General features: G+C 70.4%; 108 protein-coding genes, 1 tRNA gene, 1 other RNA gene, 1 pseudogene and 1 riboswitch (1 of these 112 cut by a window edge). Of the genes and pseudogenes, 56 read left to right on the forward strand and 55 right to left on the reverse strand.

Annotation, left to right across the window (positions count from 1 at the left end):
- The coding region (locus LPC04_RS25505; RefSeq protein WP_275685266.1) for an integrase core domain-containing protein at positions 1–116 on the forward strand (116 nt) is incomplete at its 5' end.
- Here LPC04_RS25505 and LPC04_RS25510 read toward each other — a convergent pair.
- The 5 genes from LPC04_RS25510 to LPC04_RS25530 all read right to left on the reverse strand — a co-directional run bounded on the left by LPC04_RS25510 (position 113) and on the right by LPC04_RS25530 (position 4,924).
- A complete protein-coding gene (locus tag LPC04_RS25510; RefSeq protein ID WP_275685142.1) occupies positions 113–820 on the reverse strand; it encodes an ATP-binding protein in 708 nt (235 codons plus the stop codon). The genes LPC04_RS25505 and LPC04_RS25510 overlap by 4 nt on opposite strands.
- The gene (pnuC, locus tag LPC04_RS25515; RefSeq protein WP_275685143.1) at positions 807–1,463 is read right to left on the reverse strand and encodes a nicotinamide riboside transporter PnuC; all 657 of its coding nucleotides are present in this window, start codon (positions 1,461–1,463) and stop codon (positions 807–809) included. The genes LPC04_RS25510 and pnuC overlap by 14 nt, the downstream gene beginning before the upstream one ends.
- A gap of 34 nt (positions 1,464–1,497) precedes the next feature.
- On the reverse strand, positions 1,498–1,773 hold the full coding sequence (gene ftsB / locus LPC04_RS25520; protein ID WP_275685144.1) for a cell division protein FtsB: 276 nt from the start codon (positions 1,771–1,773) through the stop codon (positions 1,498–1,500).
- 52 nt (positions 1,774–1,825) lie between these two features.
- Positions 1,826–3,109, reverse strand: a complete 1,284-nt coding sequence (gene eno / locus LPC04_RS25525; protein WP_275685145.1) for a phosphopyruvate hydratase — start codon at positions 3,107–3,109, stop codon at positions 1,826–1,828.
- 150 nt (positions 3,110–3,259) lie between these two features.
- Complete coding sequence (locus LPC04_RS25530; RefSeq protein ID WP_275685146.1) at positions 3,260–4,924, reverse strand: CTP synthase; 1,665 nt, start codon at positions 4,922–4,924, stop codon at positions 3,260–3,262.
- A gap of 317 nt (positions 4,925–5,241) precedes the next feature.
- Here LPC04_RS25530 and LPC04_RS25535 point away from each other — a divergent pair, with 317 nt between their 5' ends.
- A complete protein-coding gene (locus LPC04_RS25535; RefSeq protein WP_275685147.1) occupies positions 5,242–6,069 on the forward strand; it encodes an alpha/beta fold hydrolase in 828 nt (275 codons plus the stop codon).
- 25 nt (positions 6,070–6,094) lie between these two features.
- On the opposite strand, the gene LPC04_RS25540 is transcribed toward LPC04_RS25535, so the two are convergent.
- The 6 genes from LPC04_RS25540 to LPC04_RS25565 form a co-directional block, all read right to left on the reverse strand.
- Positions 6,095–7,276: a cupin-like domain-containing protein gene (locus LPC04_RS25540; protein ID WP_275685148.1), complete on the reverse strand. Its 1,182-nt coding sequence runs from the start codon at positions 7,274–7,276 to the stop codon at positions 6,095–6,097.
- Positions 7,277–7,354: 78 nt separating this feature from the next.
- Positions 7,355–8,209: an alpha/beta fold hydrolase gene (locus LPC04_RS25545; RefSeq protein WP_275685149.1), complete on the reverse strand. Its 855-nt coding sequence runs from the start codon at positions 8,207–8,209 to the stop codon at positions 7,355–7,357.
- Positions 8,206–9,033, reverse strand: coding sequence for a proteasome-type protease (locus LPC04_RS25550; protein ID WP_275685150.1), 828 nt, complete (start codon positions 9,031–9,033; stop codon positions 8,206–8,208). The genes LPC04_RS25545 and LPC04_RS25550 overlap by 4 nt, the downstream gene beginning before the upstream one ends.
- Positions 9,034–9,121: 88 nt before the next feature.
- Positions 9,122–11,734 carry a DNA mismatch repair protein MutS gene (mutS, locus tag LPC04_RS25555; RefSeq protein WP_275685267.1) on the reverse strand — a complete coding sequence of 871 codons (2,613 nt, stop codon included), beginning with the start codon at positions 11,732–11,734 and terminating at the stop codon, positions 9,122–9,124.
- Between the two features lie 175 nt (positions 11,735–11,909).
- Positions 11,910–12,332 carry a secondary thiamine-phosphate synthase enzyme YjbQ gene (locus LPC04_RS25560; RefSeq protein WP_275685151.1) on the reverse strand — a complete coding sequence of 141 codons (423 nt, stop codon included), beginning with the start codon at positions 12,330–12,332 and terminating at the stop codon, positions 11,910–11,912.
- Positions 12,333–12,360: 28 nt separating this feature from the next.
- The gene (locus LPC04_RS25565; protein ID WP_275685152.1) at positions 12,361–13,332 is read right to left on the reverse strand and encodes an inositol monophosphatase family protein; all 972 of its coding nucleotides are present in this window, start codon (positions 13,330–13,332) and stop codon (positions 12,361–12,363) included.
- Between the two features lie 225 nt (positions 13,333–13,557).
- On the opposite strand from LPC04_RS25565, the gene LPC04_RS25570 reads away from it, so the two are divergent.
- Entirely contained in the window at positions 13,558–14,286 is a 729-nt protein-coding gene (locus tag LPC04_RS25570) for an RNA methyltransferase (protein ID WP_275685153.1), read from the forward strand.
- Here LPC04_RS25570 and LPC04_RS25575 read toward each other — a convergent pair whose 3' ends face one another.
- Positions 14,287–15,369 carry an acyltransferase family protein gene (locus tag LPC04_RS25575; protein ID WP_275685154.1) on the reverse strand — a complete coding sequence of 361 codons (1,083 nt, stop codon included), beginning with the start codon at positions 15,367–15,369 and terminating at the stop codon, positions 14,287–14,289.
- Here LPC04_RS25575 and LPC04_RS25580 point away from each other — a divergent pair.
- The 3 genes and pseudogenes from LPC04_RS25580 (at position 15,368) to LPC04_RS25590 (ending at position 17,234) form a co-directional block, all read left to right on the forward strand.
- Positions 15,368–15,634, forward strand: coding sequence for a hypothetical protein (locus tag LPC04_RS25580; protein ID WP_275685155.1), 267 nt, complete (start codon positions 15,368–15,370; stop codon positions 15,632–15,634). The genes LPC04_RS25575 and LPC04_RS25580 overlap by 2 nt on opposite strands.
- A 191-nt stretch (positions 15,635–15,825) precedes the next feature.
- Positions 15,826–16,605, forward strand: a pseudogene (gene cysE, locus LPC04_RS25585) (serine O-acetyltransferase); the annotation flags it as partial.
- Positions 16,605–17,234, forward strand: coding sequence for a VOC family protein (locus LPC04_RS25590; protein WP_275685156.1), 630 nt, complete (start codon positions 16,605–16,607; stop codon positions 17,232–17,234). The pseudogene cysE and the gene LPC04_RS25590, both read left to right, overlap by 1 nt.
- Positions 17,235–17,237: 3 nt before the next feature.
- Here the strand turns inward: LPC04_RS25590 and LPC04_RS25595 are convergent, their stop codons facing one another.
- Genes LPC04_RS25595 through yjgA form a run of 3 tightly spaced genes read right to left on the reverse strand, consistent with a single transcriptional unit; the run spans position 17,238 to position 20,218 of the window.
- Positions 17,238–18,941, reverse strand: coding sequence for a FecR family protein (locus LPC04_RS25595; RefSeq protein WP_275685268.1), 1,704 nt, complete (start codon positions 18,939–18,941; stop codon positions 17,238–17,240).
- Positions 18,942–18,972: 31 nt separating this feature from the next.
- On the reverse strand, positions 18,973–19,584 hold the full coding sequence (gene mog / locus LPC04_RS25600; protein ID WP_275685157.1) for a molybdopterin adenylyltransferase: 612 nt from the start codon (positions 19,582–19,584) through the stop codon (positions 18,973–18,975).
- A complete protein-coding gene (yjgA, locus tag LPC04_RS25605) occupies positions 19,577–20,218 on the reverse strand; it encodes a ribosome biogenesis factor YjgA (protein ID WP_275685158.1) in 642 nt (213 codons plus the stop codon). Before yjgA ends, mog begins: the two co-directional genes overlap by 8 nt.
- 110 nt (positions 20,219–20,328) lie before the next feature.
- Between yjgA and pmbA the strand changes: the two genes are divergently transcribed.
- From pmbA to LPC04_RS25620, 3 genes are all read left to right on the forward strand, one after another.
- The gene (gene pmbA, locus LPC04_RS25610) at positions 20,329–21,699 is read left to right on the forward strand and encodes a metalloprotease PmbA (RefSeq protein ID WP_275685159.1); all 1,371 of its coding nucleotides are present in this window, start codon (positions 20,329–20,331) and stop codon (positions 21,697–21,699) included.
- Positions 21,700–21,760: 61 nt separating this feature from the next.
- The gene (locus LPC04_RS25615) at positions 21,761–23,011 is read left to right on the forward strand and encodes a cation:proton antiporter (protein ID WP_275685160.1); all 1,251 of its coding nucleotides are present in this window, start codon (positions 21,761–21,763) and stop codon (positions 23,009–23,011) included.
- Positions 23,012–23,116: 105 nt separating this feature from the next.
- A complete protein-coding gene (locus LPC04_RS25620) occupies positions 23,117–23,509 on the forward strand; it encodes a hypothetical protein (protein ID WP_275685161.1) in 393 nt (130 codons plus the stop codon).
- An 89-nt stretch (positions 23,510–23,598) separates the two neighbouring features.
- Here the strand turns inward: LPC04_RS25620 and LPC04_RS25625 are convergent, their stop codons facing one another.
- On the reverse strand, positions 23,599–23,769 hold the full coding sequence (locus LPC04_RS25625) for a hypothetical protein (RefSeq protein ID WP_275685162.1): 171 nt from the start codon (positions 23,767–23,769) through the stop codon (positions 23,599–23,601).
- A 298-nt stretch (positions 23,770–24,067) separates the two neighbouring features.
- Here LPC04_RS25625 and LPC04_RS25630 point away from each other — a divergent pair, with 298 nt between their 5' ends.
- Positions 24,068–24,304 carry a hypothetical protein gene (locus LPC04_RS25630; RefSeq protein WP_420854773.1) on the forward strand — a complete coding sequence of 79 codons (237 nt, stop codon included), beginning with the start codon at positions 24,068–24,070 and terminating at the stop codon, positions 24,302–24,304.
- A gap of 139 nt (positions 24,305–24,443) precedes the next feature.
- On the opposite strand, the gene LPC04_RS25635 is transcribed toward LPC04_RS25630, so the two are convergent.
- The 9 genes from LPC04_RS25635 to LPC04_RS25670 form a co-directional block, all read right to left on the reverse strand.
- Positions 24,444–25,121: a DUF6515 family protein gene (locus tag LPC04_RS25635; protein WP_275685163.1), complete on the reverse strand. Its 678-nt coding sequence runs from the start codon at positions 25,119–25,121 to the stop codon at positions 24,444–24,446.
- A gap of 114 nt (positions 25,122–25,235) precedes the next feature.
- Positions 25,236–25,580, reverse strand: coding sequence for a protein tyrosine phosphatase family protein (locus LPC04_RS25640; RefSeq protein WP_275685164.1), 345 nt, complete (start codon positions 25,578–25,580; stop codon positions 25,236–25,238).
- An 18-nt stretch (positions 25,581–25,598) separates the two neighbouring features.
- On the reverse strand, positions 25,599–26,045 hold the full coding sequence (locus LPC04_RS25645; protein ID WP_275685165.1) for a GatB/YqeY domain-containing protein: 447 nt from the start codon (positions 26,043–26,045) through the stop codon (positions 25,599–25,601).
- Positions 26,046–26,196: 151 nt separating this feature from the next.
- Positions 26,197–26,409, reverse strand: coding sequence for a 30S ribosomal protein S21 (rpsU, locus tag LPC04_RS25650; protein WP_012346814.1), 213 nt, complete (start codon positions 26,407–26,409; stop codon positions 26,197–26,199).
- 215 nt (positions 26,410–26,624) lie between these two features.
- Positions 26,625–27,863, reverse strand: a complete 1,239-nt coding sequence (locus LPC04_RS25655; RefSeq protein WP_275685166.1) for a BaiN/RdsA family NAD(P)/FAD-dependent oxidoreductase — start codon at positions 27,861–27,863, stop codon at positions 26,625–26,627.
- Entirely contained in the window at positions 27,860–28,363 is a 504-nt protein-coding gene (locus LPC04_RS25660) for an EVE domain-containing protein (RefSeq protein ID WP_275685167.1), read from the reverse strand. Before LPC04_RS25660 ends, LPC04_RS25655 begins: the two co-directional genes overlap by 4 nt.
- 15 nt (positions 28,364–28,378) lie before the next feature.
- A non-coding RNA gene (gene ssrS, locus LPC04_RS29110) (6S RNA) lies at positions 28,379–28,563 on the reverse strand.
- A 92-nt stretch (positions 28,564–28,655) separates the two neighbouring features.
- Entirely contained in the window at positions 28,656–29,012 is a 357-nt protein-coding gene (locus LPC04_RS25665) for a cell division protein ZapA (protein ID WP_275685168.1), read from the reverse strand.
- Positions 29,009–29,269, reverse strand: coding sequence for a DUF904 domain-containing protein (locus LPC04_RS25670; RefSeq protein WP_275685169.1), 261 nt, complete (start codon positions 29,267–29,269; stop codon positions 29,009–29,011). The genes LPC04_RS25665 and LPC04_RS25670 overlap by 4 nt, the downstream gene beginning before the upstream one ends.
- A gap of 140 nt (positions 29,270–29,409) precedes the next feature.
- Positions 29,410–29,669, forward strand: a riboswitch (cobalamin riboswitch).
- A gap of 80 nt (positions 29,670–29,749) precedes the next feature.
- Here LPC04_RS25670 and LPC04_RS25675 point away from each other — a divergent pair.
- From LPC04_RS25675 to LPC04_RS25685, 3 genes are read left to right on the forward strand one after another with little or no spacing between them, the layout of a single operon-like run.
- Positions 29,750–31,648: a TonB-dependent receptor plug domain-containing protein gene (locus LPC04_RS25675; protein WP_275685170.1), complete on the forward strand. Its 1,899-nt coding sequence runs from the start codon at positions 29,750–29,752 to the stop codon at positions 31,646–31,648.
- 27 nt (positions 31,649–31,675) lie between these two features.
- A complete protein-coding gene (locus LPC04_RS25680; protein ID WP_275685171.1) occupies positions 31,676–32,608 on the forward strand; it encodes a FecCD family ABC transporter permease in 933 nt (310 codons plus the stop codon).
- Complete coding sequence (locus tag LPC04_RS25685; protein ID WP_275685172.1) at positions 32,605–33,345, forward strand: ABC transporter ATP-binding protein; 741 nt, start codon at positions 32,605–32,607, stop codon at positions 33,343–33,345. Before LPC04_RS25680 ends, LPC04_RS25685 begins: the two co-directional genes overlap by 4 nt.
- Before the next feature lie 3 nt (positions 33,346–33,348).
- On the opposite strand, the gene LPC04_RS25690 is transcribed toward LPC04_RS25685, so the two are convergent.
- The 5 genes from LPC04_RS25690 to LPC04_RS25710 all read right to left on the reverse strand — a co-directional run bounded on the left by LPC04_RS25690 (position 33,349) and on the right by LPC04_RS25710 (position 39,555).
- Positions 33,349–34,068: a hypothetical protein gene (locus LPC04_RS25690; protein WP_275685173.1), complete on the reverse strand. Its 720-nt coding sequence runs from the start codon at positions 34,066–34,068 to the stop codon at positions 33,349–33,351.
- Between the two features lie 129 nt (positions 34,069–34,197).
- Positions 34,198–35,412, reverse strand: a complete 1,215-nt coding sequence (gene mltB / locus LPC04_RS25695; protein WP_275685174.1) for a lytic murein transglycosylase B — start codon at positions 35,410–35,412, stop codon at positions 34,198–34,200.
- Positions 35,413–35,477: 65 nt separating this feature from the next.
- Entirely contained in the window at positions 35,478–37,628 is a 2,151-nt protein-coding gene (locus LPC04_RS25700) for a transglutaminase TgpA family protein (protein WP_275685175.1), read from the reverse strand.
- 5 nt (positions 37,629–37,633) lie between these two features.
- A complete protein-coding gene (locus LPC04_RS25705; RefSeq protein ID WP_275685176.1) occupies positions 37,634–38,626 on the reverse strand; it encodes a DUF58 domain-containing protein in 993 nt (330 codons plus the stop codon).
- Between the two features lie 2 nt (positions 38,627–38,628).
- Positions 38,629–39,555: an AAA family ATPase gene (locus LPC04_RS25710; protein WP_275685177.1), complete on the reverse strand. Its 927-nt coding sequence runs from the start codon at positions 39,553–39,555 to the stop codon at positions 38,629–38,631.
- A 91-nt stretch (positions 39,556–39,646) separates the two neighbouring features.
- On the opposite strand from LPC04_RS25710, the gene LPC04_RS25715 reads away from it, so the two are divergent.
- The 3 genes from LPC04_RS25715 (at position 39,647) to LPC04_RS25725 (ending at position 42,156) form a co-directional block, all read left to right on the forward strand.
- On the forward strand, positions 39,647–40,585 hold the full coding sequence (locus LPC04_RS25715; RefSeq protein WP_275685178.1) for a histone deacetylase family protein: 939 nt from the start codon (positions 39,647–39,649) through the stop codon (positions 40,583–40,585).
- 330 nt (positions 40,586–40,915) lie between these two features.
- A complete protein-coding gene (locus LPC04_RS25720) occupies positions 40,916–41,545 on the forward strand; it encodes a DVUA0089 family protein (RefSeq protein WP_275685179.1) in 630 nt (209 codons plus the stop codon).
- Positions 41,546–41,658: 113 nt separating this feature from the next.
- Positions 41,659–42,156, forward strand: coding sequence for a hypothetical protein (locus LPC04_RS25725; protein WP_275685180.1), 498 nt, complete (start codon positions 41,659–41,661; stop codon positions 42,154–42,156).
- Here the strand turns inward: LPC04_RS25725 and LPC04_RS25730 are convergent, their stop codons facing one another.
- On the reverse strand, positions 42,157–42,597 hold the full coding sequence (locus tag LPC04_RS25730) for a hypothetical protein (RefSeq protein WP_275685181.1): 441 nt from the start codon (positions 42,595–42,597) through the stop codon (positions 42,157–42,159).
- A gap of 4 nt (positions 42,598–42,601) precedes the next feature.
- The gene (locus LPC04_RS25735; RefSeq protein WP_275685182.1) at positions 42,602–42,976 is read right to left on the reverse strand and encodes a YciI family protein; all 375 of its coding nucleotides are present in this window, start codon (positions 42,974–42,976) and stop codon (positions 42,602–42,604) included.
- 161 nt (positions 42,977–43,137) lie between these two features.
- On the opposite strand from LPC04_RS25735, the gene LPC04_RS25740 reads away from it, so the two are divergent.
- Both LPC04_RS25740 and LPC04_RS25745 read left to right on the forward strand, forming a co-directional pair.
- On the forward strand, positions 43,138–43,563 hold the full coding sequence (locus LPC04_RS25740) for a YciI family protein (RefSeq protein ID WP_275685183.1): 426 nt from the start codon (positions 43,138–43,140) through the stop codon (positions 43,561–43,563).
- 30 nt (positions 43,564–43,593) lie between these two features.
- Positions 43,594–44,862: an RNA polymerase sigma factor gene (locus LPC04_RS25745; RefSeq protein ID WP_275685184.1), complete on the forward strand. Its 1,269-nt coding sequence runs from the start codon at positions 43,594–43,596 to the stop codon at positions 44,860–44,862.
- A gap of 3 nt (positions 44,863–44,865) precedes the next feature.
- On the opposite strand, the gene LPC04_RS25750 is transcribed toward LPC04_RS25745, so the two are convergent.
- The gene (locus LPC04_RS25750; protein ID WP_275685185.1) at positions 44,866–45,354 is read right to left on the reverse strand and encodes a VOC family protein; all 489 of its coding nucleotides are present in this window, start codon (positions 45,352–45,354) and stop codon (positions 44,866–44,868) included.
- A gap of 156 nt (positions 45,355–45,510) precedes the next feature.
- Here LPC04_RS25750 and LPC04_RS25755 point away from each other — a divergent pair, with 156 nt between their 5' ends.
- Entirely contained in the window at positions 45,511–46,935 is a 1,425-nt protein-coding gene (locus LPC04_RS25755) for a mechanosensitive ion channel family protein (protein WP_275685186.1), read from the forward strand.
- 69 nt (positions 46,936–47,004) lie between these two features.
- On the opposite strand, the gene LPC04_RS25760 is transcribed toward LPC04_RS25755, so the two are convergent.
- Complete coding sequence (locus LPC04_RS25760; RefSeq protein WP_275685187.1) at positions 47,005–48,531, reverse strand: fumarate hydratase; 1,527 nt, start codon at positions 48,529–48,531, stop codon at positions 47,005–47,007.
- Between the two features lie 254 nt (positions 48,532–48,785).
- Between LPC04_RS25760 and LPC04_RS25765 the strand changes: the two genes are divergently transcribed.
- Positions 48,786–49,859, forward strand: a complete 1,074-nt coding sequence (locus LPC04_RS25765) for a zinc ribbon domain-containing protein (RefSeq protein WP_338055484.1) — start codon at positions 48,786–48,788, stop codon at positions 49,857–49,859.
- 25 nt (positions 49,860–49,884) lie between these two features.
- Here the strand turns inward: LPC04_RS25765 and LPC04_RS25770 are convergent, their stop codons facing one another.
- Together LPC04_RS25770 and LPC04_RS25775 are read right to left on the reverse strand one after the other, a co-directional pair.
- A complete protein-coding gene (locus tag LPC04_RS25770; RefSeq protein WP_275685188.1) occupies positions 49,885–50,913 on the reverse strand; it encodes a hypothetical protein in 1,029 nt (342 codons plus the stop codon).
- Positions 50,914–51,147: 234 nt separating this feature from the next.
- A complete protein-coding gene (locus LPC04_RS25775; protein ID WP_275685189.1) occupies positions 51,148–51,765 on the reverse strand; it encodes a TIGR00645 family protein in 618 nt (205 codons plus the stop codon).
- A gap of 200 nt (positions 51,766–51,965) precedes the next feature.
- Between LPC04_RS25775 and acs the strand changes: the two genes are divergently transcribed.
- From acs to LPC04_RS25790, 3 genes are all read left to right on the forward strand, one after another.
- Positions 51,966–53,945, forward strand: coding sequence for an acetate--CoA ligase (gene acs, locus LPC04_RS25780; protein WP_275685190.1), 1,980 nt, complete (start codon positions 51,966–51,968; stop codon positions 53,943–53,945).
- 87 nt (positions 53,946–54,032) lie between these two features.
- Complete coding sequence (locus LPC04_RS25785; RefSeq protein ID WP_275685191.1) at positions 54,033–54,338, forward strand: TIGR04438 family Trp-rich protein; 306 nt, start codon at positions 54,033–54,035, stop codon at positions 54,336–54,338.
- A gap of 10 nt (positions 54,339–54,348) precedes the next feature.
- Positions 54,349–54,762: a DUF2251 domain-containing protein gene (locus tag LPC04_RS25790; protein ID WP_275685192.1), complete on the forward strand. Its 414-nt coding sequence runs from the start codon at positions 54,349–54,351 to the stop codon at positions 54,760–54,762.
- Between the two features lie 7 nt (positions 54,763–54,769).
- Here LPC04_RS25790 and LPC04_RS25795 read toward each other — a convergent pair whose 3' ends face one another.
- The 4 genes from LPC04_RS25795 to ilvD all read right to left on the reverse strand — a co-directional run bounded on the left by LPC04_RS25795 (position 54,770) and on the right by ilvD (position 57,886).
- Entirely contained in the window at positions 54,770–55,237 is a 468-nt protein-coding gene (locus tag LPC04_RS25795; protein ID WP_275685193.1) for a hypothetical protein, read from the reverse strand.
- Between the two features lie 77 nt (positions 55,238–55,314).
- Positions 55,315–55,923 carry a methyltransferase family protein gene (locus tag LPC04_RS25800; protein ID WP_275685194.1) on the reverse strand — a complete coding sequence of 203 codons (609 nt, stop codon included), beginning with the start codon at positions 55,921–55,923 and terminating at the stop codon, positions 55,315–55,317.
- An 18-nt stretch (positions 55,924–55,941) separates the two neighbouring features.
- Positions 55,942–56,139 carry an oxidoreductase-like domain-containing protein gene (locus tag LPC04_RS25805; protein ID WP_275685195.1) on the reverse strand — a complete coding sequence of 66 codons (198 nt, stop codon included), beginning with the start codon at positions 56,137–56,139 and terminating at the stop codon, positions 55,942–55,944.
- Between the two features lie 61 nt (positions 56,140–56,200).
- On the reverse strand, positions 56,201–57,886 hold the full coding sequence (gene ilvD, locus LPC04_RS25810; protein WP_275685196.1) for a dihydroxy-acid dehydratase: 1,686 nt from the start codon (positions 57,884–57,886) through the stop codon (positions 56,201–56,203).
- 108 nt (positions 57,887–57,994) lie between these two features.
- On the opposite strand from ilvD, the gene LPC04_RS25815 reads away from it, so the two are divergent.
- The 4 genes from LPC04_RS25815 to LPC04_RS25830 all read left to right on the forward strand — a co-directional run bounded on the left by LPC04_RS25815 (position 57,995) and on the right by LPC04_RS25830 (position 60,822).
- Positions 57,995–58,939: a LysR family transcriptional regulator gene (locus tag LPC04_RS25815; RefSeq protein ID WP_275685197.1), complete on the forward strand. Its 945-nt coding sequence runs from the start codon at positions 57,995–57,997 to the stop codon at positions 58,937–58,939.
- A gap of 65 nt (positions 58,940–59,004) precedes the next feature.
- Entirely contained in the window at positions 59,005–59,892 is an 888-nt protein-coding gene (gene lgt, locus LPC04_RS25820; protein WP_275685198.1) for a prolipoprotein diacylglyceryl transferase, read from the forward strand.
- 96 nt (positions 59,893–59,988) lie between these two features.
- Positions 59,989–60,711 (forward strand): DNA polymerase III subunit epsilon, encoded by a 723-nt coding sequence (dnaQ, locus tag LPC04_RS25825; RefSeq protein ID WP_275685199.1) that lies wholly within the window; start codon positions 59,989–59,991, stop codon positions 60,709–60,711.
- 36 nt (positions 60,712–60,747) lie between these two features.
- Positions 60,748–60,822, forward strand: a tRNA-Val gene (locus LPC04_RS25830).
- 110 nt (positions 60,823–60,932) lie between these two features.
- On the opposite strand, the gene LPC04_RS25835 is transcribed toward LPC04_RS25830, so the two are convergent.
- Entirely contained in the window at positions 60,933–61,061 is a 129-nt protein-coding gene (locus tag LPC04_RS25835) for a hypothetical protein (protein ID WP_275685200.1), read from the reverse strand.
- Positions 61,062–61,229: 168 nt separating this feature from the next.
- Positions 61,230–61,469 (reverse strand): helix-turn-helix domain-containing protein, encoded by a 240-nt coding sequence (locus LPC04_RS25840; protein ID WP_275685201.1) that lies wholly within the window; start codon positions 61,467–61,469, stop codon positions 61,230–61,232.
- Between the two features lie 262 nt (positions 61,470–61,731).
- On the opposite strand from LPC04_RS25840, the gene LPC04_RS25845 reads away from it, so the two are divergent.
- Positions 61,732–62,865, forward strand: a complete 1,134-nt coding sequence (locus LPC04_RS25845; protein WP_275685202.1) for a thiolase family protein — start codon at positions 61,732–61,734, stop codon at positions 62,863–62,865.
- A 51-nt stretch (positions 62,866–62,916) separates the two neighbouring features.
- Here LPC04_RS25845 and LPC04_RS25850 read toward each other — a convergent pair whose 3' ends face one another.
- Together LPC04_RS25850 and LPC04_RS25855 are read right to left on the reverse strand one after the other, a co-directional pair.
- Positions 62,917–63,114, reverse strand: coding sequence for a hypothetical protein (locus LPC04_RS25850; protein ID WP_275685203.1), 198 nt, complete (start codon positions 63,112–63,114; stop codon positions 62,917–62,919).
- A 268-nt stretch (positions 63,115–63,382) separates the two neighbouring features.
- Positions 63,383–63,751 (reverse strand): hypothetical protein, encoded by a 369-nt coding sequence (locus tag LPC04_RS25855; RefSeq protein WP_275685204.1) that lies wholly within the window; start codon positions 63,749–63,751, stop codon positions 63,383–63,385.
- Positions 63,752–63,971: 220 nt separating this feature from the next.
- On the opposite strand from LPC04_RS25855, the gene LPC04_RS25860 reads away from it, so the two are divergent.
- From LPC04_RS25860 to LPC04_RS25875, 4 genes are all read left to right on the forward strand, one after another.
- A complete protein-coding gene (locus LPC04_RS25860) occupies positions 63,972–64,202 on the forward strand; it encodes a hypothetical protein (protein WP_275685205.1) in 231 nt (76 codons plus the stop codon).
- Between the two features lie 144 nt (positions 64,203–64,346).
- Positions 64,347–64,985, forward strand: coding sequence for a ParB-like protein (locus tag LPC04_RS25865; RefSeq protein ID WP_275685206.1), 639 nt, complete (start codon positions 64,347–64,349; stop codon positions 64,983–64,985).
- Positions 64,982–66,598, forward strand: a complete 1,617-nt coding sequence (locus LPC04_RS25870; protein WP_275685207.1) for a SulP family inorganic anion transporter — start codon at positions 64,982–64,984, stop codon at positions 66,596–66,598. The genes LPC04_RS25865 and LPC04_RS25870 overlap by 4 nt, the downstream gene beginning before the upstream one ends.
- A gap of 98 nt (positions 66,599–66,696) precedes the next feature.
- The gene (locus LPC04_RS25875; RefSeq protein ID WP_275685208.1) at positions 66,697–67,101 is read left to right on the forward strand and encodes a hypothetical protein; all 405 of its coding nucleotides are present in this window, start codon (positions 66,697–66,699) and stop codon (positions 67,099–67,101) included.
- Positions 67,102–67,248: 147 nt separating this feature from the next.
- On the opposite strand, the gene LPC04_RS25880 is transcribed toward LPC04_RS25875, so the two are convergent.
- A complete protein-coding gene (locus LPC04_RS25880; RefSeq protein WP_275685209.1) occupies positions 67,249–67,797 on the reverse strand; it encodes a ferritin-like domain-containing protein in 549 nt (182 codons plus the stop codon).
- Positions 67,798–67,969: 172 nt separating this feature from the next.
- Between LPC04_RS25880 and LPC04_RS25885 the strand changes: the two genes are divergently transcribed.
- Both LPC04_RS25885 and LPC04_RS25890 read left to right on the forward strand, forming a co-directional pair.
- Positions 67,970–68,932, forward strand: coding sequence for a D-2-hydroxyacid dehydrogenase family protein (locus LPC04_RS25885; protein WP_275685210.1), 963 nt, complete (start codon positions 67,970–67,972; stop codon positions 68,930–68,932).
- Entirely contained in the window at positions 68,932–70,152 is a 1,221-nt protein-coding gene (locus LPC04_RS25890) for an MBL fold metallo-hydrolase (RefSeq protein ID WP_275685211.1), read from the forward strand. Before LPC04_RS25885 ends, LPC04_RS25890 begins: the two co-directional genes overlap by 1 nt.
- Here the strand turns inward: LPC04_RS25890 and LPC04_RS25895 are convergent.
- Both LPC04_RS25895 and LPC04_RS25900 read right to left on the reverse strand, forming a co-directional pair.
- On the reverse strand, positions 70,134–70,670 hold the full coding sequence (locus LPC04_RS25895; protein WP_275685212.1) for a GNAT family N-acetyltransferase: 537 nt from the start codon (positions 70,668–70,670) through the stop codon (positions 70,134–70,136). The genes LPC04_RS25890 and LPC04_RS25895 overlap by 19 nt on opposite strands.
- Positions 70,639–71,271 carry a helix-turn-helix domain-containing protein gene (locus tag LPC04_RS25900; protein ID WP_275685213.1) on the reverse strand — a complete coding sequence of 211 codons (633 nt, stop codon included), beginning with the start codon at positions 71,269–71,271 and terminating at the stop codon, positions 70,639–70,641. Before LPC04_RS25900 ends, LPC04_RS25895 begins: the two co-directional genes overlap by 32 nt.
- A gap of 309 nt (positions 71,272–71,580) precedes the next feature.
- Between LPC04_RS25900 and LPC04_RS25905 the strand changes: the two genes are divergently transcribed.
- The 10 genes from LPC04_RS25905 (at position 71,581) to LPC04_RS25950 (ending at position 82,258) form a co-directional block, all read left to right on the forward strand.
- A complete protein-coding gene (locus LPC04_RS25905; protein WP_275685214.1) occupies positions 71,581–72,762 on the forward strand; it encodes a methyl-accepting chemotaxis protein in 1,182 nt (393 codons plus the stop codon).
- Between the two features lie 34 nt (positions 72,763–72,796).
- On the forward strand, positions 72,797–73,165 hold the full coding sequence (locus LPC04_RS25910; RefSeq protein ID WP_275685215.1) for a response regulator: 369 nt from the start codon (positions 72,797–72,799) through the stop codon (positions 73,163–73,165).
- Positions 73,166–73,235: 70 nt separating this feature from the next.
- Positions 73,236–73,529, forward strand: a complete 294-nt coding sequence (locus LPC04_RS25915) for an STAS domain-containing protein (protein WP_275685216.1) — start codon at positions 73,236–73,238, stop codon at positions 73,527–73,529.
- Positions 73,530–73,537: 8 nt separating this feature from the next.
- Positions 73,538–75,703: a chemotaxis protein CheA gene (locus LPC04_RS25920; protein WP_275685217.1), complete on the forward strand. Its 2,166-nt coding sequence runs from the start codon at positions 73,538–73,540 to the stop codon at positions 75,701–75,703.
- A gap of 41 nt (positions 75,704–75,744) precedes the next feature.
- Positions 75,745–77,427, forward strand: coding sequence for a methyl-accepting chemotaxis protein (locus LPC04_RS25925; RefSeq protein ID WP_275685218.1), 1,683 nt, complete (start codon positions 75,745–75,747; stop codon positions 77,425–77,427).
- A 14-nt stretch (positions 77,428–77,441) separates the two neighbouring features.
- Positions 77,442–77,957, forward strand: coding sequence for a chemotaxis protein CheW (locus LPC04_RS25930; protein WP_275685219.1), 516 nt, complete (start codon positions 77,442–77,444; stop codon positions 77,955–77,957).
- 37 nt (positions 77,958–77,994) lie between these two features.
- Entirely contained in the window at positions 77,995–79,812 is a 1,818-nt protein-coding gene (locus tag LPC04_RS25935) for a methyl-accepting chemotaxis protein (RefSeq protein WP_275685220.1), read from the forward strand.
- Positions 79,813–79,851: 39 nt separating this feature from the next.
- Positions 79,852–80,658, forward strand: a complete 807-nt coding sequence (locus LPC04_RS25940; protein WP_275685221.1) for a CheR family methyltransferase — start codon at positions 79,852–79,854, stop codon at positions 80,656–80,658.
- A 5-nt stretch (positions 80,659–80,663) separates the two neighbouring features.
- The gene (locus LPC04_RS25945) at positions 80,664–81,191 is read left to right on the forward strand and encodes a chemotaxis protein CheD (RefSeq protein ID WP_275685271.1); all 528 of its coding nucleotides are present in this window, start codon (positions 80,664–80,666) and stop codon (positions 81,189–81,191) included.
- Complete coding sequence (locus LPC04_RS25950) at positions 81,188–82,258, forward strand: protein-glutamate methylesterase/protein-glutamine glutaminase (protein WP_275685222.1); 1,071 nt, start codon at positions 81,188–81,190, stop codon at positions 82,256–82,258. Before LPC04_RS25945 ends, LPC04_RS25950 begins: the two co-directional genes overlap by 4 nt.
- Before the next feature lie 26 nt (positions 82,259–82,284).
- Here the strand turns inward: LPC04_RS25950 and lnt are convergent, their stop codons facing one another.
- From lnt to LPC04_RS25970, 4 genes are all read right to left on the reverse strand, one after another.
- Positions 82,285–84,762 (reverse strand): apolipoprotein N-acyltransferase, encoded by a 2,478-nt coding sequence (gene lnt / locus LPC04_RS25955; protein ID WP_275685223.1) that lies wholly within the window; start codon positions 84,760–84,762, stop codon positions 82,285–82,287.
- A 7-nt stretch (positions 84,763–84,769) separates the two neighbouring features.
- Entirely contained in the window at positions 84,770–85,444 is a 675-nt protein-coding gene (locus LPC04_RS25960; RefSeq protein WP_275685224.1) for a hypothetical protein, read from the reverse strand.
- 21 nt (positions 85,445–85,465) lie between these two features.
- Positions 85,466–86,554, reverse strand: a complete 1,089-nt coding sequence (locus LPC04_RS25965; protein WP_275685225.1) for an SGNH/GDSL hydrolase family protein — start codon at positions 86,552–86,554, stop codon at positions 85,466–85,468.
- Between the two features lie 322 nt (positions 86,555–86,876).
- Positions 86,877–87,932: a YeiH family protein gene (locus LPC04_RS25970; protein WP_275685226.1), complete on the reverse strand. Its 1,056-nt coding sequence runs from the start codon at positions 87,930–87,932 to the stop codon at positions 86,877–86,879.
- A gap of 114 nt (positions 87,933–88,046) precedes the next feature.
- On the opposite strand from LPC04_RS25970, the gene LPC04_RS25975 reads away from it, so the two are divergent.
- Genes LPC04_RS25975 through LPC04_RS25985 form a run of 3 tightly spaced genes read left to right on the forward strand, consistent with a single transcriptional unit; the run spans position 88,047 to position 89,992 of the window.
- Complete coding sequence (locus LPC04_RS25975) at positions 88,047–88,955, forward strand: LysR family transcriptional regulator (RefSeq protein WP_275685227.1); 909 nt, start codon at positions 88,047–88,049, stop codon at positions 88,953–88,955.
- Positions 88,956–89,002: 47 nt separating this feature from the next.
- Positions 89,003–89,680, forward strand: coding sequence for a maleylacetoacetate isomerase (gene maiA, locus LPC04_RS25980; RefSeq protein WP_275685228.1), 678 nt, complete (start codon positions 89,003–89,005; stop codon positions 89,678–89,680).
- Between the two features lie 12 nt (positions 89,681–89,692).
- Positions 89,693–89,992: a cupin domain-containing protein gene (locus LPC04_RS25985; protein WP_275685229.1), complete on the forward strand. Its 300-nt coding sequence runs from the start codon at positions 89,693–89,695 to the stop codon at positions 89,990–89,992.
- Positions 89,993–90,016: 24 nt separating this feature from the next.
- Here LPC04_RS25985 and LPC04_RS25990 read toward each other — a convergent pair whose 3' ends face one another.
- Both LPC04_RS25990 and LPC04_RS25995 read right to left on the reverse strand, forming a co-directional pair.
- Positions 90,017–94,624 carry a DUF3857 domain-containing protein gene (locus LPC04_RS25990; protein WP_275685230.1) on the reverse strand — a complete coding sequence of 1,536 codons (4,608 nt, stop codon included), beginning with the start codon at positions 94,622–94,624 and terminating at the stop codon, positions 90,017–90,019.
- 68 nt (positions 94,625–94,692) lie between these two features.
- A complete protein-coding gene (locus LPC04_RS25995; RefSeq protein WP_275685231.1) occupies positions 94,693–95,940 on the reverse strand; it encodes a cation:proton antiporter in 1,248 nt (415 codons plus the stop codon).
- 206 nt (positions 95,941–96,146) lie between these two features.
- Here LPC04_RS25995 and LPC04_RS26000 point away from each other — a divergent pair, with 206 nt between their 5' ends.
- The 4 genes from LPC04_RS26000 to LPC04_RS26015 are packed head-to-tail and all read left to right on the forward strand — an operon-like array spanning position 96,147 to position 99,557.
- The gene (locus LPC04_RS26000; protein WP_275685232.1) at positions 96,147–96,611 is read left to right on the forward strand and encodes a hypothetical protein; all 465 of its coding nucleotides are present in this window, start codon (positions 96,147–96,149) and stop codon (positions 96,609–96,611) included.
- Between the two features lie 39 nt (positions 96,612–96,650).
- Positions 96,651–97,751 (forward strand): sensor histidine kinase, encoded by a 1,101-nt coding sequence (locus LPC04_RS26005; protein WP_275685233.1) that lies wholly within the window; start codon positions 96,651–96,653, stop codon positions 97,749–97,751.
- Positions 97,748–98,845 carry a hypothetical protein gene (locus tag LPC04_RS26010; RefSeq protein ID WP_275685234.1) on the forward strand — a complete coding sequence of 366 codons (1,098 nt, stop codon included), beginning with the start codon at positions 97,748–97,750 and terminating at the stop codon, positions 98,843–98,845. Before LPC04_RS26005 ends, LPC04_RS26010 begins: the two co-directional genes overlap by 4 nt.
- Positions 98,817–99,557, forward strand: a complete 741-nt coding sequence (locus LPC04_RS26015) for a LytR/AlgR family response regulator transcription factor (RefSeq protein WP_275685235.1) — start codon at positions 98,817–98,819, stop codon at positions 99,555–99,557. Before LPC04_RS26010 ends, LPC04_RS26015 begins: the two co-directional genes overlap by 29 nt.
- 195 nt (positions 99,558–99,752) lie before the next feature.
- Here LPC04_RS26015 and LPC04_RS26020 read toward each other — a convergent pair whose 3' ends face one another.
- A complete protein-coding gene (locus tag LPC04_RS26020) occupies positions 99,753–100,625 on the reverse strand; it encodes an AraC family transcriptional regulator (protein ID WP_275685236.1) in 873 nt (290 codons plus the stop codon).
- Positions 100,626–100,810: 185 nt separating this feature from the next.
- Between LPC04_RS26020 and LPC04_RS26025 the strand changes: the two genes are divergently transcribed.
- Complete coding sequence (locus LPC04_RS26025; protein WP_275685237.1) at positions 100,811–101,506, forward strand: alpha/beta fold hydrolase; 696 nt, start codon at positions 100,811–100,813, stop codon at positions 101,504–101,506.
- Positions 101,507–101,596: 90 nt separating this feature from the next.
- Here LPC04_RS26025 and LPC04_RS26030 read toward each other — a convergent pair whose 3' ends face one another.
- Complete coding sequence (locus tag LPC04_RS26030; RefSeq protein ID WP_275685238.1) at positions 101,597–103,849, reverse strand: helicase-related protein; 2,253 nt, start codon at positions 103,847–103,849, stop codon at positions 101,597–101,599.
- A gap of 94 nt (positions 103,850–103,943) precedes the next feature.
- Between LPC04_RS26030 and LPC04_RS26035 the strand changes: the two genes are divergently transcribed.
- The 4 genes from LPC04_RS26035 to LPC04_RS26050 all read left to right on the forward strand — a co-directional run.
- Positions 103,944–105,248, forward strand: a complete 1,305-nt coding sequence (locus tag LPC04_RS26035; RefSeq protein WP_275685239.1) for a DUF445 domain-containing protein — start codon at positions 103,944–103,946, stop codon at positions 105,246–105,248.
- A gap of 74 nt (positions 105,249–105,322) precedes the next feature.
- Positions 105,323–109,192, forward strand: a complete 3,870-nt coding sequence (locus tag LPC04_RS26040) for a PAS domain-containing protein (protein ID WP_275685240.1) — start codon at positions 105,323–105,325, stop codon at positions 109,190–109,192.
- A gap of 208 nt (positions 109,193–109,400) precedes the next feature.
- On the forward strand, positions 109,401–111,104 hold the full coding sequence (locus LPC04_RS26045) for a methyl-accepting chemotaxis protein (protein WP_275685241.1): 1,704 nt from the start codon (positions 109,401–109,403) through the stop codon (positions 111,102–111,104).
- Positions 111,105–111,146: 42 nt separating this feature from the next.
- Positions 111,147–111,391 carry the 5' end (the start) of a Xaa-Pro dipeptidase gene (locus LPC04_RS26050; RefSeq protein ID WP_275685242.1) on the forward strand. Its footprint extends 1,039 nt past the window's final position, so 245 of the gene's 1,284 nt are visible here — the first part of the coding sequence; the start codon lies at positions 111,147–111,149; its stop codon lies beyond the right edge, outside the window.

Consider the following 111,391-nt stretch of genomic DNA (forward strand, 5'->3'; position numbering starts at 1 on the left):
TCGCCAGCTGGCAGCACCACTACAACTGCCATCGTCCTCATAGCGGCATCGGCGGCGTGCCGCCCATCTCCAGGCTCAGCACTTTGAGGGACCACCTGTTGACGGTTCACAGCTAGTTCGCGCGGCCGGCGGGCCGGGGATGCCGTTCGCAGAACGGATCGTCGCAGCGTTCGCAGACCCACCGCGGCGACGGCGGCCCTTCGCGGCTCGCCTGGAGCCGGCTGAGCAGGCCCGTCGACCGTTCGCGCCGGCCGTGCTCGCGCAGCAGGGGCCGCAGCGCGTCGATCGCGCCGGACGTGCGCGCGTCGCCCGAGCCGCTGACCACGGACCACGTCACGCCCCAGTCGCGCAGGCGCGCCCGCACGCGCGCGTCGACGGGCGCGCGCACGTGCGGGCCGTCGCGTTGCAGGCCGTCGGCCACCCAGGGCAGGTCCAGCGACGTGAGCAGCGTGAGATCCATGGCCTGCTGGCAATCGCGAGCGGCCGGCTCCAGCGAGCGGTCGTCGAACAGCAGATCGCTGTAGACGGCCACCATCAGCGGCGTCGTGTCGCACAGCAGCACGTCCAGGCCCGGTTGCGCCCCCGCGGCCTCGATGCGGCGCGCGTGTTCGAGCGCGATGCCCATCTGCTCGTCGGCGCGCGGGGTGCGGTGCTGTTCCTCGCACCAGGTCCGGAGGTATTCGTCGACGACGGCGCAGCGCAGGCCGAACTCGCGCGCGAGCGCGTCGGCCAGCGCGTTGGCGAGCACGCTCTTGCCGGTGCTCTCGGCGCCGACGATGGCGACGCGCAGCGGCGCGCCGGTGCCGTCAATGGCGGGCATCGACATGCCCCCGCAGTGCACGCCAGGATCGCAAGCCGGCCACGGACAGCACGGTGAACAGCGCGTAGAGGATCACCGTCAGCCACAGCTGCTTGTAGCCGAACAGGGCGACGCTGAACGCGTTGACCGCGATCCACGTCCACCAGTTCTCGATGAACTTGCGCCCGAGCAGCCAGGTGCCCAGCACGCTGCCGGCGGTGGGCAACGCGTCGAGCCAGGGCACGGTGGAATCGGTGTAGCGCATCAGCAGCCAGGCCAGCAGCGGCCAGGCGAGCAGCATCAGCGCCAGCGCGACCAACGCGGTGCGTCGCGCGAGCGTGTGCACGACCAGCGCGCCGCCCTCCGCGCCGCGTCCGCGCAGCCACTGCCACCAGCCCCACAGCGACATCGCGACGAAGAACAGCTGCAGCGAGGCCTCGCCATAGAGCTTGCTGTCGGCGAACAGCAGCGCGTACATCAGCGACGACAGCATCGCCAGCGGCCACGCCAGTGGATGCACGCGCATCTCGCAGCCCACCATCCACAGCGAGACGACGAACGCGACGATCTCGATCCAGGTGACGGGCACGCCCCAGGCCGTGAAGGCCGGGACGAGCAGCGGGTGGGCGAGGGCGAGGAAGGGGGCGAGGAACGATTGCAGCATCGGAGGGCTCACGCGCACCGGCGCGCGCGTGGCGTCACTTGCCGGGCGTGAGCACGACCAGCAGCTCGTCCGGCTTCGTCATGCCCAGCTCGGAGCGCGCCTTCTCCTCGACCATCTCCAGGCCTTCCTTCAGGTCGGAGACCTCGGCCTGCAGCTGGTCGTTGCGCTGCTTGGCGCCGTCGTTGGCGGCGCGCAGCGTGGCGAGCTCGCGGCTCTGTTCGTGCACGTGCGCGACGCCCGCCTTGCCGAACCAGAGCTCCGCCTGCACCCATCCGATGAGCACGAGCAACGCGATCGTGACGAGACGCATGGCGGAAGTTCAGCGAGGCAGTGGCGGCTGGACCGAGTCTACCGTCGGCCGCTCAGCGCAGGTTGTAGAACGCGGCGCGGCCCGGGTACGTGGCGATGTCGCCGAGGTCTTCCTCGATGCGCAGCAGCTGGTTGTACTTGGCGATGCGGTCGGAGCGGCTCATCGAGCCGGTCTTGATCTGGCCGGCGTTGGAGCCGACGGCGATGTCGGCGATCGTCGAGTCTTCCGTCTCGCCCGAGCGGTGGCTGATGACGGCGGTGTAGCCGGCGCGCTTGGCCATCTCGATGGCCTCGAAGGTCTCGGTCAGCGTGCCGATCTGGTTGATCTTGATCAGGATCGAATTGGCGATGCCCTTGTCGATGCCTTCCTTGAGGATGCGGGTGTTGGTGACGAACAGGTCGTCGCCCACCAGCTGCACCTTCTTGCCCAGCACCTCGGTCAGGTGCTTCCAGCCGGCCCAGTCGCCTTCGTGCATGCCGTCCTCGATCGTGATGATCGGGTACTTGTCGACCCAGCTCGCGAGCATCGACGTCCATTCCTCGGCCGTCAGCTGCAGGCCTTCGCAGTCGAGGTGGTACTTGCCGTCCTTGTAGAACTCGCTGGCGGCGCAGTCGAGGCCGATGGCGATCTGCTCGCCGGCGGTGTAGCCAGCCTTCTCGATGGCTTCCAGCAGCAGCTGGATCGCGGCCTCGTGGCTCGCGACGCTGGGCGCGAAGCCGCCTTCGTCGCCGACGGCCGTGGAGATGCCGCGCTCGCCGAGGATCTTCTTCAGCGCGTGGAACACCTCGGCACCATAGCGCACCGCCTCGCGGAACGAGGGCGCGCCGATCGGCAGGATCATGAATTCCTGGATGTCGAGGTTGTTGTTGGCGTGCTCGCCACCGTTGATCACGTTGATCATCGGCACGGGCATCTGCATCTTGCCCATGCCGCCGAAGTAGCGGTACAGCGGCAGGCCGCTTTCTTCCGCGGCGGCGCGCGCGACGGCCATCGAGACGGCCAGCGTCGCGTTGGCGCCCAGGCGCCCCTTGTTGTCGGTGCCGTCGAGGTCGATCAGCGTCTGGTCGAGGAAGGCCTGCTCGGAGGCGTCCAGGCCGAGCACGGCCTCGGAGATCTCGGTGTTGATGTGCTCGACGGCCTTCAGCACGCCCTTGCCGCCGTAGCGGCTCTTGTCGCCGTCGCGCAGCTCGATGGCTTCGCGCGAGCCGGTGGACGCGCCCGACGGCACGGCCGCGCGGCCCATCACGCCGCTTTCCAGCAGCACGTCGCATTCGACGGTGGGGTTGCCGCGGCTGTCGAGGATCTCGCGGCCGACGATGTCAACGATGGCACTCATGGTGGTTGCTCCAGGTTTTTCGAAATATCGGGCCGGGCAGGAGGGCCGCCGGGCGCGTGGCCGGCATCGAGGCCGGCGCGTGTGAGGTACGGGCTGCACTCTGCCACAGCTTGCCGCCGTGGCGGTTACAGCGTGGCGTCAATCGGCAGCTCAGGCAGCGGCCGCCTTCTGCGTCGCGTCCGCGGCGGCGTGGTGGGCCAGCGCGGCCTTGATGAAGCTGATGAACAGCGGATGGCCGTCCCACGGCGTCGACTTGAACTCCGGGTGGAACTGCACGCCGACGAACCACGGGTGCACGTCCTGCGGCAGCTCGACGATCTCCGTCAGCTTCTCGCGCTGCGTCAGGGCGGAGATCACCAGGCCGGCTTCCTGCAGGCGCGCCAGGTAGTGCTCGTTGGCCTCGTAGCGGTGGCGATGGCGCTCGGTGACGACCTTGCCGTAGATCTGCGAAGCCAGCGTGCCGGGCTCGACGTCCGAGCTCTGCGCGCCCAGGCGCATCGTGCCGCCCATGTCGGAGTTCTCGTCGCGCTTCTGGATCGAGCCGTCGGCGTCCTCCCACTCGTCGATCAGCGCGATCACCGGATGCGGCGTGTGCGGGTCGAACTCGGTGGAGTTGGCATTGGCGAGGCCGGCCTTGTGGCGCGCGTACTCGATCGTCGCGACCTGCATGCCCAGGCAGATACCGAGATACGGGATCGAGTGCTCGCGGGCGTATTGCGCCGCGATGATCTTGCCCTCGACGCCGCGCTTGCCGAAGCCGCCGGGCACCAGGATGGCGTCGAACTTCTCGAGCTGCGCCGCGTTCTCGGGCGTCAGCGTCTCCGAGTCGACGTACTCGATGTTGACGCGCGCGTGGTTGTGGATGCCGGCGTGGCGCAGCGCCTCGTTGAGCGACTTGTACGAGTCGGACAGGTCGGTGTACTTGCCGGCCATCGCGATCGTGATCTCGCGCTGCGGATGGTTGACCTCGTGCACCAGCAGGTCCCAGCGCTTCAAGTCGGCCGGACGCGTCAGCAGCTGCAGCTTCATGCAGATCTGCTCGTCGAGGCCCTGCTCGTGCAGCATGCGCGGCACGCTGTAGATGGTCTTGGCGTCCCACACCGAGATCACGCCGTGCATCGGCACGTTGGTGAACAGCGAGATCTTCTCGCGCTCGTCGATCGGGATTTCGCGGTCGGCGCGGCACAGCAGCACGTCGGGCTGGATGCCGATCTCGCGCATCTTCTGAACCGTGTGCTGCGTCGGCTTGGTCTTGAGCTCGCCGGCGGCGGCGATGAACGGCACGTAGGTCAGGTGCACGAAGGCGGAGTTCTGCGGCCCGAGCTTGAGCGCCATCTGGCGCACGGCCTCGAGGAAGGGCAGGGACTCGATGTCGCCCACCGTGCCGCCGACCTCGCAGATCGCGACGTCGACCTGGTCCATCGTCGCGCCGCGGCGGACGAATTCCTGGATCTCGTTGGTGACGTGCGGGATCACCTGCACCGTCTTGCCGAGGTAGTCGCCGCGGCGTTCCTTCTCCAGCACCGACTTGTAGATCTGGCCGGAGGTGAAGTTGTTGCCGCGCTTCATGCGCGTCGTGATGAAGCGCTCGTAGTGGCCGAGGTCGAGGTCGGTCTCCGCGCCGTCGTCGGTGACGAACACCTCGCCGTGCTGCATCGGGGACATCGTGCCCGGATCGACGTTGAGGTACGGATCCAGCTTGATGAGGGTGACCTTGAGGCCGCGCGATTCGAGGATCGCCGCCAGGGAAGCTGCCGCGATGCCCTTGCCAAGCGAGGACACCACGCCGCCGGTGACGAAGACGAACTTGGTCATGTCATTGGGCATCTGCTACGAGGGCCACGGGCCCAGCAGGAATGCCATGGTGGTAAAGCGCGATTATACGGGGTCATGTGAGCCCCCAGTCTGCGGAGTACCGCAGCCAGCCCCCCGAGGGGGCGCGCGGCCTGAGCGAAGGAGCGGCCGAGCGCGGCGGCCGCGCGCTTGCGCCCTTCGCTTGGCCGACACGCGCGACTGCTCTTGCTGTCGAGCAATCGCCTGTCCGATCAACCCTGTTGTTCGTATCCGTGTCATGTCCGGGAAAGAAATGGGGAACACGCTGGGCGTCCGATTTCAAACCAGGGGAACGCAGCATGGGCACCATCACCACCAAGGACGGCACCGAGATCTTCTACAAGGACTGGGGCAGCGGACAGCCCATCGTGTTCTCGCACGGCTGGCCGCTGTCGGGCGACGACTGGGACGGGCAGATGCTCTACTTCTCGCAGCGCGGCTACCGCGTCATCGCGCACGATCGCCGCGGCCACGGCCGTTCGAGCTTCACGTCCGGCGGCAACGACATGGATCACTACGCCGCCGATCTCGCCGCACTGGCGGAAGCGCTCGACCTGCGCGGCGCGATCCACGTCGGCCACTCCACCGGCGGCGGCGAGGTCGCGGCTTACCTCGGCCGCCACGGGACCGCGCGCGCGGCCGGCGCCGTGCTGATCGGCGCGGTGCCGCCGGTCATGCTCAAGAGCGAGGCCAATCCCGGCGGCCTGCCGATGGAGGTGTTCGACGGCATCCGCGCCGGCGTCGCCGGCAACCGCGCGGACTTCTACCGCGACATCACGCTGCCGTTCTACGGCTACAACCGGCCCGGCGCCAAGGTCTCGGAAGGCATCCGCCACAACTGGTGGCGCCAGGGCATGGCGGGCTCGATCAAGGCGCACTACGAGTGCGTCAAGGCCTTCTCGGAGACCGACTTCACCGAGGACCTGAAGAAGATAGCCATCCCCGTTCTCGTGATGCACGGCGACGACGACCAGATCGTGCCGATCGCCGATTCGGCGCTGCTGTCGGCCAAGCTGCTGCCCAAGGCCACGCTGAAGGTCTATCCCGGCCTGCCGCATGGCATGTGCACGACGCATCCCGAGTTGATCAACCCGGACCTGCTGGCGTTCTTCAAGACCGTGGGCTGACACGCCTGGGCGGCCTCGCGCGCGGCTAGTTCGTGAACTTGGTGAAGTCGAAGGTGTTGGGCACGTCGATGTTGGTGAACGACAGCGAGATGCAGCGGTCCAGCGACGACACCTGGTGCCACCACGCCAGCGGCAGGAAGACGGTCTCGCCGGGCTCGACCACCACGTCGAGCACCTTCACGCGCGCGGCGTCGGGGAAGCGCTGCAGGTCCAGCGACTCGAAGTCGACCGGGCTGTAGACGTCGAAGTCGTTGTACAGGCTGGGGCCGGACAGCGGCGACACGAAGCGCCAGCGCTTGCGCCCGACGACCTGCGTGTGCAGCAGCATCACCGTGTCGTGGTGCAGCGGCGTGCGCGTGCCGGCCGGGCCGATCCACAGGTAGGCCGAGTTCTTCAGCGCGGCCGCGTTGCAGAAGTCGGGCAGCGGGCCGACCTCGTCGAGCAGCCCGTTGAACTCGGGGCGGCGCAGCAACTCGTTGTTTGCGGTGAGGTACTCGTCGTTGGTCGAGTCCGTCGTCAGGATGCGGTCGACGAAGGCGGCGAAGTTGGTCTCGCGGCGGTGCTTGTCCTTGTTGACCTCGAAGTCGGCGTCCGACTCGCGGCTGGCCTGCACCTGCACCGTGAGCGCGCCGTAGCGACGCTTGAATTCCTGGAAGCTCCAGTGCCGCATCGCGGGCCAGTCGCGCGCCAGGTCGGTCAGCACCACCGGCCGGCAGCCGCGCACGTAGCGCTCGAGGAACTCGTCGCGCGACACGCGGCTGCGCTTCTCGACGTGGCCGTAGTCGGGCGCGCTCTGGCGCAGCGACTGCACGTGGTGCATGGCGCGTGCGAAGCGCTCGTGGCGGTCGCGCAGGCGTTCGGCCGCGCGGTAGACCGGGTTGCGCGGGAGGTTGCCGATGTAGCCGTTCGCCTGCACCGGATCGATGCCGGCCTCCGTCACGGCGGCGAGCATGGACTCTGGCGTGGCGCGCGCCAGGGCCTGGTCGACGATCCACTGGCACCAGTGGTCGTCCAGCGGCTTGAACGCGGGCTCGGGCACATCGAGCGGCGGCGGACAGGTGGACAGCGTTTCGGCGCGCCAGGTGCGCTCGAACGCCGGCGCGGACGCGACGCCTTCGTCGATCGCCAGCGCGGTCGCAGCGCCGCTGTGCTGCACGCCCGCGCGTGCGGGCTTCTGGCCGTGGTTCTTCCTCTTGTTCGCGCCCATGCCTGCTCCGTCGGAAACGTGGCACCGGATCATTGCCGGCTCGTCGCTTGCGATCTTAAGCCGGACGCCGACGTGTGCTCAGGCCGCCGGCTTGCTCGCGCCGTCGTCGGGTCGCGCGTGACGCGGCCGCGGCGCCACCGGCTTCATCGAGCTCAGCAGCTCCAGCACGAGCAGCGCGGTGTCCTCGGGCCGCTCCATCGGATAGAGGTGCGTGCCGTCGATCCAGCGCCAGCGGTCGCCGGCCAGCTTGCGCGAGCTCGCGAAGCCGCCCTGGCGCATCTCGGCGGAGCGCGTGCCCGCGATGAAGCCGACGCTGCAGCGCGGCGGATGCTTGCGCAGCAGCGCGGGCACGTGGTGCGGCAGCGTGTTGTAGATGCGGGTCTCGATCTCGCGGCGCACGGCCAGCACGACCTTGTCGCCAGCCTCCTCGAAGCCCGCCTTCACGTAGGCCTGCAGCATGCGCGGATCCCAGCGCGCGAACGCCGACTTCGAGGCGAAATGCGCATGCACCGCCTCGCGCGACGGCCACTCGTGGCGCCGCTTGCGCGAGATCGCGCCCGGGCCGACGCGCTCCATCAGCCCGGCGCGCTTGGCCATGTGCACGCTGTGCGCGCGCCAGCCGGTGACGATGGGTGAGTCGAGCATCACGAGCCCGCCGACGAGGTCGGGCCGCTTGCAGGCCGCCATCAGGCTGACGAGCCCGCCCAGCGAATGGCCCACCAGCATCGCGCCGGCGAGGTCGTTGGCGACGATGAAGTCGGTCAGCTGGTCGCGCAGCCGCGGCCAGTTGCTGGTGACGGGATAGCGCGCGTCGTGGCTGAAGCGCGCCGGCGCCTCGACGCGCCAGCCCTGCGCGCGCCAGATCTCGAACAGGGGCTCGTAGGTGCCGGCGGGAAACCCGTTCGCGTGCGCGAAGACGATCGTCCTGGTCACACCACTTTCTCGTTCTCGTTGTGGATCTTCTTGAGTGCCTCGTAGCGCGGCGCGTCGACGATCAGCGGCGTGCTCGTCTGCGTGTTCGAGCCCCACTGCGGGTCGTCCATCGCCTCGAACACCTCGCGCAGGCGCTTGCCCCAGGAATCGCGCACCATGCGGAAGTACGGATTCTGCTCGTCGATGCAGGCGATCTGGTCGCATTCGAGGCGGCCGTTCTCGTACACCACGAGATCGAGCGGCAGGCCCACCGACAGGTTGGACTTCAGCGTCGAGTCCATCGACACCAGCGCGCACTTGGCGGCCTCCTCGAGCGGCGTCGTGGGCGTCAGCACGCGGTCGAGGATGGGCTTGCCGTACTTCGATTCGCCGATCTGGAAGAAGCAGGTCTCGCGCGTCGCCTCGATGAAGTTGCCGGCCGAGTAGACGAGGAACAGCCGCATCGCCTCGCCGCCGATCTGGCCGCCGAAGATGAAGCTGGCGACGAAGTCCATGCCGTTGTTCTTCAGCGCCTGGCCATCGGCCTCGTAGACGCGCCGCACCGCCGCGCCGAGCACGCGCGCGGCGTCGAACATGCTGGTCGCGTTCCAGATCGTGATCGGCTCGTCGTCGCCGTTGGGCAAGGCCTCGACCTGCAGGATCTCGCGCACCGATTGCGAGATCGACAGGTTGCCGGCCGACAGCAGCGTCATGAAGCGGTCGCCCGGCTTCTCGTAGACGATCATCTTGCGGAAGATGCTGATCTGGTCGAGCCCGGCATTGGTGCGCGAGTCGGACAGGAAGACGAGCCCGGCGTTGAGCCTGATTCCGACGCAATAAGTCATTGGATGTCTCTTGTGGTGCGGTGCGACGGTGATTGTCGCGCCTGCGGGCGATTCCCGCCTGAGCGGGTTGGCCTGATGATGGCCCGCATCAGTCCTTCGGCAACAACGCCTTGAGACGATACAACGCTTCGAGCGCTTCGCGCGGGGCCAGCTGGTCGGGATCGAGTGCCATCAGCGCGGCCTCGGCGCGCGAGGGCCCGGCCGCGGCCGCTGCCGCGTCGGCGGCCGCGGGCGCGGCGAACAGGTCGACCTGCGCCGCGCCGCTGGCCTGCTGCGTCTCGAGCGCCTCCAGCGTCGCGCGCGCCTGGCGCACGAGGCTGCCGGGCATGCCCGCGAGCTTGGCCACCTGCACGCCGTAGCTGCGGCTGGCCGGGCCGGCCTCGATCGCGTGCAGGAAGACGATCTGGTCGCCGCTCTCGGCCGCGGACACGTGCATGTTGAGCGCGCCCGCATGCCTGGTCGGAAAGTCGGTCAGCTCGAAGTAGTGCGTCGCGAACAGCGTGAACGAGCGGTTCTTCTCGTGCAGGTGGGAGGCGATGGCGCCGGCCAGCGCGAGGCCGTCGAAGGTCGACGTGCCGCGGCCGATCTCGTCCATCAGCACCAGCGAGCGGTCGGTCGCGCTGTGGATGATGGCGGCGGCCTCGGTCATCTCGACCATGAACGTCGACTGCGCATTGGCGAGGTCGTCGGCCGCGCCGATGCGGGTGTGGATCGCGTCGATCGGCCCGAGCCGGCAGCGCGCCGCCGGCACGTACGAGCCGATCGCGGCCATCAGCGCGATCAGCGCGACCTGGCGCATGAACGTGCTCTTGCCGCCCATGTTGGGGCCGGTGACGATCAGCATGCGCGTGCGCGCGTCGAGCCGGCAGTCGTTGGCGATGAAGTTGCCACCGCCGGTCTCGGCCAGGCGCGCCTCGACCACCGGATGGCGGCCGCGCTCGATGTCCAGGCAGGGGTGGTTGACGAACTCGGGGCGGCACCAGCCGAGCGTCTGCGCGCGTTCGGTCAGCGCGCACAGCGCGTCCAGCGAGGCGAGGGCGCGCGCCAGTTCGCCGAGCACGCCGAGGGTGGACTGCAGCTCGTCGAGCAGCGTCTCCCACAGCAGCTTCTCGCGCGACAGCGAACGCTCCTGCGCCGACAGCGCCTTGTCCTCGAACGCGCGCAGCTCGGGCGTGATGTAGCGCTCGGCGTTTTTCAGCGTCTGGCGGCGCTGGTAGTCGGCCGGCACCTTGTCCAGGCCCGAGCTCGTCACCTCGATGTAGAAGCCGTGCACCTTGTTGTACTGCACGCGCAGGTTCGTGATGCCGGTGCGCTCGCGTTCGCGCGTCTCGAGCGCGACGAGGAAGTCGTCGCAGTTGGTGGCGATGGCGCGCAGCTCGTCCAGCTCGGCATCGAAGCCCGACGCGATCACGCCGCCGTCGCGCAGCAGCACCGCGGGCTCGGCGGCGACGGCCGCGGCCAGGTGCTGCGCGATGCGCGGGTCGGGATGCAGCGCGTCGTGCAGGCGCAGCAGCAGCGCGCTGCGCGGGCCGTCGTCGGGCAGCAGTTCGTCCGGCTCGGGCGCGCCGCAATGGTTCGGCGGCAGGCATTGCACGAGCTGCGGCAGCAGCGCCAGCGTGTCGCGCAGGCCCGCGAGCTCGCGCGGGCGCACCTGGCGCAGCGCGATGCGCGCGACGATGCGCTGCACGTCGCTCACGCCGCGCAGCGCCTGGCGCAGCGGCTCGGGGCCGTGCGCGGCGAGCACGGCGATGGCGTCGTGGCGCTCGCTCGCCTGCTCGCGCTCGCGCAGCGGATGCGTCAGCCACAGCCGCAGCTGGCGGCTGCCCATGCCGGTGCGGCAGGTGTCCAGCAGCGACAGCAGCGTCGGGGCCGCCTCGCCGCGCAGCGTCTGCGTCAGCTCGAGATTGCGCAGCGTCGCCGGCGGCAGTTCCAGCAGCTCGCTGGCCTTCTCGACGCCCAGGGACTTCACGTGCCCGAGCGCGTGCTTGGCGCCGCCGGACGTGTGCTCCGCATAACTGACGAGTGCAGCGGCGGCGGCGTGCGCGCGCGGCAGCTCTTGCGCGTTGAATCCGGCCAGCGTGGACACGCCCAGCAGCTCGCACAGCTTGCGCAGCCCCAGCTCGGTGTCGAACTGCCAGGCCGGGCGGTTGACGACCGACGTCGTGCCTTGCCGCACGGCCATCGGCGCGGCGTCCGGCGACACCAGGATCTCGGCCGGCGACAGCCGCGCCAGCCATGACGGCAACTCGGCCTCGGTGCACTCGCCCAGCCCCAGCCGGCCCTCGGCCAGCGCCAGCCACGCGAGCCCCACGCGCGCGCGTGACGCGTGGACGGCCAGCAGCACGGTGTCCTGGCGCTCGGCCAGCAGCTCCGAATCGGTGACGGTTCCCGGCGTGACGACGCGCGTCACCCGCCGCTCGACCGGTCCCTTGCCCGCGCCGACCTCGCCGACCTGCTCGGCGATCGCCACGGCCTCGCCCAGCTTGACCAGCCGCGCGAGATACGACTCCAGTGCATGCACGGGCACGCCGGCCATGACCACCGGCTGGCCGTTGGACGCGCCGCGCGTGGTCAGCGTGATGTCCAGCAACTGGTTGGCCTTGCGGGCGTCGTCGAAGAACACCTCGTAGAAGTCGCCCATCCGGTAGAACAGCAGGATGTCCGGGTGATCCGCCTTCAGTCCGAGGTACTGCTGCATCATCGGCGTGTGGCCGCTGAGATCGATGGTGTCTTTCTTGGCGTCCACGGGCAGGTCGGTAGGCATCGGGCAGGAGATCACGCAGGGCGCGCCGCGCGACGGCCGCGTGGCAGGAGGCGGATTATCGCGTGGCCGCGGCAGACGACCGCCCACGGCCCGTGCAATGCCCGCGGGCGACTCACTCGCCCAGCAGATGCGCCGCCACCTCGCGGCGATGCGCGCGCAGCCGGTGCTCCCACAGGTAGATGCCCTGCCAGGTGCCCAGCGCCAGCCGGCCGCCGGCGAGCGGGATCGTCAGCGACACGGCCGTCAGCGCCGTGCGGATGTGCGCCGGCATGTCGTCCGGCCCTTCGTCCCGGTGGCGGAACAGCGTGTCGCCGTCGGGCACCAGGCGCGCGAAGAAGCGGTCGAGGTCGCCGCGCACGTCGGGGTCGGCGTTCTCCTGGATCAGCAGGCCTGCGGAGGTGTGGCGCAGGAACAGCGTCAGCAGGCCCGTCTCGAAGCCGCTCTGCGTGACCCAGGCCGCGACGGGCCGCGTGAAATCGACGAGCCCGCGGCCGCGGGTCTCGACGTCGAAGGTGGTGCTGGCCTGGCGAAGCATCCGCGGATGCGGGCGAATGCCGTGCCCGTCAGGCGCGGTCTCGCGGCGTGCGGGGGCCGCTGACCTTGATGGCCTTGCGCGGCTTCTTCTCGGCCGGCGCCGCGGGCGCGGCCTCGGTGGCGGAGGCGACGAACGCGTCCGTCGCATCGGGCGCGGCCTGGCCGTCCGCGGCGGGCTTCGTGTCGTCTTCCTTGATCACGCGCGTGTACGGCGTGAGGATGTTGACGAGCTGGCCGTAGACCTTCGGGTTGCCGGCGACGACCTCGCGCTGGTACAGGAAGTCGGCCTCGCCGCTGAAGTTGCCGATCAGGCCGCCGGCCTCGGTGATGATCAGCGAGGCGGCGGCGATGTCCCACGGGCTCAGGCCGGTCTCGAAGAAGCCGTCGTAGTAGCCCGCGGCCACGTAGCAGAGATCGAGCGACGCGGCGCCCGGACGGCGCAGGCCGGCGCACTGCTGCGAGATTTCCTCGAACATCTTCATGTAGCGCTTGAAGTTGTCGCCCTTGCGGAAAGGGAAGCCGGTGCCGATCAGCGAATCGGCCAGGCGCAGGCGCTTGGAGACGCGCAGCCGCCGGTCGTTGAGGTAGGCACCGCGGCCGCGCGAGGCGTAGAACAGGTCGTTGCGGTTCGGGTCGTAGACCACCGCCTGCTGCACGACGCCGCGCCAGGCGAGCGCGATCGACACCGCGTAGACCGGGAAGCCGTGGATGAAGTTGGTGGTGCCGTCCAGCGGATCGATGATCCACAGGAACTCGCTGTCCTTGGCGCCCAGTTCGCGGCCCGACTCCTCGGCGAGGATGCCGTGGCCCGGGTAGGCCGCGAGCAGGGTGTCGACGATGACCGCTTCCGCATGCTTGTCGACCTCGGTGACGAAATCGTTCACGCCCTTGGTTTCCACCTGCACCTTCTCGATGTCCAGCGAGGCCCGGTTGATGACCGCTCCGGCAGCACGCGCAGCCTTGATGGCAATGTTGAGCATCGGGTGGAGGGACTGGGACATGGGGCTTTCCAATGGTTGCAATGCGGCACGCCACACGGCGCGCCGGCAAGGGCTGGGGAAACTGGGCGACAGCGACGAAAGAGCGGCGCTTGTCGGCGGGCGGCGGCCTTTGACACTGGTCTTGGGCGGCGCACGCGCGACAATGCGGGGAATCCCTATTCTACCCGGCCCGGCCGCGCGAAGTCACGTGCGACCCCGCGCGGGCCGCACGGAGCGCTGCAGTTCTTGACCGATTCGACGCGATTCATCCTCGTGGACACCAGCCATCCCGGCAACGTCGGCGCCGCCGCGCGGGCGATGAAGGTGATGGGCTTCCGCGACCTGGTGCTGGTGACGCCGCGCTTTGCCGACGTGCTGACGCATCCCGAGGCGATCGCGTTCGCGTCGGGCGCCACCGACATCCTGGAGCGCGCCCGCATCGTCGCCACGCTGGACGAGGCGCTGGACGGCACCACCTTCGCCTGCGCCACGGCGATGACGCCGCGCGACTTCGGCCCGCCCACGCGCGCGCCGCGCGAGGCCTTCGCCGAACTGGCGCACGGCGACCACCGCGTGGCCTTCGTGTTCGGCGGCGAGCGCTTCGGCCTGTCCAACGACCACGTCTACGCCTGCCACCTGTGCATCAGCATCCCGACGCAGCCCGAGTACGGCTCGCTCAACCTCGCGCAGGCGGTGCAGCTGCTGTCCTACGACTGGCGCCAGGCGCTCGGCGGATTTCCGGTGGTCGAGCGCACGCAGGCGCCGCGCGAGGCCGACGCCACCGCCGTGCGCGGCCTGCTGGCGCACTGGCGAGAGATGCTGGTGGAGATCGAGTTCCTCGATCCGGCCGTGCCGCGCAAGCTGATGGCGCGCCTGCACCAGCTCGTCAACCGGGCGCGCGTGACGACGGAGGAAGTGCACATCCTGCGCGGCATCGCGCGCCAGGTGCGCAAGCAGCGCGGCGACCGACGCTGATCAGGCCTTCCCGGCCCGCGAGGCGGCCACGGGCAGCCCGAAGTTGCCGCGCAGCCGGGCCACGCCCTTGCGCAGCGTCGCGACGACCACCGGCACCGCGCGCATCGGCGGCGACTCGATCCAGCGCTGGCTCGCCCAGGCCAGCGTGAGCACCACCGGGGTGATCGCGGCGATGATGCCGATGTACTCGAGCGTGGTCAGCTGCGCCGCCCGCTCGGCGCCGATCACCAGCATGAACAGCGTGTAGAGCACGATGCCGTGCAGCAGGTACAGGCTGTAGGCCCAGTTGCCGAGCGCCTGCGGGGCGCGCCAGCTCAGGATGCCGAACAGGTCGTTGTCGGCCGCCACCACCGCCATCGCGAAGGCCAGCAGCAGCATCGGCACGATGGCGTGGGCGGTCGGGAACAGGAAGATCACGGCCGTCATCGCCGCCATGGCGACGGCGGCGCTGGCGCGGGTGCGAAGCACCTGCACGACGCGCGGGATGCGCACGAGCATCGCCACGGCCATGCCGCCGACGAAGGGCAGGCACAGAATCGGATCGGGCGCCCACGCGGCCAACCAGATGGCGGCGGCCAGGCCCAGCGCCAGCGTCGTCGCCGGCATCCTGACGCGCAGCGGCAGCGCCAGCAGCGGCAGCAGCATGTAGAACGTGATCTCGTAGGGCAGCGTCCAGGTGACGGCGGCGGTGACGAGCGGGGTATTGAAATAGGCATCGATGGCCGGCATGCCCAGCATCGAGAAGCCCATCCAGACCGCGACCGAGCTGAAGATGTCCGTCCACGAACGGAAGGCCAGGCCCGTGCCGGCCTGGTCGACGTGGTGCAGCGTGGCCCAGGTCACCGCGGCGATCATCAGGCACATCGCGAACCAGTAGGCCGGGCCGAGCCGCAGCAGGCGCGAGACGTACAGCTTGAGCCAGTCGAGGTTGCGCCCGCGCGAGTCGATCAGGCGGCCGTAGAACAGCGTGGTCGTCAGCATGAAGAACAGCACGACGCGGCTCTCGCCGAACTGGCGGAATCCTTCGGAGTCGCGCCAGCCCAGGCCGTGCGCGTAGTGGCTCCAGATGAAGGAGTGATGCATGAACACGCCGAACGCCAGCAGGCCGCGGAAACCCGTCATCGCGTTCTGGCGCGATGACGATGGCGATGGCGATGGCGACGGCGCCGCGGCCTTCGGCGGCATGAAGCGGGCGATCAGCGCCGCGACGATGGCGGCGGAAATCGTTCCGCCGACCAGGATCTCACTTGTGGACAACACGGTTCCTCCCTGGCTGGGGGCGCCTTCTGTGAGACTTCCTCCCAGCATCCAATTTCGTGTCCGATTTGGCTTCTTTTTCTTCTTTTGATGACTGGCCTCGATTAGACATGAGGCCGCCGTGTTATTGGTGGCAAATTTTGGGGAGGTTGTTCGGTGCGCGCCATTGACGAGGCGCGGACGGCGTGGCAAGACACGTCGGCGAGCAGGCGTTTCGGCGCGCCGGCGGCGGCCCGGCGAGGCTGCCGCTAAACTCGCCCGTTCCCCTGCAACGAGCACCCGTCCATGTTCTCCCGCTTGCGCGAAGACATCACCTGCATCCTCGAGCGCGACCCTGCCGCGCGCTCGCGCCTGGAGGTGCTGCTTTGTTACCCGGGGCTGCATGCGCTGGTCTGGCACCGGCGCGCGAAGTGGTTCTGGTCGCACGGCATGCACGTGGCGGGCCGCTTCATGTCGCAGGTCGGACGCTTCTTCACGGGCATCGAGATCCATCCCGGCGCCACCATCGGCCGCCGCGTCTTCATCGATCACGGGATGGGCGTGGTGATCGGCGAGATGGCCGAGATCCACGACGACTGCACGATCTACCAGGGCGTCACGCTGGGCGGCACGTCGCTGGTCAAGGGCGCGAAGCGCCATCCGACGCTGGAGGCCGGCGTGATCGTCGGCGCCAACGCCAGCGTGCTGGGCGGCTTCACCGTCGGGGCCGGCGCGCGCGTGGGCTCGGGCGCGGTCGTCACGCGTCCCGTGCCGCCGGGCGCTACGGCGGTCGGCAACCCGGCGCGCATCATCGCGGCGGCGACGGACGCCGCGCGCGAGGCCACGGCCGCGCGCCTGGGCTTCTCGGCCTACGGCGTGACGCAGGGCGACGACCCGGTGGCGCTGGCGATGAAGGGCCTGATCGACAACGCCGCCGCGCACGAACACCAGATCGCGCTGCTGTGGTGCGCGCTCGAACGCGTGCTGGCGGAAGGCGTCGTCAAGGCGAAGGACTGCGTGCCGTCCGACGCGCAGACCGCGGAGAACTTCGACGCCGAGAGCCTCAGCCGGCTGGTGAAGTGATGCGCTGCGAGATCGATCACCTGGTCGTCGCCGCGCCGACGCTGGCCAGCGGTGCCGAGTGGATCGAACGCGCGCTGGGCGTCGCGCCGGGGCCCGGCGGCGCGCACCCGCGCATGGGCACGCACAACCTGCTGCTGCGCCTGGGCGAGTCCGCGTTCCTCGAGGTGCTGGCCATCGATCCGGACGCGGCGCGCCCGGCGCGTCCGCGCTGGTTCGGGCTCGACGACCTGGGCCCGGACGACGCCCCGCGCCTGGCCGCCTGGGTCGCGCGCACCGACGACATCCACGCCTGTCCCCCCGACCTGCTGGCCTTGCTCGGGCCGATCGAGAGCATGACGCGCGGCCCGCGCGAATGGCTGATCACGATCCCGCCCGATGGCGGCCTGGCGATGGGCGGCGCGCTGCCGGCGCTGATCGAGTGGCAGTCGCCGCGCGCGCCCGCGGGCGCGGGCCTGCCTGACGTCGGCTGCGCGCTCGCCGGCCTGGGCCTGCGCCATCCGCAGTGCGGCCGCCTGAACGAGCTGCTCGGGCTGGCCGGGCTCGTCGACACGGTGGCGATCGGCGCCGGCACGCCGGGCCTGTGGGCGGACATCGCCACGCCCGGCGGCCTGCGCCGGCTCGGGCCCTGAGGCCTACTTCGCCAGCGCGTCCGGCAGCAGGGCGCGCCAGGCCTTGTGCCAGTTGCTCTCGACGTCGATCCGGACCGTGCCGCTCCAAGCCGTGTGGAAGCCGTCCGGCTCGACGAAGCGGTAGTGCGCGTAGTAAGTGCCGGCGGATGGCCGGGTCAGCTTGCCGCCGGGGGCGCCGAAATCGCCGCGCGCGACGATCTGCCTGAACTCGGGATCGCTCGCCAGTTCCACTTCGGCGCGGTCGTCCGGGTTGCCGCCCCAGCTCAGCTCGATGCCGGAGCCATCGGGGCTGACGCGGCCCATGGGCGCGCGCGGCGTGGGCCGCAGGATCAGCGCCTGCGCCTCGCCCCAGGCGCCGCGGCGGCCCGTGGCGTCGACGCTCACGACGCGCCACCAGTAGACACCGTCGGCCGCGCCGAAGTCGGAGTCGACCGGGTGGAACACGATCGTCTCGCCGTGCACGTGCTCGTCTCGCAGCGCGATCTGCGTGAACTGCGCGTCGCGCGCCACTTCGACGACGTAGCTGGCGGCGTCGGGGTTGTGGGTCCAGTGCAGCGTGACGTCGCCGACCGGGCGCTTCGCGTTGGCCGGCGGGTCGACCAGGAAGGGCGACTCGGGCCGCGCGTTGAGCGTGAACTCGCGCACCGCGTCCACGCCTTCGAGGCCCTCGGGGCTGATGGCGCGGGCGCGCAGGTGCCACGTGCCGTCGGCCAGGCGCGGCAGGCGCACGTCGTCGCCCGCGTTGACGTGCAGGTCGAGCTGGATGTGGTCGAAGGCGGCGTCGTCGGCGATCTGCACGCGCAGCGGCAGCGTGCCGGGGATGTGCAGGCGGATCGGCAGGTGGTCGAACGAGGCGGGCACGCCGGCCAGGTCGGGCGCGGGCGGCAGCGGCAGCACGACCGGCTTCCTTCCCGGCTCCAGCGGCGCGCCGAACCCGGCCGGCACGTCGGCGGATTGCGCGGCGGCCGGGCCGACCTGCGCATGCACCTTGCCTTCGAGCACTTCGGTGGCCGAGGCGTAGACCGCGCTCGCGGCGGCCGTCGCCGGCGTGACGTCGTTGCGCACGCGATAGACCGTGCCGCGCACGCCGATCACGGCCGTCGGCGTGCTGACCTCGAGCGGTCGCGCGCGCAGCACCTTGCTCGCGAAGACCTCGACGGTGCCGCTCAGCAGGCGCAGCGACGCGGCGACGAGGCCGTCGTCGATCGCGGCCGCCGTCGCCTTGACCTGGAAGCGCCGCTGTTCGTCGAGCCGGCCCTCGGTGTCGGGCGCGAGCTTCACGTGCGATCCGTCGGCGAGCTGGACGACGGCGCTGCTGGCGTCGCCGGTCCGGATGGAGTCGCCGACGTCGAGCGTGGCGCCGGCCGCGGCCGGCTTGCCGCCGATGCGCACGTCGCCGAAGGCGCTCAGCAGCTGCGCCGGCACGACCTTGCTGTGCAGGTAGCGCGACGGCACCTGCAGCACCTGGCCGGGATTGATGCGGTTCGAGTCGGGCAGGTGGTTGATCCGCGCGACTTCCTTCCACGCGCCCGGCGCCGCGAAGAGCGTGCGGTTCAGTCCGATCAGCGTGTCGTGCGACGTGACCGTGTACGGCACCAGCAGGTCGTCGGACCCGGCCGGCGCCGCGAAGGCGGCGGGCAGGCCCAGGGCCAGCGAGAGGGCGAGCCGGGCGGGGCGCGGGATCGATCGACGGGACGTCAGCAGCATGGGCACCGGAAGCGAGGCGTGGAGCGGCGGGTCAAGCGGCGCCGGGGGCGGCACGTTGAGCGGATTTCGGGCGGAACGCCTTGCACAGGGCGGGATCGGTCTCGATGTACGGGCCGCCGATCAGGTCGATGCAGTAGGGCACCGCGGCGAAGATGCCGGGCACCGGAGGCGTCATGTCGGGCAGGCCCTGCAACGTCTCGGCGATGGCTTTCGGTTGACCGGGCAGGTTCAGGATCAGCGCGCGGCCGCGGATCACGCCGACCTGGCGAGACAGGATCGCCGTCGGCACGAAGCGCAGGCTGATCTGGCGCATCTGCTCGCCGAAGCCGGGCATCTCGCGGTCGGCGATGGCCAGCGTGGCCTCGGGCGTGACGTCGCGCGGCGCCGGGCCGGTGCCGCCGGTGGTCAGCACGAGATCGCAGCGCGCGTCGTCGACCAGCGCTCGCAGCGTGGCGCTGATGGTGGGGGCGTCGTCGGCGATCAGGCGCTCCTCGAACGCGATCGGGTTGCGGACGGCGCGCGAGAGCCAGTCGCGCAGCGACGGCAGCCCCTTGTCCTCGTAGACGCCCGCCGACGCGCGATCGCTGATCGAGACGAGCCCGATGCGCACGGCGTCCAGCATCGGGGCCACCGGCTCAGTCATCGTGCGGCAGCTCGGACTCGGACGCGGACGCCTCGTCGTCGTCCGACCCGGAGGCCGCGTGCATCTGCTCCTTGACCAGCTTGAACAGGTCGCGGTACGCGCGGCCGCGGCGTTCGCCCGGCTCGAGCTTTTCCTTGCGCGCAGCGCGCACGAGGCTGCGCAGCTGCTGCACGTCGGTCTCGGGATATTCCGTGACCCAGCTGGCGAGCGCGTCGTCGCCGGCCAACAGCTGGTCGCGCCAGTATTCGGCCTGGTGCAGCGCGAGCGTGTCGGTGGCGCTGCCGACGCGGAACGAGGCCACCGCTTCGCGCAGCGGCTCGGGGTTCTCGTGCTTCATCAGCTTGCCGATGTACTGGATCTGGCGCCGCTTGCCCTCGAAGGAGCGGGTGCGGCGCAGTTCGTCGATGGCATCGCGCAGGCGCTCGTCGAGCTTGAGCTTGTCCAGGCGATCGACCGGCAGCGAGGCGACGGCCTCGCCGAGCTCCTGCAAGTCCTGCATCTGCTTCTTGAGCTCGTTGCGGCTCGGGGCGAGGCCGTCGATGGCCGCCTGGCGCTTGCTGAGCGGCAGGTCGTCCATCTCGGGATCGATCTCCGGCGCCTGCCGGTTGGAGGCGTGCTTGGGCTCACGGGGCATGGTACGGGGGACTCTCTCGGGATCGCTATGATTGCCCGGATTGTCCTGCAATTGACGCGCTTGGCCAGTATCGGGATGCGCGCCGCCACAACACAAAACAAGGAAATCCGATGGCCGTCACGAATAACCAGGGTTTTGCCTTCAAGCCGGAGCAGTTCCAGCAGATCATCGAGGACGTCCTGAAGATCGCGAAGGGGGCCGGCGCCAGCGACGCCGCGGCCGAGGTCTCGGAAGGCAGCGGGTTGTCGGTGTCGGTGCGCAAGGGCGAGGTCGAGAACGTCGAGCGCAACCGCGACAAGTCTGTGGGCGTGGCGATCTACATCGGCAAGCGGCGCGGCAACGCGAGCACGTCCGACTTCTCGACCAGGGCGCTGGAGCAGACCGTTCGCGCAGCCTACGACATCGCGCGCTTCACCGCCGAGGATCCGGCCGCCGGCCTGCCCGACGCCGAGGATCTCGCCACGCCGGCCGAGGCCGCGATGAACCTCGACCTGTTCCACCCGTGGGACGTCGACGTCGCGCGCGCCACCGAGCTGTCCAAGCGCTGCGAGGACGCCGCCTTCGCGACCGACAAGCGCATCACCAACTCGGAAGGCGCCGGCGTGTCGGCGCAGCAGTCGCATTTCTGGACCGGCAACACGCGCGGCTTTCGCGGCGGCTACGCGAGCTCGCGCCATTCGCTGTCGGTCGCGCCGATCGCCGGCAAGGGCGGCGGCATGCAGCGCGACCACTGGTACACGTCGATGCGCGACGCCAACGACATGTCCGCGCCCGAGGCCGTCGGCCGCTATGCCGCGGAGCGCGCGCTGTCGCGCCTGAAGTCGCGCAAGGTCGCCACCTGCGAGGTGCCGATCCTGTTCGAATCCAGCCTGGCAGCGGGCCTGCTGGGCGCGTTCGTGCAGGGCGTCAGCGGCGGCGCGCTGTATCGCAAGGCCAGCTTCCTGCAGGACAGCCTGGGCACCGCGGTGTTCCCGAAGGACATCGACATCTTCGAGTTCCCGCACGAGGCCAAGGGCAAGGGCAGCGCGCCGTTCGACGACGAGGGCGTGCGCACGAAGGCGCGCGACGTCGTCAGCGCCGGCGAGGTGCAGGGCTACTTCCTCTCGAGCTATTCGGCGCGCAAGCTGGGCATGAAGACGACCGGCCATGCCGGCGGCTCGCAGAACCTGCGCATGACGCATCGCCGCACGCAGCCGGGCGACGACCTGCCCGCGATGCTGCGCAAGCTCGATCGCGGCCTGTTCGTCATCGAGCTGATGGGGCAGGGCGTCAACTACGTCACCGGCGACTACTCGCGCGGCGCCGCGGGCTTCTGGGTCGAGAACGGCCGTATCGTGCATCCGGTCGAGGAAGTCACGATCGCGGGCCACCTGCGCACGATGCTGATGGGCATTCAGGCGATCGGCGCCGACACCTACAACTACGGCGCGAAGACCGTGGGCTCGGTGCTGCTGTCGCCGATGAAGGTCGCGGGCTCCTGAAACCCATCGATCGCGTGCGGGCCCCGTTCGCGGGGCCTTTCCTTTTTTGAATGGAACGGTCTTGCTCGACATTGCGGCCTCGCTGCTCGTCCTCACCGCGCTGCTGTCCTACGTGAACCAGCGCTGGCTGCGCCTGCCGATGACGATCGGCGTGATGGCGACGTCGCTGCTGCTGTCGCTGGCGCTGGTGGCGCTCGACGCCGTGGGCCTGTCCGGCGGCCTGCGCGCGCGCGAGCAGGGCTTGATCGCTTCCATCGATTTTTCCGAGCTGCTGATGCAGGGCATGCTCTCGCTGCTGCTGTTCGCCGGCGCGCTGCACGTGGACGTGCGTGCGCTGCACGACTACCGCTGGCAGGTGGGCGTGCTGGCGTTCGTCGGCACGGCCATGTCCACGGTCGTCGTCGGCGTCGCACTGTGGCTGGTGATCGGCCTCGTCGGCCTGCCCGTGCCGCTGCTGGAGTGCCTGCTGTTCGGCGCGCTGATCTCGCCCACCGATCCGATCGCCGTGATCGGCATGCTCAAGTCGGCCGGCGCGCCGCGCAATCTCGAAGTCGTGATCGCCGGCGAAAGCCTGTTCAACGACGGCGTGGGCGTCGTGATCTTCTCGCTGTTGCTGGGCATGGCGTCGACCGGCGGCACGCCCACGCTGGGCCACGCCGGCATGCTGCTGCTGCGGGAGGCCGGCGGCGGCCTCGTGTACGGGTGGGCGCTCGGTTTCGCGACGTACCGGCTGCTGCGCAGCATCGACCACTATCAAGTCGAAGTGCTGCTGATGGTGGCGGCGGTGGTGGGCGGCTACGCGCTGGCCAACCACCTGCACGTGTCCGGGCCGCTCGCGATGGTGGTCGCGGGGCTCTTCGTCGGCAGCAAGGGACGCGCCGAGGCGTTGTCGCCCGCCACGCGCAAGCATGTCGACCTGTTCTGGGAACTGCTCGACGAGATTCTCAACGCGGTGCTCTTCGTGCTGGTCGGCATGGAGGTCGTCGTGATCCATCTCCCGTTGCGTCCGGTGCCGGCGCTGGTGGCCGGCGTCGCCGCGATTGCGATCACGCTGGCGGCGCGCTGGCTGACCGTCGGCTGGCCGGTCGTGCTCGCCAAGGGCGCTTCCCGGCTGCCGCCTGGCGCGGGTGCGGTATTGACCTGGGGCGGCCTGCGCGGCGGCATCTCGATCGCGCTGGCGCTGTCGCTGCCCGCCGGCCCTTGGCGCGAGACGCTGATCGCGCTCACCTACTGCGTGGTCGCGTTCTCCATCCTCGTGCAGGGCCTGACCTTCGGCCGCCTGGTGCGTGCGACGCTGCGCGCCGACGCCTGAACGCCACACGGATCTCTACGCCCAGCAGGGTCGGGCCTTGATTTCGCGGCCGCGGCCCGCGCCCGTGTGAAAATCGCGTCTTCAAGAACAAGACGAGGACAGGCCGTGGATCTGAAAGTGCCGATCAAGATTTCCGATGAACTGAGCGAGGACATCGTCGACTCGACGGGTCTGCTCGACCTGGCGAGCGGTGAAATCTATCGGATCGAGTACGAGGATTACGACCTCGAGGGCCGCGGGTTGCCGGCCGACAGCGAGGACTACGAATTCACCGTCGGCACGCTGTCGAACAACGGCAAGGACGTCGAGTTCAAGGTCGACGTCAACAAGGTCACCGGCCAGTACTCGGTGAGCGCGAGCGAGCTGCTCGAGATCAAGGTGCGCGCGGCCGCGCTGTTTGCCGGCATCAGCGGCAAGGACATCCTGCGCAACGTCGATGCCAAGGCGGCCTCGGCGACGCCGCCGGGCGGCGGCAAGGGTCGCGGCAGCCTGCACTGAGCCGCGCGCCGCCCGCCAACGACGAAAGGCCGCGTTAGCGGCCTTTCGCGCTTCATGGCGCCGCCGGAGGGGGCGACGCCGTGAAGCGATCAGTGGTGCCAGCCGCCGTGGTCGCCGCCGCCGTAGCCGCCGCCCTGGTAGTGGCCGCCGCCGCCGTAGTAGCGGCCCGGGCCGCCCCACGGGGCGATGCAGCAACCGCTCATCAGCGTGACGACGAGGGCCAGCGCGCCCCAGCGCACGAGCTTTTGTTTCGTGTTCATTCCGGTTCTCCTGAAAGGCTGCTTCAGTGCCGCCTTGTCCTATTAAACGCCCGTTGTCATCGATCGATGACAAGCTTCGGGTTTCTGATTGCAAAGCCGCGTAAACCGCAGACGGGCACGCCATAGGCGGCGGACGTAAAGATGGGCTGGCAGCTCGGCCGTGGCTCCGTAGCGGGGTCAACGCAGGTGTCGACGGGGCCGTTTTGAAGACACAGGGTGCGCGAATTGCCGAGGAGGTCCGACAGGATCGCCCGCGACAGGAGGGCGCATCTCGGACGAACCTCGAAAAGGAAGCATCATGAAGAACGGTCTTGCACTCGTCATTGCCGGCGTCGCGCTGGCTTCCATGTCCGGCTGCATCGTGGCGCCGGCACGCGGCTACGGCGGCGGCGGCGAATATGTGGCGCCCGCCGGCGTCGTGTACGTCGCGCCGACCTACGCGAGTCCCGGTCCCGGCTGGGCCTGGGAATACCACGCGCAGTACGGTTGGGGCTGGCACCATCCGCAATACGGCTGGCATCGCGGCTGGCATTGAGTGACGCGCAGGCCGCCCGGCCTGCATGTCGGAACGAGAAGGGCCTTCGGGAACGGAGGCCTTTTTTTTGTCGTCGGGGCGCCAAGAAAAAAAGGCCTCCGCGTGGAGGCCTTGTCGCGTGGCGTGCAGCCGCCGGTGGTCAGCGCACCGTGTAGCCGCGGCCGTCCATGCACGCCTCGGTGGCGCGCTGGAACACTTTCGCGTCGGCCATCGCGTTGGGCTGCGACGTGGCCCACGTGTTGCAATCGCGGCGATCGGCTTCCGTCTGCGCCGCGCTCTGGTTGTTGCGCGGATAGAAGATCGGATCCGCCGCGACGGGCGGGGGCGCGGGCGGCGCCATGGTTTGCGTGGTGTCGACGCCCGGCGGCGGCGCCACGACGACATAGCCGCGACCCGGTGCCACGTTGTAGTACACGTCGTCGGCGTAGTAGTAGGGCACGCCGCCGACCCAGACGGTGGCGTAGTCGGGCGGCAGCACCGGCAGGTAGATGCCGATCGGCGGCGCCACGACGATGTAGCGGCCGCTGTAGGGGCGGTACCAGACGCCGCCGTGGAAGAAGTAGTTGCCGCCGCCGAAGCCGATGCTCACCGCGCCGACCGGCAGCGTGCCGTAGACGTAGCCGCGCGACGGGTAGTAGTGGTTGTGGCCGAAGCGGCCGTCGAAGTGCGCGCCGGGGCCAGGGCCGGGACGACCGGGGCCGGCACGACCCGGCCCGCCATGTCCGCGATCGTGGTCGTGTTCCTGCGCCAGCACGCCGCTGCTCGCACACGCGAGCAGGACGAGAGCCGCACCGAGAAGGGACTTGCGTAGCGTCATGTTGTGCCTGTTGGACGGGATGCTTCCCGGGTCCATTGTCGACCTGGGATGTTATTCGTCCATTGCATCATGTCAACGACGCGTGAAGCGGACCGCGGGCAGCGCCGCTTCGTCTCAGGACTGCGCGAGCTGGTACAGGCGCGTGGAGCGCGCGCCCGAGCGGCAGAACGCCAGCAGCGGGTGCGGCATGTCGGCCAGCAGCTGGCGGAACGCGGCGACTTCCTCGGGCGACTGGTAGCCGCCGGCGACCGGAAGGTGACGGTATTGCAGGCCGGCCGCCACGGCCGCCGCTTCCACCTGCGCCGACGTGGGCTGGTCGGGGCCGTGCTCGAAGTCGGGCCGGTTGTTGACGACGCTCTTGAAGCCGAGGCGCGCCACCTCCGCCATCGCGGCGGCGTCGAGTTGCGGGGCGACGAACACGTCGTCGGCGATCTGGCGCAGGGGCAGGGTGGTCTGCATGGCGGATCCTGGTTGGCGTTACTTGCTCAGCGCGGCCTTCACCGCGGCGGAGACCTGGCCCATGTCGGCCTTGCCGGCGAGTTTCGCCTTGACGGCCGCCATCACCTTGCCCATGTCGCCCGGGCCCGCGGCGCCGAGCTCGGCGACGATCGCGTTGACCTCGGCGGCGATGGCGTCGGCGTCCAGCCGCTGCGGCAGGTAGCCCAGCAGCACGTTGAGCTCGCCGGTTTCCTTGTCGACCAGGTCGGTGCGGCCCGCCTTGGTGAAGGCATCGATCGAATCCTTGCGCTGCTTCACGAGCTTGTCGACGATCGCGACGATGGCGGCGTCGTCCAGCTCGATGCGCTCGTCCACCTCGCGCTGCTTCATCGCGGCCATCAGGTTGCGGATCGCGAGCAGGCGGTCGGCTTCCTTGGCGCGCATCGCGGCCTTCATGTCGTCGGAGATTCGTTGCTTCAGCGTCATGGTCTGCCTTTCGATTTTGTTCTCGGGAATACTGTAATCGTGTCCGGAAATGACGAAAGCCCGCTGCGGCGTCCCGCACGGGCTTTCGGCTTCGGACTCGACGCTTGCGCGCCGATCCGGAGGAAACGAGCTCGAGAGCTCCGCGAAACTCTTAGTAGAGCTTCTTGGGCAGCTGCATGCTGCGAACGCGCTTGTAGTGGCGCTTGACGGCCGCGGCCTTCTTGCGCTTGCGCTCGGCAGTGGGCTTCTCGTAGAACTCGCGCGCGCGCAGTTCGGTCAGCAGACCCAGCTTTTCGATGGTGCGCTTGAAGCGGCGCAGGGCCACGTCGAACGGCTCGTTTTCCTTGACACGGATGGTCGTCATTTTTCGAAGAATCCTTCGGGAGAGATATTGCGCTCGGAGTCCTTGTCCAGACCCGGTTCGCTCGCTCACTTTCGTGAGTCAGGGCGCCTCGGTTTCTAGAAGTTGGACAAAGATCGACACGCGGTTTGCCAGCAAAGCCTAGGATTCTACCCCGAAACTATTGGTGGCGCCAGTTTTTTGCCAACAGTCCCGCAAACGGCGGTTTGCGGGGCGTCTCAGGCCGCGGCGACGCGCGAATCGGCCGCCAGCGCCTCCGCGCAGGCGTAGCCGCTGGCCCAGGCCCACTGGAAGTTGTAACCGCCCAGCCAGCCGGTGACGTCCACCACCTCGCCGATGAAGTGCAGCCCCGGCGCGCGCCTGCTTTCCATCGTCTTCGAATCGATCTCGCGGGTGTCGACGCCCCCGGCCATCACCTCGGCCTTCTTCCAGCCCTCGGTGCCGGCGGGCGCGATGCGCCAGGCGGACAGCGACTCCGCGAGCTGGCGCAGCGGCTTATCCGCCACTTCGGGCATCGGCTTGTCCTCCGGCAGCCCGCCGCGCGCGAGCCAGGCCTGCGCCAGCCGCTGCGGCAGGTGCGTGGCGAGCTCGTTGCCGAGCTGGCGGCGCGACGTCGCCTTGGCGCGCGACAGCGTCTGGCACCAGTCGGTGCCCGGCGCGAATGCGATCTGCAGCGTCTCGCCCGGCTGCCAGTAGCTCGACGCCTGCAGCACCGCCGGCCCGCTGAGGCCGCGGTGCGTGAACAGCAGGTCCTCGACGAAGCGCGCGCGCTGCTTGCCGCTGCCCGAGGAGATCTCGACCTCGAGCGACACCCCCGCCAGCGCGACGAAGGGCGCCCACTCGGCGGCGTCGAAGACCAGCGGCACCAGCGCCGGCCGTGGCTCGACGAGCGGGTGCCCGAACTGCTTCGCGATGCGCAGCCCGAAGTCGGTGGCGCCGATCTTGGGCACCGGCAGGCCCCCGGTGGCGATGACCACGCTGCGCGCCTCGACCGGCCCCCGGTCGGTATCGATCTCGTAGCGCGGCGCGCGCTCGCCCGCGCCCTCGCGCGCGCGCAACGCGCGCACCGCGCACGGCTGCCAGCGCTCGACGTTGCCGTCCTCGCATTCGCGCATGAGCAGGTCGATGATCTGCTGGCTGGAATCGTCGCAGAACAGCTGGCCGCGATGCTTCTCGTGGAACGCGATGCGGTGGCGCTGCACCAGCGCGATGAAGTCCTGCGACGTGTAGCGCGCGAGCGCCGAGCGGCAGAAGTGCGGATTGCGCGAATGGAAGTTGGCGGGCGTCGCATCGCGGTTGGTGAAGTTGCAGCGGCCGCCGCCCGAGATGCGGATCTTCTCGGCGATCTTGTCGGCGTGGTCGATCAGCAGCACGCGCGCGCCGCGCTGCCCGGCCTGCGCCGCGCAGAACAGGCCGGCCGCGCCGGCGCCGATCACGACGACGTCGACGCGCTTCAAGCCTTGACCAGCTTCGCGATGGACGGCTTCGCGCCGAGTTCGACGAGCGCGGCGATCACGGCGACCCACTCGTCTGGCGTGACCGGCGTGATCGACAGCCGGCTGCCCGGCTTGAGCAGGACCATGCTGGCGAACTCGGGCCGCGTGCGCATTGCCTTCAGCGACAGCAGCGGCGTCGTGGCCAGGTGCTTCACGTCGACGTGCTGCCAGCGCGGCTTCGCGGGGTCGGACCTGGCGTCGAAATAGGGGCTCGTCTTGTCGAACTGCGACGCGTCGTCGTAGGCCGCGCTGGCGACTTCGGCGATGCCGGCCACGCCCGGCTCGGCGCAGCTCGAGTGATAGAAGAGGACGCCGTCGCCCACGCGCATCTGGTCGCGCATGAAGTTGCGCGCCTGGTAGTTGCGCACGCCGATCCACGGCACCTTGTGGCCGGGGGCTTCAGCGACGTCGGAGATCGAGCACTCGTCGGGCTCGCTTTTCATCAGCCAGTACGAAGGCATTGCTCGAAGAAGAAGAGGGTGTCCGCCGCGAACCTCGGGCCGCATTCCTGAACCCAGGGGTGTTCAGGTGGGCGAGGTCAGACTGGCTTCGGGTTCATCTGACGCGAGACGATCACACCAACCAGACGATGTTCCAAGCCCTAGCGCAAAGCGCATCGGTTCAAGGAAATATAAAACCCTCGCGAACGCGACGGACGAATCCATTCTATGCGTCCGATCGCCGCGAAGGCGAGCATCAGAGACGTAAAGAGGGCCTACAAAATCACTTGACGAACGTGATTTCGAAGATGCGTTAAAGGAGGCGTCCGTCTTCGCTCAAGGCGGTGTCGAGACGGGCGATCAGCATCTCCACTTGCGCGGCCGCGGCCTTGCGCGCTTCGCTGGCCTCGGCGTGCTCCACGTGCGGCGTGGCCACGCCGCCTTCGACCGCGGCCACGGGCGCGGCGCGCGGCGCCTCCGCGAGGCGGTACGCGAGGTTGAGCGCGGCCAGCACCGCGATGCGCTCGCGCGCCTTGACCTTGCCGGCGTCGCGGATGGCGCTCATCTCGCGATCGACGGAAGCGACGGCCGTCTGCAGCAGCGTCTCGCCGCCTTCGGGGCACTGCAGCAGGTAGCTCTGGCCCAGGATCGTGACTTCGACTTGCTTCATGGCTGCACGCTCCGCGGGCTGTCGCCGGGATCGGCGGGACTGGCGCCGTCGTCGGCCCGGCCGCCCTCGGACGCGGGCAGGCGGTCGATCAGGGCATCGATGCGCGCACGCGCCGCGGCCAGCCGCGAGCGCAGGTTGTCGCGCTCGTCGGTGACGGCGCGCAGCTGCTGCTCCAGCAAGGTGTTGGTGCGCTTCTGCTCTTCGTGGCGCAGCAGCAGCCGTTCGATGCGTTCGGCGAGATCCGGCAGGCGTGACATGGGGCGGGACGCTGGGACGACAAAGAACCATTGTAGGGGCGCGAAGCGGGCCGCCATCCGCTCGCAAGCCCTCGAACGAGGCGGCGTGCGACCGTTGCGCGCGCGCCGCGCGACGAGCGTGAAAAACGGTGTCGAATGGTACGATCCGCTCTTCAGTTGGTGCTCCGGACGGCCTGTCGTGCCGTCCGAGTCAAACGGGAATCAGGACGGCCGCCTTCTCCGAAGTGCCGGCCCCACCTGAGCTGCCCCCGCAACGGTCGCGAAGGGTGTCCAAGCCTGCAAAGGCAACGGACATCGGCTGTCGTCCCATGGTCACTGTGCGTTCGCGAGAACGCATGGGAAGGCCCCGACAAGCTGCCTCTCCGCCAGCCCGGATACCGGCCAATTGCCCGTGATCGGCCGCGCGCGAGCGCTGGGCGATCGTTCGGTGGTGCCTGCGGGGACGCTGGCGGCCACGTTTGAAGAATAGCAGTTGCTCCCATGAAGTCTCGCCATACCGGGTCGTTCGCGCCCGCGCACAGCCGCGTCGCGGCGTTCTCGCGTTCCACCATCGTCGCGGCGTTGCCGCTGCTCGCCGCCGGCGCCGCCCTCGCGCAGGCCGCGTCCGATTCGCCGACGCAGGAAGTGGTTGTCACGGCCGCGCGCGTCGAGCAGAAGCTGCCCGACACCTTGCCCAGCACCAGCGTCATCAGCCGCAAGGACATCGAGTCCTCGCCGGCCACCGACCTGCCCGACCTGCTGCGCACGTTCACCAGCTTCGGCGTCGCGCAGACCGGGCCGCTCGGCGCGCAGACCAGCGTCTTCGTGCGCGGCGCCAACTCCAACCAGGTGCTGGTGCTGATCGACGGCGCGCCGCTGTCGCGCGCCGACTTCGGCTCCGCGCCGTGGGAGCTGATCCCGCTCGACCAGATCGACCACGTCGAGATCGTGCGCGGCAACCTGTCCAGCCTGTATGGCGGCTCCGCGGTCGGCGGCGTCGTGCAGATCTTCACCAAGCACGGCAGCGGCGCGAGCGTCGCGCTGGGCGTCGGCACCCTGGGCACCTCGAACGGCAGCGCCAGCATCGGCCACCGCTTCGGCGACGCCGCCACGCCGCTGGATCTCAGCGCCAGCATCTCCGGCCAGACGACCAACGGCTACAGCGCCGGCGATCCCAGGACCAACCCGGGAGTGAACCCCGACCGCGACGGCGCCCACCAGGACGGCGCGACCTTCGGCGTCGGCAAGACCTGGCTGCCGGGCCAGCGCACCGAGTTCAACCTGATGCACTCGGACACCCACAGCGCCTACGACGGTCTCACGAAGGCCATCGAGCAGGACGTTCTCAACACCACGCTCGACGAGTTCTCGCTGCAGTCGCACCACCAGCTGCTGGACACGCTCAAGCTGGACCTGAGCGCCGGCGAGACGCTGCAGCACTTCCACGACCCGACCGAGGCCGACGGCAAGTTCGGTCCCAACAGCACCTACGGCTCCGGCCGCACGCGGCTGCTGGGCGCGCAGCTCGATTGGCGCTTCGCGCCGGACCACAGCGTGCAGGTCCAATACGAGGACCGCAGCGAGCGCTTCGGCGCGGAGCTCGATCCGCAGCGCACGCGCGTGACGAAGTCGGAGCGCATCGGCTACCTGGGCAGCTTCCTCGACGCCGTCGACGTGCAGGCCAACCTGCGCCACGACCATGCCGACGACTACGGCAGCGCCGACACGGGCCTGCTGGCGCTGGGCTGGCGCATCACGCCGGCGTGGAAGGTGGTCGGGCAAGTGTCGACCGCGTTCTCCGCGCCCAGCTTCAGCGACCTCGAATTCGCGGCCCCCGGCGACAGCCTGAGGGCCGAGCACTCGCGCGACATCGAACTCGGCGTGCACTGGACGGGCGCCGGCTGGCTCGCCCGCGCGACGTGGTTCTCGCAGCGCCAGCGCGACCTGATCGGCTTCGACCCGGTCACCTTCGACAGCATCAACATCGGCCACGCGTCCAACCGCGGCATCGAACTCGCGGCCGACGGCGACACCGGCTACGGCAAGCTCGGCCTGGACGCGACGTTCCAGAATCCGCGCGACACCGACGACGACACGCCGCTGGCCAAGCGCGCGCGCACGATCGTCACCGCGAGCTACCGCCTGCCCATCCTCGGCTGGGACACCGGCGCCTACCTGCACTACGACGGCCGCCGCTTCGAAAGCGACCCGGTCACTTTCGCCACGGTGCAGGCCAAGGCGCGCACGACGCTGGGCCTGTCGACGCAGCACGCGCTGTCCGAGAACTGGAGCATCGGGGCGAAGGTCGACAACGTCGCCAACAACCGCACGCCGGAAGTGCTCGGCTACACGGCGCCGCGGCGCACGCTGCTCGTCACGCTGCGCGGCCACTGGCAGTGAGCCGCGACGCTGTCGGACAATGAGCTGATGCCCCGACGCGACCCCGCCATCGTCCGGATCGCCTTGCTGGCGCTCGCGACGGCGCTGGTGGCCGCGCTCGCGCTCGGGCTCGGCTCGGGCGGCTGGGACTGGCCGTTGATCGTCACGCTGCGCGCCCCGCGCGTGGCGGCCGCGGCCGGCGTGGGCAGCCTGCTCGCGCTGGCCGGCCTGAGCCTGCAGGTGCTGCTGCGCAATCCGCTGGCCGACCCGTATGTGCTGGGGCATTCGACCGGCGCGTCGGTCGGCGCGTTGACGGCGCTGCTGCTTGGCGCGCAACTCTGGATCGGCGCCGCCGCCGGCGCGCTCGTCGCCGGGCTCGCGCTGCTGTGGCTCGCGCGCCCCGCGCTCGCGGCCGCCGACGACGCCTCGCCGCGCCTGATCCTGCTGGGCGCGATGCTGGCGTCGGTCTTCGGCGCGATCGCCACGCTGATGCTCGCGCTGGTGCCCGACCAGCGCCTGCGCGGCGCGATCTTCTGGATGGTGGGCGACCTGTCCGGCGCCGACGCGAGCCTGTGGAACCTCGCCGGCGCGGGCCTGTTCGTCGCTTGGCTGTGGGCGCGCGGCCGCTCCGTCGATCGCCTGATGCTGGGCGCCGACGCGGCCTGGCTGCTGGGCGAGCCGGTGCGCCGGCTGCGCCTCGAGCTGCTGGTGTTCGCGTCGCTGGCGGTCGGGCTGGCGGTGTCGACGTCGGGCTCGGTCGGCTTCGTCGGGCTCGTCGTCGCCCAGGGCTGGCGCCTCGCGGGCGTGCTGCGTACGCGCGAGCTGGCGCTGCTGTCGATGCTGTCCGGCGCGGCGTTGCTGATGGGCGCCGACCTGCTCGCGCGCATCGCCGTCGCGCCGCTGGAGCTGCCGGTCGGCGCGGTGATGGCGCTGATCGGCGCGCCGTGCTTCATCTGGTTCCTCGCCAAGGGGGTCAAGTGAGCGCGACGCCCTTGCTCGAGACGCGGGCGCTGACGGTGCGCGCCGCCGGCCGCGCGCTGGTCGACCGCCTCGACTGGCGCGTGCGCGGCGGCGAGCGCTGGTGCGTGATCGGCCGCAACGGCGCCGGCAAGAGCCTCGTGCTGCGCGCGCTGGCGGGCCTGGGCGTGCCCGAACGCACGGGCGAGGTGCTGTGGCAGGGCCGGCCGCAGCAGGACTGGCCGGTCGGCGCCGCGGCCGCGACGCGCGCGCTGATGCCTCAGCAGGCGCAGGATCGCTTCGCGCTGACCGTGAAGCGCACGCTGGCGCTGAGCCAGGTCGTGGCGTCGAGTGCCGCCACACCCGCGGCCGAACTGATGTCTGCGTTGGACATCGCCGCGCTGGCCGCGCGCCGTGCCGACCAGCTGTCCGGCGGCGAACGCCAGCGCGTCGCGCTCGCGCAATGCGCGATGCAGGGCGCCGCGCTGATGCTGCTGGACGAGCCGGTGTCGTTCCAGGATCCGGCGCACCAGCAGCTCGTCGGCCGCTGGCTGTGCGGCGCGGCGTCGGGCAAGCGCGCCTGGATCGCCAGCGCGCACGACCCGAGCTGGATCGCGCGCGTCGCGACGCACGTGCTGGCGCTGTCCGGCGACGGCCTCTGGCAGGCCGGGCCGGTCGAACAGATCCTCAGCGCGCCGGTGCTGGAGCGCACCTACGGCTGTGCGTGGCGCAGCGTCGAGGGCGCCTGGATCCCGGCCTGACGCTCAGGCCGCGAGCGCGGGCTGCACCATCGTCCCACCGGACTCGCGAGAGCCCGGCCGCCGCATCAGCAGCACCGAGGCCGCCACGTTCCACACCAACTGGGCCGACAGGATGCCGATGATGATGCCGGAGTCCATCGCCGGCCAGGTCGCGAGGATGGCGATCGGCGGCACGGCCCCGGTCGCCAGTCCCAGCACGCCGACGACGCGCTGCGCGCCGCGTTCCCGCAGCAGCGCGCAGGCCATCGCCAGCACGCCTGCCGACTGGAAGAACCAGGAGGCGGCGGCGAAGTCCTGCACGACGACGTAGCAGAGATGGATCATCTCGCGGCCTGTGTCCGCGCTGTGGCCTGCCTGCAGGTAGTAGCTCGCGACGTCGCCCGTGACGAAGCCGTCGGTGACGGCCGCGGCCATCATCGCCAGGCAGCCGACCACGTAGGCGATCAGCGCGCCGCGCACCGCGGAGCGCTGCGTGCCGAGGCGCGCCGCCAGGCTCGTGAAGCCGAGTGCGAGGCCCAGCACGCAGGCCAGCTCCACGCCGTGGACGGCGCGGTGCCTGGGGCCGTTGGCGACCATGGCCTCGAGGATGGCGCGCGACGTGGTCGCGGTGACCTCGGGGTCGAGCGCGACGAACACGATCGAGAGAATGGCCGAGGCCAGCATCAGGAGGCCGGCGACGCGCGTGTCGACGCGCGGCAGGGCGGCGGATTCATTCGGATTCATGGAGTCTCCTCGTTGTGCGGCCGACGGGCTTGTCGACCGGTGCGCCATCGTTGCCGCTTCGTGAACGGCGATGCTGTCGAGGAGGTATCGCTGCGTATCGTTTTGTGCCGCGCCCGCGACCCGCCGTCGCTAGTTGCCGATCGTGCGCGCCGCGGGGGCGAGCGCCATCTCGCGCTTGAGCGCCGCGCCCAGATCGATCACGGCCATCGCGTAGTAGGCCGACCAGTTGTAGCGCGTCACGACGTAGAAGTTGGACGTGCCCAGCACGTAGCTGGCCGGGTTGTCGCCGTTCTGCAGTTCGACGAAGGCCAGCGGGCCGGTGAATGCCCGCGCGTCGTCGGGCAGCTGGGCGCCGGCCTCGGCGAGTTGCGCCGCCGTGAAGCTCGGCACGATGTCGGCCGCGACGAGCCGCGCGCGGGCCACCGGATCGACCGGCGGCAGCACGGCGAACGTCGTGGGCAGGTCGCGCTGCCAGCCGAAGCGGGCAAGGTAGCCGGCGATGCTGCCGACGACGTCGTCGCCGCCGCTGGCCAGGTCGACGTGGCCGTCGTGGTCGTCGTCCACCGCGAACCTGAGGATGCTGCTGGGCATGAACTGCGGCCAGCCGATGGCGCCCGCGAAAGAGCCGCGCGTGGTGTCGGCGTCGCGGCCCTCCAGCGCGCACCACACGAGGTAGGCGCGCAGCTCGCTGCGGTAGAACGCGCTGCGGTCGGAGCGGCCGCTGGGGAAGTCGAATGCGAGCGTGGCCAGCGCGTCGAGCACGCGGTAGTTGCCGGTCATGCGGCCGTAGAAGCTCTCGACGCCCACGACGCCGGCGACGATCTCCGGCGGCACGCCATAGCGCTGCTGCGCGTCGGCCAGCGTCGCGGCATGCGCCTGCCACCACGCCACGCCCGCGGCCAGGCGCTTGGGCTCGACGAAGCGCGCGCGGTACGCGGCCCAGTTCTTCGCGGTGCCGGCCGGCCCCGGCATGATGGCCTTGGCCACGCTGGGCTGGTAGCGCGCGCGCGCCAGCTGATCCTCGACCCACGCGCGATCCAGCCCGCGATCCTCGGCGACCTGCGCGGCGAACGCCAGCACGTCGTCGCGGCGGCCGTAGACGAAGCTGTCGGGCGCGTCGTCGTCACGCACGGCCGCCGGCTTGGCCTTCTTTTTCTTCTTCGCGGCGGGCTGGGCCTTGACGCTGGCATGCGCGGCCCTGGACGCCGATGCCGCGGGCGCGCTGGCCTGGGCGATCGCGCCGGCGCTGGCCGTCGCGAGCAGCGCGCCGGCGATCAGGGCGATGGCGAGCGGGCGGCCGAGTTGGGTGGAATTGGGCGGACAGGTCTCGGGCGCGGGAATCATCGATCCAGTTTAGCCAGCGCGGACACGCCGGCCGCGGCCGTGTCGCGCCGATCGCACGCCCGCGCTCAGGGGCTTGCGCGCGCGGGCGCCGCGTCCCCCGCGCGCGCGGGAGACACGAGCACGGCCGCGAGCGCGCGGGCGGCGGCGCGCACGCCGTCCCAGTCGGGCGTCGTGCCATCGCCGGGCGGACCGTAGCGCAGTCGCTCCAGCGCATCGAGGCGCCGGGACAGGCCTTCGGCGGCGGGGCCGAAGCGACGCCGCAGCGCCGCGGCCACGACGCCGGGCGACTCGTGCGCCGCCACCTGCACGCCGTGCGCCTGCAGCGCGCGCAACGCCGACGCGAGCCGGCGCTGCGCGCGCTGGCCCGGCGTGCGCCGGTGCGAGTCCCACCAGGCCATGGCCGTGCCCACCAGGGCCGCGCCGCTGATGACGATCATCAGCAGGCGGCCCAGGTCGTCGGTGTCGGGCGAGCCGATGCCGGCCTTCCTGAGCAGGTCGAACTGCGCGTTGCGGTTGTAGCCCAGCACCCATTCGCGCCAGCGGTTGTCCATCGTCTCGCGCCAGGTGCGCAGGCGCGCGATCATGCCGGGGCTGACGGCGTTGATGGCATTGCCGACGAAGCCCGCGGCCGGCTGCAGCGCGCGGCCGCGCTCGATGCGGTCGGGCGCGACGGCGGCGGTCGGGTCGGCGCGCACCCAGCCGCGGGCCGGGTTCCAGTATTCGGCCCACGCGTGCGCGTTGCTCTGGCGCACGACCAGGTAGCCGTCCTCGGGCTGGGCGTCCGTGCCCTGGTAGCCGGTGACCAGCCGCGCCGGGATCCCCATCGCGCGCAGCACGACGACGAAGGAGGTCGCGAAGTGTTCGCAGAAGCCGACCTTGCGATCGAGCCAGAACTCGTCGACCGGATCGCCTTCGTACGCGCCGGGCGACAGCGTGTAGGTGAAGCCCGCATGGCCGATGTAGCGGTAGAGGCTGTCGACGAGGGCGTCGGGATCGGGCGCCTGCCCGGGCGGCGTGTGCTCGTGCAGCCACTGCAGCGACCACGCGCGGGTGCGCGGGAAGAACTGCGGCGGCAGGCGCAGGTTCTCGCCGAGCTCGGTGGGCGTCGCGCCGACGATGCGGTCGTCCAGGCCGGCCGTCGCGCGCAGCCGCACGCGCTGCGCGATCGGGCGCCGCGTGCGCCATTGCAGGTCGAGGTCGGCCAGCGGCCGCACGTCGGAGCCGTCCAGCACCTGCACGCCCTGCGCCGGGTCGTTGCTGCTGCGGGCGGGCTGCGGCGGCGTCAGCTCCAGCAGGGGCAGCCAGGTCAGCTGCGTCGGCTCCAGCGTGATCTCGTACGGCGTGCGCTTGCCGCGCTGCTCGACGCTGTCGGCCGTGCTCGCGCCGCGGCGCGTGCGGCCGTCGAAGGTCGACTGCGCCTGCCAGTCGCGGCCGTTGGTCTCGACCAGCACGGGGCCGCGGAAATACATCTGCGCGGCGGCCGGCGGCCGGCCGTCGAAGCGCAGACGGAACGCGATGCTGTCGTCGTTGGCCAGGTCGGACACGGTGCCCAGCTCGAGGTGGTCGGACAGCCCGGTACGGTTGGCGGTATCGGCCGACGGCCACAGCGGCCCGATGCGCGGGAACAGCAGGAACAGCGCGATCATCACCGGCGTGCCGATCAGCGCTGCGCGGCCCGCCAGCGCGGCGGCCTGGCGGATCGTCGGCCGGCCGGCCGGGATATGGGCCAGCGTCAGCGCCGTGAGCCAGCCCCACACCGACAGCCCCGTGCCCACCGCGGTGAGCAGGGACTGCGAGTACAGGAACGTCGTCAGCACCAGGAAGAAGCCGAGGAAGAACACGACCAGCGCGTCGCGCCGCGCGCGCAGCTCCAGCGTCTTCAGCGCCATCAGCACCACCAGCAGCGTGACGCCCGCGTCCTTGCTGACCAGCGTCTTCTCCGCGGTGAACGTGAGCACCGCGGCCAGCCCCAGCAGGCCCAGCACCGCGCCGCGGCCGGGCAGCGGCGCCTGGCGCCACGCGAGCCAGCCGCGCCAGGCGAGCACCACGCCCGTCATGCCGGCCACCCACAGCGGCAGGTTGAACAGGTGCGGCAAGAGGGTCCAGCCGATCAGCACCAACATGAACAGCGTGTCGCGCGCCTCGCGCGAGGGCGCCCGCCAGCGCGAGTGCGCAAGCGCGTTGGCCGCGCCGGTGGACATCGTGGTGCCGGCCATCACGGTCACCAGCGCGCGAGCGCCTGCAGCGCCGCGTGGCGATGGGCGCTGCCGTTGTCCGGCGCGAGCTCGGTGCCGGGCAGGCGCAGGCTCCACGCGTGGCCCGCGGCGTCGGCGGCGGTCACCCATGCGGCCAGCCGCGACAGCCGTGCCTCGGTGTCCAGCCCCTGCGCCTGGCTCCACTGGAAGTGCATCTCGCGCTGCACCGCGCCGGCGGTCTCGCGGCTGATCATCTCGCCGGTGCGCGCCGCCTTCTTCCAGACGACCTGGCGCAGCGTGTCGCCGCGTCGGTACGCGCGCACGCCCTCGAACTCGGTGCCGCTGCCGGTGCGCGCGGCGTGGCGGTCGTCGCCCTGCGCGGCGTCGGCCTGCGGCCAGGGCGGCGTGGGCGTCTCGGGCCGCGGATAGACCCACTGCTGGCCGGCCGGCCGCCAGATCGTCCACGCGCGGAACAGCCCGAACGGATAGCGCGACTCGGCGCGCAGCACCGGCAGCGCGTGCAGGCCGCGGCCGGGCGCGAGCCAGCTGAGGTGCACCGACGTCTGGCCCTGCGCCGCGATCTCGGCGTAGGCAAGCGGGATCGGCCGCACGCCGAGATCCATCCCGAACCCGACGCCCAGCCGCGCCTTGCCCGGATTGGTGACGACGACCTCCAGCACCGCGGCCTCGCCGTCGAAGGCCGGCACCAGCGGCTTCAGGTGCAGCGTCAGGCCGCGCAGGCTGCCGTGCGTCATCTGCATCGACGCGGCCGCGCTGCCCGCGAGCAAGAAGGTGAGGGCGAAGCCCAGGCTCAGCTGGTAGTTGATCGACACGACCAGCAGCAGCAGCAGCGTCAGGCAGAACGCCAGCCCCGCGCGCGACGGCACGATGTAGATGTTGCGCTGGGTCAGCGCCTGGCTCTCGCGCGGCTGGCGGCGCGCGTCCCACCAGGCGCGCCAGCGCCCGCGCGCGTCGAAGATCGACGGCCGGACGGACGCGGGCGCAATCGCGTCGGGCATGCTCAGGTCAACGCGACGGATTCGATCATCGCCCGCACCTGCTCGCGCCGCCCGCGGCCGGCGCCCGGCACCGGGATCAGGCGGTGCGCGATGGCCTGCGGCAGGATGGCCTGCAGGTCGTCGGGCGAGACGAAGTCGCGTCCGGCCAGCAGCGCGCGGGCGCGCGCCAGCCGCAGCACGCCGATGCCCGCGCGCGGCGACAGCCCCTCGCCGAACCAGTGGCCCGAGCGCGTGGCGGCGATCAGCGCCTGCAGGTAGTCGAGCAGCGAGTCGGATACGTGCACCTGGCGCACCGCGGCCATGGTCTCGACCAGCTCGGCCGGCGTCATCACCGGCGTCAGCCGCGCGACCGCCTCGCGCCGGTCCTGCCCTGCGAGCAACTCGCGTTCGGACTTCGCATCCGGATAGCCCAGCGTGATGCACATCAGGAAGCGATCCAGCTGCGACTCGGGCAGCGCGTAGGTGCCCAGCTGGTCGCCGGGGTTCTGCGTGGCGATGACGAAGAACGGCAGCGGCAGCGGGCGCGTCTCGCCGTCGACGCTGACCTGCTGCTCCTCCATTGCCTCGAGCAGCGCGCTCTGCGTCTTCGGGCCCGCGCGGTTGATCTCGTCGGCCAGCAGCACCTGCGCGAACACCGGCCCCGGATGGAACACGAACGCCTCCTTGCTGCGCTCGTAGACGCTGACGCCCACGAGGTCGCTGGGCATCAGGTCGGCCGTGAACTGCACGCGCGAGAACGACAGGCCCAGGGACACCGCCAGCACGTGCGCCAGCGTCGTCTTGCCCACGCCCGGCACGTCCTCGATCAGCAGGTGGCCGCCCGCCAGCAGGCAGGCGATGGAGTCGTCGATCTGGGCCGGCTTGCCGACGATGATCGTGCTAATCTGGCCCTTCAGCCTTGTCAGACGCGCTTGCAACGATGAGGTCATGACAGCAACGATAGCCGAACGGCGGACGACGCGTCGGCGAGCGGGCAAACGAGATGCACACCCACGATTCGAGACAAGCGGAGCACCGTCCATGACGACCGCGTTCTTCAGCCACGCCGACTGCCGCCGGCACGACATGGGCCCCGGCCACCCGGAATCGCCGGCCCGCCTGGCCGCGATCGAGGACCACTTCCTCGCCACCGGCCTGGCCGACGTGCTGCTGCGCCACGACGACGCGCCCATCGCGCGGCAGCAGGACCTCGCGCACGCGCACGCCGGCAACTACCTGAGCGAGCTCGACGAGACCTTCGCCCGGGTCGCGGAGACCGGCGAGCTGGCGTCCGTCGACCCCGACACCGCCGCCTGCCGCTTCACCCGCCAGGCCGCGTTGCGCGCCGCCGGCGCCGCGGTCGCGGCCACCGACCTGGTGCTGGACGGCCAGGCCGAGAACGCCTTCTGCGCCATCCGCCCGCCCGGCCACCACGCCACGCGCGAGGCCGCGATGGGCTTCTGCTTCTACAACAACGTGGCCATCGCCGCGCGCCACGCGCTCGACGTGCGCGGCCTGCAGCGCGTGGCCATCGTCGACTTCGACGTCCACCACGGCAACGGCACCGAGGACATCATCGCGGGCGACGAGCGCGTGCTGATGGTCAGCTTCTTCCAGGACCAGCTCTACCCGTTCTGCGGCAACGTGCCGATGGCCGACAACATGCTCAACGTGCCGGTGCCCGCGTACACCAAGGGCCCCGAGGTGCGCGAGATCGTCGAGTACCAGTGGCTGCCGCTGCTGGAGAAGTTCAGGCCGGAGATGATCTTCGTGTCGGCCGGCTTCGACGCCCACCGCGACGACGACCTCGGCCGCATGGGCCTGGTCGAGGCCGACTACGAATGGATCACGGCGCGGCTGCTCGATGTCGCGAAGCGGCACGCGCAGGGTCGCATCGTCAGCTGCCTCGAGGGTGGCTACAACCTGGGCGCGCTGGCGCGCAGCGCGGCGGCGCACGTGCGGGTGCTGGCGGGCGTGTAGCACGTTCCCGGCCGCGCATGCGGGATGCCGAACAGGCACCCGCAACGACGCCGAGCACCCACAGCCGAGACGGCGCGGCCGCCTCGGAACGAGGCATGCCGCGCGCTGGCCTGGCCCAGCGGGCGAAACCGGATCGAGGGATGAGCGCCTGTCCTGGCTGTCGGGAGCCTTTACATCGGCCGGCAGCGCGGCGAGTTCGCCGCGAATTTATCGTTTGAAATCAAGGGCCTGACCTTCGTGGCACGAACGATGCTTGACGAACCCTCGCAGCGATGCCTCCAGGCGTCGCTCCATCGATCCACGAACGGGGGGCGAACGATGGGCAATCGAGTGGCGAGACGCCTGGCGGCGGGTGTGGTGCTGACGGCGAGCCTGGCCGCGCCGTGGGCCGTCGCGGGGCCGGTGGTGCAGACCTTCAGCGGCAACCTGGACGACTCGGGCAATGCGGCGCTGGTGTGGGCCGACCTGGGCACGGCGCAGTTCTCTCCGGGCGGTGATCCGGGCGACAACGTCGCGATCTACACGCTGTCCCTGCCCACCGCGTCGGTGGTGACGTTCAAGAGCACCAGCGCAGGCGGCGGAGGCATCCTCGCGTACCTGTCGCTGTTCGATGCCGCGGGTGGCCTGGCCGGCTCCAGCTATGCGGACACGGTCATGAACGGTGTCGACTTCGATTTCAGCGATTCCCTCGCCGCCGGCATCTACCGGCTCGCCCTCAGCGCGAACCAGAACTTCTCCTACGCCGAGAACTACGGCAGCGGCACCCTCGCCGACGGATTCCTGGCCGCGGGCGGTGTTCCGTTCGGTGACTTCGGCACGCTGGGCGACTATTCCTACAGCTTCACGGCGGCCTTCGCCGCTTCGAGTCCCACGACGGTGCCCGAGCCGGGAACGGCCTGGCTCGTGCTGTTGGCCGCGGCGTTGGCCGGCTCGACGTCCGTCGCCGCTCGTCGCCGCTGAAACGCGTGCTCCGCACCGGGCCCGGTCCTCGACGGCCTGGCCCCGTTGCCCGAACGGCCGGGTCCCTGGAACCGCGGCCGGGAAGGCGTCCATCTGGTCGACAAGGAGATCCCATGACTCAATCCCTCATTCGGGCGGCGCTGCATGTGCTCCCGGCCGTCGCCGCCCTGGCGATGACGACTGCGGCGCAGGCCCAGGTGCGCCCGGCCCTCGTGCGCAGCGTCGATGAACCGGCGCGCGTGCCCTACACCCAACGCATGGCGCCCACCTGCAGCTTCACCAACCAGTGCACGGCATCGTTCCCGGTCGTCCCGGCGGGCAAGCGGCTGCGCATCACGAGCGTCCAGGCGATCTTCTACAACGCGAACTTCAATGCGTTCCTCGCCGTGCACACGGGCGCGGCGCAGCAAATCGCGGTGGCGTTCACCGTCAACCCGATTCCCGGCTATTTCTACGGCACCTTGCTGAGCACCCAGCAGGCCGTCGACCTGACTTACGAGGCCGGCGAGGCGCCGATGCTCGAGATCGGGTGCAACGCGGGCAACACGTTCATGGCGGATGTGCGCAACCTCATGGGCGTCAGCGGCTATCTCGTCGATACCACGCCCTGACTAGCGACTCGCGCCAGCGCTGACTGCCGAGGGCAGAAGCGGCACGCGGGAGACGGGCGGGAGCGGCTGCGGCGGGACGGCCTGCAGCGCCTCGGTCGGACGAGGCGCATCGGGCGGCGCCGGCGTGGCGTCGACCAGCGTCGGCAGTGCCTGCCGCGGGGGCTGCTGCGCGACCGGCAGGGGCGCGGCCACGAGTGCCCGGCTGTCCAGGGAGCGACGCGGCGTCGAAGACGGCACGGCCATCGCGACGGCCGACGCCGTCGATGGCGGCGGGGGCGGCGCCGTCTCGCGAGCGGCGTTTCGAGGCGGCTCGATGCGGGCGTCCTCAGGCGCGACGGCCGCGGTGCCGGAAGCCGAATCCTGGGTGTCCGGATGCCAAAGCGCGAGTGCGGCGCCGGCGATGCCGCCGATCAGGACGATGGCCGCGACACGACCCCTCACGGCGTCAGGCGCCCACGCGCGCGCGCATCGCGGCGATGTCGCCCACCGGCCGCACCTCGATGGCCCCGTACTTCGTCCACGGCAGCTCGTGCGCCATCCGCACCGCCTCTTCCATCGACGCGGCCTCGACGATGTTGAAGCCGGCCAGCATCTCCTTGGTCTCGGCGAACGGGCCGTCGAGCACCGAGGCGCGGCCGTTGCGCACGCGCACCGTGCGCGCGGTCGCGGCCGGCTGCAGCTGCTGGAAGCCGAGCACCTTGCCCTGGGCCATCTGCGCGTCGGAGTGCTTCAGGCAATCGCGCATCTCGGTGTTGAACTCTTCGGCCGGGAGCTTGTCCAGCAGTTCGGCGTCGGTGTATACAAGCAGCAGGTATTGCATGGCGGCGGGCGTGGAGCGGCCGGGAGTGGCGCAGCGATTCTGCCTGCCGGCGCGGATTTTTTTCGAACTTTCGCGGCGTCGCTGTCGAAAGGCACTCGCCTCGTCCGTCGTGCAGACAGGAGGCGGTCATTTTTGGATCGCCCGACAACCGGAGAATCGACATGCGTGTGATGGTGATGGTCAAGGCGACCCGGGATTCCGAGGCCGGCGTGATGCCCGATGCGAAGCTGCTGGCCGACATGGGCAGGTTCAACGAGGAGCTGGTCAAGGCCGGCGTCATCCTGGCGGGCGAGGGGCTGAAGCCGTCGTCCAGCGGCGCCCGCGTGCGCTTCGACGGCAGCAGCCGCACGGTCATCGACGGCCCGTTCGCCGAGACCAAGGAGCTCGTGGCCGGCTTCTGGCTGTGGCAGGTGCGCTCGATGGACGAGGCGATCGAATGGGTGCGCCGCTGCCCGAATCCGCATCCGGGCGAGTGCGAGATCGAGATCCGGCCGGTGTTCGAGGCCGAGGACTTCGGCGACGCGCTGACGCCCGAGACGCGCGCGCAGAACGAAGGCCTGCGCAACCAGGTCGCGGCCAAGCCGTGATCGCGTGGCCGACCACCGGGAGCCCGAAGCATGGCGCGTGACATCCACCGCACCATCGATGCCGTCTGGCGCCTGGAGTCGGCGCGCATCATCGGCGCCATCGCGCGCCGCGTGCGCGACGTCGGCCTGGCCGAGGAGCTGGCGCAGGACGCCCTCGTCGCCGCGCTGGAGCACTGGCCGACCGACGGCATTCCCGACAACCCGGGAGCCTGGCTGATGGCCACCGCCAAGAACCGCGCGCTCGACCGCCTGCGCCAGCTCAACCTGCACCACGCGAAGCAGCAGGAGCTGGGCGCCGACGCCGACGCCCGCGGCGACCACGTCGTGGCCGACTTCGTCGACTCGCTGGACGACGCCGACGACATCGGCGACGACCTGCTGCGCCTGGTCTTCACCGCCTGCCACCCGGTGCTGTCGCGTGAGGCCCAGGTGGCGCTGACGCTCAAGCTGCTGGCCGGCATGAGCACGGCCGAGATCGCGCGCGCTTTCCTGCAGCCCGAGGCCACCATCGCGCAGCGCATCGTGCGCGCCAAGCGCACGCTGGGGGACGCGAACGTGCCGTTCGAGGTGCCGCGCGGCGAGGCGCTGCAGGATCGGCTCGCCGCGGTGCTCGAGGTCGTCTACCTCATCTTCAACGAAGGCTACTCGGCGACCGCCGGCGACGACTGGACGCGCCCCGCGCTGTGCGACGAGGCGCTGCGGCTGGCGCGCATCCTGGCCCAGCTGTCGCCGCACACCGCCGAGGTGCTGGGGCTGGTCGCGCTGATGGAGATCCAGGCCTCGCGCATGCGGGCGCGCCTCGACGCCGGGGGCAGGCCCATCCTGCTGATGGCGCAGGACCGTAGCCGCTGGGATCAACTGCTGATCGGCCGCGGCCTGGCGGCGCTCGCGCGCGCCGAGCAGCTGGCCGACGAGCCCGGCCCGTACCAGCTGCAGGCCGCCATCGCCGCCTGCCACGCGCGCGCCCGCACGCCCGAGGCCACCGACTGGAACCGCATCGTCGAGCTCTACGGCGAGCTGATGTCCTGCACGCCGTCGCCGGTGGTGGCGCTGAACCGTGCGGTCGCGGTGAGCATGGCCTCCGGGCCGGCGGCGGCGCTGCTGCTGGTGGACGGCCTGGTCACCGACGGCCACTTGGCGCGCTACCACCTGCTGCACGCCGCGCGCGGCGACATGCTGGCGCGGCTGGATCGCCACGCCGAGGCCCGCACGGAGTTCGAGCGCGCCGCCGCGATGACGGCCAACGAGCGCGAGAAGACGCTGCTGCTCGAGCGCGCGCGTGACGCGCGCGCCGGCTGACGCTCAGACCTGCGGGCTGCAGCCGTCCATGGGAGGTTGCGCCTTCATCGCTTCGGCGAGCTGGTCGGGCCGGACCTCGCGCACCTGCGTGGCCATCGACCAGAGGTGGCCGAACGGGTCGACGAGCAGGCCGTAGCGGGCGCCCCAGAACATGTCGGTCACGGGCATGCGGACGGTGCCCCCGGCCGCGGTGGCGCGCTGGAACGCGGCGTCGACGTCGAGCACGGACAGGTGGATCGTGACCGCCGTGCCGCCGAGCGTCTGCGGCCCGCGCACCATCATGTCGGGGAACTCGTCGACCAGCATCAGTGGCGAATCGCCGATGCGCAGCATCGCGTGCATCAGCTTGCCGTCGGGGCCGGCGAGGCGATCCACCTCGACGGCGCCGAAGGCCGCCTTGTAGAACTCGATGGCGGCGGCCGCGCCCTTGCAGACGAGGTGCGGCGTGATCGTGTGCATGCCGGGCGGGATGGGGTTGACGGGGGTGCTCATGGCGGCTCCTGGGTGATGGTTTGACGAGACAAAGCCAGGCCGGATGCCGTGGCTTCATGTCCACGACGTTCGGCGTGCCCTGGATTCGACAAGTCGCCCGCGGCTGCCCGAAGTCGATGTCGGGGCAGTGACGCCGTGCTCTTGCACAATCGCGGCATGGAAAACTGGTTTTCACCCGAACTCATGGCGCTGATCCGCGAGGCGGAGCAGCCGTACGCCTACATCGCGCTGCTGATGATCGCCGCGGCCTTCCCGATCGCCTGGGCCATCCCGCGCCTGCTGCGCGGCCCGCAGCCGCGCCACGGCTCGATCGTCTTCGGCGGCAGGATCTTCGACGGCGTGCTGTTCCCGGCGCTGTGGCTGGGCCTGGTCTGGCTGGCGCGCGCGTTCTGCGTGCACCGGCACCTGCCGCTGGCGGTGTTCAAGGTGGCGGTGCCCATCCTGCTGTCGCTGCTGGTGATCCGGCTGACGGTGCGGGTGATGCGCGTGGCGTTCCCGAAGTCGGAGCTCGTGCGCGCGGTCGAGAAGACCGTGTCGTGGCTCGCCTGGGGCGGCGTGGTGCTGTGGATCACCGGCGTGCTGCCGTCCTTCGTCGACGCGCTGGACGACGTCCACTGGAAGATGGGCTCGGGCACGATGAGCCTGGCCACGATCCTCGAAGGCATCATCGTCGCCGGCGTGGTGCTGATGGTGACGCTGTGGATCTCGTCGGCGATCGAATCGAAGATGCTCAAGGGCGCGACCGGCCAGCGGCTGTCGTGGCGCAAGGCCGCGTCCAACCTCGTGCGCGCGGCGCTCGTCTTCATCGGCCTGCTGCTGGCGCTGTCGGCGGTGGGCATCGACCTCACCGCGCTGTCCGTGCTGGGCGGCGCGCTCGGCGTCGGCCTCGGCCTGGGCCTGCAGAAGCTCGCGGCCAACTATGTCAGCGGCTTCGTCATGCTGGCCGAGGGGGCGCTGCGCATCGGCGACACCGTGAAGGTCGACGGCTTCGAGGGCCTCATCTCCGACATCACGACGCGCTACACGGTGCTGCGCGCGCTCAACGGCCGCGAGGCGATCGTGCCCAACGAGATGATGGTGACGCAGCGTGTCGAGAGTTCGACGCTGGCGGATTCGCGCATGGCGCTGAGCACGGTGGTCCAGGTGGGCTACGACACCGACATCGACGCGCTGGTGCCGCAGATCCTCGACATTCTGCCCGGCATCGCGCGGGTGATCGCGGAGCCGAAGCCGGGGGTGCAGCTGAGCGCGTTCGCGTCCGACGGGCTGGAGCTGACGGTCTCGTTCTGGATCGCGGATCCGGAGAACGGGACGGGGAGCGTGAAGTCCGACGTGAACATGGCGTTGCTGCGGCTTTTCAACGCGAACTCGATCGAGATTCCATTCCCGCAGCGGGTTCTTCGCGTCGTTCCGGCGCAGGGCGGTTCGGCCGACCAAGGCGTCGTGCCGGGGTCGCAGTCGTCGCCTGTTGCCGTCACCTCGTCGCCGCCGGCGGCGAGTGCCGCGGAGTTGCAGGATGTGCCGGCTTCCGGTGGCCAGCCCCCTGGTTTGTTCGAGCCAGGTGGGCCTGGCGGCGCTTGACCACCCCGGCGCGCCCCGCAAAAACGAAAAGCCCGCACGCAGGCGGACCTTCCCATCGAGACAGGAGACTCAGGCCACGGCGACCGGAATCTTCCCGATCCGCGCCTGCCACTCCTTCGGCCCCGTGATGTGCGCCGAGGTTCCGCCCGAGTCGACCGCAACCGTCACCGGCATGTCGACAACGTCGAACTCATAGATCGCTTCCATGCCGAGGTCCGCAAAGCCCAGCACCTTCGCCGACTTGATCGCCTTCGACACGAGATAAGCCGCACCGCCCACCGCCATCAGGTAGGCGGACTTGTGCTTCTTGATCGCCTCGATCGCCGTCGGCCCGCGCTCGGCCTTGCCGATCATCGCGATCAGCCCGGTCTTGGCCAGCATCATCTCGGTGAACTTGTCCATGCGCGTCGCGGTGGTCGGACCGGCCGGTCCCACGACCTCGTCGCGCACCGGATCGACCGGCCCGACGTAGTAGATGACCCGGTTCGTGAAGTCCACCGGCAGCGGCTCGCCCTTGGCCAGCATGTCCTGGATGCGCTTGTGCGCGGCGTCGCGGCCGGTCAGCATCTTGCCGTTGAGGAGCAGCGTCTCGCCGTGCTTCCACGACGCCACCTCGGCCGGCGTCAGCGTGTTCAGGTCGACGCGCCTGCTCTTGTTGTAGTCGGGCGCCCACTTGACGTCGGGCCACAGGTCGAGGCTCGGCGCCTCCAGGTAGGCCGGGCCCGAGCCATCGAGCACGAAGTGCGCGTGGCGCGTGGCGGCGCAGTTGGGGATCATCGCGATCGGCTGCGACGCGGCGTGCGTCGGATAGGTCCTGATCTTGACGTCTAGCACGGTGGTCAGGCCGCCCAGGCCCTGGGCGCCGATGCCCAGCGCGTTGACCTTCTCGTACAGCTCGATGCGCAGCTCCTCGAGCTTGTTGCTCGGGCCGCGCTCCAGCAGCTCGTACATGTCGATGTCTTCCATCAACGATTCCTTGGCCATCAGCATCGCCTTCTCGGCGGTGCCGCCCATGCCGATGCCCAGCATGCCGGGCGGGCACCAGCCGGCGCCCATCAGCGGCACCGTCTTGAGCACCCAGTCGACCACGCTGTCGTTCGGATTCATCATCGCGAACTTGCTCTTGTTCTCCGAGCCGCCGCCCTTGGCCGCGACGGTGACGTCGATCTTGTCGCCGGGCACCAGCTCCATGTGGATGACGGCGGGCGTGTTGTCCCGGGTGTTCTTGCGCGTGAAGATCGGGTCGTCGAGCACCGATGCGCGCAGCATGTTGTCCGGGTTCAGGTAGCCGCGGCGCACGCCTTCGTTGACCGCGTCGGCGATCGAGCCGTTGAAGCCCTCGAAGCGCACGTCCATGCCGATCTTGAGGAACACGTTGACGATGCCGGTGTCCTGGCAGATCGGGCGGCGGCCCTCGGCGCTCATGCGCGAGTTGGTCAGGATCTGCGCGATCGCGTCCTTGGCCGCCGGGCTTTCCTCGCGGGCATAGGCGCGCGCGAGGTGGGCGATGTAGTCGGCCGGGTGGTAGTAGCTGATGTACTGGAGCGCGGCGGCGACGCTCTCGATCAGGTCGTCGGCTTTGAGGATGGTGGGCATGGTGTCTGGCCGGGTTGCTGGAGGCAGTCCGACATTATCCGCCGTGGCGGTTCCGCAGCGCCGCGGTCGGGCACTGGCTGGCGGCGAACGGATCGCGAACCGCTCCGGCGTCGAGGGTGGCTCGACATGCTGCTTCGAGCAGCGTCGAACGCTACTCGACAGGCGCTCGTGGCGCGCGCATTCGCGGTCGGCATACTCGCAGCCCTGGCCGGCATGCCATGGCGCGCCAGGATCTCCAAACCGGAAATGAGGGAATGCCGATGCTGAAATCGCTGCGCGTGCCGGAACGCCTGTTCCAGATCTCGATGTGGGTCATCTCGCTGGTGTTCGCCGGCTTCCTGATCGGCCTGGGCGGGAAGGTGGTGGCGGACCTGCCGCGCCTGGAGGAGCCGCCGGCGCTGGACCAATTCGCCGACCAGGCGGCCCTGTCGCAGCTGCGCGAACGGACGATGGCCGCGCACAAGCGGCAGGGGGAACTGGATTCGCAACGCGAGCGCCTCCGGCTCGAGCAGGCGGCCGCAGGCAACGCCTACCAGTCCGCGGACGAGACTTTCCGCAACTGGTTGAGCACTCGCAAGGCGACCACCGATCCGGCGCAGGATCCGGAGGTCGTCCGCCGGACGCACGAGCTCGACGACCTGAAAGGCAGGCAACGCGAAGCGCAGGCGCGTGTCGAGGCGGTCGATCGCGACGCGCTCGCCGCCGAGCAGGCCCAGCAGGCGCAGCAGCGAGAGCTCGATGCGCTGCTGGAGGCCGCGCGCAAGCCCTACGAGCACGCACGCTTCGTCAACGAGATGCGCGTCTTCGGCGCCCGGTTGGCGGTGACGCTGCCGCTGCTGGCGATCGCGGGATGGCTGGTCGCGCGCAAGCGGCGCAGCGAGTATTGGCCGCTGATGCGCGGCTTCGTGATCTTCGCGCTCTACGCGTTCTTCTTCGAACTTGTCCCGTACCTGCCGAGCTACGGCGGCTACGTGCGCTACGGCGTGGGCATCGTGCTGACCGCGATCGCCGGACACTACGGCATCCGCCTGATGCGCCGCTACCTGGCCAGGCGCCAGGAGATCGAGCGCCAGACGGAATCCGAGCGGCGGCGCACGCTGGCGGCCGACGAGGCGATCAAGAAGCTCGCGGTCAACGTCTGCCCGGGATGCGAGCGGCCCGTGATGACGACCGGCGACGCCGCGACCAATTTCTGCGTCAGCTGCGGACTGAAGCTCTATGACCGCTGCGGCGCCTGCGAGACGCGCAAGAACGCGTTCTTCCACTTCTGCCCGACCTGCGGCACGGGCGCGGCCGGGGCGCCGACCGCCGACGCGTCCGTGGCCTGAACGGGCGCTTCGGGCGTTCGCGCGCTCACCACCATCCGGCGCGCTTGAGCGTCAGCGACCAGCGGAGATCGCCATCGTGGTCCGCGTCCGGCGCCGCCTCGCCCGGGAACAGCTTGCGGCGGGCGTCGCCGGTGAGCGTGCGGCTGCCGTCCAGAACCATCGAGAAGCGGGCGGCGCCGAGCGCGATGTGCAGCACGCCGCCTTCGACGCGCCAGCTGCCGGGGGTCTTGCGTTCGACGTTGTTGGCCTTGCTGGTCTCGACCGCCTGGCCGTCGGCCTGCAGCTCCAGCACCGCGTCCAGGCCCTTGCCGAATTGCCAGCGCGTGCCGGTGAAGTCGAAGCGCGCGGTCGCGTCGTCGGCGCGCTCGTGCACGTACTCGCCGTCGGTGGGCTTGCGCAGGCGCGCGTCGGGCAGGGCGAAGACGGCGGACAGCACGGCGTCGTTCGGCGTGCCGATGCGGGTCGTCGACATCCCCGAGAACTTCGGGTCGTCGATCACGGCCGCGAAGCGCGTGCGGTCGATCTCGTCCTTGAGGATCTTGCGCGACGTGTAGTGCAGCAGCGAGGCCTTGTGGTCCTCGGCGATGACATTGAACTGCACGCCGTCGCCGTTGCTCAGGATCACGAGGCCGCGGCCCTCGCCCTCGTGCGCGACCTGGGCCAGCACCTTGCGCGCCCACTCGGCCTGCACCGAGGGATCGACGCCGCGCACGGTGATCGCACCGCCGAGGGCCTCGACCGGCCACGCCGGGAAACCTTCGGGCGAGAACGCCACGCAGGCCCAGAACGGGCCGGCCGCCACGACGGCGCCGGGGCCGCCCGTGCGCGCCTCGAGCTCGGACCGGGTGCGATCGCCCAGCCTGGCGTGCGTCGCGATGAAGTCCTTCACGCCGCCCGCGCCGTCGCCGAGGCAGCGCGCCATGGCGTCGGCGGCGTCGGCGTCGTTGACGTCGTGCAGGTCGTAGGCGTCGGCAATGACCGCGGGGTCGGCGACGGCGACGGCCGACGCCAGCGAGAGCAGGGCGGTGGCGACGGATTTGGCGATCGGGGACATGGGCGAGGGCGCGCGGGGCGCATCGGAGGGCGATGCCGCGGATTTTCCCCAGCGCCCGGCCTGCACGGGCCCACCGCCGCCCGCGCCGTGGCATTCGTCACGGGCGGATTGCACACTCGGGGCTCGCCGAGCTCGGCGGCAGTGGCGCGGACGCCGTTCAGCCTTCCTGCGAGGGCCGCTGGCTCGCGCACGGGTCGACGTGCGTCGATGCGAATCGGGTTTCGCGCGCGCCCCTCAGTGCCCGGCCTGGTTGTGCGGCAGCAGGCGATCCACATACGCCAGCGCCATCGCCGACAACAGGAACGCGAGGTGGATCAGCGTCTGCCACATCAGCGTCTTCTCGTCGTAGGCCGCGGCATTGATGAAGGTCTTGAGCAGGTGGATGGAGCTGATGCCGATGATGGCCGTGCCCAGCTTGACCTTGAGCACCGAGGCGTTGACGTGGTCCAGCCACTCGGGCTGGTCGCGGTGGCCGTCGAGGTCCAGGCGCGACACGAAGGTCTCGTAGCCGCCGATGATGACCATCACCAGCAGGTTGGAGATCATCACCACGTCGATCAGGCCCAGCACCACCAGCATGATGAGGGTTTCGTTGAGCGAGGTGAGGTCGGTCAGCGGCGCGTTCACATCGTTCGGCGCCGGGTGGTATCCGATGCTCTGGACGAGGATCTGCACCGCGTGGCCGTCGCCGAACGCCGCCTGCAGCAGATGTATCAGCTCGGCCCAGAAATGCACGACGTAAACGCATTGCGCGAGGATCAGCCCCAGGTAGAGTGGCAGCTGCAGCCAGCGGCTCGCGAAGATCAGCCGCGGCAGCGGGCGAAGGCGGGGTGGCGGCGTTTGCGGGGTCATGGTGCTCGCTCGTGGTCGTGGTTTGCGGGCGATTGTAGGGAGCGCTGCCGTCGCCAGCGAGTCAGTGTCGGGTAAGAGCCGCGCCCTAACGTACGTCCCGCGCCCCGCCGTGCCGGACGAGCTTCACCCGTTCGCTCGCCGCGCGTAGCAGAATCAGACAGGGAGCCCGCGAGGTTCCCGCATTCCAGGAGACAGCATTCATGAGCGCCGCAGAGCACACCCCGCACGAACTCAAGACCTACGACCCGCCGGCCGACATGAAGGCCCACGCGTGGGTCAGCGGCATGGACGCGTACGACGCGCTGTGCGCCGAGGCCGAGGCCGACCACGAAGGCTTCTGGGCGCGCCAGGCGCGCGAGCTGCTCGCGTGGAAGACGCCGTTCACCAGGACGCTCGACGAGAGCGACCCGCCGTTCTTCAAGTGGTTCGAGGACGGCACGCTCAATGCGTCGTACAACTGCCTGGACCGCAACGTCGCCGGCGGCCTCGGCGACAAGGTGGCGCTGGTGTTCGAGGCCGACGACGGCAGCGTCACGCGCGTCACCTACAAGGAGCTGCTCGCCAAGACCTGCCGCATGGCCAACGCGCTCAAGGCGCGCGGCGTGAACAAGGGCGACCGCGTCGTCATCTACATGTCGATGTCGGTCGAAGGCGTCGTCGCGATGCAAGCCTGCGCCCGCATCGGCGCGCCGCACTCGGTCGTCTTCGGCGGCTTCTCGGCGCAGAGCCTGCGCGACCGCATCGAGGACACCGGCGCCGTCATGGTGATCACCGCCGACGAGCAGCAGCGCGGCGGCAAGGCGCTGCCGCTCAAGGCCATCGTCGACGACGCGATCGCCCTCGGCGGCTGCGACGCGGTCAAGGACGTCATCGTCTACAAGCGCACCGGCGGCGCCATTGCGTGGACGCCGCGCGACCACTGGCTGCACGACGTCACGGCCGGCGCCGCCGACACCTGCGAGCCCGAGTGGGTCGGCGCGGAACATCCGCTGTTCCTGCTCTACACGTCCGGATCGACGGGCAAGCCCAAGGGCGTGCAGCACTCCACCGGCGGCTACCTGCTGCATGCGGCGCTCACCACCAAGTGGACGTTCGACCTCAAGGCCGACGACGTCTTCTGGTGCACCGCCGACATCGGCTGGGTCACCGGCCACACCTACATCGCGTACGGCCCGCTGGCGCTCGGCGGCACCGAGATCGTGTTCGAAGGCGTGCCGACCTACCCGGACGCCGGCCGCTTCTGGAAGATGATCCAGGATCACAAGGTCACGAAGTTCTACACCGCGCCCACGGCCATCCGCTCGCTGATCAAGGCGGCCGAGGCGAACGACAAGGTGCACCCGAAGTCCTACGACCTGACGAGCCTGAAGATCCTCGGCTCGGTCGGCGAGCCGATCAATCCGGCCGCGTGGGAGTGGTACCACGAGCACGTGGGCGGCGGGCGCTGCCCGATCGTCGACACCTTCTGGCAGACCGAGACCGGCGGACACATGATCACGCCGCTGCCGGGCGCCACGCCGCTGGTGCCGGGCTCGTGCACGCTGCCGTTCCCCGGCATCGCCGCGGCCATCGTCGACGAGCTGGGCAACGACGTGCCCAACGGCACGGGCGGCCTGCTGGTCGTCAAGAAGCCGTGGCCGTCGATGATCCGCACCATCTTCGGCGACCCGGAGCGCTTCAAGAAGAGCTACTACCCGCCGGAGCTGAAGGGCTACTACCTCGCGGGCGACGGTTCCATCCGCGACGCGAAGACGGGCTACTTCACGATCACCGGCCGCATCGACGACGTGCTCAACGTGTCGGGCCACCGCATGGGCACGATGGAGATCGAGTCGGCGCTGGTGTCGTGCACCGAGCTCGTCGCCGAGGCCGCGGTCGTCGGCCGGCCGGACGACACCACCGGCGAGGCGATCTGCGCCTTCGTCGTGCTCAAGCGCGCGCGGCCGACCGGCGACGAGGCCAAGGCCATCGCCAAGCAGCTGCGCGACTGGGTCGGCAAGGAGATCGGCCCGATCGCCAAGCCCAAGGACATCCGCTTCGGCGACAACCTGCCCAAGACGCGCTCCGGCAAGATCATGCGGCGCCTGCTGCGCGACATCGCCAAGGGCCAGAAGGTGACGCAGGACACCAGCACGCTCGAGAACCCGGCCATCCTGGACCAGCTGGCCGAGAACAATTGACGCTCGCGGGCCTTCGTGCCCGTGCCGCGGCTTGCGTTGCTGCTACATTGGACCGATTCGTCGTTTCATCTCGCCCGGGGTAGCAGCATGTTCTTCGTCGTCGTTGGCGTCATCCTGGTCGTCTGCAACCTGATGGGTTGGGGACCGATGGCGAACTGGAACTGGGCCATCCTGGACGATCACGGCAACTGGGGCGACCTGTGGAAGTTCGTGCTGCCGTTCGCGCTGGCCGTCGCCTGGTGGGTGTGGTCGGATGCGACCGGCTGGACCAAGCGCAAGGCGATGATCCGCGACGACCAGCGCAAGCAGGATCGGCGCGACCGCAACATCGACGCGATGGGCCTGGGCCACCTGCACAAGCACCGCAACGGCAAGACGCGGCCCAAGCAATGACCTGCTGCCGATGCCGCTGAAGATCGTCGCTCGCGAGACCCTGCACGTCGGCCAGCCGCTGGTCGTCGATGGCGATTCGCCGATCGGCCGCTACTCCACGGTGTTCGAGGACGACGGCAACACGGCCTATTTCTACGCGATCGACACCGATGTCGAGGACGGCACCCCGATCCAGGACGCCTTGCACGTCTACAACGTCGCCAACGTCACCGACGCGGACCGGCCGTCGACATTGGAGATCGGCTGGTCGGAGGACGGGCTCAAGGCCTTGCTGCTGATCAACGACCAGCCTCACGCCGCCTTCGACTTCATCCGGCGCCAGGGCTGGTGCCAGACGGGGTTTCCGCCCGGAGCGTCCAGGACCTCAGGCTGGTCGCCCGCTTCGCGGGACTGGAACGACGAGGTCGAGGTGCTGTTCGACTAGGGCCTGCTCAGCGGCGTCCGCCGAGCTGTTGCTGGCAGGTCGGCGGCAGCTGCTGGACGATGCATCGCGTGGCTTCGCCGATGCCGTCCCGCAGGCAAGGCGTGGCCTGCTGCACGCAGACCGGATCGCGATGGACGCCGGTGCCGCCCGTCATCGACACGTAGCAATGCGCCGACAGCCGGCTCTGGTAGCAGCGCTTGAGCGTGGCGTCGAGCTGCGGCACGCAGACGGACACGGTGTGCTTGGCGCTCGCCTGGCAGCTCGAATCGAGGTTGTTGTAGCCGGGCAGGCTGCCGATGTCGAAGCCGCTCATGTCCGTGGCGACGGTGCTGCTCGCGCTGCCCGCGGCGCAGGCGTGATCCTGGTAGCTGGTGGAGCCGTCGGGCTGCTTGCACTTGAAGCCCTGGGCGTGGGCGAGTCCCGCCACGCAGGCCAGCAAGGCCGCGAAAAGGGCCCGGTGGAATCGCTTTGCCAAGTTGTCGCTCCCTGCATGTTGCTGTCAGGTTAAGAGCCTATCGCGGACCGGTGCGGATTCGGCGCCCAGGCGCGCGTTCAGGCGCGCGCGGAGGGCGAACCGCGGTCGTTTTTGGCACTTCGCGCGTGCCAGGGAAGCAACAAGATGACGCCGACGCGGCGGCGGTAGCGCGCGTAGGCCGGGGCGAGCGGGCTGCGCGCCAGGGTGTGCTCGTCATGCAGCGCCATGACGACGAACAGGATCGTGTTGGCGAGCGCCACGGCGCCTCCCAGCCGCGAATGCAAGGCCACCGCCACCGCGGCGAATGCGAGCAGGTAGCTCAGGTAGAACGGATGCCGGAACCAGCGATACGGGCCCGACTCGAGCAGCGCCGCCGGCGCCTGGCCGCTCAGCCCGATGAACAGGCGCTGCGGGCCGGCGGTGCGGCGCGCCCATTCGTAGAGCGCGACGGCCGCGGCCGCAAGCAGCAGCGCCGCCCCGGTCGTGGCGCCCGGCGCGAGGCCGCCGAACAGGCCCACCCAGGCGACCGCCATGATGCCGGACAGAAACGACGCCTGGCCCCACGCCGCGCCGGGGCTGGGCTCGCGCCGGATGAACGTCCGGGCGCCGGCGCCCAGGAACCACTGGAACGGCGCGGCCAGCAGGATCGTCAGCACGATGGAGGCAATCAGGGCCGGCCAGGACATGCGCTCGGCTCCCGCTGCTCACGCCGCTTCGGAAGGCGCTTGCGGATGCCGCGCGCGCCACGCGCGCAACGCCTGGCGGTACTTGTCCATCTCCAGGTCGTGCAGGTCGAAGATGCACGGGTCGCAGCCGTTGCCGCAGCACATCTCGAAATCGGGCTGCGGCGGGGCGACCGGCATCGGGTCGTCGTCGGGCGTGGACGGGGAGGGCGAGGTCATGCCGCGATTGTCCAAAAGAAAAGGCACCCGCGGGTGCCCTGGTGTCTTGGGCGCGATGCCCTCACTCGAACTTGTCCAGCACCGCCCCGAAGCTCGCGCTCGACGAGTGGTTCGCGAACTTCGCCAGCACGCCTCGCGTGTAGCGCGGCGCGGGCTTCTTCCACGCGGCCTTGCGCCTGGCGAGTTCGTCGTCGGAGACGTGCAGTTCGAGCAGCAGCTTGTGGGCGTCGATGGTGATCCTGTCGCCTTCCTGGACGAGCGCGATCGCGCCCCCTTCGTAGGCCTCGGGCGCGACGTGGCCGACCACCATGCCCCACGTCCCGCCGGAGAAGCGGCCGTCGGTGATCAGGCCGACCGACTCGCCCAGGCCCTGGCCGATCAGCGCGCCGGTGGGGGCGAGCATCTCGGGCATGCCGGGGCCGCCCTTGGGGCCGAGGTAGCGCAGGATCATCACGTCGCCGGCGACGATCCTGCCCGCCATGATCGCGGCCAGCGCCGACTGCTCGTCCTCGAACACGCGTGCCGGGCCGGTCATCACCGGGCTCTTCAGGCCGGTGATCTTGGCGACGCAGCCCTCGGTGGCGAGGTTGCCGCGCAGGATCGCGAGGTGGCCGTCGGCGTACATCGCGTTGGCGATGGTGCGGATCACCTTCTGGTCGGCACGCGGCACGGACGGCACGTCGGCCAGCGTCTCGGCGATGGTCTTGCCGGTGATGGTGATGCAGTCGCCGTGCAGCAGGCCGGCGTCCAGCAGCAGCTTCATGACCTGCGGGATGCCGCCCGCGCGGTGCAGGTCGATGGCCAGGAACTCGCCGCTGGGCTTCAGGTCGCACAGCACCGGCGTGCGCTTGCGGATGCGCTCGAAGTCGTCGATCGTCCATTCCACTTCGGCCGCGTGCGCGATGGCCAGGAAGTGCAGCACCGCGTTGGTGGAGCCGCCGGTGGCCATGATGACGGCGACGGCGTTCTCGATGGACTTGCGGGTGACGATGTCACGCGGCTTGAGGTCGGCCTTGACGGCCTCGACCAGCACGCGCGCCGATTCGCGCGTGTTCTCGATCTTCTCGCCCTCGACGTTGGCCATCGTCGACGAGTACGGCAGCGACATGCCCAGCGCCTCGAACGACGACGACATCGTGTTGGCCGTGTACATGCCGCCGCACGAGCCGGTGCCCGGGATGGCACGGCGCTCGATCTGGCAGAAGTCCTCCTCGCTCATCTTGCCGGCCGAGAACTGGCCCACGGCCTCGAACACGCTGACGATGTTGAGGTCCTTGCCCTTGTAGTGGCCCGGCATGATGGTGCCGCCGTAGACGTAGATGGCCGGCACGTTGGCGCGCAGCATGCCCATCATGCCGCCGGGCATGTTCTTGTCGCAGCCGCCGATGACGAGCACGCCGTCCAGCCACTGGCCGCCGACGCAGGTCTCGACGCAGTCGGAGATCACCTCGCGCGAGACCAGGCTGTACTTCATGCCCTCGGTGCCCATGGCCATGCCGTCGGAGATGGTGGGCGTGCCGAACAGCTGCGGATTGGCGCCGAAGTCCTTCAGGCTCGCGACGGCGGCGTCGGCCAGCGGTTGCAGGCCGGAGTTGCAGGGCGTGATCGTGGAGTGGCCGTTGGCCACGCCGATCATCGGCTTGCCGAAGTCCGTCTCCTGGTAGCCCATCGCGTAGTACATCGAGCGATTGGGGGCGCGGGCGACGCCTTCGGTGATGTTCTTCGAGCGGCGGTTGGCGGCGGACATGGCGGTCTCCTGGAGTCGTTCCGGGTCTGGGCGAGCGCAGAGTATCCGGCGAGCCAAAATGCGTGTCCAATAGATTCATCGTGCTCGATTGATATTCATGGCGAATCAATGAACGACGCCCAATTCGACCTGCGGCAACTGCGCCAGTTCGCCGTGCTCGCCGAGGAATGCCACTTCGGCCGCGCCGCCGCGCGCCTGGCGATGACGCAGCCGCCGCTGACGCAGGCCATCCAGCGGCTCGAGGCCGCGCTCGGCGCGCGCCTGTTCGAGCGCACGCAGCGCCGTGTCGCGCTGAGCCCGGCCGGCGAGGTGCTGCTGCCGCTCGCGCGCAAGCTGCTCGAGGGCGCCGACGCGCTCGCGCCCGCGGTGCGTGCCGCGGCGGCTGGGCTGTCCGGCCAGTTGCGGCTCGCCTTCGTCTCCAGCGTGACGTACGGCCCGCTGCCCGCGTGGCTCAGCGGCTTTCGCGCGGCCTATCCCGATGTCGCGCTGAGCCTGCGCGAGGCCACGCTCGACGTGCAACTGGAGCTGTTCGCTGCCGGCGAGATCGACGCCGGGTTCGTGCTGCACGCGCCGGGCGCGGTGCCGCCCGGCTTCGAGCACGTGCGCGTGATCGACGAGGCGCTGGTGATGGCGCTGCCCGAGGGCCATGCCGCCTGGAGGTCCGCGACGGCCGCCGCGATGCCGCGCCTGCGCTGGCGCGACGTCCACGCCGAGCCGCTGGTGATCTTCCCGCGCCAGATCGCGCCGTCGCTGTTCGACGCGCTCGTGTCGGCGTACCACGCGGGCGGCGACACGATGCGCATCGCGCAGCAGGCGATCCAGATGCAGACCATCGTCAACCTCGTCTCTGGCGGCATGGGCGTGGCCTGGGTGCCGGAGTCGCTCACGCACCTGCAGCGCGCGGGCGTGCGCTACGCGCGCGTGACCGGGCTGCCCGGCCAGGCGCTGCGCTGCGAGACCAGCCTGGTGTGGCGCGCCGGCGCCGCGCCGGTCGTCGAGCGCTTCGTCGAGCACGTGCGGCGCGGCCGGGGGCGGGTTTCGACAGGGCGCTGACGGCCGATTCGAAACCGAAACGCGAAACAGCGACAATCGCCGGCTGTCCAAGGAGTTCCCTGCCGATGCTGCAGCATCCCAACATCGATCCCGTCGCCATCCCGCTCGGGCACTGGCACCTGTTCGGCCACGACTACGCCCCGGCGATCCACTGGTACGGCCTGACCTACATGGTCGCCTTCGGCCTGTTCGTGTGGCTGGCGGGCAAGCGCGCGCAATACCCGTGGTTCGCGCGCGAGGGCTGGATGCGGCGCGACGTCGAGGACCTGCTGTTCTACGGCGTGCTGGGCGTCGTGCTCGGCGGACGCCTGGGCTACGTGATCTTCTACAAGCCGCTCTACTACGCCGAGCACCTGAACGAGATCTTCGCCGTCTGGAACGGCGGCATGTCGTTCCACGGCGGCATGCTGGGCGTGCTGGTCGCGATGGCGTTCTTCGCGTGGCAGCGCAGGCGCCCGTTCCTGCAGGTGACCGACCTGATCGCGCCGTGCGTGCCGCTGGGCCTGGCGAGCGGGCGCATCGGCAACTTCATCAACGGCGAGCTGTGGGGCCGCTTCGCCGACCCGTCGCTGCCGTGGGGCATGGTGTTCCCGGAGTCGGGCTCCAAGCTGCCGCGCCATCCGTCGCAGATCTACCAGTTCCTGGGCGAGGGCATCTGCCTGTTCCTGATCCTGTGGATCTTCGGCAAGAAGGAGCGCGGCCGCGGCCAGGTGTCCGGCCTGTTCCTGATCGGCTACGGCTTCTTCCGCTTCGTCGCCGAGTTCTTCCGCGCGCCCGACGATTTCATCGGCGACAAGACGACCCTCGTCGGCGACCCGACCACCCACCTGCTGTGGTTTGGCTGGAGCGAAGGCCAGTGGCTGTGCGTGCCGATGATCCTCGCCGGCGTGCTGATGTTCTGGTGGGGGTCGCGCCAGCCGCGCGGCGGCGACGTCGCGCCGACGGCGGCCTGAGCTCGCCTCGCGCAAATTCCGGCATTCCCGCGCCGGATTCCGCGCGCGCCCGGCCTGCCCGCGGCGCGCGCCCGAACTCCTGACAGAATCGACGCCATGCGCCAGATCTTCCTCGACACCGAAACCACCGGCCTGAGCCCCGACACCGGCGACCGCATGGTCGAGATCGGCTGCGTCGAGATGGACAACCGCCGCCTCACCGGCCGCCACCTGCACTTCTATCTCAACCCCGAGCGCAAGAACGGCGAGGGCGCGGTCGCCGTCCACGGGCTGACCGACGAATTCCTGTCCGACAAGCCGCTGTTCGCGCACGTCGTCGACGAGGTGCTCGAGTTCATCGGCGGCGCCGAGATCATCATCCACAACGCGAGCTTCGACGTCGGCTTCCTCAACGAGGAGCTGCGCCGCTGCAACCGCCCGAAGTTCAGCACCCACGTCGCGGCCATCACCGACACGCTGGCGATGGCGCGCGACCAGTTCCCCGGCAAGTCCAACTCGCTCGACGCGCTGTGCAAGCGCCTCGAGGTCGACAACACCAACCGCACGCTGCACGGCGCGCTGATCGACGCCAACCTGCTCGCCGAGGTCTACATCCGCCTCACGCGCGGCCAGGATTCGCTGGTCATGGACATGACCGAGGAGCGCGGCGGCGGCGCGGGCGACGTCGGCGGCCCGGTCGATCTCAGCGTCTTCGTGCTGCCCGTGCTCGCCGCCACCGAGACGGAGCTGGCCGACCACGAGCGCGTGTTGGGCGAGATCGACAAGGCGAGCGGCGGAAAGACGATCTGGCGTGCACAACAGCAAGAAGCTGTGGCATAATCCAAGGCTGTCCTGATGTCAGGACAACAAGTTATCGGGTGGTTAGCTCAGCGGTAGAGCATTGCCTTCACACGGCAAGGGTCACAGGTTCAATCCCTGTACCACCCACCAGCAAAACGCTGATGAACAAAGGGCCTGGCGGCAACGCCCGGCCCTTTTTTCATGCCAGGTGGATGGCGACACCCGCCTCGTCGGCGGGCGGGATCGCGACTTCTCCGACGTCAGCGAAGCAGCAGCGACACGCCGCTGGCGATTCCCGTGAGGACCAGCCCGATCACGCTGGCGGGCAGCACGAACAGCGCACATCCGAATTCCTCGTGGTGCGCTTCGATGTAGGACCAGATCTTCATGATGAATCTCCAGGTGGCGCTCGCGCCGACGCCGGCGCGAGCCGATGATTCAATGTAGGCAGCGCGCGCGGCCGCATCAACGGGGCGGCGTGCAAATCAGTGTTCGAGAAACAGCAAGAGTCCGGCGCCCGCCAGGGCGGGCTGGCGCAGGATCACGGCGGCGAACCATCAGGCCAGCGCGCCGTCGGCCCCGCAACGGGCGTGCACGGCGCGCTTGCGCGACTGCGGCGCCTCGCCGAACGTGCGCAGGGACGCGCGCCGCATGCGCCCGGGGTTGGCGAAGCCCGTCTTGCGGGCGATTCGCTCGATCGGGCGTTCGTCCGCCTCCACGCGCAGCCGCTCGACCGCGCGCGCGGTCGACTCGCCGGGGTGCTGTCGGAACTCGCGGCTGAAGTGGCGCGCGCTCATGGGGGCGGTGCCGGCCGGCACGTCCGCCGACAGGTCGCGGTCGAGAGGGTTCCTGGCGTAGGTGAGGGCGACCTGGATGCGACTGGACTGCGCCTCGAGCGCCTGTCGTCGGCGGTCGGATCCAGCGCGACCGTCTGGATGCTGGCGCCGACCGAGCGCGACGTGCCGCCAAATCCGACTTGCGCCGAAGGGGATGTTCGCCGAGGCGGCGGCGTTGCGGCGCTTATTGGATGATGGTCATCATACCAACCTGGAGTTCGCCATGAAGGCCGTCATCGCCGCCTACGCCCGTTCCCCGTTCCACTTCTCGCGCAAGGGCGCGCTCGCGGGCGTCCGGCCCGACACCCTGGCGGCCCAGGTCGTCGCCGGCCTGCTCCGGCGCACCGACCTCGACCCCGCGCTGCTCGAGGACGTCATCATGGGCTGCGCCTATCCCGAGGGCGCGCAGGGCAACAACCTCGCGCGCATCGTCGGGTTGCTCGCCGGCCTGCCGCAGGCCGTCGGCGGGATGACGATCAACCGCTTCTGCGGCTCGTCGATGCAGGCCGTGCACATCGCCGCCGCGCAGATCGAGGCTGGCATAGGCGACGCGTTCCTGTGCGCCGGCGTCGAGTCGATGACGATGGTGCCGCAAGGCGGCTTGAGCTTCTCGCCGAACCCGCAGTTGCAGGCCACGACCGACGCCTACATCTCGATGGGCGAGACCGCCGAGAACGTCGCGCAGCGCTGGAACGTCAGCCGCGCCGACCAGGAGGCGCTTGCCGTGGACTCGCACCGCAAGGCCGCCGAGGCGCGCGCGCAGGGCCGGCTGCGCGACGAGATCGTGCCCATCGTGACCGACGACGGCAGCGTGGTCTCCGAGGATGGCTGCATCCGGCCGACCACCTCGCTCGAGGCGCTCGCCGCGCTGCGCCCGGCGTTCCGGCCGGACGGCGTCGTGACCGCGGGCACGTCCTCGCCGCTGACCGACGGCGCCGCGGCGGTGCTGGTCACCAGCGATGCCTTCGCGCAGGCGCACGGCCTGCAGCCGCTGGCGCGCATCCGCTCGTTCGCCACGGTCGGGGTCGATCCGGCGATCATGGGCATCGGGCCGATCCCGGCCACGCGCAAGGCGCTCGCGCGCGCGGGCCTGGCGGTCGGCGATCTGGACGTGGTGGAGATCAACGAGGCCTTCGGATCACAGGCGCTGGCCTGCATCCGGGAGCTCGGGCTCGACATGTCGACCGTCAACCTCGACGGCGGCGGCATGGCCATCGGCCACCCGCTCGGCGCCACCGGCGCGCGCATCACCGGCAAGGCGGCCGCGCTGCTCGTGCGCGAGAAGGGACGCTACGCGCTCAGCACGCAGTGCATCGGCGGCGGGCAGGGCATCGCGACCGTCCTCGAACGGCTGTAGCCCGCCCGCCGTCGGCGTCCGCCCGGCCGCAGCCGGGCAGCCGCGGCAAGCTCAGTTGCCGCCCTTCTTGTCCGGCATCGTTTCCGGATTCGTGGCCGACGCGGCGGGGTGGCGCGCCTTGGCGGCCTTGAGCTTCTGGGACAGCTTGTGCTTGGCGGGTGCCGAGGCGCCGTCGGCGGCGGATGCCTGGGCGAACGCGGCGCCCGAGACGAGCGCCAGGGATGCCACGAGGGCGATGGACTTGATCATGTGGATTCCTTTTCGAGAGCGGATACGAGTTGGATGGTGCGGGCGTCCATTCGCCCGGCGCGCTCGAGCATAGGCGCTTCGGGCGGCCAAATGAAGTCGGTGCCCTGCTGGACGAACGGTAGTGTGCCTATCGCGCAACGCTCAGCGCTGGCTTCCCCCGTGGATTCAGGCCGAGGCAGGTCGCCATCGGGTGGGTCGCCGACGCAGAGAACTGGAAAAAGCCCCGCGGTTCCTGCGAACGGCGGGGCTTGGCGGCGGGGCCCGGGCGTCAGGCCGCGACGGTGGCGTCCTGGTCGACGTCGCCGGCGGTGGCGGGATCGACCGATGCGGCGTCGGCGTTCGACGGGCTGGCCGCGCCGCCGTCGCCATCCGACTCGGAGGCCTTCGCCAGCGAGTCCGGCGCGTTCGCGCCCAGTTGGTCCAGCGTCAGGCCGTTGGACATCCTGCCGGATGCATCGTAGGTCGACGAGCCGGGTGGCGTGCCCTTGCCCAACGTCACGACAACGTCGGGGCCGGCGGCGACCAGGCTGCTGCCAGGCGCGGCGTCGCCAGGGTCGCTGCTGGAGGAACGCAGTTGGCGGTCGAAGGCGGCGGCCGCGGCGTACGGGTCGCTCGCGCCGGCCGGTGAAATCATCATGGGCAACTCCTGGAGACAGAGGGTTGTCGTTGATCGACCGCTGCGGCCCGGACCTTGAAGGCCCAACGCCTCGCGAAGCTGAAGCGTTCTTGAATCCGCGCCCTTGAGCTCATCCATGTGTGCAGATGTCACGCCGCGTGCATCAACTCGTTACAGCCGCGCAGGGAGCTGACGATAACGGCTCATCGCGGTTCTGCCGCCCCCACCAGCCGTCGCCACCATGAACAAGCAACTGACTTCTTCGTCCGCCCCTCGCGTCGAGTGGGAACTGCTGCCCTCGCTGCTGAACATGCTGGGCCACCGCCGCACGCGCGCCCAGCCCGCATGGCTGGAGACCATGCCGTCGGAGCTGGACGTGGTCGAGCCCTCGGGCCCGTTCCAGGAGGTGCTGCCGGGCCTGGTGATGCGCGAGGTGCGCGAACCCGACATCTTCCAGATTTTCTTCGGCTGACCTCGCGCGGCGCGCGCGCGTGACGCGTGCGCGCCGCTTCAGTCGCATGAAAGGCGGGCGTCGGCCATTCGATGGCTCGGCCTCACAATCGAAGCCCCGCAACTCCGGGGCTTCGTCCTTTCGGGGACGCGGCTCGTCGCGTCCATGTCGCCCACCACGCACCACCACTTCGTCGACGCCAAGCTGCTCGATCTCCACCCCACGCAGATGACCGCGGGCTTCGCGGAGGTGGCGCTCAAGCGGCGCGAATGGGGCGGACTGTCGAAGAAGGATCGCAAGCAGCTGCTGGCCTCGCACTGGTTTCCCGCGGTGCTCGGGCCGCGCGGGCGCAGCTACATCGTCGACCACCATCACCTGGGCCTCGCGCTGCACGAGGAAGGCGTGGAGCGCGTCAAGCTGATGGTGCTGGACGACCTGTCCTACCTCGCGCCCACGATCTTCTGGCGCGTGATGGAGCAGCGCAACTGGGTGCATCCGTTCGACGCCACCGGCAAGCGCCGCCCCTACACCGACATCCCGGCGCGCATCACCGATCTCGTCGACGACCCGCACCGTAGCCTCGCCGGCATGCTGCGCAGCGCCGGCGGCTTCGCCAAGGACACCTCGCCGTTCGCCGAGTTCCTCTGGGCCGACTACCTGCGGCCGCACATCCCGCGCGCGCAGATTCGCAAGACCATCGACGTCGCGCTGCGCGAGGCCCAGGGCCTGGCCAAGAGCCCGCTGGCGCGCTACCTGCCGGGATGGAGCGGCGTGATGGTGGTGCCGCCCGACGCGCGCAAATGACGGCGGCCGACGACACGCGACGCGGGGTCGCGGCCGATCTGGTCGCCGGCGTCTCGATGGCCGGCCTGCTGCTGCCGGAAGCCGTCGCCTATTCGGGCATCGCGGGCCTGCCGCCCCAGGCGGGCGTGCTGGCCCTGTTCGCGGGGCTGCTGGTCTACGGCTTCATCGGGCGTTCGCGCTTCGCGATCGTGTCGGCGACGTCGTCGTCCGCCGCGGTGCTGGGCGCGGCGACGTTGTCGCTCGCCGGGCACGACGCGGCGCTGCGTGCCGCGCTGGCCGCGGGCCTGGTGCTGGCGACCGGCCTCGCGTTCCTCGCCGCGGGCGCGGCGCGGCTCGGCTCGATCTGCAGCTTCATCTCCAAGCCGGTGCTGCGGGGCTTCTCGTTCGGCCTCGCGTTGGTGATCATCCTCAAGCAGCTGCCCAACCTCACGAGCACGCATCCGGACGCCGGCACCGCGCCGGCCTTCGCGTGGCAGTTGCTGGCCGCGCTGCCGCAGTGGAACTGGAGCGCGATGGCGTTGGGCCTCGCGTCGCTGGTCGCCTTGAAGCTGCTGGCACGCCTGCCCAAGCTGCCGGGCGCGCTGCTGGTGATCGCCGCGGGCATCGGCGCGGCGCAGGCGCTGGGCCTGGGCGCGCGCGGCGTCGCGGTGGTCGGCAGGATCGACCTCGCGTTGTCGGCGCCGTCGTTGCCGGCCTTGTCGCAGGGCCAGTGGATCAGCCTCGCGGAGCTGTCGCTCGCGCTGGTGCTGCTCGTCTTCGCCGAGAGCTACGGCGCCATCCGCACGATGGCGTTCAAGCATGGCGACGCCGTCGATCCGAACCGCGACCTGTTCGCGTTCGGCGTGTCGAACCTGCTGTCCGGCCTGATCCACGGACTGCCGGTGGGCGCGGGTTTCTCGGCGACGGCGGCCAACGAGGCGGCCGGCGCGACAAGCCGCAAGTCGGCCTGGATCGCCGGCCTCGTCGTGCTCGCGCTGGTGCTGGCATGCCTGCCGTGGATCGAGCTGACGCCCCAGCCGGTGCTGGCCGCGGTGGTGATCCATGCGGTGTCGCACACGCTGTCGCTGTCCGCGTTCAGGCCGTACTTCGCGTGGCGGCGCGATCGCTTCGTGGTGGTGGCGGCGGCGGTCGCGGTGGTCGCGCTCGGCGTGTTGAACGGCTTGCTCGCGGGCATCGCGATCAGCCTGGCGATGACGCTGCGCGGGTTGTCGGAGCCGCGCATCTCGCAGCTGGGCCGCAAGGGTGGCGGGCACGACTACCTCAACCTGGCGCACGACGGCGTCGTCGCCGTGCCCGGCGTGCTGATCCTGAGGCCCGAGGCGCCGCTGTTCTTCGCCAACGTCGAGCGCATGCTCGCCGAGATGCGGCACCGCATCGCCGAGAACGCCCCGCGCGCCTTCGTGCTGAGCCTGGAGGAGACGCCCGATCTCGACGGCACCACCATCGAGGCCCTGGCCGCGTTCACGGCGGAGCAGGGCGCCGCGGGCCGCATCACGGTGCTTGCGCGGCTGAAGGACCCGGTGCTCGAGCTGCTGCAACGCGCGATGGCCGGGCAGGCGTCCACCCGGCTCGAGGCCGGCAGCGTCGACGACGCGGTGTCGTCGCTCGTGTAGGCCAACGCCGCATACGGACGCTCCAAGCCCCCGGCGGCGGCCGGCGGGACCCTCGATTGCCGACAGTGGGGGTCGTTTCAATGTTTGGAGAACACCAAATGAACAAGTCTCTCGCCACCTTCCTGGCCACCGCAGCCGCCGCCACGCTCAGCATGGGCGCCTACGCCCAGACGACCGACACGCCGGCCCCCGGCACGCCCGGCACCACCACCACCACCACGGTGACGACCGAAACCACCGAGACCAAGCTCGTGCCCGCCCCGGGCCTGTCGCACTCGGAAGCCAAGGACGCGAAGATCATGTCCACGGCCGACTACAAGGCGCGCAAGAACATCGCCGAGGCCAACCACGACCTGAACAAGGCCGACTGCAAGGTCAGCACCGATGGCGCCGTCAAGCGCGCCTGCGAGGCGGATGCGCGCGCGCAGGAAAAGAAGGACAAGGCCGATGCCAAGCTGATCCACAAGCAGGAAACGCAGGACATCAACGCCGTGACCAAGTAAGACCTTGCGGCGGACGACGGCCTCGCGCCGTCGACGCCGCGAAGGCAACGGCCCCGCGGATCGCGAGATCCCGGGGCCTTCTTGCGTGCGCTGGCGCGGCACGTGGAAAAGGCTCCCGCGGGAGCCTTGTCGCGGTGCGGCGCCGGCTTACTTGTCCAGCCAGTCGCTCAGTTCCTCGGCGTGTTCCTGCTCCTGCGACAGGATGTGCTCGATGATGCGACGCGTCGTCGAGTCCTTGTCGCCGATCAGCCGGGCCATCTGCGTGTAGGCCTCGATCGCGACGCGTTCGGCGACGAGGTTGGCGCGGATCATCGCCTTCAGGTCCTTCGACTCGTCGTAGTCGGCATGGCTGCGCTGCAGCAGCGACGCGGGGTTGAAGTCGGGCTCGCCCCCGAGCTGCACGATGCGCTCGGCGATCATGTCGGCGTGTTCCGTCTCCTCGTTCGCGTGGACCAGGAACTCCTCGGCGATCGCCGGCGACGCCAGGCCCTTGGCGGTGAAGTGATGGCGCTTGTAGCGCATGATGCAGACGAGCTCGGTGGCCAGCGAGTCGTTGAGGAGCTTGATGATGTCCTGGCGCCATTCGCCGCCGTAGGCGGGCGTGATCGCGCCCTTCTCGAGGTTGTTCTTCGCGGCGTCGAGGGCGCCCTGATCGAGCTTCAGGGGGACGTGCTGCGCGCTTGTTTTATCGGACATGGCTGGCCTTCTTGGGTGAGGGGAGTTGATCTGCTCCGCCATGGCAAACGGGATGCCACGCGGCGCCCCGGGTACGCGACGTGCGCCCCGCAGGGCTTGCCGCAAGACCGTGGCCGCACGCGCCCCCGGGCTTGCGACTACAGTCGGCCGCATCACAGGCAGGAGAACGTCCATGGGTTCCAGCAACAAGCCCGTCACCGTCGCCGTGCTCGACGACTACCAGGGCGCCGCGCTGCGCCTGGCCGACTGGTCGGCGCTCGACGGCCGCGCCGCGGTCACCGTCTTCAACGACCATCTCGCCGACACCGACGCCGTCGTCGAACGCCTGAAGGGCTTCGAGGTGCTGTGCGTGATGCGCGAGCGCACGCCGCTTCCGCGCGCGACGCTGGAACGCCTGCCCAGGCTGAAGCTGATCGTGTCGACCGGCGCGCGCAACGCGGCCATCGACACGGCCGCGGCCGCCGAGCGCGGCGTCGCGGTCGCGTTCACCGGCTACACGTCGGCACCGACCATCGAGATGACCTGGGCGCTGATCCTCGCGGCGAGCCGCCACATCGTCGCCGAGAACCTTGCGTTCCGGCGCGGCGGCTGGCAGCAGGGCGTGGGCGTCGGCCTGGCCGGCAAGACGCTGGGCGTGCTGGGACTCGGGCGCGTCGGCGGCGCGGTCGCGGAGGTGGGCGGGCTGTTCGGCATGAAGGTGCTGACCTGGAGTCCGAACATGACGCCCGAGCGCGCGGCCGAACGCGGGGCGACGGCGGTCAGCAAGGAAGACCTGCTGCGCAGGTCCGACGTGCTGACCATCCACATGGTGCTCAGCCCGAAGACGCGCGGCCTGATCGGCGCCGACGAACTCGCGCTGATGAAGACCAGCAGCCTGCTCGTCAACACCTCGCGCGGGCCGCTGGTCGACGAGGCGGCGCTCGTCTCGGCGCTGACCTCGCGCAAGATCGCGATGGCCGCGCTCGACGTCTTCGACATTGAGCCGCTGCCGGCCGACCATCCGTTCCGCTCGCTGGACAACGTGCTGGGCACGCCGCACATCGGCTACGTGGCCGACGACCTGTATCGCGTCTTCTTCGGCGACACCGTCAAGGCCGTGGACGCCTGGCTCGCCGAGCGCGCGAAGGCCGGCTGATGGGGCGGGGACGTCGCGCCGCCGCCATCGCGCTGGGCGTGGCGGGGGCGCTGGCCGCGGCGATCGCGCTGACGCTCGCCGGTTGCCAGTCCTTCGGCGAGCACGCCAGCGGCGAGCGCCTGGCGCGCATGCGGCAGTCGCCCGAGTGGCGGGGCGACCAGTTCCAGAACCCGCAGCCGATGTGGAGCGACATGCGCGACGCGCTGATGCGCGCCTTCACGGGCGGCCCCGACGTCGAGCCGGTCGCGCCGGTGCCGGTCGCGCGCACCGATCCCGCGGCACTGGCCATCGCGCCCGCCAGCGGCCTGCGCGTCACGTGGTTCGGGCATTCGTCGATGCTGATCGAGATCGACGGCGTCCGCCTGCTCACCGACCCGATCTGGAGCGAGCGCGCCTCGCCGGTCGACTGGATCGGCCCGCATCGCTGGTATCCTCCGACGATCGCGCTGGACGACCTGCCGCGGGTCGACGCGGTGCTGATCTCGCACGACCACTACGACCATCTCGACTGGCCCACCATCGTCGCGATGCGATCGTGGAAGAACGTCTTCATCGTGCCGCTGGGCGTCGGCGCGCACCTGCAGCGCTGGGGCATCGCGCCGGAGCGCATCGTCGAACTCGACTGGTGGCAACCCGCGCGCGTGGGCGCGCTCGCGCTCACGCTGGTGCCCGCGCGTCACGCGTCCGGGCGCGTGAGCGGGCGCAGCGACCAGACGCTGTGGGGCGGCTTCGCGCTGGTGGGCGCGCGGCACCGCGTCTACTACTCGGGCGACACGGGCCTGTTCGACGCGATGGCCCAGATCGGCCAGCGCTTCGGTCCGTTCGATGTCGCGATGATCGAGGCCGGCCAGTACGACGCCGACTGGCCCGACTGGCACCTGGGGCCCGAGCAATCGGTGCTGTCGGCGCAGCGCGTGGGCGCGAAGGCGTTGATCCCGGTGCACTGGGGGCTGTTCCGGCTGGCGCATCACGGCTGGACGGAGCCGGTCGAGCGTGTGCTCGCGGCCGCGCGCTGCAGCGACATGCCCGTCCTCACGCCGCGGCCGGGCCAGCCCATCGAGCCGACTGCGCTGAAGCCGGGCGACTCGACGCGCTGGTGGCCGGATGCGCGCTGGGCGACCGCGGCGCAGAAGCCCATCGTCGCGACCACCGATGGCGTCGACAGCCATCGCGTCGCGCTGCCGCAGTGTCCGGCGGCGCCTCAGGTCAGCGAGCGATAGAAATACGTCGTCGCGCACTCGCCGCCCGCGGGCAACAGTGCGTAGCGCGGGATCGTGCCGGCGGCCTGCCAGCCCAGGCGCGCATAGAGACGGGCGGCGGTGTCGTCGGCCGTGTCGAGGACCAGCAGGGTCTTGCCCTCGGCGAGCGCCTCGCGCTCGGCCGCGCGCATCAACGCCGCGCCCGCGCCCTGGCGGCGCGCGCGCCGGTGCACCAGCATCTTGGCGACGTCGGCGCGATGCGGCTGGTTCTCGGGTTGGGCCAGGATCACCTGCACGGTGCCGACGATGCCTTGCGCGTCCTCGGCCAGCAGCAGCACGCGCTCGCCGCGCGCGACGCCGTCGGCGACGCTGCGCCAGAAGGCGAGCGCCTTGTCGCGCGTCATCGGCAGCATGAAGCTGACCGATGCGCCGCCGTCGACGCAGTCGATCAGCACGTCGGCCAGCGCCTCGATCTCGGCGTCGCTGACGGACGTGGCGCGACGCACGTCAAGGGTAGAGGCTGGGACGCTGCTCGCCATGGGATCTCCGGAATGGCAAGGGGTAGGGCATGGACGCCAGCACCACGGCGTAGCGCGCGGCGGCCTTGTGCGGGTTGTGGAAGGTGATGGGCTTGTCCAGCACCATCGCCAGGCAGTCGCCGGCGCCGAGGCGATGGCGCTCGTCGCCGACAGTGATGTCGATCGCGCCCTCGATGACCCAGACCTGCTGGTGCATCACCGGCTCGCGCGGGCCGGTCTCGTACGACACGCGCGCCTTCGCCGGAAACGTCACCTCGACGATCTGGATCTGCGAGCCGACGCCGCTGGGCGAGACGTTGCGCCGGACGTAGCCGGAGTGCGGGTCGCGCCACGACGGCTGGTCGACCGCGCGCGCCACCGGGCTGGCCGACGGCTGCGGCGCGTCGAACAGCGCGGCGAGCGGGACGCCGAGGCCGGCGGCCAGCTTCTCGAGCAGCACGGCGGTCGGGCTGCTCTCGCCGCGCTCGATCAGCGAGATCATCGAGCGGCTGATGCCGCATTGCGTGGCGAGGGCCTCGAGCGACAGGCCGCCGGCCGCGCGCAGGTCGCGCACGCGCTGGGCGATGCGGGCGTTGAGGGAGTCGGGCGGCGTCTCTTCCATGATGGAGGCAGTGTCCAATATGCTGGACACGCCGTCAAGTCGCGGCCAGGGATCGGCCCGGCCGATACCAGGCCGGGTATGGGTGGTAGCCGGGCCGTCGAAAACCTGTGGGGATTTCTCGATCGATCGTGTGGGGAATCGTCGATACGGTGTGGTGTATCGCCTCGAACCTGTCATGTCTAGACAGGAAAGTACCTCGAAGCCACCGGTATTCGCCGCATCGAAAGCGTTGCGGACACGAACAATCCGTCCATCAACAACCCTGGCTCACGGACTTCAGCGCGCGAGCTTCTGGTCGAAAACCAGCCCATGCCAACCACCCCGAACGTCCCGTCCCGCACGACGGCTTCCGACGCGACACCGTTCCTGCAGCGCTGGCAGGCGACGGCGTTCGCGCTCGCCGCTGGCGTCGCTGGCTTCGCGTCCGGCCGCGGCATCGCGAGCGCCGTCGTCGCGACGGCCCTGGTCGCGGCCGGGGTGTCGCTCGACCGCTTGCGGCGCGCGCGTGAAGTTCGCGCGCAACGAGCCAATGCCGAATTCCTCGCCAGCACCGACCAGCTGGGCCGCGACGTGTTGCCCGTCTGGGCCGCGCACATCGAGAACTCGCGCCAGCAGATGGAGTCCGCGGTTGCGGCGCTGACGCAGCGCTTCGCGGCCATCGTCGATCGCCTCGACCAGACCCTGCGGGCCTCCGGCCAGGACGGCGACCTCGGTCTCGCGGCCGCCTTCGCGCACAGCAAGGACGAACTGCATGGCGTGCTGACCTCGCTCAAGGACGCGATGGCCAGCAACGAGGCGATGCATGTCGAGGTGCAGAGCCTGAGCCGCTTCGTCGCCGAGCTGCAGCAGATGGCGGCCGAGGTGGCCGACATCGCCCAGCAGACCAACCTGCTCGCGATCAACGCGGCCATCGAGGCCGCGCACGCGGGCGCCGAGGGCCGTGGCTTCGCGGTGCTGGCGCAGGAGGTGCGCAAGCTGTCCGCGCTCTCGGGCGCGACTGGCCAGCGCATGGCTGACAAGGTCGGCGTGATCGGCGAGGCGATCCGCGTCGCGCGCGATGCCGCGCTGGCCTCGGCCAGGCGCGAGGCCGCCTCGGCCCTGGCCTCCGAAGGCGCCATCAACGGCGTGCTGGACCGATTCCGCGGCGTGACCGAGGCGATGGAGGCCTCGGCCGCCGCGCTCAAGCAGGAGAGCGCCGGCATCCAGCTCGAGATCGTCGAGTCGCTGGTGCAGCTGCAGTTCCAGGACCGCGTCAGCCAGCGCATGACGCACGTGCGCCACAACATCGAGCGCCTGCCCGACCTGCTCTCGGAGAGCCGGCGCCGCTTCGACACCTCGGGCGCGCTGGCGCCCGTGGACGCCAAGGTGCTGCTCGACGAGCTCGAGGGCAGCTACGCGATGGCCGACGAGCGCGCGACGCACGCCGGCGATGCCACGACGGCCTCGCCGGAGTCGGCCGTCGCCGAGCTCGAGGAAGTCACCTTCTTCTGAATCCGTTCAAGTCAACACCCAGGAAAAGACCGACATGGCAAAGACCATCATGATCGTCGACGACTCGGCCTCGCTGCGCCAGGTCGTGGGCATCTCGCTGCGCAGCGCGGGCTACGACGTGCTCGAAGGCAGCGACGGCGCGGACGCGCTGAAGAAGCTCACCGGGCAGAAGGTGCACCTGATCATCAGCGACGTGAACATGCCCAACATGGACGGCATCTCGCTGGTCAAGGAGATCAAGAAGCTGCCGGCCTACAAGTTCACGCCTGTCGTGATGCTGACGACGGAATCGGCCGCCGGCAAGAAGGCCGAAGGCCAGGCGGCCGGCGCGAAGGCGTGGATGCTCAAGCCGTTCAACCCGCCGCAGCTGCTCGCGGTCGTCCAGAAGCTCGTGCTGCCCTGACTCCGGTCAGCGTGAACGAGACATGCGGGCGCGCGAGTTCTCGCTAACCAACAAGTGCAACGGAAACGAGATGAGCACGACTTCCACCTGCTTTCGAATCGACGGCGAGCTGACGATCTACCGCGCGGCCGAGCTGGCCGTGGCCATGAAGGCGGCGCTCGCCGACGTGCCTGGCGGCGGCGCGTTCGAGGTCGACCTGTCCGGCGTCACCGAAATGGACAGCGCCGGCGTGCAGCTGCTGATGTCCGCCCGGCGCAGCGCGCAGGAGTCCGGCCGCACGCTGCGCGTCGCGGGCGGCAGCCCCGCGGTCGCCGAGGTGTTCCAGACCTTGCAGCTCGCGTCGCATTTCGACGCCGCACATTGAGGCACGCGATGGCCAACGACATCAATCTGGACCAGGTCCTCCACACCTTCATCGTCGAGGCGCGCGAGCTGCTCGAGGACATGGAAGCCGCCTTGCTGCGCGTCGCCGACGAGGCCGACCCGCGCGAGAGCATCCATGCGATCTTCCGCGCGGCGCACACGATCAAGGGCTCGTCCGGACTGTTCGGCCTCGACGCCGTCGTCACGTTCACCCACGTCGTCGAAAGCGTCCTCGACCGGGTGCGCGACGGTGCCGTGAGCCTCGACGAATCGCTCGTGCCGTTGATGTTGTCCAGCGGCGACTACATCGGCCGCCTGGTCGATGCCGTCGAACGCGGCGAGCCGCAGGCCGATCCGAAGACGGAGCCCGAGGGCGCGGCCTTGCTCGAACGCCTGCAGAAATATCTTGTCGAACAGGACGCGCCAGTGGCGGCAACGGCGTCGACGGGCGCCACGACCGCGACCGCGGGCGGCGCGGCGCACTGGCACCTGTCTCTGCGGTTCGGGCCCGACGTCCTGCGCAACGGCATGGATCCGTTGTCGTTCATCCGCTACCTGGCCACGCTGGGCACCATCGAGCACATCGTCACGCTGCCCGATGCCGTCCCCGGCCTCGACGCGCTCGACCCGGAGGGCTGCTGCCTCGGCTTCGAGATCGGCTTCCTGACGACCGTCGACAAGGCCGCGATCGAGAACGTGTTCGAATTCGTGATCGACGACTGCGCGCTGCGCATCGTGCCGCCCGGCAGCCAGGTCGAGCAATACATCGAGCTGATCCGCAGCCAGCCCGAGGGGCCGAGCCGGCTCGGCGAGATCCTGGTGCGCTGCGGCAGCGTCACGGCGCGCGAACTCGAGACGGCGCTGCGTTCGCAGGCGGACAGCACGCCCGCGCAGAAGATCGGGGCCATCCTCGCCGAGCAGGGCAAGGTCGCGCCACAGGTCGTCGAGGCGGCGCTCGCCAGGCAGAAGCAGGTCAAGGAGACGCGCGCGCCGGAGAGCCAGTCCGTGCGTGTCGACGCCGACAAGCTCGATCGCCTGATCAACCTCGTCGGCGAGCTGATCATCGCCGCCGCCGGCGCCAACCTCGTTGCGAAGCGCACGCGCAACCTCGAATTGATCGAGCGCAACTCGACGCTCTCCGACCTGGTCGAGGAAGTGCGCGACAGCGCGCTGCAGCTGCGCATGGTCAAGATCGGCGGCACGTTCGCGCGCTTCAAGCGCGTGGTGCACGATGTCGCGCGGGAACTCGGCAAGGACATCGAGCTTGCCGTCAGCGGCGAGGACACCGAGCTCGACAAGACCGTCGTCGAGAAGATCGGCGACCCGTTGATGCACCTCGTGCGCAACGCGATGGACCATGGCATCGACGCGCCCGAGCTGCGCGCCGCACGCGGCAAGCCGGCCACCGGCACCGTCTCGCTCAACGCGTTCCACGACTCGGGCAGCATCGTCATCCAGGTGGGCGACGACGGCGGCGGGCTCGACCGCGAGAAGATCCTGGCCAAGGGCATCGAGCGCGGCCTGGTCGAGCCGGGGCGCGCGATGAGCGACGCCGAGGTCTACGCGCTGATCTTCGAGCCCGGATTCTCGACGGCGGAACAGATCACCAACCTGTCGGGCCGCGGCGTCGGCATGGACGTCGTCAAGCGCAACATCGCGGCGCTGCGCGGCAATGTCGCCATCGCGAGCGAGCCCGGTCGCGGCACCACGGTCACGGTGCGCCTGCCGCTGACGCTGGCCATCATCAACGGCTTCCAGGTCGCGGTGGGCAAGTCGGTGTTCGTCGTGCCGATGGACATGGTCGACGAGTGCGTGGAGTTCTCCGCCGAGGCGGGACACGACTACACCGACTTGCGCGGCCAGGTGCTGCCGTTCGTGCGCCTGCGCGAACTGTTCGACGTGCCGGGCACCGCCTCGACCCGCCAGAACATCGTCGTCGTCAAGCACGCCGGCCAGAAGTTCGGCCTGGTCGTCGACGGCTTGCTGGGCGAGGCGCAGACGGTCATCAAGCCGCTGTCACGCATGTTCGCGCAGGTGCGCGGCATCAGCGGCTCCAGCATCCTCGGCAGCGGCGACGTCGCGCTGATCCTCGACGTGCCGCTGCTGCTGCAGGAGGCACAGGAAGCCCGCAGCGTCGCGGCGCGCCACGCCGAGAGCCTCGCGGCCGGCCAATGACAAGCCTCCAGGCTCACACATCCAATCCAGGGAAGACCACCATGTTCGCAAACCTCAAGCTCGGGACGAAGCTGTTCGGCTCGTTCCTCATCGTGCTGGCCCTGATGCTGGCTCTTGGCCTCTACGCCGTCACGCAGCTGGCGACCGTCAACGGGTCGACCGTCGACCTGGCCACGAACTGGCTTCCCAGCGTTCGCAACCTGATCGAGATCAAGGCCAACGTCAATCACCAGCGGGTGTACGAGTACCGCATCGCGTTGGCGAAGGATCCGGCCGAACTCGCGCCCGCGCTGAAGGACATGGATGGCAAGGTGGCCGCGCTCAAGCAGTTTGACGACGCCTATGCGAAGCTGATCTCGTCGCCTGACGAGAAGCAGCTCTACGATGCCTACGCGTCTCGCCGCGACGAGTTCCTGCGCCTGCAGACCAAGGAGATCGAACTCGCGAGCGACCACAAGCAGGCCGACGCGGAGGCGGCGATCAATGGCGAGCTGAGGCAGCGCTACGATGACCTGCGCGTCTCCCTCAACAAGCTCTCGGAATTCAACGTCGAAGGCGGCACCAAGGCCTCGGCCGAGGCGGGCGTGGTGTACGCCAACGCGCGTCGCTGGACGATCGGGGCGCTGGCGGGCTGCAGCCTGCTGGCGCTTGGCCTGGCGTTCCTCATCACGCGGTCGTTGATCAGGCAGCTCGGCGGCGAGCCGGCGTTCGTCGCCGAGATCGCGAATCGCGTCTCGGACGGCGACCTGACGATGTCGATCCAGACCCGTGCCAACGACGACTCCAGCGTGCTGTTCGCGATGCACAAGATGGTCGACAAGCTGTCCCTGGTCGTGACCGAGGTCAACGGTGGCGCGGAGGCGCTGGCGGGCGCGTCGGAAGAGGTGAGCGCGACGGCGCAGTCGCTTTCGCAGGCCGCCAGCGAGCAGGCCGCGGGCGTCGAGGAGACGAGCGCGTCGATGGAGCAGATGACGGCGTCGATCTCGCAGAACACCGAGAACGCCAAGGTCACCGACGGCATGGCCACCAAGGCCGCCAGCGAGGCCAGCGAAGGCGGCGAGGCGGTCAAGGCCACGGTCGTGGCGATGAAGCAGATCGCGCAGAAGATCGGCATCATCGACGACATCGCCTACCAGACCAACCTGCTGGCGCTGAACGCGGCCATCGAGGCGGCTCGCGCGGGCGAGCACGGCAAGGGCTTCGCGGTGGTGGCCGCGGAAGTGCGCAAGCTGGCCGAGCGCAGCCAGGTGGCGGCCGAGGAGATCGCCAACGTCGCGAGCTCCAGCGTCGAACTGGCCGAGAAGGCGGGCCACCTGCTCGACACGATCGTGCCCAACATCCGCAAGACGTCGGACCTGGTGCAGGAGATCACGGCGGCGTCGGAGGAGCAGTCCTCGGGCGTGGGCCAGATCAACGCGGCCATCGTGCAGCTGAGCCAGACGACGCAGCAGAACGCGTCGAGCTCGGAGGAACTTGCCGCGACGGCCGAGGAGATGAGCTCGCAGGCCGAGCAGCTGCAGCAGACGATGTCGTTCTTCAAGCTCGCGGGCGTGGCCGGCGTCGCGCACGTGCGCGCGGCCAGCGCCACGATCGCGACGGCGCGCAAGTCCGCGGCGCGCGGCAAGCCGGCGCCGTCGCGGTTCGCCGCCGCCGCGTCTGCTCGCCCGGCCGCCGCCGCGAGCGAGGGCGCGGATGTCGACGAATCCCACTTCGCCCGCTTCTGAAGGAGCAGCCAGCCATGAACGCCAACGCTTCCCGCGCGGTCGAGACCGAGCCCGCGCAATACCTGACCTTCATGCTCGCGCAGGAGCAGTTCGCCATCGGCATCCTGGGCATCAAGGAGATCATCGAGTACCAGGGCGTCACCGAAGTCCCGATGATGCCGCCGTGCGTGCGCGGCGTGATCAACCTGCGCGGCGCCGTCGTGCCGGTCGTCGACCTGCTCGCGCGCTTCGGCCGCCCGTCCAGCGCGGTGACCAAGCGCACCTGCGTCGTCATCGTCGAGGCCGCGTGCGGCGCGGACGAGCGCCAGGTGATGGGCCTGCTCGTCGACGCGGTCAACGAGGTGCTGGACATCGCCAGCGTCGACATCGAGCCGCCGCCGGCCTTCGGCGCGCGCCTGCGCAGCGACTTCATCCACGGCGTCGGCAAGGTGCGCGGCAAGTTCGTGCTGCTGCTCGACGTCGACCGCGCGCTGTCCATCGACGAGATCGCCGGCTTCGTCGAAGCTGCCGCGGAACCCATCGCCGCCTGACCCCAGGTCTCCGATTTTCAAGAACCAAGGAATTCCCATGTTCGGCAATCTCAAGGTCGGCACCCGGCTGGCGCTCGGCTTCGGCACGGTCGTCGTGCTGCTGCTCGTCATCTCCGTCACCAGCGTGCTGCGGCTGTCCAGCATCAACGCGGCGACCACGGTCATCATGGAGGACCGCTATCCCAAGGTCGTGCTCGCCAACGACATCCTCCAGCACACGATCGACAACGGGCGCCAGATGCGCTCGATGGTGCTCGCAGCCGGCGATGCCGAGGCCGACCAGTACAAGCAGAAGATCACCGCCAATCGCGCCAGCAACAACGAGAGCCTGAGCAAGCTCGAGGCCGAGCTGCACAGCGACCGGGGCCGCGCGATCGTCAAGGACATCGCCGACAAGCGCGCCGCGCTCGGCCAGCTCTACGAGCCGTTCTACGCGCTCGTGAAGTCCGACAAGGCCAAGGCCGCGGAATTCCTGCGCGTGCAGGTCATTCCGGCGAACACCGCGCAGGAGCAGGCGCTGCGCGAACTCGTCAAGTTCCAGAGCGAGCAGATGGAACAGTCGCGCGTCGAGGCAACCGCGGTCTACGGCGAGACGCGAACCGTCGTGATCGCGCTGTCGGTGATCGCCACGCTGCTGGCCGCAGGCATCGGCCTGCTCATCACGCGCAACCTGATCAACGTGCTGGGCGGCGAGCCGGCCTATGCGGCGGATGTCATGCGCAAGGTCGCGACCGGCGACTTCACCGTCGACGTCGCCGTGCGCGCCAACGACACCAGCAGCCTGCTCTACACGACGCGCCAGATGGTGCAGTCGGCCGGCGACAGCGTCAACGACGTCGTGCGCGTGATGGGCGCGATGGCCTCGGGCGACCTGACGCAGACGATCACCAAGTCCTACACCGGCTCGTTCGCCGAGATGAAGGACTACGTCAACGAGACCGTCGACAAGCTCTCGCAGGTCGTGACCGAGGTCAACGGCGGCGCGGAGGCGCTGGCGGGCGCGTCTGAAGAGGTGAGCGCGACGGCGCAGTCGCTGTCGCAGGCCGCCAGCGAGCAGGCGGCGGGCGTCGAGGAGACGAGCGCGTCGATGGAACAGATGACGGCCTCGATCTCGCAGAACACCGAGAACGCCAAGGTCACCGACGGCATGGCCACCAAGGCCGCCAGCGAGGCCAGCGAAGGCGGCGAGGCGGTCAAGGCCACGGTGGTGGCGATGAAGCAGATCGCGCAGAAGATCGGCATCATCGACGACATCGCCTACCAGACCAACCTGCTGGCGCTGAACGCGGCCATCGAGGCGGCGCGCGCGGGCGAGCACGGCAAGGGCTTTGCGGTGGTGGCCGCGGAAGTGCGCAAGCTGGCCGAACGCAGCCAGGTGGCGGCCGAGGAGATCGCCAACGTCGCGAGCTCCAGCGTCGAACTCGCCGAGAAGGCGGGCCACCTGCTCGACACGATCGTGCCCAACATCCGCAAGACGTCGGACCTGGTGCAGGAGATCACGGCGGCGTCGGAGGAGCAGTCCTCGGGCGTGGGCCAGATCAACGCGGCCATCGTGCAGCTGAGCCAGACGACGCAGCAGAACGCGTCGAGCTCGGAGGAACTTGCCGCGACGGCCGAGGAGATGAGCTCGCAGGCCGAGCAGCTGCAGCAGACGATGTCCTTCTTCAAGCTCGCGGGCGTGACCGGCGTCGCGCACGTGCGCGCGGCCAGCGCCACGATCGCGACGGCGCGCAAGTCCTCGACGCGCGGCAAGCCGGCGCCGGCGCGGTTCGCCGCATCCTCGTCCGTGCGCCTGCCCAAGGCGGTCGCGAACGACGGCGCGGACGTCGACGAAGCCGACTTCGCGCGCTTCTGACCGGACGGACGTGACTGCGCGCCTGCCGCGGCTATCCCCATGAACACGATCACCGACACCGAGTTCTCCCGCTTCCAGCGCTTCATCTACGACGCCGCCGGCATCACGCTGTCGCCGGCGAAGAAGGCGCTGGTCTGCGGGCGCCTGTCCAAGCGGCTGCAGGCGCACCGCCTCGACAGCTTTGGCGCCTACTTCGAGCTGCTCTCGAGCGGTCGCGAGGACGCCGAGGTGCAGACCGCGGTGGACCTGCTCACGACCAACGAGACCTACTTCTTTCGAGAGCCCAAGCATTTCGAGCTGCTGCGCACGCTCGCGACGCAGGCGCGCGGACGGCCGCAGCCGTTCCGCGTCTGGAGCGCCGCGAGCTCGAGCGGCGAGGAGTGCTACAGCATCGCGATGGTGCTGGCCGACTGCCTGGACGCGTCGCAGACGGCGTGGGACGTCGTCGGCTCCGACATCAGCACGCGCGTTCTGCGCCGCGCGCGAACGGGCCACTACCCGCTCGAACGCGCTCGCAACATCCCGCCCGCGTACCTCAAGCGCTATTGCCTGCGCGGGCAGGGCGAGCAGGACGGCACGCTGCTGGTGGAGCGCCGGCTGCGCAGCCGCGTGAGCTTCGCGCAGGTCAACCTCAACACCGAGCTGCCGCGGCTCGGCACCTTCGACGTCGTCTTCCTGCGCAACGTGATGATCTACTTCAACGGCGACACCAAGCGCCAGGTCGTCGCGCGCGTGCTGTCGCTGCTCAAGCCGGGCGGCCACCTGTTCATCGGCCACTCCGAGAGCCTGAACGACATCAGCACCGCCGTCGAGCAGCTCGCGCCGTCGATCTACTGCAAGCCGTGACGGCGATGGCGAGCGGCATCCTCACCGAGGTCTTCCTGAAGCCGGGCGAGTATGCGGTGGGCGATACGTCATGCCGTATCCGGACCGTGCTCGGATCCTGCATCTCGATCGCGCTGTGGTGCCCCGGCCTGCAGGTGGGGGCGATGTCGCACTGCTTGCTGCCCTCGCGCGGGCGCGTGGGCGTGGCCGAGGTGCGCGGCCTCGACCTGCGCGGGCTGGACGCACGCTATGCCGACGAGGCCCTGCACCTCATGCTGCACGAATTGGAGCGCCGCAACGTCCGCGCGTCGGCGTGCAACGCCAAGATCTTCGGCGGCGGCAACATGTTCCCCGCCCAACGAGGTGCCGGCGTGCCCGTCGGCCGCCGCAACGGCGAGGCCGCGCGCAGGCTGCTGAAGGCGCACGGCATCGAGGTCGTCTCCGAGAGCCTGTTCGGCGACGGCCATCGCCAGATCGCCTTCGACATCGCCACCGGCGACGTCTGGTCGCGCCAGCTGCCGCCCAACGACGCCATCACGGGGCTCATGCTGTGAGCGCCATCAAGGTGATGGTGGTCGACGACTCGGCCGTCGTGCGCCAGGTCGTCGCGGGACTGCTCGGCGCCGCCCCCGGCATCGAGGTGCTCGCGGCCGTCGCCGACCCGCTGCTGGCGATCGAACGCCTGCGCCAGGCGTGGCCCGACGTCATCGTGCTCGATGTCGAGATGCCGCGGATGGACGGCATCACCTTCCTGCGCAAGATCATGGCCGAGCGTCCGACGCCGGTCGTGATCTGCTCCACGCTCACCGAGAAGGGCGCCAGGACGACGCTGGAGGCGCTGGCGGCCGGCGCGGTCGCCATCGTGACCAAGCCGAGGCTCGGGCTCAAGCAGTTCCTCGCCGAGGCCGGCGACGAACTGGTGGCGACCGTGCGTGCCGCGGCGCGCGCCAACGTGCGGCGCCTCGCGCCGCGCGCGGACGCCGCCGTGCAGCCCGTCGCGCCGAAGAACACGGCCGACGTCATCCTCGCGCCGGCCGGCCCGCGCGCCATGACGCAGACGACCGAGCGCGTCATCGCGCTGGGCACGTCGACGGGCGGGACGCAGGCGCTCGAGGAAGTGTTGTCCGCGCTGCCGCGCGTCTGCCCGGGCATCGTGATCGTGCAGCACATGCCCGAGAAGTTCACCGCGGCCTTCGCGACGCGGCTCGACGGGCTCTGCCGCATCGAGGTCAGGGAGGCGCGGCACAACGACCGCGTGGTGCCGGGCCGCGCGCTGATCGCGCCGGGCGGCAAGCACCTGCTGCTCAAGCGCAGCGGCGCGCAATACGTCGTCGACGTGGTCGACGGGCCGGTGGTCAACCGCCACCGCCCCTCGGTCGACGTGCTGTTCCGCTCGGTCGCCAAGAGTGCGGGCGTCAACGCGCTGGGCGTCATCATGACCGGCATGGGCGACGACGGCGCCGCCGGGCTCGCCGAGATGCGCGCCGCGGGGGCGCGCACGCTGGCGCAGGACGAGGAGAGCTGCGTCGTCTTCGGCATGCCCAAGGAGGCCATCAAGCGCGGCGGCGTCGAGCGCACGGTGCCGCTGCAGGGCATCGCCGCGGAGATCATGAAGCAGTAGTGCGCGGCTTCGGCCGCCCCGGCGAGTCAGGCCGCGACCATGCGCGCCATCAGCCACGCCGGCAAGCCCACGTAGAGCGCCGCCAGCCCCAGCCGTTCCAGCGCGAGCCGCGCGCCGATCGCTCGCGCCGGCGCGAACAGCACGCCGGCCAGCGTGCCCGCCTCGATCGCCGCGCGCACCGCCGTCGCGCACAGCACCACGGCGACCGTCCAGGCGGCCCACCACAGCACGAACGTCGTCACGTAGGCCTGCCAGCCGAACGTGAGGTATTCGCCGAACGTGCCGCCGTAGGCGATGTTCTGGTGCAGGCGGAACGCGGGGATCGCCAGCAGCAGCGGCAGGGCGCCGAACTTGAGCAGCGGGTTGCCGAGGCGGCTGCGGTGCGAGGCCTGGGCGGCGTGCGCGTAGCGTGCAGCGGTCGACGGCGCCTCCGCGCGCGCGGACGCGTCGCGCAAGGGCGCGAGGGCGCGGGCGAGGGCGTCCGGGCGCGCGAGCGCGAGGCCGTGGCGCCAGCGTCGGCCCGAGGTCAGTTGCACCGACAGGCCCGGCCCCGGCACGGGCAGGCGCCACGGTCGCGTGGACGCGATGTCGCCCAGCGGCAGCTCCAGGCGCCGCGCCCCGCTCGCCAGCACCAGCACGCCGTCGACGACGGACGCGCGCGCCGCGAACGCGCGCAGCACGCACCACGCCGCGGCCTCGGGCAGCAGGAACAGGCCGACGAACATCCGGATCTGCGCCAGCGTGTTCGACTGCAGCCTCGCGTCGAGCAGCAGCACCGCGGCGATCATCCACATGAGCCCCGCGCGCGCGAACGCGCGCAGCGCGCCGGCGGCCACGCGGGCCGCGCGCGGCAGCACCGAGACCTCGACCGGCCAGCTGGCGGCGTCCAGCGCTGGCGTCGTCTCGCCCGCATCGATCCCGCCCCAGCGGCGCAGCGCCGCCAGCGCCGCCAGCAGCGCGAGGAACGCGGCGGCGGCGCGTCCGACCCAGTCGCCCCAGGCCACCATCAACGTGCGCGGCGGCGCGTGCACCGGCAGGTCGCCGACCACCAGCGTGCGTTCGCCCATGCGCGCGCCCGCGACGATGTCGCCGCTCGGATCGATCGCCGCGCTGTAGCCGTTGGTGGTGACGCGGAACTGCGGCAGGCGCGTCTCGATGCTGCGGAACGCGGCCACCGCCTGGTGCAGCGCCGCGCCTTGCGGATGCTCGGTGAACCAGGCGTCGTTGGACATCGTGAGGATGGCGCGCGCACCGAGCCGCGCGCCGTCGATCGCCAGCTGCGAGTCGACATCGTCGCGGCAGATCAGCGGCAGCACCGGGATCTCGCGGCCGTCGGCCAGCCGCAGCGGGAAGACGCGCGCGCCGTTGCCCGGCTTCCACGTGCCGGCCCAGGGCAGCCAGCGCCGCAGCACCGGGCCGTCCAGCCACGCGGGCACGGCCTCGGTCAGCGGGAACAGGCGGGTCTTGCGGTAGAAGCCGAGCAGGCCCTTGCCGGGCTCGACGAAGGCGGCGGCGTTGTATTCGCCGGCGGCGTCGATGTCGTAGGTGCCGAACACGAAGGGCACGCGCGCGGCGTCGACGATGGACTGGATCGCGCGATCGAGCTCGGCGCCGGCCTCGCTCCTGGGATGGCCGAAGGTCGTCGGGTAGACGGTCTCCGACCACAGCACGGCGTCGGCATGCTGGCGCTCGACGGCGTCGTACGACATGGCGAAATGCGTGTCCAGCACCTCGCGCACGACCTCCGCCGCACCGTGCTCCTGGCGCAGGCGTTCGTAGTCGACGATGTCGGACTGCACCAGCGCCACGCGCAGCGGCTTGTCGGTGGAGGCCGTCGTCGACGACAGCGTCGCGGCGCCGTAGCCGGCGAGCAGCAGCGCGATCGCAGCGGTCGACGCCAGCGGCCAGGCGACGGCGCGCAGGCCGTCGCGGCGGCGTTCGATCGCTGCCGCGACTCCCTCGTTGGCGAGCAGCAGCGCGAAGGTCAGGCCGGTGGTGCCGACGACGTCCGCGGCCTGGCGCAGGGTGCGCGAGGGGTAGAGGCCGTCGCCGAGCGTGTCGCCCAGCAGCCGCGGCACCAGCCACTCGGTGGCGACCCAGGCCGATGCGGCGACGAGCGCGCGCAGGGCCGGGCCGGCGTGGCGGCCGGCGAGCTGGCGCGTCAGCGCGAAGGCGAGGAACTGCGGCTGCAGCAGCGGCGCGGCGACGATCAGGATCGCCAGGCCGGCCGCGTCGCCGAGCTGCGTGAACGCGCCGATCGCGCTGCCGAACCAGGCGAACACGGCCAGCGTGAACGCGACCGCCATCGCCCACGCGGCCAGCAGCGTGCGCGCGAACGAGCCGCGCTCGTCCAGCGACAGCAACCACGGCACCAGTGCGACGAAGCCGAGCGACCAGGCGAGGCCGCCGCGTGCGTAAAGGAACGACAGCAGCGCGCTGGCGACGATGCCGGCGACTTCGCGCGTGCGCGGCCGCGACGCCAGGAATGCGGCGAGTCTGTTCATCGTGATCTCAAAGAGCGCCATTGGGCGGTGGCACGACGATGCGGCGGATCGGCAACCCCGGCGGCGCCAGCTCCGGCGGCACGACGCGATCCCTGGGCATCGCCACCGGCTGGCCGTCGGGCGTCGTCGCCTGGTAGTCGGGCGCGAACATCAGGATCGGCTCGATGCGCTGGCCGTCGTCGGTGGCCTGGTAGTGGCGCACGTAGCCGGGCGGCAGCGGGAAGTCCTCGGGCACGGCCAGGCCGATCAGCGGCGGCTTGGTGCCGGGCGGGTTGAAGGCGCCGAGACCCGTGTGGACGCCGGCCTGGTGCAGTCGCTCGATGACCTCGTTCATCGTCGGCTTCTCGCCGGCGTTGATGTAGTCGGCGATGTCGGGCGTCTGGTCGCCGTCGGGGTCGCGATGGCGCGGGATCTGCGGGGACGTCGCCGCAGCGGACGATGCGGGCGCGCTCGCGGGCGTCACGCGCGCGGGCGCGGGGACACCGGCCGCGGCGACCTGCAGCAGCGGTGCGGACGCGGACGCGGCCGGCGCGGAGGCGGCGTCGCCCTCGGTGGTCGCGGACACCAGCGACGACCACCCGCCCGCGAGCGCGCCGGCCACGAGCGCGAACGCGATTGCCAGGAACCCGACGGCCGGGCCCCAGCGATCGCGCGTCGGCTCATGGCGAGGCGGCTTGGCCACGCGTCGGCCCCGGGCGGCGCGTCAGGGCGCCGTGGAGTTGGACGTCGACACGTTCCAGCCCATGCGCTCGTGGCCGTACTGGTTCCAGATCGGGCTCTTGCCGCCCGTGAACGACGTGTAGCGCGGCGCGCCGGAGCCCGTCGTGCCACCGAACAGGCCGGCCGTGACGGTGCCGCCGGTGTAGGTCGGATGCGTGTCGTCGGACTGGATGTAGTCGTAGCTCGTGCTGGCCGAGACGAAGTGCGTGTTGGCGTCGCGGATCGTCGAGCGCAGCGTGGTGGCCGTGCGCGTCACGTAGCTCGTCTCGCTCTCGCCGGACACCCAGCGCAGGCCGACGGAGTCGACGATGCCGTCGCCGTTGCTGTCGTAGTCGGCGCCCATGAACTGCGCGAAGTTGTCCGCGCACTGGAAGCCCTTCTCGCGCGCGTATTCGCACATCCAGTAGTTCATCTTGGCCAGGCGCGGCAGGAAGGTGTTCTGCAGGTTGACCGTGGCCTTGGTGGTGGCGTCCTTGCACGAGCTCTGAACGTTGTCCGCCGCATAGCCCGGATAGTGCAGGTTGGAGATCACCTTGACCTTTACGCCCGCGTACGCGTTGGCGTTGATGAAGTCCATCGCGGCGGCCACGTACTGCTTGCAGGTGTTGACCGCGTTGTCCATGCCCGAGTAGTCGCAGGTGCCGCTCTGGCCCTTGAAGGCCGTGCGCGCCTGCAGGCCGTCGTTGCCGCACATCTCGAAGGTGACGACGCGGGTGGAGCTGTCCTGCATGTAGGACTTCTCGGCCACGATCTTGTTGTTGTAGACGTCGGAGGCGACCGCGCCCGACTTGGCGCGCCGCACGCTCTCGATGTCGGCGTTCCACAGCGCGGACAGGTACTCGGCGTCGACCGTCGGCGCGGCGTACTTCGCGGCGGTGGTGATGCCCGTGTCGTAGCCGGCGTAGATCGAGTCGCCGTAGGCCACGAGGCGGTACTTGGTGGACGTGCCGGGGCGGTCGATCGTCCACGACACGTTCTGCGTGAGCGTGTTGGCGCCGGCCTGGGCGGCCATGCCCAGCAGCAGGAGGGCCGGCAGCAGCCGGCGCGCGAGGGAGGGAACGCTTGGGGTCATCTGGTTCTCCGGTTTGTTGTGTGATTCGGCAAGAACAGAGCGCCCGAGCCCGCGTGTGGATGGGGAGCGCGGAGTCGGCGTGACGCGAGACTAGACACACGCTCCGCCCGACAAACGAGGGGGAACCCTGGACGCGCGACCCTGCCGGAACGCGGGGACAAGCAGTTGGCTCGCGCGGTCATGCGACTTGCAAATCCCCACCAGTCTGACGCTGTCACATACGGTGGTGGGTATATCCGGAAATGGCTCGCCGGGGCGCCCCGGCGCGTCGGTGCGGGCGCTGCCCCGGCGACTGTCCGGTCGACGCGCGCATGCAGACGCGTCAGCCCAGGGCCTGGACGGCCCAGTTGATCGCGCCGCCGCCCACGACCAGCCACGCGAACAGCGTCGCGCCCAGCCCCAGCGGCGCAAGGCCGGCCGCCTTCATCGCCGACAGGCGCGTCGTCAGCCCCAGGGCCGCCATCGCGATCGCGAGCACGGCGATGTCGATCGTGTTGGCAACGGCGATGGCGGCGGCGGGCAGCACGTCCAGCGAGCGCAGTCCGGCCGCCGCGACGAAGCCGAGCGCGAACCACGGAATGGTGATCGGCGCGCGCGCGCGCGCCGCGTGACGCGCGCCCGTGCGCGCGAGCCACGCCGACAGCGCGACGAGGAACGGCGCCAGCATCATCACGCGCACCAGCTTGGCGATGACGGCGGTGTCGGCCGCGGCGTCGCCCACGGCATGGCCGGCGGCGACGACCTGCGCGACCTCGTGGATCGTCGAGCCCGCCCACAGGCCGTATTGCGCGGCGGACAGCGGGTGCACGAGCGCGATCAGGTGGAACAGGGCCGGGTAGAGAAAGATCGCGACGGTGCCGAAGCCGACCACGGTCGCGACGGCCACGGCCACCTGCTCCGGCTTGCCGCGAACCACCGGCGCCGTGGCCATCGCCGCGGCCGCGCCGCAGATCGAGCTGCCGGCGCCGATCAGGATGGCGGTGGTGCGATCCAGGCCGAACACGCGCGTGCCCAGCACGCAGGCCAGCGCGAAGGTGCTGGACAGCACGGCCGCGTCGATCGCGACGCCCGCGAGGCCGACATGGCCGATGTCCTGGAACGTCAGCCGCAGTCCGTACAGCGCGATGCCGCCGCGCAGCAGCCATTGCTTGGCGAGGTTCAGGCCGTCGGCGGAGGCGGCCAGCGGCGCCGCGGGCAGCAGGTTGCCGGCGACGACGCCGATCACGATGGCCAGCGTCAGCGCGGAGATGCCGTTGGCCTGCAGCCAGCCGAGGCGGGCCGCGGCGGTCGCGGCGGCGGCCACGGCGGCGGCGAGGGCGAGACCCGGCGCGAAGCGGAGTGCGGCGGGCGGGGCGAACGAGCGGGTGGCGGTGGTCATGGCGGGCTGCTTGTGGCGAGCGTTGCGATGACCCGGACTGTGAGCTTTGGCAGTCAATCCGTAAAACGAATTGATTTCGTTGAATCAACCTGAAAAACAGGTAGAGTCGAAATCATGCGGATCACCTTGCGCCAACTCGCCATCTTCGCGGCCGTGGCCGATGCCGGCAGCACCGCGGCGGCGGCGGACCGGGTGGCGCTGTCGCAGTCGGCCACCAGCGCCGCGCTCAACGAGCTGGAAGCAGTGCTGGCGGCGCGGCTGTTCGACCGCGTCGGCACGCGGCTGGTGCTCAACGACACCGGCCGCGGCCTGCTGCCGCAGGCGCGCGCGGTGCTCGATGGCGCGGCCGGCATCGAGCGCGACTTCGGGCTGGGCGCGACGGCCGGGGCGCACGCCGCGCCGCCGTCGCTGCTGCGCGTGGGCGCCAGCACCACCATCGGCAACTACCTGCTGCCGACGCTGGTCGCCAACTGGCAGCGGGCGCGGCCGGCGGCGCATGTCGACGTGCGGATCGCCAACACCGGCGCCGTCGCCGCGGCGGTCGCGCGCATGGAGGTCGACATCGGCCTGATCGAGGGCCCCAGCCACGAGCCCGACGTCGTCGTGCAGGCCTGGCGCGAGGAGGAGCTCGCCATCGTGTGCGCGCCGTCGCACCCGCTGCTGGGCGGCGATCCGCGCCGGCGCCTCAACGTCGCGACGCTGCGCCAGGCCGCCTGGCTGCTGCGCGAGCCGGGCTCGGGCACGCGCGAGGCCGTCGAGCAGGCGCTGCAGCCGCACCTGCACCAACTGCGCGAGGGCCTGCATTTCGGCGGCACCGAGGCGATCAAGCAGGCGGCGGTCGAGGGGCTGGGCTTCACCTGCCTGTCGCTGTTCGCGGTGCAGGACCTGGTCGCGCTCGGCCGGCTCGTGCGCGTCGACACGACGCTGCCGCGGCTCGTGCGCCGACTCTGGCTGGTCCACCATCGGCGCAAGCAGTTCTCGCGAAGCCTCGCGGCCTTCATCGACTTCTGCCAGCAGGGTTGACGCGGTCGATGTATCGTCGGCGGCGCCGCAGCACCGGGAGGCCACGCATGACCGACGACGACCGCTTCGAACTCTTTGCCTACTGGCGCACGTCGGCGACGTACCGCGTGCGCGTCGCGTTCAACCTGAAGGGCGTGCCGCGGCGCGAGACCAACGTCGACATCGACGCCGGCGAGCAGCACGCCGAGGCCTTCCGCCGCATCAATCCGCTGGGCGGCATCCCGGCGCTGATCGACCATGCCCCGGGGCAGTCCCACGTGCCGCTGACGCAGTCGCTGGCGATCCTCGAATTCATCGACGAGATGTACCCGCAGCCGCCGCTGCTGCCCGCCGACGCGCACGGCCGCGCCCGCGTGCGCTCGATCGCGCAGATGCTCGCGGCCGACACCCATCCGCTGATCACGCCGCGCGTGCGCAAGTACCTCGCCGCCAACGCCGGCTTCGACGCCGACGCCTGGCGCGCGTGGCAGATCCAGTGGTTCGGCACCGGCCTGCGCGCCGTGGAGCAGCGGCTCGCGAGCGAGCCCGGCACCGGCCGCTTCTGCCACGGCGACCAGCCCACCATGGCCGACATCTGCCTGGCCAGCATCTTCGCGGTGATGCGCGTGTTCAAGGTGGATTTCGACGACATCCCCACGGCGAAGCGAGTCATGGTCGAATGCGAGCGGCTGGAGGCGTTCGCCGCCGCCGCGCCGGCACGCCAGGCGGGCGCACCGGCCCTTTGACGGAGCTCGACGATGGACAACGCAACCCTGAGCGGCGCCACCTACGACGCCTTCCGCGCCCACCCGCTGCTGCGCGGCGCCGACGAGGTGCTCGAGCGCCACTGGCCGCCGAACCAGGTGGTGGAGGAGCACACGCATCCGTTCGACGCCGACGCGATCGTCACCGCCGGCGAGATGTGGCTGATCCGCGCCGACGGCACGCAGCACCTCAAGGCGGGCGACAGCTTCCAGCTGGCCGCCGGCACGCCGCACTCGGAGCGCTACGGACCGCAGGGCGCGACGTACTGGGTCGCGCGGCGCACGCCGCGCTGAACGGGACGGGCGGGTCGCGAAGGCTCAGCGAGAGCCGACGACCGGTGCGGGCGCGGTGCTCGCGTCTTGCGCGGCGCCGGGGCCCGCCGCCAGCCAGGCCTGCGCGATCTTCGCTTCGTTGAAGGTGCGCGGGCAATCGTTCGCCGCGTGGGCCAGCAATGCCTTGCCGCCGACGACGTCGCCATCCACCCAGTGCCGCATGCCGATATAGAAGGCGGCCTCGCAGGCCTGGCCTGCGAAGTCGCCGGGGGCATCCACGGCGGCGAGCTTGCGCAGCGCGTCGTCGTCGAGGCGATGTGCGGCGTAGGCCATCAGGTGGCCTGGCCACGGCTCCACGTGTTCCGGCGTGCGGGCGACGAGTTCTTGGCGGGCAGCGGCTTCGTCGCCGGACAGGGCGCGCGCGAAGTACAGGAACAGCTGGCCGTAAGCCTGACTCCAATGCGAGCGGGTCTGCAGCGCGCGCCGCAGGAAAGGGATCGCCTCCTTCGCGCGCCCATAGCTCATCAACGCCTCGCCGACCTCGCCGAACCAGTAGACCTGGTTGGCCGTCTCCAGCTCCTGGCGGCGCGCCGGCAAGCTGTCCAGCGCCTTGACGGCGCGTGCATGGTCGTGCGTCTCCCATTCGACGACCGCGCAGGCCGAGCGGTTCAACGGGGTGTCGAACAGCTCGAGGCCTTTCAGGCACGATTGGACCGCCTCGCCGCCGCGATCCACGCGCCACAGCTCGACCGCGCGCTCGACCCAGGCGCCGGCGTCGGACGCGTTGAGCGCGATCTCCTTGTCGAAGTCGTCCAGCGCGGTCTTGTGGTCGCCGAGAGCGATGTCCAGCTTGGTCCGCTCGTCCCACAGCGCTGCCTGGCCTGGTTGCAACGCGATCTGGTGATCGAGCGCGTCGCGTGCCGGCGCGGCGTGGTCGCGCGCCACCTCTGCCTTCCTCAGCGACTCCCAGTACGCGGGCTCGTTGGGCCACGCCCTGGTCAAGGCGAGCGCGTCCTGCGCGGCACCCTCGGCGTCGTCGCGGCGCAGCCGCTCCTCCGTGCGCGATTCCAGCGCGATGAAATTGCCGGGCTCGACGGTGAGCGACGTCGTCAGTTCGGCCTCGCCCTCGGCATCGCGCTTCAGGTGCACCAGGCCCACGCCGCGATACAGCGCCACGTCCTGGGCCGGCGCCCCCGCCGCCTTCATCCGATCCACGTCTTCGAGCGCCTCCTGGAACTTGCCCTGCTGAACGTGGACATGGAACATGGCCTGCCACGCCAGCGGAACCCCGGCGTCGGCGCGCACGGCCGCGCGCGCATCGTCGTCCGCGCTCGCGAGTTTCGCAGGCGCGTTGTCGTTGAGCGCCATCATCGAGCGCAGCGCCAGGCCCTTGGCGCGCGCGGCGGGCGGCGTGCGCGAATCGGCGAGCCAGTGCGCCAGCGTCGCCACGGCCTGGGCCCGATTGCCGCAGGGCGCCAGCGTCCGCGCGAATTCGACGCCGATGACCGGATCGTCCGGCCGCAGGATGGCCGCGCGGGTGAGGGGCTCGAGCGCCTCACAGTGGATCTGGTCGGTCTCGAGGCGGCCCAGCATCAACAGCGCATCCGTGTCGTCGGGCACGGCCGCGACGGCGCGGTGCAGGATCTCGACGGCGCCGCGCCGATCGCCCGCGGCGGCCGCGCGCCGCGCCGAGTCCATGAGATCGGACGGCGCCTTCTCGCCGACCCTGCGCAGTTCGGCGCGGGCGCAGACGTCCTCGGGGACCGACGTCGAATGGGTCTTGGCCTCGAGGCGAAGCAGCGCCAGCGCGCTGCCGCGTTCACCCGTGCTGGCGACGACCTGGGAAATGAAGAACAGCGCCTGGGCCGACCGCTCGCGCGCCGCCCGGGGATCCTTCTTCATGGTCTCGACAAGCCGCTTCGCGGGCGGCCAGTCGGCCCAGTCGCTGGCGGGAACCGTGCCCTTGGCGATCGAGTCGTTGATGTCGCGGATCGCCGTCAGCAACTGCGTGGCCCACGTCGCGTCCTTGTCCTGCGTGCCCGAAAGAAACGGTGCGACCGCCGCCTCGCCCTGCTTGTCCTGCCGCTGCGCGGCCACGAACAGCCACGCCAGCGTGATCGCGCGCTCGTCGCCCGATTCGTCCTGCGCGGCCTCCTTGAAGCTGCGCACGGCGTCGGCCAGGCGGCCGTCGTAGACGGCGGCGATGCCCACCCAGCGCCGCGCCGGGCCCAGTTCGGGATCCGCCGCGTCGATGCCGGCGCGAAACGCCTTCTCGGCGTCCGCGAAGTGGCCGGACGTGAACAGCACCAGCCCGCGCGCGTACTGCGCGGCGGGCTCGGTGAGCGCGTCCGCGGCGACGCGGGCGAGGTCGGCCTGGGCAAGGTCGTCCTCGCCCAGCAGCGTGTCCTGCATCGCCCGGTCGACGAGGATGCGGGTGCCCACCGGCGACGTGGCCCCGCTGGCCGCCAGCACCAGGTCGTCGCGCACGCGTCTCGCGTAGGCGCGCGCGATCACGTGGCTGACCTCGTCGTCGCGCAGCATGCGGGGATCCTTGTCCATCCGCTTCCCGTCTTCGGTGGTCTGGGCGACGAGGCGGTCGCCGTCGTACAGCGGCTCCTTCAGCACGATGTCGTTCTCGCTGCGCGCCTTCGTGATGCGGTCGCGAAAGCGCGCGACATCGGCCGGCAGCACGACGTCGTCGCGCCGCTGGAAGCGCCAGTCGAGGAGTCGCTCGTGGCCCGACTCCGACGACGAAAGCGCGAGCGCGAAGTGCGAGTCGGAGACCTCGCCGTGCAGCGGCGCGGCCAGGTGAGTCGGCTCGGGAACGACGAGGCGGATGCGCTCGCGCATCGACCGCGGCGGCGCGTAGGCCCAGGGCATCGTGCGCTGCAACTGCTCGGGCGTGACCAGCGAATCCATGATCCGCAGCGGGAAGACCTCGACGGACAGCGCGCCGTCACGCAGTTCGCCCAGCAGCGGCACCTCGCCCTCGATGTGCACGCTCAGGCGGTTCTCGGCGCGATCGTCCTGCACCACCGGCTCGCCCAGCGCACGATAGTCCTGGAAGCGCGTGCGGTAGTGCGACGTGATGGTGTCGACCAGTTCGGCCAGGCGGCCCGACGCGATCGCGGCGCGATACCCCTCGGCCACCTCGCCGCGCGTCGTGACCGTCAGCTGCAGGTGCGCGGGCCTGGACAGGTCGCTCGTGTCCCAGACATGGTCGTAGGTGACGAGGTCGCCGTCGATGGGCGGCGCCGTCACGGCCTCCAGCGTCTGCGTCTCGGGCGCGACGACCAGCGCCCAGTCGACCGGCGTGAGCGCGCGGGTGTCCAGGCGCGTGGACTGGCTCGTCAGCGTGCCGTCCAGCCACCAGGTGCGGCCATCGAGCTGCAGCCGGACGATCGCATGGTCGAAGGCGTCGTGGCCCGGCAGCCTGTCGCGCAGCGAGTTGCGCGCACTGGACGAGACCAGCGCCGGCTTCGCGTCGAAGCCGAGCCGTTGCAGGATCGCGACCAGCAGGGCTGTCTTGTCCTTGCAGTCGCCCGCGCGGTCCGCCCAGGTGCGCGCGGGCACCTTCGGACGGTGCGAGTTCTCGCCCAGGCTGGCGCTGAAGTAGCGCACGTCGTCCTGCACCAGGCTCAGGGCCGCCGAGACGAGCGCCTGGCCTTTCAGGCCGCTCGCGCGCCAGGCGTCGATGCGGTGCTCGAGATCGGGCCCCAGCGTCGGGTCGACCTTGAACAGCCTCGTGCCCCAGTCGGCGACCTCGTGCCAGTCGGCGTCGTCCGAGTAGTCCACGCGCGGATAGACGGCGTAGTCGGACGGCGCGCCGTCCTCCGCCTGGATCGCCGCCACGTTGGACAGCGCCAGCTGCCAGCGCTGCACGCCGCCGGCGTCCTGCACCGCGGGCAGGGCGTCGGTGCGCACGCCCTGCACGTGCAGGCGCCGGGCCGAGCGGCTGGTCACCGACGCGACCAGGCGGTCGACCGGCATGTCGAACGCGGTGGCCAGCGAGCCGTCGTGGGACGGGCCATGCACCGGGTTCTGGCCCAGGACGGTGTACGAGATCTCCACGACGTCGCCCACGCGCACGTCGTTGAGGACGACCAGCAAGGTCTTGCGGCCGTCGATCTCGCCGCTCTCCAGGCCGGCCTCGCGGCGCAGCAGCTCGATGCGCGCGTCGCCCAGGCGGTCGAGCCGGCGCCCGTCGCGCCACACCGCGAAGGCGTGCAGCAGCACCTTCTGGTACGACGGATCGAAGGACACCTCGACGTGCCCCGCGGAGGCCAGCCCGCTCGCGTCCGTGATCAGCGTGCGGAACATCAGGTAGTCGCCGGCGTCCTCGTTGCGATCGATCGTCCGCTGCTCGTCGACCAGCAGCGCGTGCCAGCCGGTGCGTGCAGGCAGCGGCCCGGGCGCCCCCGGAGCGCCGGCCGCATGCGGCTCGACCCAGGCCGGCGGCGTCGCGATGCGCCATCCCTCGCCCGACCGCACGCCGGCGGCCGTCCGCGCGGCAGGGCGATCCGCCGCCGCGCGCTGCCCGGAGGTCGCGGTGGCGGGGCTGGACGAGGCCGGGGCCGTCGCCGCGAAAGCGGCCATCGCGAACATGGCCAGGCGGAAGTGGAGCGATCGAAGTCGGGCGGGACGAAGTTTCATCCCGCCATTGTCCAGTGACTCGGCGGCGCGCCGCGTCAGGAGTTTCCGGCCGGAACGATCGTCCGGCTTCAGGCCTGCGCCGGGGCCGCCGCTGTCCGCCGCAGGCGCAAGGCCAGCGAGATGAGCGGACTGGTCATCGCCGTCGTGACGAGCGCCATGACCAGCAGGATGGTGAACATCCCGGGGCCGATGAGGCCGGTGTCGAGCCCCACCTTCATCACGATCAGCTCCATCAGCCCGCGCGCGTTCATGAGCGCGCCGACCGCGAAGCTGTCCGCGGCGTCCAGGCCAGAGGCGCGCGCGCCGATCGCGCCGCCCAGCAGCTTGCCGACCGCCGCCACCGCGATCACCAGCGCCATCGCGCCCAGCGCACCGCCCGCGAACGCGGCGCGCGTGGTCGACAACCCGGCAAGGGCGAAGAACAGCGGCATCAGCAGCACGATGGACAGGGGCTCCACGCGTTCGGTGAGCGCCCGCAGCAGGCGGTCGTCGCGCGGCAGGCAGGCGCCGAACAGGAAGGCGCCGAACACCGCGTGCAGGTGCAGCCATTCGGTGGCCCAGGCGCTCGCCAGCAGGCCCAGCATCAGCGCGGCCAGCACCGCCAGCGACGGCGTGCCCTCCGGCGCGTGCGCCGCGAGCAGGCGCGCGTAGAGCGGCCTCGCGACGAGGAACAGCGCCGCGAGCAGCAGCGCGGTGCCGGCCAGGATCCGGGCCAGCCCGCCGCGCGACGCGTCGCCCGAGCCCGCCATCGCGACCACCCCGGCCAGCAGGATCCACGCGAAGACGTCGACGACGGCCGCCCCCGCCAGCGAGACCCGGCCGAACGACGTCTGCGTCATCCCGCGGTCCTTCAGGATGCGTGCCATCACCGGAAAGGCGGTGATGGACATGGCGGCCGAGAGAAACATCGCGAACGGCATGAAGCCGACGCCCGCAGGCGCGAGCGACGGATACAGCGCGGGCGCGACGGCCAACGCGAGGCCGGCCGGCACGGCCACGCTCAGCACGCCGACGCTGCCGGCCGCGCGCAGCTGCCGGCGCACGCCGCCGGGCGAGCGGATCTCGAGGCCGACGACGAACATGAACAGCACCAGGCCCAGCGTCGACAGCGCGTTGAGTCCGCCCAGCAGCTCCTTCGAGAACAGCTGCGCGCTCCACGCCGGCGCGTAGAAGCCCAGCACCGCCGGCCCGAGCACGAGCCCGGCGGCCATCTCGCCGACGACCTGCGGCTGCCCCAGCCAGCGCAGCAGCCAGCCGCAGGCGCGGGCTGCGACGAGGATGACGATCAGCTGGAGGAGGAGGGTGGTCGTGGGCATGGAACGCGGTGGATGACGGGGCGGTGGATCTCGGGGCGGCCGGCAGCGGACGACTGATCGACGCAGGCGATTCTCGCCTCTTGCGGATTCGTCGCCCGCACACGCAGGCTCGTCGGTCCACGCGCGACTTCGTCGGATGCACGTTCCCGCTGGACGACCCGCGTCCTAGGCTCTGGCCATGGCGTGTCTTTCACCGCCGACGAGCCGTGCAGCAAGGAGAGATCATGCAAGCAATCCGTCTTCAGACCCGACGCCTGGGCGCTGCCATCTTGCTGGCGACGCCGTTGTGCGCCGCTGCCCAGGCCACCGGAAATGACCTGTCCCAGGCCGTCGAGATCGACAGACGAGCGCCTGCCCAGGAATTGCGGCGCGATGTCACCAGCGTCTGCCCGAACATCCTGGCCGACCTGCCAGACGACCTGGCCAGCGCCTGGAAGGCGGTCGGCAAGACCGGAACCGTGATCGTCAACTTCACGCTCGACGGCGATCGCGTGCGCGACATCCGGGCGCTGTCGGGCCCGCGGCTCTACGCCCGCTGGGTGCGCTCCGCCATGCAGGACATGGACTGCCACTCGGACCGCCCGCAAAGACAGGCCTTCCAATTCGAGATCCGCTTCGTCGACATCTACGAGAAGCCGGAACACGGCGCAGTGGCGGTGGTGACGCAGTGACGGCGGAAGCCGGGATTGCGCCCCCTCGGGCTTGGGAAGATGATCGCCGGCATGTCGCACGAGGCATCGATCATTCCGCAAAGAGCGATGCCAACCGGCATCGCCTGGCTGCGTGTGATGGGACTGGCGGGGGTCATCACCCTGGCCGAGTTCCTCGGCCCCACGCTGGCCTGTTTCGTCGTCGGAGGTACCGCGCTGAAGAACCAGTTGGCCGTGCTGCCGACCATGGTGCCGCAGATCTTTCTTGGCAACGCCCTGTCGTTCGCTGTTCTCGTCGTGGGCTACCGTTGGATACCGCGCGGCGGCCGCGGCCACGCCGCGGGCCTGCTGGCGCTCGTGCTCGTCCTCACCGTGGCCGGGATGGGGCGCTTCTTCGCGATGCGGATCGGCAACCAGGACGGCGCATCCGATGGATGGACACCCGCGTTCGCACTCCAGTTCAACCTGGTGTTCGCGTTGTTGTGCACTCTTGCATACGACCACATGCGACGCATGCGCGCGGCAACGGACGCCGTCCACGCCTCCGTGCTGCAGCGCGTCGCGCTCGAACGTGAATTGGCCGGCGCGCAATTGCAGTTGCTGCAGGCACAGGTCGAACCCCATTTCCTCTTCAACACGCTGGCCAACCTGCGGCGCCTGGTGCGCACGGATCCCGCCGCCGCGCGCGCGATGCTCGCCGACCTGATGCGCTACCTCGAGGTGGCGCTGCCGCGCCTCCGCGACGAGCACAGCACGCTCGACCGCGAGCTCGGGTTGGTGCAGGCCTACACAGCGGTACACCAGGTCCGGATGGGCGCGCGGCTGCGCACCGAGTTCGACGTTCCCGATGAACTCGCAAGGCGCCGCGTGCCACCCCTGGTCTTGCTGACCCTGGTCGAGAACGCCATCAAGCATGGCGTGCAGCCATTGGCCGAAGGCGCTCTTGTCAGCGTCGCCGCTCGATCGGACGGCCGTCACCTCACGCTGGTCGTGGCCGACACCGGGCGCGGCATGGGCAGCAGCTGCGGCGGTGGCACCGGGCTGGCCAATCTGCGCGCCCGGCTCGGCGCGCTGCACGGCGCCGCCGCGTCGCTCAGCCTGGAAGTGAACGAGCCGCGAGGCCTCATCGCCACCATCGTGCTGCCGGAGGCCGTGGAATGACCGCTGCAATCGCGCCATCGATGCCGCCGATCCTGGAATGTATTCGAGACATCGCGCGCCAATGGCGTTGGCGAACGAGCGCGTTGGCCGTCCTCGTCGGCGCCGCCACGCTGTTCAATGCAGGCGTGCCCATCGCCTTCCCGCCGAGCGACGCACACCAGGCTGCCGTGGCGCTTCTCTACAACGTGCTGCAATTCGGTTTCCCCTTGGTCTTCGCGGTGCTGGTGGCGGATCGCGCGGTCGACCGTGGCGTGTCCGCCCTGTGGGCCTACGCGCTGGCCGTGATCCTGACCGGCCAGGCCGGCGTCTGGATCGTCGCGCGGCTCCTGTGGCCGGTGCTCGGCAAGGCCGCCTGGTGGGGGATCGATGACGACCTGACGCAGATTGGCGCAACGCTGCTGTTGCACGGCCTGGGCGTCGGGGCCTACGCGCAGTGGCGCGGCGGACGGGTTGCGCGGGAACGCCTGCAGGCCGCGGAGCGGGATCGCGCCATTGCGCAGCGTCAGCTCATTGCTTCGCGGCTGCTTGCCCTGCAGGCCCGCGTCGACCCACAACTGCTGTTCGATGCTCTCGGGCGCATCGATGCGGCACTGATCAGCGAATCCGGCCTCGCTGATCGCCAGCTGGCCGACCTCATCAGCCTGCTGCGCGCGATGCAGCCGTCCGTCCAGCAACGCGCCTCGACCCTCCAGCGCGAGTTGGCGCTGCTCGAAGCCCAGGCCCGCGTGCGTGCCGCGCCAGGGCAGCAGCCTGAGCTCCTGCACGTCGAGGTCAGCGACGCCGCTGCGCGCGCGCGCCTGGCGCCGCTGGTGCTGTTGCCGCTTCTTCGCTGGCTCACGACGCTGCGCCCTTCGGGTTGGCGCATCAGGGCGATCGTGACGGGCCACCGTTTGATCATCGACATCGCGACGACGGACGGCAGCGCGGCAGCCCTGCGAGATGCAAGGATGCACGCCGCCGACATCGACGAGCCGCGTCAGCGACTCATCGCCGTGCACGGTTCGAACGCGGTGTTGCGAGCCGATCCGGCGTCCCTGCGCCTGTTCATCGAGGTCGACGCCGAATATGACGAGCATCCTGATCGCCGAGGATGAGGCCCTTCTTGCCGCCGAGATCGGGGACGAGCTGGCCCGGATCTGGCCGGCAGCCCAGGTCCGCGAGATCGTGCACGACGGTCACGCAGCGCTGCGGGCGATCGAGCAGCACCGCCCGCAGGTCGTGTTCCTGGACGTGCAGATGCCTGGTCTTTCAGGACTCGAAGTCGCACGACTGGCGTCGCCGTGCGCCCACATCGTCTTCATCACGGCCTTCGACCAGTTCGCCGTGCAGGCATTCGACGAAGGCGCCGTCGATTACCTCCTGAAGCCGCTCGACCCCGCGCGCCTGGTGCGTGCGGTGCAGCGCGTCAAGCGGCGTCTGGGCCAGGCGCCTGCCGATCTCGGCGGGCTGATGTCGCAGATCCAGCAGCGGCCCCAGAACGAGCCGCTGCGCTGGATCACCGTGCTGCGCGGCCGCGAGCTTCAGCTGATCACGATCGAAGATGTCTGCTATTTCCGCGCCGACAGCAAATACGTCGAAGTGGTCACCGAGAGCGCCAATGCACTGATCAGCCTGACCCTCAAGGAGCTGTCGCAGCGGCTCGACCCCCACATGTTCTGGCAAGTCCATCGCAGCACGATCGTCAACCTGAATGCCGTGCGCAGCGTGAACCGCGGCTTGGCTGGCAAGCTCATGATCAGCCTGAAGGAACGCCCGGAACGCCTGGAGGTCAGCGCGGCCTACGCGCACCTCTTCAAGCAGATGTAGACCGCAACTCGAATTCGCACCGTGTTTGCGGGCCGGCTGCGATGAGATCCGGTCGGACGATCGAGCTTGGTCCTTCACAGCCATCCGCCCCAGGCCAGGCGTGGCAACTCACGCTCCCTGATTTGCCGGGCAGGACCCGACCCCGAATTGCCCGCTCTCGACACGCTTCTGCTTCGCAGGCCCCCGGACTGCGACTCAAGCGCGCTGATGCAACGCGGCGTCGCCTGCAATCGACCGGCGCCATCCCGCCGGAGGCATGCCGAGCTCTCGGGCGAAAGCCCGCGTGAAGGCCGCCTGGGAGCTGTAGCCCAGCGTCGCCGCCACGACCTTGAGTTCAGTGCCATCCCGAATGAGATCCTTGGCCAGCTTGACGCGCCAGGCCGTGAGGTAGGCGATCGGCGCCACGTCGAGCATCTTCTGGAAGTGCTGACAGAAGGCCGAGCGCGACATGCCCGCGAGCGCGGCCAGCGCATCGACGTTCCAGTCGCGGTCGGGGTTGCTGTGGATCGCGAGAAGAGCGCAGGCAAGCCGGGGATCCACCATCGACGCCAGCAATCCCTTCGAAACAAGCCCTTCGGCGAACGACTTGCGCACGAGCAATACCAGGAGGTATTCGAACAGCATGCTCAGGCCGCGCTGGCGCCCCGGGGCATCGGCGTGAAACTCGTTCAGGATCGCATCGATCAGAGGCGCAGCGTTCTGGACGGAACTGCGCGCGAACACCAACGCGTCCTGGACTCCGAGCGGAGACGACTGCCCCGTGCTCTGTCCGAAGTCGAATGAAGCGCAGACGATCCGCGGATAGTCGATCGACGCCGATCGAAGCTTGTAGCGGCAACTGCTGGGGCAAAGCAGCACGCTCGGCTCCCGCAGGCGGACGACCGGCGCCCCGGGCCGGACGAGATCCAGGTCTCCGCTCTCCAGGATATAGATGAATGCCATCCCTGACGGCTTGTCCAGGTCGAGCACGCCCTGGACGGTGCCCGCGTAGAAGAATTGTCCTCTCAAGCGCACGCGCTCGAAGAATTCGGACAGCAGGTCAGGATTGGTGAGTCTGTCAAAACTCATGGACGGGAGGGAAAAACAAGCGAAGCGGCCATGCCTAGTATGAACTCGTCGATCCCGGCGCTCCAGCGAAGCCAGCTTGAGCGAAACCGCAGTCACCCTCGCTGCACCCATCCAAGCGAGAGCGGCGCACCGGGAAAGGCGACGTTCCCTCCATCCACAGGTCAACCCTCTTCAGGAGAAGGCATATGTCCACGCAAACCAAGCCTACCATCGTCTTCTGCCACGGCATCTGGGCCGACGGCTCGTGCTTCAACAAGGTGATTCCCGCGCTGCAGGCCGACGGCCACCAGGTCATGGCCGTCCAGTACGGTCTCGATTCGTACGCCGAGGACGTCGCGGCGATCAAGCGCACGCTCAACCGCGTCAGCGGCCCCGTCCTGCTCGTGGGGCACTCCTACGGTGGCGCCACCATCACGGCCGCCGGCGCCGACGATCGCGTGGTCGGCCTGGTCTACATCGCCGCCGTGGCGCCGGACGTCGGCGAGACCGTGCAGAGCCAGCTCGACAAGTACCCGTCCGACATCTTCGGCCGCGTCGAAGTCTCCGACGGCCGCGCGTGGATGATGCCGAACGGCACGGAGTTCTTCGCGGGCGACCTGTCTCCGGAGGAGCAGAAGGTCGTCTGGGCCACCCACTACGCCCCCGCCGCCGACCTGTTCCTGCAGCAGAAGCTCACGGGCGGCATCGCGTGGAAGACCAAGCCGAGCTGGTTCATCCTGGCCAGGAAGGACCACACGGTGCATCCGGAACTGCAGCGCTTCCTGGCGACGCGGATGAAGGCCCGGATCACCGAGGTGGAGTCGAGCCACGTCCCGATGCTGTCGAAGCCGGAACTCGTCATCGATGTGATCCGCAAGGCTGCAGCCGAGGTGGTGCGCTGAAGAAGAGGGGGTCGACGGACAGGCCCCCCGCTGCATTGGCCCGCGAAGGGGGGTGACGGGCGCTTGCGCGGTTTGGCGAACGCTCGAACCTCAGCGCCGCCCGCCCCTTTGCCACAACGGCTTCTTGCCCTTGAGATGGCGCTCGATCCCCTCGTTGAGCCGCTCGCGCAGATCGATCACCGCATCGATGTGGCCATAGATGCCCGGGAAGCGCAGATCCAGCCACAGCCACAGCGTGCACGAGCGCAGCGCCTTCTCCATGTTGTCCAGGCGGCTGTGTTCGTCGACCTCGTCGAGGAACCACGGCGTGCCGGCCTTGCCGACCGTCGCGTGGTGGTGCGTCCAGTCGAGGAAGGCCTGCACCTGGGTCTCGGTGCGGGTGTCGACGGGCGCCTGGGCGTAGATGAAGCGCTGCTTGAGCGACAGCTTGCCGGCGGTCTGGTCGAGCTGTGCCGCGAGTTCCAGCATCTGGTCCAGCTCCGCGACGGCGAAGTGGGCGTTGTCCAGCTTCAGCTGGTCGACGAAGACGTCCAGCACCGCGCGCAGCCGGGTCAGGTGCAGGCGCGTGGCGATGGTGTCGACGTGCCACCAGTTGGGCGCGACCGTCGCCTTGAAGTCGCGCGGGGCGCGCGGCGGCTTGGGCAGCAGTTCCTTGAGCGTGCGCAGCGCGGTCGGCTCGGCCTCGCGCAGCACGCCGGTGAAGCCTTCCTCGTGCATGCCGTAGCGGCCGGCGCGGCCCGCGATCTGGTGCACCTCGGACTCGTTCAAGATGCGGTCGCCGACGCCGTCGAACTTCTTCAGCGTCGAGAACAGCACGCGGCGGATCGGCAGGTTCAGGCCCATGCCGATCGCGTCGGTGGCCACGAGGATGTGCGCGTGCCCGTGCGCGAAGCGCTCGGCCTCGCGGCGGCGCACCTCGGGCGGCAGCGCGCCGTAGATCACCGAGACGGGATGGCCGTTGGCCGCGACCTGGTCGCGCAGCATCAGCACCTCGCGCCGGCTGAAGGCGACGACGGCGTCGCCCTTCTTCAGCGCGGAGATCGGCACCGGCCCGGGCATCAGCTCGACGTGCTGCTTGCGCTCGAACACGAGCGTCCTGCAGTTCTCGCCGCACAGCTTGAGCAGGTTCTCGATCGCCTCGGCGGCGTAGGCCGAGCAGATGATGATCACCTCGTTGGCCGGCACGCCCACGATCGCCTGCGTCCAGGCCCAGCCGCGCGAGTTGTCGAAGATCATCTGCGCCTCGTCGATGACGGCGACGTCGATCGGCTTGGACGTGTTGACCATCTCGATGGTGCTGGAGACGACGCGCGCGTCGGGCGCCGGGTCGTTCTCCTCGCCGGTCAGCAGCGAGCAGGCGACGCCGCGGCCGACGAGGCGGTCGCGGCCTTCGAGCGCCAGCAGGCGCAGCGGCGCGAGGTAGCAGCCGTCATGCGCGCCCGCGAGCTTCTCGAACGCCGCGTAGGTCTTGCCGCTGTTGGGCGGGCCGACGTACAGCGTGACGGTGCGCTGCATGCGGCGCGCCAGCTCGAAGGTGTCGGGGTATCCCTGGAACGCCAGTTCGTCGTTGAGGCCGGCCAGCGCGTTCAACTCGGCGACGTGGCGCTCCCAGCGATCCTGCGCGCGCACCAGCGAGGCCTTCAGGTCGGCGAACGGCTGCGGGCGCGCGGCCTCGGCCTGCAGGCGCTGCACCAGCGAGCCGACATGCTCGGAATGGCCGGACTCGGCGCGCGCGACCAGCTGCTCGACGACGTCGACCAGCTCGGCGGCGTCGGCGTAGGGCGGGGCGTCGCCGAGGGCGGCCTTGAACGCGTCGAGGTCGCCGGTGCGGTAGAAGTCCCACACCGGCGCGGCGGGCACGGGCTGGCGGTAGGCGACGCGCAGCTGCACGCCGCTGGCGGGCAGCTTGAGCGTCTGTGTGAGGAAGCGGTCGAAGTCGCCGGCCTCGCGCGTGACGCCGAGGTTCTCCAGCTCGGTCGTGCGCGCCTGCATCAGCGCGCGCACGTTGGGGCCGTTGCCGACGACGTCGAGGTGGCGCAGGGCGTCGGCGATGCGATCGGGCGCGATCCAGCGGCTGGGGCGCGCGCCGGCCACGGCCTTCTGCAGCAGGATCATGCCCAGCCCGTCGAGGTGCTGCTCGAAGTGCGGCGCGTGCTCGTCGATGTAGTCCGCCGGCTTGACGACCTGCGGCAGCTGGTACGCCGCCTGCTGGATGCGCGCGACGTCGGCGGCGGTGATGTCGGGAGGCACCCGGCTCGCATGGCGGGCGTTGGGCAGCTTGATGGCGCGCGGCGGGGCGGCGGCGGAATCGATGGGCGGAAGGGTCGCGGGGTCGGAGCTCATGCAGCGGCACGCGCGCATCACGCGCGGGTGCGTTTTTCAGGGAAAGACCGAGAGTATGACGGGTCGCGCCTTGTTGAAGGGCACACTGCCGACGATGAATCTGTCCAAAAGCGCCGCTTCGGCCGCTGTCGACCCGCGCGCCGTCGCGCTGAAACGCATGAAATGGAGCGCCGGCGGCCTGCTTGCCGCCGCGCTGGCCGGCCTGGCGCTGGCGGTGTGGCAGGGCGGCGAGGGCGCCTGGGCCTGGATCGAGGCGTTCTGCGAGGCCTCGGCCGTGGGCGCGATCGCCGACTGGTTCGCGGTCGTCGCGCTGTTCCGCCATCCGCTGGGCCTGCCCTTGCCGCACACGGCCATCATCCCGCGCAACAAGGCGCGCGTCGCCGACGGCCTGGCGCATTTCGTGCGCGACCATTTCCTCGACCCGCAGACGCTGGTCGACCGGTTGGGCGTGTTCGATCCGTCGCGCCGCCTGGCCGACTGGCTGTCGGATCCGGCGCGGGTCGACGACTGGGTCGCCGAGGCGCGCGGCTGGGCGCTGAAGGCGGTCGAGCTGTTCGACGACGGCCGCATGCGGCAGGCGACGCTGGAGCTGGTCGTCGCGCAGGCGCGCCGCTGGAACAGCGCCGCCACCGCGGCCGAGGTGCTGACCGTGCTGACGCAGGGCGGCCGCCACCACGAGCTGCTGGACGCCGGGCTCGAGAAGATCGGCGACTTCCTGGCCGAGGACGAGGTCAAGGCGCGGGTATCGGCGCTGATGGTGCGCCACGCGCGCAAGGAGTGGCCCAAGGTGGTCGGGATGGTCGAGCTGGTGACGCCGGTGGCGCGCATGGCCGACGGCCTGGCCGACAAGCTCAGCGCCTCGGTGCTGGGCGAGCTGCGCGAGGTGCTCGCCCAGCCCGACCACCCGGTGCGCCAGCGCTACGACCGCTGGCTGGCGGAGTTCACCGGGCGCCTGCGCCACGACGAGGCGCTGGTCGCCGCGTTCGAGCGCGTCAAGGAGCGCGCCATCACCGATCCGGCCATCCTCGACTACGCCGCCTCGGTCTGGAACGACATCAAGCGCCTGCTGCAGGCCGATCTCGCCGACGAGCACTCCGCGCTGGCCGAGCACGTGGCGCAGGCGATGCGCGACGTCGGCGACCGCCTGCGCGGCGACGAGGGCCTGCGCGCCTCGCTCAACGAGCACTTGCTGTCGGCCGCTGGCCAACTGGCGGCGAACCTGCGCGGCGGCGTCACCGAGCACATCGCGCAGACGATCAAGGACTGGGACGACCGCCAGCTGGTCGACGAGCTCGAGCTGAGCGTCGGCAAGGACCTGCAGTTCATCCGCATCAACGGCGCCATCGTGGGCGGCCTCGCGGGGCTGGCGCTGCACGCGCTGCGGCTGATGCTGCATTGAGTCCGCTGCACCGGCATGTGCGCGGCGCGGCCCGGCATACACTGGCCGTCCGGAAGTGCCGAGGCGCAGCGCACATGGGATTCTTCGCGGACGGGAGGACGGGCCAGCGGCGGTCGCGCATCATGCGGCTGCTGCCCGCCGTGGCCGTGGTGGCGGTCGTGGCCCTCGTCGCGGGTGTGGCCGTCGTGCGCGACGTCCGCCAGGAGCGCGCGCAGGCCGCCGCGCGGCTGGAATCGGTCGCCGAGCTGCGGTCGACCCAGGTGCAGGCCTGGGTCGACCGCCACATGAGCTTCGCGCAGTTCATCGCCGACGGCACGGTGCTGGCCGGGCTCTACACGCAATGGCAGGATCAGGGCGACGCCGCGGCCGGACAACGGCTGATGGCGCGCGCGATCGACTCCCGGCATGCCGACGGCGCCGACAGCGCCTTGCTGGTCGATGCCGCCGGCAACGTGCTCGCGCGCGAGCATCCCGCGGATCGCCAGATGGCCCCCGAGCTGAAGAGGACGGTGCTCGACGCGATCGCGGCCCGCGCGGCCACCAGCTCCAGCATCTATGGCCGCTTCGGCACGGAGATCCCGGAACGGCTCGACATCGTCGTCCCGCTGCTCAAGACCGGGACGCCCGCGCGCGGCGCGATGGTGCTGCGCATCGACCCGCGCCGCTCGCTGTTCCCGATGCTGGCCGCGTGGCCGGTGCCCAGCCGCACGGCGGAGGCCGTGCTGTGGGATCGCGAGGGCGACCGCGTCGTCAACATCAGCGAGTTGCGCGGACGGCCGGGCAGCCTCGGGCGCGTCAGCGAGCCTGTGGCGACGGCGCCGTTGGCGATCGCGCGCGCCATGCGCGGAGAACTGCTGCAGGGCACGGCCATCAGGGCGGTCGACTATGCCGGCAAGGACGTGCTGTGGGTCGGGCGGACGGTGCCGGGCACCGACTGGTGGCTCGTGGCGAAGATGGACATGGACGAGGTCGACGCGCCCGCCTGGGAACGCGCCCGCGAGACCCTGCTCGCGGCCGTGCTGGCGCTGCTGGGCGCGGCGCTCGCGACGCGGCTGTGGTCGCAGCGCCGCCTGGTGCGGCTGGCGGAGCACGAGCGCCACGAGCACCGCGAGCGCCTGCGCGCCCTGGCGCTGCTCGAGGCGATCGCGCAGAGCGCCAGCGATGCCATCTATGCCAAGGACCTCGAGGGCCGCTATGTCTTCTGCAACCGGGCGGCGGCGGAATTCGTCGGACGCCGCGTGGAGGATGTGCTGGGCCGCACCAGCGAGGAGCTGTTCGGCGCCGAGGCCGCGACGCGGATCACGGAGGACGACCGCAAGGCCGCGCGCGGCGAGTTGAAGGGCGCGTTCGAGGAGACGCTGCCGTCGGCGCACGGCCCCGTCCACCTGCTGACCACCAAGGGGCCGCTGGTCGACGCCGAGGGCACGCTGCTGGGCATCCTGAGCGTGTCGCGCGACGTGATGCCGATGCGCCAGGCGCAGCGCGCGCTGCGCGAGAGCGAGGCGCACTACCGCTCGGTGGTGTCGGCGCTCAACGAAGGCGTCTTCGTGTGCGATCCGCAGGGCATCGTGATCTCGTGCAATCCGGCCGCCGAGCGCATGGTGGGGGCGACCAGCGAACAGTGGGCGGGGCAGTCGATCGTGGCCCCCGGCTGGGCGCTCGTGGATGCCGGCGGGCGGCCGATGGATCCCTCCGAGCTGCCCATCGCCAAGGTGATCGCCGGGCAGGGGCCGCAGCACGACGTCCTCGTCCACACGCTGAGCCCCGCGGGCGAGCCCGTGGCCTACCAGATCAGCTCGGTGCCGGTGATCAGTCCGGACACGGGCGTGCTGGTTTCCGTCGTCACGTCGTTCGCCGACGTCACCCGCAGGCTGCGCCTCGAGGCCGATGCCCTGCGCCATCGTGACGAACTGGAACGGGAGGTGGCCCTGCGCACGGCCGAACTGCAGGCGGCGAATGCCGCGCTGGCGGATTCGGCGCGCTTCAGCCGCGAGGTCACGGATGCCATTCCGGGCCTGGTGACCTACTGGGATCGCGACCTGCGCTGCCGCTTCGCCAACCGCAGCTACCTCGAGAACTTCCATCGCAGCGCCGACCAGGTCATCGGCCACACGCGGGCCGAGATCTTCGGCAAGGCGCACGAGGCGGCGGTCATCGACCGGCTGCAACTGGCGCTCGATGGCAAGCGGCAGGTCTTCGAGTTCCAGCCGGACCTCGGCCTGGACGGCGGCGGCGTCTACCAGGTGCACTATGTGCCGGCGAACGCTCCGTCGGGCGAGGTGCACGGCGTCTACATGATGGCCTTCGACATCAGCGCCCTGAAGCGCGCGGAGGCCGAGCTCACGCGGACCAACGAGGCCCTGGCCCGCTCGCGCGACGAGGCCGAGACGGCCAACCGCGCCAAGAGCGCGTTCGTGGCCAACATGAGCCACGAGATCCGCACGCCGCTCAACGGCATCCTCGGCCTGGCGTACCTGCTCGCGCGCGACCCGCGCGACGCGCTGCAGCGCGAGCGCCTGGGCAAGATCGGCGACGCCGGCCAGCACCTGCTGCAGATCATCAACGACGTGCTGGACATCTCCAAGATCGAGGCCGGCAAGCTCACGCTGGAGGAGGCCGACTTCTCGCTCGACACGCTGCTGTCCACCGCCTGCGACATGGTCGGCGAGCGCGCGCAGGCCAAGGGACTGGAACTGGTCGTCGACACCGACCACCTGCCGCAGCGGCTGCGCGGCGACCCGACGCGGCTGTCGCAGATGGTCATCAACCTGCTGTCCAACGCGGTCAAGTTCACGCAGAGCGGCTGGGTCAAGCTCAAGGGCGACCTGCTGGACGACCACGCCGGCCGCGTGCACGTGCGCTTCGACGTGCAGGACACCGGCCCCGGCATCCCGGCCGAGCGCCAGGCCGAGCTGTTCAACGCGTTCCAGCAGGGCGACAACACGACGACGCGGCGCTTCGGCGGCACCGGGCTGGGCCTGTCCCTGACGCGCAACCTGGCCGCCGCGATGGGCGGCGAGGTCGGCGTGGTCAGCGCGCCGGGCCAGGGCAGCACGTTCTGGTTCACGGCTTGGCTCGCGCACGCCGCGCGCGAGGACGAGGCCGCGACGCTGGCGCCGATGAAGGCCATGCGCATCCTGCTGGTCGACGACCTGCCCGAGGCCGCGGCCGTCCTCGCCAACTACCTGGCGACGATGGGCATGCAGGTGGACACGCATGCCAGCGGCGAGGCCGCCGTGCAGCGCGTGGCAGCCGAGATGGCGCAGGGTCGTCCGTACGACCTGATGCTGGTGGACTCGAGCACGCGCTGCGCCGACGATTCGCCGACGCTCGTCCGGCTGCACGCGCTGATGGGCGACGGCATGCCGCCGTGCGTGCTGCTGTGCTCGTCGCCCGAGGGGCTGTCGGGCGACCGCGCGTTCGGCATCAAGGTGGACGCGGTGCTGGACAAGCCGGTGACAGCGTCGGCGCTGCACGACGTCGTCGCGCGCGTGCTGTATCGCCAGGGCGGCGCCCGCGCGGGCTCCGCGATCGTGCGCGACGCCAGCGAGGACCTGGTGCGCGAGCGCCACGGCGGCCAGAGCGTGCTGCTGGCGGAGGACAACATCATCAACCGCCTGATCGCGCGCGAGCTGCTGACCAACGCGGGCCTGGTGGTGGAGCAGGCGGAGAACGGCGCGATCGCGCTGGAGCTCGCCGCGCAGCAGACCTGGGACCTGATCCTGATGGATATGCAGATGCCTGTGATGGACGGCCTCGTCGCCGCGCGCGCGATCCGCGAACGCGGCGACACCGCGGTGCCCATCATCGCGATGACGGCCAACGCGTTCGTCGAGGATCGCGCCGCCTGCCTGGAGGCCGGCATGAACGACCACGTCGCCAAGCCCGTCAACCCGGCGGCGCTCTACGCGATCCTGATGCGCTGGCTGCCCGACAAACGCTGAGCCGCGCCGGCGCGTGAAGCATGAAAGCGGATTCACCGCACTGAGGTTGTTTCCCGACTCAAGGTCTCGTTGTGGACGGCCGATAAAGGGATACGAAGGTGCGTCCAGCGTGGCTGCACGGCCTGGCGTCACCCCCTTCGCAGTCACCGTCGGCGCAACCCTCCGTGCGCCGCCTCGGTGAGCCCCGTTCCCGCCTCCCGAGCTCGCGATGAAACTCAAGTTGAAACTGCCGCTGACCATCAGCGGCGTCCTGGCCGCACTGATGGCCGCCGCGCTGGTCGGCATCTCCAGCCTGAACCAGTCCGTGGCCGTCTACGAATTCGACGTCGCCGCCCAGCAGGCGCACGAGCGTGCCGTCGCCGACCTGCTGGTGAGCTTCAAGACCCAGGTGCAGGAATGGAAGGACACGCTGCTGCGCGGCAAGGATCCGGCCAAGCTGGACAAGCACTGGAGCGCCTTCGCCAAGCAGGAGGGCGCGGTCGAGGACAAGGCCAAGGCGCTGCTCGCGACGCTGCCGCAGGGCGACAGCCGCGCGCTGGTCGAACAGTTCAGCGCTGCCCACGTCAAGATGGGCGTCGACTATCGCAAGGGCTTCGACGCCTTCAAGGCCGCGGAATTCGATTCGACAGTCGGCGATGCGGCGGTGGCCGGCATGGATCGCGAACCGGCCCGCCTGCTGGGCGAGGCCTGCAAGAAGATCGCGGCCGAGAGCGCGTCGGTGTCCGCGAGCGCGGCCGCGCAGGCGCACCGCGCGTCGCTGGTGAGCATCGTGCTGATGCTGGTCGTCGGCGCCGCGGGCATCGTCGCTGGCGTGTGGTTCAGCCGCCGCATCACGCGTCCGGTGGACTATGCCGTGGGCGTGGCCGAGGCGATCGCCGCGGGCGACCTCACGTCCAAGGTGCGAGTCGCCGGCAACGACGAGGTCGCGCAGCTGATGAAGGCGCTGGGCGTCATGCAGGACAGCCTGGGCCACGTGGTGGGCGACGTCCGCGCCAACTCCGAGAGCGTGGCCACGGCCTCGTCGCAGATCTCGCAGGGCGCCAACGACCTGAGCGCGCGCACCGAGGAGCAGGCCGCGGCGCTGCAGCAGGCCGCCGCGTCGATGGACCAGCTGGGTTCGACCGTGCGCCAGAACGCCGAGAACGCGATGTCCGCCAACCAGCTCGCCCTCGGCGCCAGCACCGTGGCGCGCAAGGGCGGCGACGTGGTGGGCGAGGTCGTCGAGACGATGAAGGGCATCAACGACAGCTCCAAGCGCATCGTCGACATCATCGGCGTGATCGACGGCATCGCCTTCCAGACCAACATCCTCGCGCTGAACGCGGCCGTCGAGGCGGCGCGCGCCGGCGAGCAGGGACGCGGCTTCGCGGTCGTCGCCGGCGAGGTGCGCTCGCTGGCCCAGCGCTCGGCCGACGCGGCCAAGGAGATCAAGTCGCTCATCTCGGCCAGCGTCGAACGCGTCGAGCACGGCACGCAGCTGGTGGATCGCGCCGGCGAGACGATGACCGAGATCGTCAACTCGATCGCCCGCGTCACCGACATCATGGGCGAGATCAGCGCCGCCAGCAGCGAGCAGAGCACGGGCGTGTCGCAGATCGGCGACGCGATCTCGCAGATGGACCAGGCCACGCAGCAGAACGCCGCGCTGGTCGAGGAGAGCGCCGCCGCCGCCGAGAGCCTGAAGGACCAGGCGCACCAGCTGGTGCAGGCGGTCGCGGTGTTCAAGCTCGAGAGCCGCGCGACGGTCGCGGACGTGCGCGCGACGCCGGCCGCCGCGCCGAAGCGGGCGCCCGTGGCGCGACCCGCGGCGCCCGTGCGCAAGCCCGTTGCGGCCGCGGCCGCCGCGGCGCCTGCGCCCAAGGCCGCGCCCGCGCTGGCCATGGCGGTCTCCGACGACTGGGAATCGTTCTGACGCCCTGCAGTTAAAGTGTCCGCTCGACAAGGAGCGGACACGATGCACAAGGCGACAAGAGCATTCCTGCTGGCCACGCTGGCGGCGTTGAGCGGCGCGGCCGCGATGGCCGCCACCGCGGTCGTCACCGCCGACCGCATGCTGGACGTGCTGGCCGGCAAGATGGTGGACAAGCCGGCGATCGTCGTCGTCGACGGCCGCATCAAGGCCGTCCTCACGCAAGGCGACGCCGCGATCCCGCAGGACGCGACCCGCATCGCGCTGCCCGGCCAGACGCTGCTGCCCGG

It is taken from the genome of Scleromatobacter humisilvae, assembly GCF_023231945.1.
In the GTDB taxonomy this organism is placed as follows: domain Bacteria; phylum Pseudomonadota; class Gammaproteobacteria; order Burkholderiales; family Burkholderiaceae_C; genus Scleromatobacter; species Scleromatobacter humisilvae.

Bases quoted from the DNA above. Each gene is read 5' to 3' on its own strand.
- LPC04_RS25510 (WP_275685142.1), bottom strand. From the start codon at position 820: ATGCCCGCCATTGACGGCACCGGCGCGCCGCTGCGCGTCGCCATCGTC.
- pnuC (WP_275685143.1), bottom strand. From the start codon at position 1,463: ATGCTGCAATCGTTCCTCGCCCCCTTCCTCGCCCTCGCCCACCCGCTG.
- ftsB (WP_275685144.1), bottom strand. From the start codon at position 1,773: ATGCGTCTCGTCACGATCGCGTTGCTCGTGCTCATCGGATGGGTGCAG.
- eno (WP_275685145.1), bottom strand. From the start codon at position 3,109: ATGAGTGCCATCGTTGACATCGTCGGCCGCGAGATCCTCGACAGCCGC.
- LPC04_RS25530 (WP_275685146.1), bottom strand. From the start codon at position 4,924: ATGACCAAGTTCGTCTTCGTCACCGGCGGCGTGGTGTCCTCGCTTGGC.
- LPC04_RS25535 (WP_275685147.1), top strand. From the start codon at position 5,242: ATGGGCACCATCACCACCAAGGACGGCACCGAGATCTTCTACAAGGAC.
- LPC04_RS25540 (WP_275685148.1), bottom strand. From the start codon at position 7,276: ATGGGCGCGAACAAGAGGAAGAACCACGGCCAGAAGCCCGCACGCGCG.
- LPC04_RS25550 (WP_275685150.1), bottom strand. From the start codon at position 9,033: ATGACTTATTGCGTCGGAATCAGGCTCAACGCCGGGCTCGTCTTCCTG.
- mutS (WP_275685267.1), bottom strand. From the start codon at position 11,734: ATGATGCAGCAGTACCTCGGACTGAAGGCGGATCACCCGGACATCCTG.
- LPC04_RS25560 (WP_275685151.1), bottom strand. From the start codon at position 12,332: ATGCTTCGCCAGGCCAGCACCACCTTCGACGTCGAGACCCGCGGCCGC.
- LPC04_RS25565 (WP_275685152.1), bottom strand. From the start codon at position 13,332: ATGTCCCAGTCCCTCCACCCGATGCTCAACATTGCCATCAAGGCTGCG.
- LPC04_RS25580 (WP_275685155.1), top strand. From the start codon at position 15,368: ATGAACACGCCGAACGCCAGCAGGCCGCGGAAACCCGTCATCGCGTTC.
- LPC04_RS25575 (WP_275685154.1), bottom strand. From the start codon at position 15,369: ATGCATCACTCCTTCATCTGGAGCCACTACGCGCACGGCCTGGGCTGG.
- LPC04_RS25590 (WP_275685156.1), top strand. From the start codon at position 16,605: ATGCGCTGCGAGATCGATCACCTGGTCGTCGCCGCGCCGACGCTGGCC.
- LPC04_RS25595 (WP_275685268.1), bottom strand. From the start codon at position 18,941: ATGCTGCTGACGTCCCGTCGATCGATCCCGCGCCCCGCCCGGCTCGCC.
- mog (WP_275685157.1), bottom strand. From the start codon at position 19,584: ATGACTGAGCCGGTGGCCCCGATGCTGGACGCCGTGCGCATCGGGCTC.
- yjgA (WP_275685158.1), bottom strand. From the start codon at position 20,218: ATGCCCCGTGAGCCCAAGCACGCCTCCAACCGGCAGGCGCCGGAGATC.
- pmbA (WP_275685159.1), top strand. From the start codon at position 20,329: ATGGCCGTCACGAATAACCAGGGTTTTGCCTTCAAGCCGGAGCAGTTC.
- LPC04_RS25625 (WP_275685162.1), bottom strand. From the start codon at position 23,769: ATGAACACGAAACAAAAGCTCGTGCGCTGGGGCGCGCTGGCCCTCGTC.
- LPC04_RS25630 (WP_420854773.1), top strand. From the start codon at position 24,068: ATGAAGAACGGTCTTGCACTCGTCATTGCCGGCGTCGCGCTGGCTTCC.
- LPC04_RS25635 (WP_275685163.1), bottom strand. From the start codon at position 25,121: ATGACGCTACGCAAGTCCCTTCTCGGTGCGGCTCTCGTCCTGCTCGCG.
- LPC04_RS25640 (WP_275685164.1), bottom strand. From the start codon at position 25,580: ATGCAGACCACCCTGCCCCTGCGCCAGATCGCCGACGACGTGTTCGTC.
- LPC04_RS25645 (WP_275685165.1), bottom strand. From the start codon at position 26,045: ATGACGCTGAAGCAACGAATCTCCGACGACATGAAGGCCGCGATGCGC.
- rpsU (WP_012346814.1), bottom strand. From the start codon at position 26,409: ATGACGACCATCCGTGTCAAGGAAAACGAGCCGTTCGACGTGGCCCTG.
- LPC04_RS25660 (WP_275685167.1), bottom strand. From the start codon at position 28,363: ATGCCTTCGTACTGGCTGATGAAAAGCGAGCCCGACGAGTGCTCGATC.
- LPC04_RS25665 (WP_275685168.1), bottom strand. From the start codon at position 29,012: ATGAAGCAAGTCGAAGTCACGATCCTGGGCCAGAGCTACCTGCTGCAG.
- LPC04_RS25670 (WP_275685169.1), bottom strand. From the start codon at position 29,269: ATGTCACGCCTGCCGGATCTCGCCGAACGCATCGAACGGCTGCTGCTG.
- LPC04_RS25675 (WP_275685170.1), top strand. From the start codon at position 29,750: ATGAAGTCTCGCCATACCGGGTCGTTCGCGCCCGCGCACAGCCGCGTC.
- LPC04_RS25680 (WP_275685171.1), top strand. From the start codon at position 31,676: ATGCCCCGACGCGACCCCGCCATCGTCCGGATCGCCTTGCTGGCGCTC.
- LPC04_RS25690 (WP_275685173.1), bottom strand. From the start codon at position 34,068: ATGAATCCGAATGAATCCGCCGCCCTGCCGCGCGTCGACACGCGCGTC.
- mltB (WP_275685174.1), bottom strand. From the start codon at position 35,412: ATGATTCCCGCGCCCGAGACCTGTCCGCCCAATTCCACCCAACTCGGC.
- LPC04_RS25700 (WP_275685175.1), bottom strand. From the start codon at position 37,628: ATGGCCGGCACCACGATGTCCACCGGCGCGGCCAACGCGCTTGCGCAC.
- LPC04_RS25705 (WP_275685176.1), bottom strand. From the start codon at position 38,626: ATGCCCGACGCGATTGCGCCCGCGTCCGTCCGGCCGTCGATCTTCGAC.
- LPC04_RS25710 (WP_275685177.1), bottom strand. From the start codon at position 39,555: ATGACCTCATCGTTGCAAGCGCGTCTGACAAGGCTGAAGGGCCAGATT.
- LPC04_RS25715 (WP_275685178.1), top strand. From the start codon at position 39,647: ATGACGACCGCGTTCTTCAGCCACGCCGACTGCCGCCGGCACGACATG.
- LPC04_RS25725 (WP_275685180.1), top strand. From the start codon at position 41,659: ATGACTCAATCCCTCATTCGGGCGGCGCTGCATGTGCTCCCGGCCGTC.
- LPC04_RS25735 (WP_275685182.1), bottom strand. From the start codon at position 42,976: ATGCAATACCTGCTGCTTGTATACACCGACGCCGAACTGCTGGACAAG.
- LPC04_RS25740 (WP_275685183.1), top strand. From the start codon at position 43,138: ATGCGTGTGATGGTGATGGTCAAGGCGACCCGGGATTCCGAGGCCGGC.
- LPC04_RS25745 (WP_275685184.1), top strand. From the start codon at position 43,594: ATGGCGCGTGACATCCACCGCACCATCGATGCCGTCTGGCGCCTGGAG.
- LPC04_RS25750 (WP_275685185.1), bottom strand. From the start codon at position 45,354: ATGAGCACCCCCGTCAACCCCATCCCGCCCGGCATGCACACGATCACG.
- LPC04_RS25755 (WP_275685186.1), top strand. From the start codon at position 45,511: ATGGAAAACTGGTTTTCACCCGAACTCATGGCGCTGATCCGCGAGGCG.
- LPC04_RS25760 (WP_275685187.1), bottom strand. From the start codon at position 48,531: ATGCCCACCATCCTCAAAGCCGACGACCTGATCGAGAGCGTCGCCGCC.
- LPC04_RS25765 (WP_338055484.1), top strand. From the start codon at position 48,786: ATGCCGATGCTGAAATCGCTGCGCGTGCCGGAACGCCTGTTCCAGATC.
- LPC04_RS25770 (WP_275685188.1), bottom strand. From the start codon at position 50,913: ATGTCCCCGATCGCCAAATCCGTCGCCACCGCCCTGCTCTCGCTGGCG.
- LPC04_RS25775 (WP_275685189.1), bottom strand. From the start codon at position 51,765: ATGACCCCGCAAACGCCGCCACCCCGCCTTCGCCCGCTGCCGCGGCTG.
- acs (WP_275685190.1), top strand. From the start codon at position 51,966: ATGAGCGCCGCAGAGCACACCCCGCACGAACTCAAGACCTACGACCCG.
- LPC04_RS25785 (WP_275685191.1), top strand. From the start codon at position 54,033: ATGTTCTTCGTCGTCGTTGGCGTCATCCTGGTCGTCTGCAACCTGATG.
- LPC04_RS25790 (WP_275685192.1), top strand. From the start codon at position 54,349: ATGCCGCTGAAGATCGTCGCTCGCGAGACCCTGCACGTCGGCCAGCCG.
- LPC04_RS25800 (WP_275685194.1), bottom strand. From the start codon at position 55,923: ATGTCCTGGCCGGCCCTGATTGCCTCCATCGTGCTGACGATCCTGCTG.
- LPC04_RS25805 (WP_275685195.1), bottom strand. From the start codon at position 56,139: ATGACCTCGCCCTCCCCGTCCACGCCCGACGACGACCCGATGCCGGTC.
- ilvD (WP_275685196.1), bottom strand. From the start codon at position 57,886: ATGTCCGCCGCCAACCGCCGCTCGAAGAACATCACCGAAGGCGTCGCC.
- LPC04_RS25815 (WP_275685197.1), top strand. From the start codon at position 57,995: ATGAACGACGCCCAATTCGACCTGCGGCAACTGCGCCAGTTCGCCGTG.
- lgt (WP_275685198.1), top strand. From the start codon at position 59,005: ATGCTGCAGCATCCCAACATCGATCCCGTCGCCATCCCGCTCGGGCAC.
- dnaQ (WP_275685199.1), top strand. From the start codon at position 59,989: ATGCGCCAGATCTTCCTCGACACCGAAACCACCGGCCTGAGCCCCGAC.
- LPC04_RS25835 (WP_275685200.1), bottom strand. From the start codon at position 61,061: ATGAAGATCTGGTCCTACATCGAAGCGCACCACGAGGAATTCGGATGT.
- LPC04_RS25840 (WP_275685201.1), bottom strand. From the start codon at position 61,469: ATGAGCGCGCGCCACTTCAGCCGCGAGTTCCGACAGCACCCCGGCGAG.
- LPC04_RS25845 (WP_275685202.1), top strand. From the start codon at position 61,732: ATGAAGGCCGTCATCGCCGCCTACGCCCGTTCCCCGTTCCACTTCTCG.
- LPC04_RS25850 (WP_275685203.1), bottom strand. From the start codon at position 63,114: ATGATCAAGTCCATCGCCCTCGTGGCATCCCTGGCGCTCGTCTCGGGC.
- LPC04_RS25855 (WP_275685204.1), bottom strand. From the start codon at position 63,751: ATGATGATTTCACCGGCCGGCGCGAGCGACCCGTACGCCGCGGCCGCC.
- LPC04_RS25860 (WP_275685205.1), top strand. From the start codon at position 63,972: ATGAACAAGCAACTGACTTCTTCGTCCGCCCCTCGCGTCGAGTGGGAA.
- LPC04_RS25865 (WP_275685206.1), top strand. From the start codon at position 64,347: ATGTCGCCCACCACGCACCACCACTTCGTCGACGCCAAGCTGCTCGAT.
- LPC04_RS25870 (WP_275685207.1), top strand. From the start codon at position 64,982: ATGACGGCGGCCGACGACACGCGACGCGGGGTCGCGGCCGATCTGGTC.
- LPC04_RS25875 (WP_275685208.1), top strand. From the start codon at position 66,697: ATGAACAAGTCTCTCGCCACCTTCCTGGCCACCGCAGCCGCCGCCACG.
- LPC04_RS25880 (WP_275685209.1), bottom strand. From the start codon at position 67,797: ATGTCCGATAAAACAAGCGCGCAGCACGTCCCCCTGAAGCTCGATCAG.
- LPC04_RS25885 (WP_275685210.1), top strand. From the start codon at position 67,970: ATGGGTTCCAGCAACAAGCCCGTCACCGTCGCCGTGCTCGACGACTAC.
- LPC04_RS25890 (WP_275685211.1), top strand. From the start codon at position 68,932: ATGGGGCGGGGACGTCGCGCCGCCGCCATCGCGCTGGGCGTGGCGGGG.
- LPC04_RS25895 (WP_275685212.1), bottom strand. From the start codon at position 70,670: ATGGCGAGCAGCGTCCCAGCCTCTACCCTTGACGTGCGTCGCGCCACG.
- LPC04_RS25900 (WP_275685213.1), bottom strand. From the start codon at position 71,271: ATGGAAGAGACGCCGCCCGACTCCCTCAACGCCCGCATCGCCCAGCGC.
- LPC04_RS25905 (WP_275685214.1), top strand. From the start codon at position 71,581: ATGCCAACCACCCCGAACGTCCCGTCCCGCACGACGGCTTCCGACGCG.
- LPC04_RS25910 (WP_275685215.1), top strand. From the start codon at position 72,797: ATGGCAAAGACCATCATGATCGTCGACGACTCGGCCTCGCTGCGCCAG.
- LPC04_RS25915 (WP_275685216.1), top strand. From the start codon at position 73,236: ATGAGCACGACTTCCACCTGCTTTCGAATCGACGGCGAGCTGACGATC.
- LPC04_RS25920 (WP_275685217.1), top strand. From the start codon at position 73,538: ATGGCCAACGACATCAATCTGGACCAGGTCCTCCACACCTTCATCGTC.
- LPC04_RS25925 (WP_275685218.1), top strand. From the start codon at position 75,745: ATGTTCGCAAACCTCAAGCTCGGGACGAAGCTGTTCGGCTCGTTCCTC.
- LPC04_RS25930 (WP_275685219.1), top strand. From the start codon at position 77,442: ATGAACGCCAACGCTTCCCGCGCGGTCGAGACCGAGCCCGCGCAATAC.
- LPC04_RS25935 (WP_275685220.1), top strand. From the start codon at position 77,995: ATGTTCGGCAATCTCAAGGTCGGCACCCGGCTGGCGCTCGGCTTCGGC.
- LPC04_RS25940 (WP_275685221.1), top strand. From the start codon at position 79,852: ATGAACACGATCACCGACACCGAGTTCTCCCGCTTCCAGCGCTTCATC.
- LPC04_RS25945 (WP_275685271.1), top strand. From the start codon at position 80,664: ATGGCGAGCGGCATCCTCACCGAGGTCTTCCTGAAGCCGGGCGAGTAT.
- lnt (WP_275685223.1), bottom strand. From the start codon at position 84,762: ATGAACAGACTCGCCGCATTCCTGGCGTCGCGGCCGCGCACGCGCGAA.
- LPC04_RS25965 (WP_275685225.1), bottom strand. From the start codon at position 86,554: ATGACCCCAAGCGTTCCCTCCCTCGCGCGCCGGCTGCTGCCGGCCCTC.
- LPC04_RS25970 (WP_275685226.1), bottom strand. From the start codon at position 87,932: ATGACCACCGCCACCCGCTCGTTCGCCCCGCCCGCCGCACTCCGCTTC.
- LPC04_RS25975 (WP_275685227.1), top strand. From the start codon at position 88,047: ATGCGGATCACCTTGCGCCAACTCGCCATCTTCGCGGCCGTGGCCGAT.
- maiA (WP_275685228.1), top strand. From the start codon at position 89,003: ATGACCGACGACGACCGCTTCGAACTCTTTGCCTACTGGCGCACGTCG.
- LPC04_RS25985 (WP_275685229.1), top strand. From the start codon at position 89,693: ATGGACAACGCAACCCTGAGCGGCGCCACCTACGACGCCTTCCGCGCC.
- LPC04_RS25990 (WP_275685230.1), bottom strand. From the start codon at position 94,624: ATGAAACTTCGTCCCGCCCGACTTCGATCGCTCCACTTCCGCCTGGCC.
- LPC04_RS25995 (WP_275685231.1), bottom strand. From the start codon at position 95,940: ATGCCCACGACCACCCTCCTCCTCCAGCTGATCGTCATCCTCGTCGCA.
- LPC04_RS26005 (WP_275685233.1), top strand. From the start codon at position 96,651: ATGATCGCCGGCATGTCGCACGAGGCATCGATCATTCCGCAAAGAGCG.
- LPC04_RS26010 (WP_275685234.1), top strand. From the start codon at position 97,748: ATGACCGCTGCAATCGCGCCATCGATGCCGCCGATCCTGGAATGTATT.
- LPC04_RS26015 (WP_275685235.1), top strand. From the start codon at position 98,817: ATGACGAGCATCCTGATCGCCGAGGATGAGGCCCTTCTTGCCGCCGAG.
- LPC04_RS26020 (WP_275685236.1), bottom strand. From the start codon at position 100,625: ATGAGTTTTGACAGACTCACCAATCCTGACCTGCTGTCCGAATTCTTC.
- LPC04_RS26025 (WP_275685237.1), top strand. From the start codon at position 100,811: ATGTCCACGCAAACCAAGCCTACCATCGTCTTCTGCCACGGCATCTGG.
- LPC04_RS26030 (WP_275685238.1), bottom strand. From the start codon at position 103,849: ATGAGCTCCGACCCCGCGACCCTTCCGCCCATCGATTCCGCCGCCGCC.
- LPC04_RS26035 (WP_275685239.1), top strand. From the start codon at position 103,944: ATGAATCTGTCCAAAAGCGCCGCTTCGGCCGCTGTCGACCCGCGCGCC.
- LPC04_RS26040 (WP_275685240.1), top strand. From the start codon at position 105,323: ATGGGATTCTTCGCGGACGGGAGGACGGGCCAGCGGCGGTCGCGCATC.
- LPC04_RS26045 (WP_275685241.1), top strand. From the start codon at position 109,401: ATGAAACTCAAGTTGAAACTGCCGCTGACCATCAGCGGCGTCCTGGCC.